The organism is Faecalibacterium sp. BIOML-A4, from assembly GCF_009679665.1.
GTDB classification, from domain to species: domain Bacteria; phylum Bacillota; class Clostridia; order Oscillospirales; family Ruminococcaceae; genus Faecalibacterium; species Faecalibacterium taiwanense.
This window is the reverse complement of record NZ_WKZG01000013.1, coordinates 1-89,668: the sequence shown is the minus strand read 5'-3', so window position 1 is coordinate 89,668 and position 89,668 is coordinate 1. Positions and strand designations below refer to the sequence as shown.

The following is an 89,668-nucleotide window of genomic DNA, read 5'->3' as shown; positions in this document are numbered from 1 at the left end:
ATTTCTTTTTTGTTACTGGACATCAGTAACAACAGCACCGCCCAGAGAACCATGATGCCAACCCCAATGACTGCCAGCAAAGGATTCGGGGCTGTGGTTGTTCCGGCATATCCACTCATGTCAAAGCCCACTAAAATCAGCGCAGCAGAAAACGGATAGATGCTGGCAAGGATACCGCCTTTGAAGAACAGCATGCTATATCCAAGGAAAAACGCCAGAATGGAACCGCCCAGATATGCCCCTCGGATCTGCCCAAAAATCAAGATCAGCGGCATACAGACCAAATAGGTCGTCAGAGCTGCCAACACGATCTGTGTACCTCCATGAAAAAACACTTCCACTGTCAGTCCCGATAATCCAACCGTCAATCCAGTAATCAAGGTAACGCCGACGCTGTATATTCCCAGCAGGACTGCAAAAATCCCGACCCAAAAGAGCTTAGCTCCCAGCATTTTCGGCATGGAAACAGGAATTGTCATGATGTTTTTCAGCGTATCATGGGTGGATTCTCTGTCAATCAGCCAGCTGCCAATCATCACCAGTGAAATCGGAAAAAACATCTGCGTATTGCCCCAGACAACATTCTCAAACAGAGTGGAAAAATCATAGTTTGGATTTCGGTACTCCGCCTCCACAATCAGCTGGCTCCCATATTGCACCAACGGACAGAGTGCAAGCGCCACCAGCCCCACCCAAAGTATTTGGCACCGGCGTAGCTTGAGCAATTCCGCTTTTAATAAATTCCACATAATTACACCCCCTTAGATTTCCTGACGCCGATAAACCATCGCAATCAGCGCAAGAAATACAATCGCCTCCACAATAATCACGCCGAACACCTGAACACTATTCAGGAAATACGGACTGATCCGTTCCAACAAGTCTGCCAATTCCGCACTGGTCTGGCTTTGGTCATAAAATTGGAATGTCCAGCGGAAAGCCAGCGGTCCCGGAAGCAGGGTTCCGATATTCAAACCAAAAGGCTGTGTGAGGAACGCATCGCTCATCGAAAGGATATAATTTGCAGTCGTATAGAAAAAGGTAATCACGACCGACACGATATAGTTTTTATTAAGAAGAACAACGAGCAGGATACATGGAAGTGCGCCTACCCACATAATCAGCCCTTCTTCTATCCCAACGCCAAACAAGGTCCAAAACCCAACCGGCTCCCAGCCCTGAAACAGCAAAACCGCAAGATTTACCAATCCTCCAACTGCCATAAAGCCAACGGCAAACAATAGTAAAACCAGCATCTTGGACAGCACCAACTTGGTTCTATTTATTGGTATGGTAACAAGGTTTTTTAGTGTGTCATTGTCCAGCTCCTCAAACAGCAGATTGGAAGCCAGTATCACAAGAAGCGGCATCAAAAGCAAATAGGCACTGAGCTGGAACAGGCTGGACATCACTCCATTTACAGCATCCACATCAGTGTTTACATCTGCCAGAAAGAAAGCATAAGCCAATGGCATGAAAACAGAAAGCAGTAGGGAAATAAATACCAATGGCTTCCGTTTTAATTTCAAAAATTCGCATTTGATTAGTTTAAGCAATTCCTTCGCCCCCTGTCACACGCTTGAAGTAATCTTCAAGACTTTCTTCACAAGTATGCGCCTCCGAGACCTCCAATCCGTTTTCCACAAAGGCAGTTACAATTTTCCCAACAGGCAGATCAAGGTTGTGCAGGCGCAGATTGTGGTCGTCCTGTATAGAAAAATGGTTTTCATGGAAATTGCGTTCCAAAATCCTTGCCGCCTGTGCAGTATCAGAGAGCGTAAAACGAATATGTTTGCTGCTTTTTTGCTCCAGCTCAGCAAGGCTTTCTTCTTCCAGCAATGCGCCGTGGTCGATAATTCCAATATCGTCAGCCAGCAGAGAAATCTCCGAAAGAATGTGACTGGAAATCAAAATGGTTTTTCCTCTTGCATCGCAGAGCTCCCGAATAAAGGAGCGTACTTCTGCAATACCGATGGGATCGAGACCGTTGATCGGCTCATCCAAAATTAAAAGCTCCGGATCGTGCATAACGGCAAGGGCAATCGCAAGCCGCTGCTTCATACCAAGGGAATACTGCGAAAAGAGCTTCTTATCTTTGTAGGGCAGTCCTACCAGATCCAGAGCGTCTTTGACGGCATGATTGTTTGGTACACCCCGCAGGGTGGCAAAGATACGCAAATTTTCTGTGCCGGTCAGATTGGGATAAAAGCCGGGGGACTCGATCAGACTGCCAATACGGGGCAATAACTTCTTTTCGTTTCCCTGCAAGGACTTTCCCCAGATTTTGACCTCCCCGGAAGTCGGATTTGTTAAGCCCAACAGCATCTTCATGGTTGTGGTTTTTCCGGCTCCGTTTCTCCCCAGCAGACCATAAATTCTCCCACGCTTCACATGGATATTCAAGTCAGCCACACTCTTTTGCGAGCCGTATTGCTTCGTCAGATTTTTTGTTTCAATAATGGTATTTGTGTTCATATTCAAACCTCCTGTTCTGCAAGGTATTCTATCACGCCAACCTTGCATTAACCTTGCCGCAACCTTGCATTAACCTTGCAATTTAGAATCCGGCTAAAATGACAAGGGTTCCCGCCGCAAGGACGGGAACCCGCTTAAATCTCCAAAGGAAAAAGCAACATAAATTTAGTTCCTTTTCCCGGTACACTTTCAACTGTTATATTTCCACCCATCTTTTCTACTAACTGATGGACAATAGAAAGGCCAAGACCGCTGCCTTTTTCAGACCGACCCTTATCACACTTATAAAGCCGTTCAAAAATGTGTTTCAAATCTTCTTTTTCAATCCCCACACCATTATCCGCCAGCAGCAGCTCCATGTGATTTCCCTGCTTTGACAGGGCAATTTTAATTTTGTCCGCATGGCTGTGAGCAATTACATTTTGAATGAGATTGTTGATAATCCTCATATAGCTGTCCATATCCAATTTTACCCGGACAGGCTGTTCTGGAATGTCAATGTCATAATCGACCTGTTTATCCTCAAAAATCGGTATCCAGTCGATCAGGATATTTCTTGTCAGCTCTGCGGCCTCAACGCTCTGGATCTCCAAAGCAAACTCATTGGAATTTAACTTGAACCAGTCAAAGAGCACATCAATATATTCTTTCAGATCATGGGCTTTCCGGCGGGCGCTTTCAATATAATCATCCCGATCTTTCCCTGTAACAAGCCCTTTATGTGCAGCGTCAAGATACCCAATAAGGGTTGTAAGGGGCGTCCGAACATCATGGGAAAGGCTCGTCATAAGCTGGCGGTTGGTTTCTTCTGTCTGCCGTACAATCGAAAGTCTGCTTTCATAGGACACAACGATCTCATTGATTTCATAGGCAAGAGGCGCTGTCAGTTCATTTGTTGCAGACAAAATACGCCGGTTGCCATTTCCGTTTTTCACATCAACCAGTGCATCGGTCATTTCTGCGATTTGCTTTTTTACGCGCCGAACGAGAACGATGGAAGTCAGCACAGCCACAACAGCAATCACAATGGACAAGAAAACGATGATTTCCATACCAGCTACACCTCCTTATTAAAGCGGTAGCCAATCCCTTTGACCGTCTGGATATACTTTGGACTGGAAGGATTGACTTCTAATTTTTTACGAAGCCGGCTGATAATCGCCATGATATTGCTGTCATCATAGAAATATTCTTCGCCCCAAACTTCCTCATAAATCTGCTGTTTTGTCAAAATTTTACCTTGATGTTTTGCACAGTACAGGAGCAGATCAAATTCCTTTGGCGGAAGTTCAAAAGTGCCGTTTGCCGTCGTAACAGAACGATTTTCAAGGTCAATCTGCAATCCGTCAAAATCCAGTTTTTGCATGGCTCCGGCTTGCTGATTAAAGCGGGTGTAGCGGCGAATGAGGGACGCAATACGGGCAATCAGTTCGTCCATATCAAACGGTTTTGTCAGATAATCGTCCGCCCCGGCCCGTAAGCCCCGCACTTTAGAAATGCTGTCATTTTTGGATGTAAACATCAAAATCGGCAGGCTGTTCTCTTTACGGATTTCTTCCAGCGTTTCAAAGCCATCCATACCGGGCATCATCACATCCAGCACCACAAGCTGATACTCCTGTTCTTTTAATTTCTGCAAGCCCTCTTTTCCGGTATTACAAAAATCGGCTTCTATATGTTCTGTTTGTACGCTGCGTTTGATCAAAGCGCACAGTTCTCTGTCATCATCTATAATCAAAATTTTATTCATGGTTCAGCTCCTTCCCTTGTTTTGTCCGGCCATCAATCGGCTTCTCTGCGGTTTTAGGGATCAGCCAAACACCAGCCATTTTCACAGCACCGTGGATACGCCCACCGGCACAATAATAATTTACCCTGCGAGGTGTCACGCCCCACTGCCCGGCGGCCTCTTTTAGTGTCATATAGTCCATTTTGTACCTCCATAGGATAGATTATAGTTCTTTATCTCGAATAGTACAAGCTGACTATTGTGATTATGCTTACATAAAGAGCCGCAGATCATCTCCGACCTGCGGCTCCGTTCCTATTAACCTGTTAAGTATGTATCCCGTATTTCGCCGTTTGGATGTCCTCTTCACCATGCAGGATTACTCCGCCGCAGGTCTTTGTGCCCTGTACCATGTAGCCCTCAAAAAAGAAGCTGTAAGGCAGGTAATCATCTGTCAGGACGATGCGTTCGTAGTTGTACCAGTTAAAATGCTGATCCAGAAACTTCCCCAGTTTGTGCCGCAGGATAGGATTCTCCACTACGGCCTTGAGATTTTTCCGGCTGTGAAACTCCAGCTTTGGTCTGCTCTGTTCTGGAATGGACAGCAGCCGCCACCGTGTTCCATCAATGTTTTCTTTCTCACCTGCCGCATATGAGCGGAACGGCTCATAAGGCAGTCTTATTCGCTCGGTATAACCGGAAACGCTGTCTCTGCCAGCATCCTTCAGCCATGTGAAGGAAAACTCCAGCACTTTGGCACCGCCTACGGCATCACACAGCCGCAGTTCTGCATAGGAATGGATATCTTTTGTGATCAAATACTTTTTCTCCTCCAGCCGCTGCAATTCCTTTTTCAAAATAATAAAGTGCTGCGGCGAACAGCCACTTCTGGAACGGGTCTTGAGGGAAATACTATCCCGATCCACATAAACTGTTGTCATTGTCCTATTATTCATAATCCACCTCGTTTCTGTTATTTGCCCCTGTATGATGCATGGCAGTCTGTATGACCAGGAATGGATGCTCTACATACTCCTCTTTTGCCGAGGTATATGCTGCTCCGCCCAGAGAGTCCAGATACTGCCATCCGTTTTTGGATTTTGAGATGTACACATAGAACGGTGCAAGCACATACTCATCCCGTTCATAGCAGCCCAGATACCGTCTTGCAAGTACTGCCACAACACCCAGCTCTGCCGCTTTCTGTGTCGTCAGGGAAACTGCCAGTTTCATTACTTCCTCTTTTTCAATATCATTGAGTCCGAAAGTGTAGATACTCTCCAGGAACAGCACAGGCTTCTCACTGGTGACAGGCTTTCCGCTATCCATGTTCTCCTGCGACAGATCAGCAAAAGAAAAATCGACGGCAGGCGGTTTTTGAAATGCACCTTTTGTCAAGCGGAGACAGGCACGAGCCACCACCGCTTCATCCTTTTTCACAAGGACAATCTTCTTATTAGAGTCAAAGGCAGCTAACAGGCACTCCCTCTGGCTTCCAGTACGGTAAGACAAGCAGGTACTATGAGGAAGTTCACCAAGCCGCAGAGTGTGGTAAAAATCATCCACCTCTTCTGCCCAAAATGCACCTCGCGCCAACGAAAGATTTTTCTTCCAGAAGCTCTCCTGCATCTCGCTGACAGGGTAGCGAATCTCACGCTGCAGGTCACCGGCAAAATATTTGAGTTTATAGAACTGACCCATCAATTCAGCCTGTACGATCCGTCGTAGCGCTTCAACAGCCAGCTCCTGCCCGTCCAGTTCCCCATAGAGAGCGCATACCATAGCCGCGCCGCCCTGCAGTAAAAACTCCGTGACAGTCTCCCGGTTCTGCTCCACAAAATCGTCTGAAAATGCCAGTTTTTCTTTTAGATCCAGCCAGTCTGCATCTGTTGTCAGAATATCCTTGCGCACCTGTTTCCAATCCGTCATTTCCAAAAGAGCCATCATATTATTGAGGGCAAATACCGCATCCGACTCTGTAGTGAAATCCGGTATGAATGCCTGCAGCTGCGTATAGTGTTGCAGCAGCCCCATGGCAATCCGCCGGGTCAGCCCACAGATATGTCCAAATGAACCCCGATACCATTCGCTAAACGGCCTTTCCAGCAGACATTTTCCAAGCTGCTCCAACTCTGCATCTCCTGTATACTGGCTGACCAGATCCCGTTTTATCAGCTGCCGCAGTGTCAGCAAACGCTGATCTATGGAAAGAGGTGTCAGCATAGTGTATAACCGGACATAAACCTCTTTCTGATGCCAAAGCTGATACATTTCCTCAAAGGTGTACTGCTGCCCTTCTTCCAGAAGCGTAAAAAAGCTGTCGCTGCGGTTCACAGAATCGCTGGCTTTCAAATTCTTCAGCGTCAGGGAATTGATGTTACAGTGCTCACAAAAGCCCGGCTCAAACAATAGAGAGTATCGCCCCAAGGACAGGAACACTTCACTGTTCTGATCCACCAATTCCAAAAAATGCTTTTTTCTATGCTCCACCGCATAAATGAGAATTGAAAACTGGAATTGCCGGACAGCATTAAAATCCAGATGGAGCCTGCCGGCATACAGAGCATTCAGATAACTCAGTTGGTTGCATAAAATTTCTTCCCTCCGTTCCTTGCTCAAAGGATGTGGCTGGGAGATAAACCAGTTGAGGTCATATTGTCCGGCATGGTTGTCCAGCCAGAGGTCAAAAAAAGCAGACAAATCCTCTGCATCATATTCAAATACAGCCAACAGCCGGCGGAATTTTCCCACATCGGTCATTTTCATCCACCGGAGATCTTTCAGGCGCTCTACTGACAGAAACAGCCGCACACCTTGCCGATAAAGCAAGATGCAGACTCTCTGGAGCGGACGATTCTGTTCCAACAGTTCCAGAGCTTTCCGCTCATTTTGATGCCAGCAAAACAGATACGAACCAAGAAACGGCTGCCGCATCATATCCCGCTGGTGCTCCGTCAGCATGGAAAGTCCCTTCCACTCCGCAATGGGAAAAGTCTGCAGGTTATCCAATATGACCTGCTCCTCTTCTTCATACATCACAAAGGGAAAATAGTATTTCAGGTATTCAAACCGCAGGGAAGGCAACAGTTCCAATTCCATGACTGCCAGCACCTGCTCTTGGGGATACGCTGTCAGTCTCTCTCCATACCCGTCTGCCGACTCTAAGACCGAAGCAATTTCTTCATCACCAATCTCCTGCCTGCACAACGCACCATAGAGTGCTGCAAAGTTCGGCACCCGAACCAGTTCTTCCTGTATCCGCTTTGTCTTTCGGATGTGCAGCCGTTCCTGTAATTGAAGTGTCTCCACCTGTCCACATGCCTGCGCTATGGCATCCTCTGAAAAGCTGCCTGTAAGCGCCGGGAGCAATCCGTCATCTTTCATTCTGGTCAATAGGGTCAGATGTTTTAATGTATTTCTCATGCTGCTTCACCTCCGATCAGTGTCAGTACCATATTCAAAATCTCATGCCTTGGCCGGGGTTCAGACTTTACCAGTTCACCACACAGTTCAAAAAAGGCATGTGCGCCTTTGGCTTCCATCGTCCGTACACAACCGACAGGCCATTCCACCAGCTTGTCAAACGCCATATTCAGCACCTCGTTCTTCTCGTCCTGATGATAATATCCCCCAATGAATTTAACCAGAGATTCGGCGCTGCCGTTATAAAGCTGCTGCAGCTTTTCCCGTTTCTGTATGGTTCGTTTTTCCTGCTCCAGTCGTTTTTCCTGCTCCTTTCTCTCAGCTTCGACTCTGCGCTCATCCTCCAACTCTTCCTTGGAATAGAATGTTTCCTTCAGCCGGTTGATTTCATAGCCGTTATACTCGCTGTGGAGAAAAAACTGCCGCAACACCGCTGCCAGCGCTTTTTTATCATAAAGGCGTTGGATCTCCGGTGCTTTTAAGGCACTTAAAACGAAGTCCTCATATTTTTCCGGCTCAGTTTGGAAAAATGAAAGCTCCACCCAGTCATAAAGCTGTCGCTGCTGCTCTGCAGTTAGGAATGGCCGGCTGATGTATGTTTTATATTCTCTTCTGCTGTAATACCCCTCACTTCTGACAAAGCATTCGTGAAAGTAAAACCGCTCACCAAAAATCGTTTGAAGATGGGGAAAAGTATACTCAGCCAGCAACCTCTCTACAAACCGGAAACATCTCCAGCTCGAAATTCTTAGGGCATACTCCCGCAGCAGTTTCAGTTGTGGCGCGTATTCGCCACCATCCCTGTGCTGCTCAAAAAACTCCCATAAATCGATTTCTTTCCTTTCCACCAGAAAGGCAAACGCCCGCCCACTGTTCTTATGGCAACTTCTGAAATATTCTCCATAATCGGCTCCGGTTAGTTCTTGGTATCTGGAAAGCCACTGTTTCAAAGGGATCGCCTGCCTGGAATGCAGCATTTGCAAGGTAAACAACTCCATATAGTTATCCCGCTCCAGTTCCTTCGCGAGATCATCGTACTGAGGATCAAACACATCAAATCGGTACGGAAAATCTTTCTGTATCGTTTGATTCATCCATAACAGTGTTTTCGGCGCTGTGGGGTTCAAACCATATTGAACCGCTTCCCAGAGTCCCTGAAATCCTTCGTACTTGACCGTAAAGCTGTCATAGAACCGAAACAGCCAGCCAAGATACTCATAAAATTCTTCCGAAAGATCCTTTGGAGCATTCAGAAGCATCCGCCCACACGCCGCTGCGATTTTCTCGGCAGTGATGCTCTTGGAACTCAACCGATCCGGCAGCCTGTCCGCCCATACAGCGAGAGAGTTTGCCAAAATGATTTCATCGCAGCGATACCCTGCTTTAGTCAAAACCGAAAATTCGCGGCTGTCGGGCTTCACATTCATATACGGCAGTTTCATCAGCGTGCGCAGCACCAGGTCGGCTTTCCCGCGGTATTTCTTTGCCTGCTCTGCATAGAACCGGATGAACCATTCCAGCACACCAAAATCATATACCAGAGAAAGTGTTCGATTTTGTGTAAACAGGCGGCTCAGCTGGGTATGCATCGCCTCATAGCCGCGTTCCGTATCATCAAATAGCGACAGTACAAACAGGGCTTCTTCCGTTCTCATATACTCTCTTTCTGCCAGTTTCTCCAACAGGGCATGGCGCTGTGCCGCATCTGTTTCCAAAAGATACAGAGCGCCCTGCAGGTACACATCTTCTCCGGCAGACCGTCGCAATTTCTGGAGGAATGCTCCACGCTGGTTACCCACAAACATATTGTCAGACTGGATCGCACAGGTATTTCCCAGCGCCAGGGCCAGAGCGCGGAACACCTGGACATCATCGCCCAGTTTTTCCTCAAACCGCTCCAACACCTCGCCAGGGTAACGCAAATGGTATGGTTCAAAATAGCCGGACACATCCGTTTCCACCTGCCATATCTGCATCGCCCTTGTTTGTCGGTAAGTCCTTCTCGCCGTATCGTCCTGAGAAGTCTGTACTACCAATTCGGCAAAGGAATGGTAAAGCTCCAAATCAATAGCCCTCTGATATACCCGGTAAACCGGTATCCTGTCGATATGCATTAAAATCCCTCCTACTTGAAATCTTCCATAAAAGATATGGGGAGAGAGCCCTGTTTCGGCTCTCTCCCCATTGATTAACTGACAGCACACCGATGGTATGCTATATTATCTTACTCAGCACCAGCCATACTGAAAAACTCCGCAGGCGACAGCACTGTAACGCCCAAATCCCTGGCCTTGGATAACTTGCTGCCGGCATTTTCGCCGCAGACCAGATAATCCGTCTTCTTGGACACCGAGCTGCCGGCATGGGCGCCCAGTGATTCGATCAGGTCATTGATTCCGTCCCGGGTGTAGGGTTCCACCTTGCCGGTAACTACGATAGTCTTTCCTACAAAGGGATTATCCTGCACCCTGTCTTCGCTGTGTTCTGCCACAGCAGGCTTTTGAATATTCATCATAGTCTGTAACTCCTCCCAAATACAGAAATTATCTTCTACACAGAACCAGTCGTGGATATTGTTATGCAATGTCTCCCCGAAATCCGGAAGCTGCCGAAAATCATAGCCTCCATAGACCGCATCCCGAAACTCATCCAAATCATAGTGGAACACACGACCCAATACCTTGCTGGCAGTGTTGCCGATCATAGGGATGTCCATAGAAATCAGATACCGTTCAAAGGTGGTATTCCGGCTCTGCTGGATAGCGTCCCAAAGGCGCTGCCAGGACTTTTCACCAAACCCATCCATGCGGACGATTTCAGCCCGGTAGCGGTCCAGACGGTAAATGTCCAGATAACTATGGATAAATCCCTGACCAATGAATTTTTCCAGTGTAGCCTCCGACAGCCCTTCAATGTCCATCGCCTTCTGGCTGACAAAATGAACGAACTTCTTCAGCCGGCGTGTTTCACAGTCAGGATTATCGCAGTACAGCGTCTTGATGATGCGATCCTCGCTCTTTTCGCCCTTTCCGCTTGATTCATGGATGCGGGTAGGCTGTCCGCAGCAGGGGCAAACATGGGGAATCGTATCCGCCATAGAGAAACCGCCTCTGTCCAAATTTTCCTCCACATGAGGGATGATCATATTTCGCTTGCTTACCAGAATCCGGTTTCCAGCCATCAGTTCCAGATCCTCAATAAAGGACAAGTTGTGCAGACTGGCCCGGCTGACCTCGCAGCCATCGATTTCCACCGGTGTAAACACAGCTACCGGAGCAATCTCTCCAGTTCTGCCCGGTGTCCATTCAATGTACTGCAGCAGGCTCTCATGCAGGTCATCTTCAAATTTATAGGCCAGACCGTCCTTATAGTGATGTCCGGTGTGGCCGCAGCTCTGGGCATAGGCGATGTCGTTAAACGAAACCACGATACCGTCAATGGGGATATCTTTGTCAGTGGCATATTGCCTCAGCTGATAAATACCGGCTTCCACATTTTCCAATGTCAGTTTCTGCTTTGTGACCAGATACTTGCAGGGCTGGAACCCCAGCGCACGCAATTCCCGCAGCTTATCTGATTTCCGGGTCAGGTGCGGAAAGCCCTCCAGCACACCAAACGGCATGAAAACCAGCCGACGCTCCTGGCATGTCTTGGCATCCATCAGACGGATGGAACCAGCAGCCAGATTGCGGCCGTTTTTATAGGGCTTACCGCTGCTGTCCTGCAGGCTGGTCTTCAGTTCCTCAAAATCACTGGGTCTGATAAAGCCCTCACCCGTCACAACCAGTCTCTCTTTGTAGGTAATGTGGGAAGGAATACCGCTGATGGCTCGGGTGTTATGGGTAATGATCTCCCCTTCGTCACCATCGCCACGGGTAGCCGCCTCCAGAAGTTCTCCATTCTCATAGGTCAGCTTTACAGTCAGGCCATCCAGTTTGAGCATCAGCATCACCTGCTGCTCACCCATGAAATTCAGAAGAACCATACTGCTCTTAGTCTTATCCAAAGACAACAGCGGGATCTCATGTCTGGTTTTCTCCAGTCTGCTTACCGCAGGATAGCCTACTGTCTGGGTTGGCGAATTTGCCATTTGGATTCCCGTTTCCTATTCCAGCTCTTTCAACTCGTCAAAGAGTCTGTCATAGACCTCATCTGACACACTGGGCGCATTGCGGTTATAATACTCATCCCGATAACGGTTGAGCCGGTCATTCAATTCTCTCTGCTTTTCAAAAATATTCCGTTCCATTATGCTGCCTCCTTTTCAAGTACCCGGAAGGACATAACCAGTTCTTCTTCCGTATGCTTCTGTTCACTGTCGAAAACACTGCAAACACCGTCTGTAAACTGCCAGTGGGCGGCTCTGCCCCACCAAAGGATTGGGCCGCGGCCGCCGTTCCCTCTGTTGGCAGACGCATCTGGCTGATTCGCTACGGTACTATAAAAGCCCTGCGTGTTTACCAGCGTAATGTTCCGTATCTGTCCAATACATTCCGGCCGGCAGTGATCCAATATCTCCAACTGCGTCCCTTCCCGAAGTGTCCTGCGCAGCTGATTCAGGTTTTTGATCATGCGCTTTTCTCCTTTCCCCGCCCCACAGGGCAATCCTGCTGTGCGGTATGCAGCCCATTTCTGCCGGCTGCATACCTGCCAAAATTCAATTCATGGACAATACGCTGAATGGCGTCATCATCGTCCCACGCTGCGTGAAGCGTATTCCGCTCTGGTCCGGCTCCCACATGGACACATACCTTTTCACTGCCAACCTGCAGCAGCACATCCTGTCGCCTGGCGCAAACCACTGCCAGATTTCCAATTTGTTTCATGCTCTGCTCCTTCCTTGTTCATCAATAGCCGGACACCCAAAGGATGCCCGGCCATTCTCATTTGTCACGCTGCAGCAGCCAGCGCCGGAGACTGGATGCTATCCGTGTTCTCCATCAGATCTGCCATCAGCACATCCACCAAAAGTTTTCCTGCCAAATGGCCGGTATGGATGATGACCCGATCCTTCTTCAACTGGATAAACTCCTTCTCACGAAGGACACGGCTCTCTGCAGCCAGCGCCTTGTCGCTTTCTGTCAGCCTGGCGGTAACCACCCGCTGCCACTTCTGCAGGAACTCTGTTGCCTGCTCAATGTCCTTCTTCTGCCGGTCATATTCCGTCCGTTTCTGCCGCACTGTTCCATCCGGCTCCACTTCCAGCGTGTAATAGGCATGGAAAGGATCATCCGTTTTACGCAGAAACATCACAAAGCTTTCTCGCCGCTCAATCCGATCCCAGTAGCGGTCGCTGCTTCCTACACAGTGATGGAGCGCACGCCCCTCGGTAATAATATCCAGAATACCGCTTGGCACCACTACCATATAATCCGCATCGGCGTACTCATATTTCGTTTTGATTTCCTGACAGATGGCATTAACATGGGGGAATTTCTCCTCCATCTCCTCGGCCTGCAGTTCAATATCCTTCTCCTGGCATTTGAACACCAGATCATCATGGCGCCGCCGCAGCTTTCTGGTGCGATATACGATCTCATCATAAACATCCATGTGCAGTTTCTTTGCCATGGAAAGATAATCCTCCCATGTACGCAGTACCTCATGGCTGTTTCGCCGGAAAGATGGCATCTGACGCCGCACATAGTTATAGACCTGCACCATGCTCATGCGGTCGGCAATGAACTGGACATCCCTGGGCTTAATATCCTGCTGATACATCCACAAAAGGACATTATCCGGGATTTCCCTGCCGGTGCCCTTTTCATATTGCAGCCACCGCAGCAGATCACAGCCTCCATTATGGAGCCGAAGGCGCTGAAACCTTCTGCTGTCAAGTCCCAAGGCTTTGATCAGGCTCCCTGTACTACGGTTTTTGATAAGTTCACTGACCGTTCCGCAGGAACTGAAACATTCTCTGGTAAGCTTCGGCAGGCTCGCCTTGCTGATCTGTTCCATTTGCGGTATCCGTTCGAGCACAGCCAGATATTTTTCCGGATCAACGCTTTTCTGCTTCCGAATCCAGTTGACCAGCCCTGTGCATCGAAGTTCCTTCTGTTCCAGAGTTGGCAGCGTTTTGCCATAGACCCGTCCATTATGCGAACCAGACCAGTTGTAAGAACAGGGGGATCCGGAAATCCAACGCATATTGCGCTGCTTATACAACCCCCAATAGTAGGTTCTTGGCTTCCTTTCCTTGTCATAAATCGTGCGCCGGATTTCCTGGCAATAAAGTCTGGAGTTTGGAAGGCTTTCTTTTCTGTATGTCCGGTCAGCCTGAAATTCACGAACTACAAAGCCAACTTTGCATCGCTGGATCAGGTAGGCAAAATGTTTTTCTGTCTGCATATACCCCGCTCGTCCATAGGCTTTGAATACCACCGAATGGCGGCAACAACTACAGCGGCCTTTTTGATTGTGATGTGGATGTACCTTGATCGGTACTTCCTTTTCGCAGTAGGTACAATAACCTGTTTTGGCGCCGCCCTTTTTGTAGTGGTAGTAAATGTAATTTTGCCGGATGGCAACCTTATCCACCCATCGACTCCAGTCCTTCGGAAGTTCCGGCACCTGTTCCATATCTTTATCCCATGGATCAGTTTCCCGCCGGTGCCGCTGTTCGAGCTGTTCATCGCGCACATCCCGCTGAAACTGCAGGATGGCCTCTACCGCTTTTTTATCAATGTTCAGATATGTCTGTATAGATGTCTCATCTTCCTCGCTGATCCAGTAGGCTTTGGTATACCAGTATTGCCGCTTCCAGTCCAGTCTGTCCAACTTGGATTCGCACCATTTCTGTATCAGGCTGTTATAGGTAATAAACTGCCGCTTTTCTTTATCCAGATACACTTCATAGGCCGGATTACTCCCATCCAAGCGAAGATGCTCTGGGAAAAAGAAAGCCACCTTCAATATTCCATCCTGTTTGATACATCTCAGATAGGTATAATACTCACAGACTTCCCGAACATATCCGTAGTCAGTTTTTTCCTTTCTTGGCAGGTCTGAAGTCGCGATTTTCTTCATTTCATCCGTCGCTGTCAGATTGGGAAGTGCCATCAGGGCTCTTTTTTTCATCTCAATTCACCATCCTCTTTGTCAAATCTACGCCATACCACACATCAGGCAGTAATGTAACGCCGTCAATCCGGCCCACTGCAACCTGTACGATACTTTCCGAATCCGGAGCTTCCTTCGCAAAAGCAAGGATGTCTCCCAGTCTTCCGGTAGCAACGGGGTCTTTGCCCCGTACCACCGCATAACCGCAGTTCGCCATTGCCCGGTTGGCTGCCACATGGGAGCTCCACACCCTGCGCGGATGATCTACCATGTATGCCAAACCATGTAAAAACAACTCCTCTTTGGTTAGCCGCTTAATCACAGTCAGCTCCGTACAGGCGATTTTGGAGTCATGCTCATCTTCATCGATGTCGCCGCCGGCGTTGACGATATAATATTCCGAATGCTCCAGGCTGGAATAATAACTAAGGCAGTCAAGCGGGTCCTCCGCGCAGTGAAATCCATTTTCCCTGCAATTTGCTTTTTCAGTCGTATTGAGCCCCATCACAAACTGATAGCCACGGCATATCAGCCCGGGGCGAAAGCCCTTATAAGCAATCATTCTGCATTTTTCCTCCTTTGCCGGTTCAGCCTGCCTTTGCCATACCAAAATCCAGCAGCGACATCTGCCCATCCTGAGAAGGCTTTTTTTCCTCCTGCTTGGGTGCCGACTTGGGTTCCGTCTTTTTCTTCTCTGCCGCCTTCTTGGGTTTGTTCTTTGCAGAGGACTTCCCAGCATACGGCTTGGGAACAAACTTTTCCTCATCCTCATGGTCTTCCTTGGCATCAGGGTCACGGAAATAATCTTCCGCCCACTGATAGCACAGATCATCCGGCACATCGCAGCCATACGCCTGCTGTCCGGGACCAGGGCGGGTTCCGCTTGCTTTTAGTTCATCCTGCACATAATCCCATGCCTTTCGGTTGATGTACTGGAAACAGCGGATCATGTTCTTTTTCGGATGCATCGTCAGACGGGCAAACGCCGTATCTTCCATACAGAGCATCTGGATATGCTCGGACACACATTCCTTCATATTTCGCCGTGTCAGTTTTTCCACATCGGTACTCACCCTCTGGGTAGAGGCCGCGATTACTTCTTCATCACTCATCGCTTCCAGACGGGCGATCTGCTCCTGCTCCGCGGCTTTCTTCGCCTGCTGTTTGGCGTCAAATTCCGCTTTGCGCTGGGCTTCAGCCGCCTCATGCTCCGCACGCTTTTTTTCTTCATCTTCTGCGGCGGGCGGTTGTGCCGAATTCCCCTCCTCAGCAGACTTCTCTTCCCCATCAGACGCTACTTCATCCACAGGTTCTTCCTCTGCATCAGCCGAAGCAGTCTCACCGGCAGGAACCGAAGCAGCCGATACCGTGACAGCGTCTGTACCTACAGGCGGCACAGGCAAAGATTCCATCTCCTCCAGCTCAAAGGCTTCATCATCCTCAAAGGCTGCAGACGAATCGAACATACTGTTTTGCTGCTCCATTGCTATTTCTGAAAAAACACCCATTGTAAAATCTCCTTTCGCAAAAAATGGCATGGAGCAGGCCGTTATGACCCTTTCCATGCCATTGTGTGTTGCTCACAGCACATATAAAAGTGTGCTGAAGCTGTCAAAACAGTAGCAGACCACGCCAGTATACTGCCTTGACCATTCCTTGATTTTGTCCTGCACCTCCTGCGCAGTCTTTTGATTGCTCATATTCCAGGGTGGAGGTACCGTTACGGTAAAGTAGCCATTCTCCAGACAACTTCTGACATCTACCGGAAGATTGGAACACTGCTCATACAGTGCTGTAATCTGGCTTTTCTTCTTTTCTGCAATACGCATCTGACCCCTATCCCTTCATTCCTGTTTTTGAGCAGGCTCCGGAAGTCTTTTACACAAGAATGGGGAGAAGCGTACCGGCGCAAAATCCCGGCAGTCATTCACATAGAAGTATGTGCGTTTGCCTTGGCAGTCCAGTTCCACCACATCAGATGGAGCCAACGGACGACCTCTGTAATCTTCCGGCAAATGCTCATTAAAGTCCAGGAACAGGCGCCCCAGCACTTCCATGTCATTCTGCCCCTTTGGGCAACAGACCTCTGCGCTCCATACCGTCTGATAGGCGGCGGCAGGCGGCTGTTCATATCCAGCCTTATGTAGCGCATCCAGTCGCTTGAATGCGAATGGTACTGTCTGTGTCTCACTTAGGCAAAGCTGGTAAATGCAAAACCTCCGGAAAACTCTCTGGCTGTCCAGAATATCCTTCAGCGCCCGATTGCCCTGAGCAAGAAATATCTGATACTCTTCCTTTGTAAGCCCCAGATACTCTGTCAGGTCCAAATCTTTCTCCGCTCTGGTGTGCCAAAGCTCGACGCAGCCATCTATATAGGTAAAGTCACACTTACCGCACAGATATTGCTGCTTAAAATTCATTCTCTGCACCTCCTTTTCCTTCTGTTCTTTCTCCCGAAGGGCAAGCTGCCAATCATCAAACCCTTTATAATTCGGATTCCAGGTCAGCTGACGACATGCCATTCCATTTTTCCGGGCCATCAGATAGATCTTAGATGCCCCGTTGGAGGTCATTTGGTTACTGTACTTATCCATATCATGAGCCTCAATGATCTCCTCAGTGCCATTCTGTGCCAGCAGTGCAAACAGCGTATCCAACTGGCTTGTGTTGTTTGCGCCGGCAATCGCCGCAAAAGTCCGGTTTGTCAGGCAGTGCGAGATGTCTGCTTTCAGCAGTCCCTCAATGACATAGACCACCCGAGCAGATGGATTGCCGATAAAATGTACCGGGCTCCCGGATGTGACACCCATATTTTTGGACGAGGACGAAAACCAGATGTATTTGGCTCCTGACTTATCCGGTGGATCATCTTTTTGCTTGAGCGGACTATCCAAAAGTATCTGCAGGCCATGTATCATACCGTCGTATCCCACAGCCGGAATCAAAATCCCTGCGTTTTTTCGGTAGAAGTTCATGGTCCAGCGCCCGCTGTCATCCAGATAAAAGCCGGGCACCCCCTCCACCTTGCATCCCTGTTTCATCAGCCGCTCGGTAATGGAGCGGCAAAGGAATGGGGGTGGAGTACTCTTGAACCCAATCCGGTCGATCTGTTCATCCGACAGTCCCCGTTTTGGGGAGTGCAGATGGTTGCGGTGGGCAGGCTGAAGAGGCAGCATAGCGAGCAGCAGCGAAAGCGTTTGATGAATTTCCTGTCCGCTGGCCCGTTCTGCTTGCTGCACTGTTTTTAGTTCGCCCCTCCTCTCATATCCCGCAAGGTCGGTCTGAGTCCCCGAAACCGGGGACCCAGTGCCAGCCTGCTGGTTTCCTGCCATCTCATATCCAGAGTTCGGCCGTTCCCTGTGAAAATCGTTGCACAGGGCTTCTCCTATTTCCCAATACGCATCGGATGTAGTCGTATTGTTTAGCCGCGCATAAAGCGCAAGCATACCGCCATGCTCATCACAATAATTGCACCGCCAGACATTTTTGACGAAATTCACATTCATCTTACCGCGGCGGTCACCACAAAACGGGCAATCCACATATACACTGTTTGCCTGTCGGCGTCTGATTCGTAGATGTAGAAGTTCCACTACATCCATAATACCGAACGGAAAATCTCCTGGATATGAGTCCATCTGTTCTCCCTCCCTTCTTGGCCCCATAGATGGGGCTGCTTATCATCCGGCTTTCTGTGCGGCCATACCATCGAGCATGATCTGCGCCGCAGCACGAACGATATTGTTGGTGCTCTTGTTGCCGGGGGTGAGGTAGAATTTCAGACTCACCGGACGCTCCTTGGCAACTGTTGCCATGGTCTTTCCTTTGCTCAGACCGCTATCCACCACCACATTCTGCGCTTCTTCAAAGGTCATTACCTTCAAGATGTCTTCTACCGGAGTGCTCTCCGTATAAGAAGGCGCCATAGGCTGATCGGGTGCTTCCTGTTGGACAACAGGCGCCACAGGCAGTTCTTCCGGTTCATCCGATTGGAATACGGAGGCGGTCGGCTGCTCAGACACATCATCCTGTTTTGGACTGCTATCCAATGTAACCTCGCGGCTCGGTACCGGCAGCTCCATATTGGGAGCATTCTCCTCTACCTTGCCGGCAGGCAGTGTATCCATATTCTCCTTCTCTTCTGCAACCATCTGTTGGACAACTGGCTGTACCGGAGAAACCGGGGACTGTTCATTCTGAACCGGCTTTGCCGCAGGTTTCTGAATAGGCGCCGGACGAGCAGGCGTATTACGGCCCTCTACGGCGTTCTGAGGCGCTCTTTCCGGCCGGGCATGAACTTCCCCACCAGATTGCCGCAGCGCCGCTCCAGGGGCTTCTACGGGCCTCTTCGCCGCATTTGGCATCGGTTGCCGGATAGGAGCCGTCCCGGAAAGCGGAATACTGCTTCCAAACACCTTGCCCGTACTGTCAACAGCAACATCGGCAAACTGCAGACCGAAACCGGCATCCGACAGCGCAGCACTCAATGCCTCATCCTGGGCAGCCTGTACATAGTCAGTACCTTCTTCTGCACTATGCTGCGAGATGTAACTGCTGATGGGCTCTGCATCACTGCGGTCCAGATAGACTCTGGCCTCCATAATCGCAAGCTGTTCCGTGATTCGCAGGGTAGTCAGTTTCATGCGGCCCTGTGGGTGACGCAGACGGAACCACAGTTTCTGATAAGGCAATTCCAACTGCAGCATTTCCTCATTGGTCTTTCTGGATACCTTATGGCGCAGAAATTTGAGCGGGTCAAAGCCCGGCACCTTGTTCAGTTCTGCCACTGCCGGAATTGTTTTGTACATCATAGGCATCGGATTACTTTTTTCGTTCATGTTGGAAACTCCTTTCTGACATAAAAATAGGAGACGCCAAGTGCTATTTCTGCATCTGACCTCTCTTTTTTAACTTGCGTTCTTTAATTGTTCTTCCAACGCAGCCGGAATGGGGATACCGGCTTTCTTTGCGTAGGCTTTGAAATACATCTGAATACGCATACCCAGCAGCGTATTCCGCTTGCCGATCTCATTACGATGGATTGCCATAAACAATACCTGTTTCTGCCCAATCAGAACCACCCGCTTTTTGGCACGCGTGATTCCGGTGTAGAGCAGATTACGGTACATCATGATGGTGTGCGCTTTGAGCAGCGGCATAATAACGGTCTCATACTCAGAGCCCATAGCCTTGTGGATCGTAGTAGCATAAGCCAGATCCACATTGCTCAAATCATCTACGCCGTATTCCAGTGTTCTGCCAGCGCCAAAATCCATGCCGATTTTTTTACCCTGGTCAGTGTCCTTAATATACCGGATGAAGCCCAGATCTCCATTAGAGACCTTTTCTGTGTTCTTGGTCTGCATGATGCGGTCATTGACCCGGAATATCCTGGGGCCAAACTTGATTTCTTCCTCCGCAGAGCGGAATGGGTTGACCAATTCACGAATGGTTTCATTCAGCTGTTCCGACGATGCGGCGCCTTCTGAACGGAAAGGTGAAAGAATCTGCACATTCTCAATGCCACTCTCCTGTATCTCCAAACAATACCGTTCTGTAATCTTTTCAGCGGTGTCTTCCTGACTATCACCAGACACGAAAACAAAGTCCGGTCCATAAAACAGTTTGGTATTGCCCTCGTTGATAAATTTGGCGTTATAGGCAATCAGACTGTCCTTCGACTGACGGAAAATCTGATCCAGCACCGTTACCGGGACGATTTGGGTCTCGATGATCTCACGAAACACATTTCCGGCTCCTACGCTCGGAAGCTGATCTGGGTCGCCTACCAGTACGATTCTGGCATTTGCCTTCATGCGCTCAAAGAATTTCTCGGCAAGCCACATATCCACCATGGAAAACTCATCCACAATGATTAAATCGGCCGACAGTGGCTCTGACTTTCTGTTCCGGCTACCCTCATCCTCTTCACTGGTCAGTCCCAGACCACTGTGTAATGTTCGGGCATCCTCAAAGCCGGTACTCTCCGACATCCTGCGGCTTGCCCGACCGGTAGGCGCCATAAGAGCAATTTTGCCATCAGGGTGCAGCCGCCGGTAAACCTCAAGTATCGTCCGCAGCACTGTTGTTTTACCAGTACCAGGAGAACCCGTAATCACTGACAAGCCATGCCTAAATGCAGCATAGACCGCAGCCTCCTGCTGTGCAGACAGGCGCAGTCCCATTTCAACCTTGACCTGTTCCAGCACCGGCGCAATATGCTCTACTGGCATCTGGGTGACCAGACGCTGGGCGATCCGGCGCGCCGTTTCATCCTCTTGGGCAAACACTCTGGGAAGATAGATATTATCCTTCACGGAAACGATTGCTCCATTCAGGATCATTTCCTGCATCATATCCCTGACTTCCTGCTGATGCAGGCGAAGCTCCGGTACAGGTATCTTCTCATTGAGCAGTTTCAGCGCTGATTTCTCCAGTTCTTCAGAACTGATGTACAGATGGCCTCGTTTACTCTTGCCCTCATCCAGCGCACAAAAGACAGCCCCTTTGATACGCATGGGGTCATGGAGATCGCCCCCGCTCTTTTGTACGATTGCATCTACCCGCCGAAATCCAAAGCCGGAGATCTGGCAAAGCTCAAATGGGCTCTTTTCCAAAATCTCTACGCTGGTCGGGCCGAAATATTGATATATTTTCAATGCCGTCTTGGGAGTAATCTTAAACGGTGCCAGCAAGGTCATAATTCCTTGGAGCATACGGTTTTCTGCATAAGAAGCTTTGATGTCCTCCAATTTATTTTCCGTAATGCCCCGGATCTCCAACAACCGCTCCGGCTGGTGTTCCAGAATATCCAATGTGTCCACACCGAACCGCTCCACAATGTCTGCGGCAGTTTTGGGACCAATCCCTTTGATAAGCCCGGAGGCAAGGTAGCCCTCTACGCCGTTTTTTGTTCTGGGCACAATTTCACGCCACTGCTCCACCTGGAGCTGGACACCATACTTGCCTTTTGCCCATTCACCATCCAGTTCCAACTCTACCGCATCTGTCCGTGGAATCTCATACCCCACAGCTGTAAAGCGGATCAAATGGTCTTTGTACCGCCTGTTTGACCTGGCCTCAGCTGGCACACTCTGGTCTGCGGTTTTTACACTGATGATACAAAACTTATTGGCAGGATTATAAAAAATCGTCCCGTCGTAGGTACCAATACAATTCATCCTTTTTCACCTCACTAAGCGGCCTCCATAATCGAGGCTCTAACACTGAACCGTCTGGATTCGGATACTGTAACAAACTGCTCGTAAATATCCGGATGCTCCAGTTTCAACCGAAGCAGGTTATCCTTGTCGATGACGGACTTGCGAACAGGGGTATAGGTAACCGTATAGTTCACTCCCTCCTGCTCACAGACTGCAGTGCAGCTGGTACCCATTTCCGCAATCAACAGCGCCTTCAGACGCTGAATATCCTTGTCGATTTCTTTGGAGTACACCTCTGCATTTTTCTTTTCATCCAGAAGCCGCAAATACTGCATAAGTTTTGCAGTCATATCCAGGTCGAGTGCAACGGCCGGGGCATTTTTATCTGCCGGGCCAAAGTGTTTGCGTGCGCTCTCAATAATCAAGGCCCCACTTTCTGTATAGGGCGGCGGCACATGGCGCTGGACATGGTTTTCCCAGAAATACTGCTCCAAAAAGACCATCTCAGCCTCATACTCGAAATCACGCTTGACCTCCCGGATAATAACTTCCTCCTCGTTGTTACCATACAGGCAGCAAAAGAAACATCGGTCAAGATCCGTTACTGCCATATAATGACGCCCCTGAGATTCATAGTAGACTGGAACAGTCTCCTTCCCATTCATCCACCAGTTATCTCTGGCATTATAGTTTGTGGTCTTGATCTCAAGGATCGCTGTGGTGCCATCCGGCAGTTCCACAAAGTAGTCCACATCAGCCAGCATCCAAGGATACTGTGGGTGCTGGAACATCTTTTTGATTTGGTAGACCCGATATCCGGTTTTCCGCTCGAATATCTTTGCTACCAGAGGCTCCAGCAAATGCCCCATTTCCATGGCAACCCAGTTGCCCTCATCATCTTCCACTGACGCTATGTTCAGTTTGTCGTAGTACAGATCCCTGGCTGTCCGGAATGGAGAAGTGCCAAAGATTGCTGATACATCGCTGCCGCCGATTCCACGGCGCCGGTAATCCAGCCAGTCTTCTTCTGAAAGATCTGCCGTTTCTACCAGCACCAGCGGTTCATGCCGCTTTCGTTCAGCACTATTGCTGCCAGACATATCAAATCCCCCTTCGTGATCTTCGGGGCAAAATAACTGCCCTCGCCATTGGTGCAACATTTTGGGGCCGGAGCGAAGATACTGCCTGTCTCTTCATCTTCCAGTCCGTGGAGTGTGCCGGCTTGACCCGCCGACCATTCTGCTTTCTTTTCTGCTTCACATTCATGTACATGACCTGCCTTTCTCAGTTTTGATTTATCCTTAAAGCCCTTTCAGGCTTACAGGCAATAAAAAAGCGAGAATGACAGACGGCATAAAGCCTGGCGTCCATAGTTGCCTATGAACCGATGTCATTCTCGCAATGGTGGGTAAATCCCGTAAAATAAAAAAAGCCAGCAATATACCGGCCTGAAAAGGCGCAGTGATACTACTGACACAAGTACAAAATTAACAGCGTGTGCAATGCAGTCATTACTCCGCAACACAAGCCCTAAAGCCTATGTACCCTGACGGGCAACGCACAAAAATCAATTACATTGCAATTCTAACACAATATATAGTGCTTGTCAATTCAAACATTCTATATATTGATTTTGGATTTTCTTTAAATTTTCTTTCCTCTTTGCAGAAGTTCTTTCTTCCCCGCCTATTTATAGGATGTATCGGATCATTTGGTAATACCGGATGATCCCTACGCTCTTTTAGTACCTTGACAAGTTCATAACCTCTATGGGGAGTTATACAGGAATTCTGGACAGTGTGCGATGACCACAGAAGCGCGCCCATAATCGAAGTGTTGCACAGCAGCAGCCTGAAATACACGGCAGAACCGTTCTGGCGTAGGAAATGGCCCCATTAGAGTTCTTTTGTTATTTCAATACTTCCTGACCTCAAGACCGTTTTCATTGTTTTTGTTGAAAACCTTCTTCTACAAATCGTAAGGGATCATTGTAATCGAAAAAAGGAGGACGATTATGGAGAAAAGAAAACCGAATGACCTACCGCCGGAGCAGTGCTTGGCTGTTGATACCGATACCCTTTGCAAACTGTTGTGCTGTGGAAGGCACACTGCAGTACAGATTGGGGATCTTGCCAATGCACGCATTACCATGAACACCCGTGTCCTATGGAGTGTCCAGCGTATCAAAGAATATCTTTATGATATTTCCGGCTAAATAACCATGCCAGTAAGGCGCACTACACTTTTATAATCAGGAGGTACCAGTAATGGCAAAAGTGAGAAAAGACAACAAAGGACGAAATCTTCGGCCCGGAGAAACACAACGGGCAGATGGCAGCTATATGTATGTCTACAAATTAGGCACTAAAAAGAAATATCTCTACGACTCCGATCTCGCAAGTCTTCGTGTCAAAGAAAAGCAGATCAACAAAGATAAGGATGATGGCATCCGTACTCAGGAAGCCATGAAGCTTACCCTGAATGATATGTTCAAGGTCTACATGAATAACAACATCAAACTGAAGCCCTCTACCAGAGCAAATTATCTTTACCTGTGGGACTTCTATGTGAAAGAAGAGCCTTTCGCTAACATGCCTCTTCCACAAATCCACAGAAGTGATATTCTCGCGTTTTATACCAAACTGCTGAAACACGGCTTTGCTATCAACTCACTGGAGAGCATCAACACCATTGTTCACCCTACGCTTGAAATGGCCGTGGACGACGATTACATCCGCAAAAATCCCAGCAAGGGCATTTACCGCAAGCTCAAGACGGATGGCAGCGCTCCAAAGCCTAAACGGCGGATCGCACTCACTAAAACGCAACAGCAGAATTTCCTGCGTTTTATTGCCAAGTCCCCTACATACAGCCATTGGCTCCCCATCATGACTGTGCTCCTTGGAACAGGAATGCGTGTAGCAGAATGTACCGGCATTACCAAAAGCGATATTAACTTGAGCGAAAACACAATCTCCGTCAACCACAACTTAATCTACCGGGTCATTGACGGAAAAGCCGGATTTCACATTACCACTCCCAAAACTGAGAGCGGTACACGAATTATCCCTATCCTCTATCCAGAGGTGGCCGAGCAGCTTCGCCTCCAGATTGAAACCATCGACGCATTGTATCCAGACGATCAACTGGTGTTAGGAGGAGTTCACGGTTTTGTTTTCCGCAACAGAACCGGCTCATTCATGAGCGCCCACAATATCAATCGGGCGATTGAGAGAATCAGCGTAACTTACAACATGGAGGAAATGGATCAGGCTGAACTGGAAGACCGTGAACCGGATCTGCTCCCTCATTTTAGTGTTCACAACTTGCGGCACACCTTCTGTACCCGGCTCTGCGAAAGCACCAACGATGTTAAATTCATTCAGCAAGTCATGGGGCATGCCGATTTCTCTACTACAATGGACATCTACACCCATATCACACAAGAGAATATGCAGGAGAAGGCAAAAAACATTAGTGTGAACATGAAGCTGATGTAAAAAGAAAGGCGAATCTGCATTTTATAAGCAGATCCGCCTTTCATATTGCTTCATCCGGTTTCGTAGGGTCTCGCGCAAAAGTTGTAGAAAAGTTGTAGTAACGCGATTTTTTGTAGTAAATGACCTCTTTAGTACAGCTTTGCTCCTGCCGGAATACTGTCATCCAGCATCAAAAGATTTAAGCCTTCCCGTCCGTCATACTCGTACACTGCAGAAATCAGCATACCCTCGGAATCAATACCCATCATCTTTCTCGGCGGCAGGTTTGTGATTGCCACACAGGTCTTACCAACCAGCTCTTCCGGCTCGTAATACTCGTGAATACCGCTTAAAATGGTGCGTTTCCGGTCTGTTCCGTCATTCAGTGTGAATTTCAAGAGCTTCTTGGACTTCGGCACTGCCTCACAGGCTTCGATCTTAACCACTCTGAAATCAGACTTGCTGAATGTCTCAAAGTCTACATCATCTGCAAACAAAGGCTCGATTTTCACCTTGGAAAGATCAATCTGTACGCTTGGCGCGGACACAGTTGCATCCTCTGCAGAACCATTTACCGCTGCTTTTTCGGCTTTGTTTTCAGCCCGCTTTGGTTCCAGGGTCTTCATTGTCGGGAACAGCAGCACATCGCGGATGGAGGCGCTGTCGGTGAGTAGCATCACCAGACGGTCCACGCCGAAGCCCAGACCGCCCGTGGGGGGCAGACCGTACTCCAGTGCGTTCACGTAGTCGTAGTCCACCTGTGCCTTGCAGTCGGGCTCGATGGCCTTGCGCTCGGCCACCTGACGCTCAAAGCGGCCCTTCTGGTCGATGGGGTCGTTCAGCTCGCTGAAGGCGTTGCCGTACTCGGTGCAGTCGATGAAATACTCAAAGCGCTCGGTGAAGGCGGGGTCGTCCGGCTTGCGCTTTGCCAGCGGGCTGATCTCCACGGGGTAGTCGTAGATGAAGGTGGGCTGGATGAGCTTGTCCTCCACGAAGGCATCGAAGAACTCAGCCAGAATGGAACCCTTGGTGGGCACCTCGGGCAGCTCCACGTGGTGCTCCTTGGCGGCGGCGATGGCATCCTCGTCGGACTTCCAGTCGTTGAAGTCCACGCCGGAGTACTTCTTCACGGCTTCCACCATGGTCAGGCGCTCCCAGTGGCCCATGTCGATCTGCTTGCCCTGATAGGGGATGACCATGCTGCCGCAGATCTTCTGGGCAAGGCGCTTGTACAGCTCCTCCACCAGATCCATCATGCCGTGGAAGTCGGTGAAGGCCTGATACAGCTCGATGCTGGTGAACTCCGGGTTGTGCTTGGGGTCCATGCCCTCGTTGCGGAAGATGCGGCCCACCTCGTACACGCGGTCCATGCCGCCCACGATCAGGCGCTTGAGGTACAGCTCGGTCTCAATGCGCAGCACCATGTCCATGTTCAGGCTGTTGTGATGGGTGTAGAAGGGGCGTGCGGATGCGCCGATCTCGAAGGGGGTCAGGATGGGGGTGTCCACCTCCAAAAAGCCCTTTTCGTCCAGATAGGCGCGGATCTCCTTCAGGATCTGGCTGCGCTTCACGAAGGTGTCCTTCACCTCGGGGTTTGCAATCAGGTCCACGTAGCGCTGACGGTAACGCATCTCGGTGTCGGTCAGGCCGTGGAACTTCTCGGGCAGGGGGCGCAGGCTCTTGGCCAGCAGGGTCAGCTCGGTGGCGCGCACGCTCAGTTCGCCGGTCTTGGTGCGGAACACCTCGCCCTTCACGCCGATGATATCGCCCACGTCCAGCTTCTTGAAAGCGGCGTAAGGCTCTTCGCCCAGCTCATCGCGGCGGACGTACAGCTGAATGTCGCCCTTATCGTCCCGCAGGTGGGCAAAGCTTGCCTTGCCCATTACGCGCTTGGACATCATACGGCCAGCCAGCGCCACGGTCTTGCCGCTGTCGGTCTCGTTGGGCAGGTCGGCAAACTCGGCCTTCAGGTCGGCAGAGTAGGCATCCTGCGGGTACTTGGTCAGGGTGAAGGGGTCGTGGCCTGCAGCCTGCAGGTCGGCCAGCTTCTGGCGGCGCACCTGCACCTGCTCGCTCTCGGACAGGCCCTGCGCCGGGTTCTTCTTTTGTTCTTCCATGGTTTCTCCTATTCGTTTGGCCTGCTCAGCCTGCAGCGTGGGTAATGTTCAGCACGGTGTACTCCACGGTGTGGCCGGTGGGCAGCAGCACTTCGGCCTTGTCGCCCACAGCCTTGCCCAGCAGAGCGTGGCCCACGGGGCTTTCGTCGCTGATCTTGCCGTTCAGGGGGTCGGCTTCGGTGCGGCCCACAATGTCGTACTCCTCGTTCTCGTCCTCGCCGGTCATGAGGATGGTGACGTGGGTGCCCACAGAGACATTGTCCACGCTCAGCTCGCTCTCATCAATGATGACGGCGTTCTTGATCATCTGCTCCAGTTCGGTGATGCGGTTCTCCACCAGACCCTGCGTATTCTTGGCCTCGTCGTACTCGCTGTTCTCGGAAAGGTCGCCGTGGCTGCGTGCTTCCTTGATCTCTTCGGCCAGCTCCTTGCGGCGCACCGTTTTGAGGTATTCCAGTTCCTCCTGCATTGCCTTCAGACCGGCAGCGGACATCTTGATCTCTTGTGCCATTTGAGAATCTCTCCTTGTCTCTATTTGTGCTGTGCAGCCGCAAAGCCGCACAAGAATGCCATTTTGACTACATTATTATAATAGCAGGCGGCTGCTTTGTCAACAAAAAAGGCGGCGGTAGGGCAGAAAAATGTGTCGGCTGGAGCAAATAACGGAACAGCCCGCTCTTCAAAAAAGGAGAACGGGCTGTTTTGATTCCATTGGGTGTTACTTGGTAGACGGTTTCATCTGCTGTGCCTTTTTCCACGCGCGAATGGCTTTTACGGTGGAGACCGGCACATGGGGGTCGAATTTGTCCGGATGCTCACTGCTGCGCAGCGTCATCAGCTCGTTTTCAATTGCCCACTGTGCAGCCTGCTGCGCATCGGTGTCGTCGGTGTCGATATCGGTATAAGCGGCTTCGGCAGCAGGAGCAGGCTGTCCAGCATCCTTCCAGAGCACTTCGGCCAGTTCGATGCGAGTTTCCGGGATGGCGGTACCCTTGGGCAGATGATGGATCAGCCACAGCTCGGTGCCCAGCTGATGCAGCCCGCCCACCAGCAGTGCACCGCCAATGATCGTTACCGCAGTGCTGATGCCAGGGTCAACAGGGGCGTCGACAGGGGCGTCGTCGATCGTGGGAGCGCTGGGGCGGTACTGTGCAGTCAGTGTGATGTCCTGATCGGGCATGTGAAAAGATGTTTCGCTTGCAGTCAGATCAAAGCCTGTGCTGGTCAGATCAGGCAGAGCACTGGCAGGGGAGACCACCCACTGTTCAAACTCCAAGCCGTCTTTAGGAGCCGGGGCGGCAGACAGATTAACCGGCAGTCCGTCATGGATCTGTGTTGTAGGGGACAGTGCGGTAGTGCCGCCGTCGATGGATGCAGTGCCGGATACGACATTCACGAAGTAGCCGGTTCGCTTAACAAGTTCCTGGTAGCCGGTTTCATCTCCATTATCGTGGAACACAGCAACAGTATCGGCATTATTGCTGTGTAGTTTCAACTTCTTTTGGCTGTCAGCATTGCCGGTTGTTGTAATAGGGCGGGGAAGTTGAAGATCGCTGTCCATAACCAGAACAGTTGCTTCATCTTCGTAGTCATCGGCAATGGTGATCAACTGATCTTCTTCCATACAGATATCATTGGTATTATTCTCGAAATGCACATCTCTACCAATGAAAACAGATTTCGGGTTTGATTGTACTTTAACGCCATAGAGACTGTTGCTGATTGTTCCGCCGGTGATATTAACGGTTGCGTTGGCAGCGCTGCGGATAGCAGCAGAATTTTGGGACTTTACGGTTCCACTTTTGAAATTGAACGTTGCGCCAGATACGACTGCAATCGTAACATACGTTCCTTGCATGCCTTCCAGCAGAATTTTTTTTCCGTTTTGTTCTTCAATCGTTGTGTTGTCTCCAGTATCAAGCGCACGGCCACCTACCAGATTCTGAATAGTACCGCCATGGATATACACTTGCTTATCGTGGTTCAGATTGATAGTGGGAGAACGAGGCGACTCGTTTATGAATGTTCCGTCGTTGATTTCAATCTCTTGACTGGATTCTCCGTAAATAACACTGCGTGAATCTGAATGAAAATACCCATCATTGATTGTTAAAACGCTGTTGGGACGAGTGACAATGACATAGCTGGTGGATGTTGTATAGCGTCCACTGCCGTTGATTTCTACCGTACCGGAATTGGATACGATAGATGAATTGCTATTAAACTGACCGTCATTGATCACGGCCTTTGCACCGGAGGATACTGTGATCAGGGGATGGGTTGTTGAAATAGCATTAGAATAGCCAAGTAAGTAGTCAGAACCTTCAAGAACGAGAGTGCCTTGATTTACGACAATAAAATTATTCTGATTTTGTGCGATATTGATGTTGCCCATCATGCGAAGGGTGACAGTGCAATTCGGGGCGTCAATCACAAGATACCCCTGTGCATTTTCGCTGGGCAGCAGATCATAGGTGGCAGTCTCTGTGATTGTGACCTTAGCGTTAGAGGTGAGGTCGAGCTCATTACTGCCCGTCTCCGCCGCAAATGCAGAGACTGCCCCGACAGGCAGAAATGTCAGTGCCATGCTGAATGCCAGCAGCAGGCTGATAAGTCGCGTTTTCATATAAATTCCCCCTTGATACGACTTTTGCGGGTGGATCTTGTCTGCGCGGATCGTGGACAAAAAAGATTCACCAATCTTTATTCTACCCCCCCAACAGAAATCAAGGATTTTAGACAAGATTGGAAGGATGCCTAAAAATGGCAGAGATTTTTAGAGGATCTGAGAAAAATAACAACAAAAATCCCCGCCGACAGAGGGAAAAAGGTGTCGGCGGGGATCGGGGAAATGTCCTATTCAGTTAGAGAATCAATCGTCTGCGCTCTCGTCCAGATTGCCCAGCTTCTTGGCCTGCTCCACAACGGCAGGCACCAGCATCTCGGGCAGAACCTCGTAGCGGGCAAACTCGGTGGTGAACCATCCGCGGCCCTGCGTGGTCTGCCGGATGAAGGTGGTAAAGTTTGCAAGCTCTGCCAGCGGCACTTCAGCGATGATGGTCTGCAGGCCGTCCTCGTCCGGCTCCATGCCCAGCACGCGGCCGCGGCGCTTGGTCACATCGCCCATGATATCGCCGGTGTTGTCGTTTGGCACATGAGCCTTCAGGGTGTGGATGGGTTCCAGAATGACCGGGCCGGCCTCCGGCATAGCGGCCTTGTAAGCCAGCTTTGCGGCCATAATAAAGGCCATCTCGGAGCTGTCCACCGGGTGGTAGCTGCCGTCCAGCAGGGTGGCTTTCAGGCCCACCACGGGGTAGCCTGCAAGCACGCCCTTTTCGGCGGCAAGGCGCACGCCCTTTTCAACAGCCGGGAAGAAGTTCTTGGGCACGCTGCCGCCGAACACCTTCTCCTCAAACACGACCTGCTCGCTGTCGCAGGGCTCGAAGTTGATGATAACATCACCGAACTGGCCGTGACCGCCGGTCTGCTTCTTATGACGGCCCTGCTTCTGGCAGGCCTTGCGGATGGATTCGCGGTAGGCGATGCGGGGTGCTTCCAGCCCGATCTCCACGCCGAACTTGTTCTTGAGTTTGGCCTTCACCACGTCCAGATGCTGCTCGCCCAGACCGCCGATCACCTGCTGATGGGTCTCGGCGTTGTTCTCGTAGCTCAGGGTGGGGTCTTCTTCCATCAGGCGGGCCAGCGCGCTGCTGATCTTGCCCTCGTCGCCCTTCTTGGCCACAGTGACGGCCATGAACAGGCTGGGCTTGGGGAACACGGGGGCGGGCAGCTTGACCACGCGCTCAGCGTCGCACAGGGTGTCGCCGGTCTTGGCGCTCACCAGCTTTGCCACTGCGCCGATGTCACCGGCAATGATGCCGTCGGAGTCCACCTGCTTTTTGCCAATGACGGTGAGGGGCTTGGAGATCTTCTCCACATCGCCGGTGCGGGCGTTGGTGAGGGGTTCGCCTGCAGTCACCTTGCCGCTGACCACGCGCAGGTAGCTCAGCTTGCCCACGAACGGGTCGGCCACGGTCTTGAACACGTAGGCGGCGGTAGGCTCGTCCACGGTGCAGTGCAGTTCCACCGGCTCGCCGGCGGCATCCTCGGCCAGCGTGCTGGCTTCGTGCTCCGGGCTGGGCAGCAGCTTGTGCATGTTGAACAGCAGCATATCCAGCGCCTGCTGGTTCACGGCGCTGCCGCAGAACACGGGGGTGATCAGGCCGTCCTTGACGCCCTTGCGCATGCCTTCCACGATCTCCTCGGTGGTGAAGGCTTCACCGCCGAAGAACTTTTCCATCAGCTCATCGTCAGTTTCGGCGATGGCTTCGCTCATGGCCTCGATCAGGCCCTGAAAACGGTGGCCGATGTCCGGCAGGTCCACCTGGATCTGCTTGCCGCCCTCGTACTTGAAGGCCTTCTGGCTGAACAGATTGATGTACACGGGGGTGCCGTCGTCCAGCTTGGCGGGCACCACGCAGGGGCAGACGGTGGAGCCGAACTTGATCTTCATATCCTCAAGGATCTTGAAGTAGTTGGCATTCTCCAGATCGCACTTGGAGACGAACACCATGGTAGCCTTGCCATTCTTGCGGGCCAGCTGGAACGCCTTTTCCGCACCCACAGTCACGCCGCTGCGGCCGGACACCACCACCAGTACGCTCTCGGCGGCACGGATGCCCTCGTACTCACCGGCCTCGAAGTCGAACAGGCCCGGCGCATCGATCAGGTTGTACTTGATGCCCTCGTACTCCACGGGGACGACCGATGCAGACAGGCTGGCCTTGCGCTTTGCTTCCTCGGGGTCAAAGTCCGAAACAGTAGTGCCGTCCTCGACCCGGCCCATACGCTCGGCAGCGCCCGAAAAATAGACCAGCGCCTCGGTGAGCGTGGTCTTGCCGCTGCCGGCATGACCGGCAATCAGGATATTGCGGATGTTGTTGCTTGCGTATTTCATATCGGTTTTTCCCTCATTTCCGCCGCACGGAGCATTCTCTCCGCTTTTGTGGCATATTTTACAAAGATAATACCACACTTAAAATGATTTTTAAATATTTCGTTTGAAAATTCTGACGAATCAAGCGCCAAACTTCGGGGCAGTGTTTTGTGCAAGTTGCACGGCAGTGCCAAAGTTTATTGTAAAATCCACAGCGATACGCTATAATAAAAGGCAGAATACAGGCACAAGGAGCATACCAAAATGAAACGCACGGATTACATCAACTGGGATGAATATTTCATGGGCATTGCGCTGCTCACGGCCATGCGCTCCAAGGACCCCAACAGTCAGGTGGGCGCGTGCATCGTCAGCTCGGAAAACAAAATTCTGTCCTTGGGCTACAACGGTATGCCCATTGGCTGCAGCGACGACGAGATGCCCTGGGAGCGGGAGGGCGCACCGCTGGACACCAAGTATATGTACGTGTGCCACGCCGAGCTGAACGCCATCCTCAACAGCGCCCACAATAACCTGAAAGGTGCGCGGGTGTACGTGACGCTGTTCCCCTGCAACGAGTGCACCAAGGCCATCATCCAGTCGGGCATTGCCGAGGTGGTGTACTACGGCGACAAGTACCACGACAGCGATTCCAGCGTGGCGGCGCGGTTCATGTTCAAAAAGGCCGGCGTGAAGCTGACTGCCTATCAGTCCACCGGACGGAAGGCCGAGCTGGAGCTGTAAAGTGTGAATTTTTTCATAGCATCTTGACTTTTGCGCCGGATTGCATATACTAAAGATAGAAAGTTGGTAAGGTTAGATCACCGGCTCACAAAAAGCGAACCCCCGTAGAGTTGCAGCTCCGCGGGGGTTCTTTGTGCTTACTTGCCCTTTCTGTGACTCTCAAGCCACTTGCACAGGTAGGTTGCAGCTACCTGCGCTGCGACAGCCACGATAAAGTTGGTAAAAATGTCGATCATCCGGCTCACCTCCCTTCTGTTGCCAGAATGGAGAAGGGCAGCACGATTAGTATAACATATCCGACAGGGTATTGCAATTTTTACAGGATATCATTATAATAGAGCTATATCTCGAATAAATATTCAACAATGCTTGCATAGAGAGGGAAATATACAATGAGTCTGAAGAACCGCAGCTTTTTGAAGCTATTGGACTACACCCCTGCCGAGATCGAAGAATTGCTGGACCTTGCCGCAGACCTGAAGGCAAAAAAGAAGGCCGGCATCCGCCACAATGACCAGCTGGCAGGCAAGAACATCGCCCTGATCTTTGAAAAGACCTCCACCCGCACCCGTTGCAGCTTCGAGGTCGCTGCCCACGATCTGGGCATGGAAGTGACCTACCTTGACCCGTCCGGCAGCCAGATCGGCAAGAAGGAGTCCATCGCCGACACTGCCCGTGTGCTGGGCCGCATGTTCGACGGCATCGAGTACCGCGGCTATGGCCAGCAGATCGTGGAAGACCTTGCCCACTACGCCGGTGTGCCGGTGTGGAACGGCCTGACCAACGAGTTCCATCCCACCCAGATCCTGGCCGACTTCCTCACCATCCGGGAGCACTTTGGCCACCTGAAGGGCATCAACTTCGTTTACTTCGGCGATGCCCGCTACAACATGGGCAACAGCCTGATGGTGGGCTGCGCCAAGATGGGCCTGAACTTCACTGCCTGTGCACCCAAGAAGTACCAGCCGGACGCTGCCCTCGTGGCCGAGTGCCAGAAGATCGCTGCCGAGACCGGTGCCACCCTCACCTTTGAGGAGGACCCCGCCAAGGCCGCCAAGGGTGCCGACGTGCTGTACACCGATGTGTGGGTGTCCATGGGTGAGCCGGTGGAGGTGTGGGCTGAGCGCATCAACGACCTTGCCGCCTACCAGATCAACCAGCAGCTGATGGACATTGCAGGCCCGCACGCTGTGTTCATGCACTGCCTGCCCGCCTTCCACGACCACAAGACCACCGTGGGCAAGGAGATGGGCGAGCGCTTTGGTCGCGATGCCATGGAAGTGACCGATGAAGTGTTTGAAGGCCCCCAGAGCATCGTGTTCGACGAAGCCGAGAACCGGATGCACACCATCAAGGCCGTGATGGCTGCGACCCTTGGCTATGTAAAATAACGGATCACAAATAAAAAAGGGAGGCTGCGTTTGCAGTCTCCCTTTTGCTTTTCCTGTTAGGCTTCCTTCAGCTTCAGCACGCCAGCCTGTACCAGACGCTTGCGCAGCAGTGCACCCACGATGCAGCTCACCACGATCTTGGCGAGGTCCAGCGCAATGAACGGGTACACGCACACCGAAAGCGCATAGCCCAGCTCGCACTGCATCTGGAACACGAACCATGCGGTGCCCAGCACGTAGCAGGCGGCATCGCCCAGCACAAGGCCGATGCCGGAGATCACCGGCTGGCCCTTGCTCTTTTCGATGAACAGACCGCCGATGAAGGCCAGCAGCAGGTAGCCCACCAGATAGCCGCCGGTGGGGCCTGCCAGCTTGGCAATGCCCGCGCCGTAGCCGGAGAACACCGGCACGCCCACAAGGCCGATGAGCAGGTACACCGCCACGCTCAGCGTGCCGAACTTTGGCCCCAGCAGCCATGCGGTCAGGCAGATGACAAAGTTTGACAGCGAAATGGGGATGGCTCCGATGGGCACGCTCAGCGGGCCAAGCACGCACAGCGCGGCGGCCATCAGCGCAGTGACAGCCATCTGATAGGTGGTCAGTTTTTTGTTTTTCATAGAATAGAATTCCCCTCTGTTAAAAATTTACAAGGCATCTGTGCTCGAGTATAGCGCAGCGGGAGACAGATGGTCAACAATAAAGTTTCGAGGGGGTTTACAATAAAAACTCCCGGCACACTGACCGGGGGACAAAACACATTGTGTCGAGTCGGGAAATGTGATATACTGTCAATAAGGCGCTGATTGCAAAGTTGGTGGTCATGCTTTCTGTCCCGTTATCGCTGATTCTTCTTATCTAGTTTTCTACTTAGGATGAAGCAGAGGTTCCGGGAGGAAACTTTTTTGCAAGTGCCCTGCCCGGAGCCTTGAAGGCGAAGGGAGGGATGTCGGATGACTCTTTTGGAGACTCTCGCATTGCTCACGTTCATTCTCACACTGTTGAGCCTGATCGTGGATGTGATCCGCCTGACCATTGAGGTCGTGGCAAAGTTTTCCCAGAAGAAAGACGATGATAACAAAAAAGATTGACCGCCCTGCTTCCAAACTGTGCGGTCAATCTTTTTGACAAGCGGGATGGAAAGCTGACCCTTGCAGTCAGCGCCCCTTCTGTATTTATTATACCGCATCAGCGTTATTTGTCAAGGAGGTTCCCTATGGGTGGAGGACACGTATCGCGCCCCGATTTCGGGATGCCGCAGCCGGACCCGGCCTACCCACTGACCGAGTTCTACCTGCTTTTGCAGCACGCACTGGACAAAGCGGGCCGCTTTGCGCTGCCTGCGCTGTATGCCCGCGTGCAGGCACCGGCCCGGCACATCTATCTGGACGAGGCGCGGGAATATTTGAGCCTTTCGCCTACCGGGCGGGAGGGGGATATCCGCCTGCTGGCCGAGGGCAGTCTGCAGCTGCTGTACAGCACCCTGCACGTCCAGCCGGACGGCACGCCTGCAGCCCTGCTGCTCACCGAGGAGTGCACCCGCGCCACGGTGGCGGTGCAGCTGCTGCCGCCCTTTGTGTGGGAGGACCCGCTGCCGCCGCTGCCGGACACCCCTGCGGCGCTGACGCTGCAGCTGACCATGCAGGATGTGATGCAGGCCGATACCGACCCGGCAGCGCTGGGCAGAAAGCTGGCTGGCACAGCGGCGAACAAGCGCTGGCTGCACCATCCGAAGGCCGAGACCTTCCTTGCAGAACGGGTGGCCCTGCTGCAGAGAGTATATAAAAGGTGATTTTCATAAATTTTTCCAGCAATGCAATCTTCGGGGGCGTTCAGCCGTGTATAGGGTGAATGTCCCCCGTGGAACACGAATTCCACCAGCCCTGTACAGGCGGTAAAGGAGAGCTTGAAACTATGGGACAGCTGACCAGAAACGAAGTATTTACGCTGGCAGTGCAGAAATACAGCGATGCTGTTTACCGCGCTGCCATACACAACAGCCGATGCACAGCCGATGCCGAGGACGTGGTGCAGGATGTCTACGAGAAGCTCCTGCATTATAATGGTACGTTTGAGAGTGAGGAGCACCTCAAGGCGTGGCTGCTGCGGGTGGCCATCAACCGCTGCCGGGACCTGACCCGCGCAGCCCATCAGAAGGACACCGAGCTGGACGAGAACCTGCCCGCGCCCGATGCGTTTGAGGACGGCAGTGTGCTGGACGCAGTGCGCGCCCTGCCGGAAAACTACCGCAATGCCATCTATCTGCATTACTACGAGGGGTACACGGCGGCGGAAATCGGCCGGATGATGGGCGCACCGTCCAACACGGTGCTGAGCTGGCTGCGGCGTGCCCGGGCGCAGTTACATACGATGCTGAAGGAGGAGATCGAAGATGAGGTGGTATGAGTACAAGATGGAGACGGACGACCTCTACGCCCCGGACGATCTGAAGGCAAAGCTGCTGGCCATGACCGACCAGTTGACCGAAGAAGAAAAGGCCCAGCCCATGATGAAAACCGCCGCACCGGTACCGGCTCAGTCCGCCCCGGTGCAGCCGAAGAAGAAACTGATCCGCTTCCCCGCAAAGCGGGTGGGCGCACTGGCGGCCTGCCTTGCTGTGTGCGTGGTAGGCTATGGTGCTTTTGCCACCGGACAAATCGGCCTTGGCGCAAAGAGCAGCAGTCCGGCGGTCTATTATTCTGCGGACAGTACTGCGGCGGGGATGGCGGCAGGCGGCGCGGACCGCGCCGCTGTGGACAGCCCCATGGCAGCCGATTACAGTCTGAACACCATGGCGCTGGAAAGCGGCGCAGACAACGGCACCGCTGTTTATTCGGAGGACGATGCGGCAGCAGCGGCCCACAGCACCGACCACGCAAAGATCATCTACACCGCGAACCTCAGCCTGGAAAGCAAGGACTACGACGCAGCCCGCGCTGCGCTGGATGCTGCCCTTGCTGAAGCGGGCGGCTATCTGGAATCCAGCAGTGAATACTCGGATGCCGGTGACAGCCGCAGTGTCAGCCTGACCTACCGGGTGCCGCAGCAGAACTACGAGAACTTTCTTGCCGCCGTGGCCGAAGCAGGCAACGTGACCTACAAAAACCAGCAGGCCGACGACGTGACCGCCCAGTACATGGACGTGGAGACCCGGCTTGAGAATCTCAAGAACCAGCGAACCCGCCTGCAGCAGCTGCAGCAGCAGGCCGACAACCTCTCCGACCTGCTTGAGATCGAGTCCAGCCTGACGGATGTGCAGAGCCAGATCGAGAGCTGGCAGAGCCAGATGGACTGGTACAACGATCAGGTGGAAGAGTGCACCGTGTACGTGAGCCTGAGCGAGGTGAGCACCTACTCGCCGCCCAGCGAGGGCTTCGGCAGCCGCTTTGTCAGCGCCCTTTCCGCTGGCTGGCAGAACTTTGTGGGTGGCCTGCAGCAGGTCATCGTTGCCCTTGCCGGTGCATGGCCGGTGGTGGTGATCGCAGCCGCCGCCTGCGCAGGGTTCGTGGTTTGGAAAAAGAAGAAAAAATAAATCAAAAAAATACTTGACATCCGCCCGCCCTTGTGGTATTATACTTGAGCAGTCAGCGAGAACCGCTGAGAGCACAAAGTAAATATCGCGGGGTGGAGCAGTCTGGTAGCTCGTCGGGCTCATAACCCGAAGGTCGTTGGTTCAAATCCGGCCCCCGCAACCACCAAGCGTTCTGAGATCTCTCAGAACGCTTTTTTGTTGTCTGTATCCGATACGAAGAAGGGGCTGCTGCACATCGTTTTAGCCGAAAGTGCAGCAGCCCCTCTTACTGTATCAAAAATTTACACCCACTCGCCGTTGAAATGGTAGCTGCCCACAAGGCCCGCACCGATGTGAACAACGTTTCTTCCATGGGCCGTGATGGCTCCGGCATCCGCATGATGATGTGGGCAGGCGCTACCATGGAGGCAGGCCCCCGTGCAGGTCAGGCAGCCGACATCAACAGCCGTCCGTCCTTCCCCTTCGGCGGTATCTGGCCCATCTTTGGCAACGACGGCAAGCGCTTCTTCAATGAGACCATCACCCGCCACGGCTCCGTGGGCTATCTGGACATGATGCCCGAAGGCCAGAAGATGCCCTACATCACCCACGGCTTCCTGCGGGCGGACAGCCGCAACAGCATGGGCTTCATTCTGCTGTACGGCAAAAAGAACGTCTCCCGCTGCGGCTTCCGTCACTCGGTGCTGGAGGCCACACGCCGCCCGGTGTGCCATGTCATCCTGCAGCGCTGCGCGGGCAGGGATATGCTGGACGATGCCGCTGCCGAGGCCCAGCTGGCCGAGGCGGATGAACTGTTGACGGCTGTGCTTTTTGTTCCGATGGGTGGAAAGTTCTTCCGCTTTCTTGTGATCGTGAAGGTTTTTGCCGGATTTTGGTTACGCACCCGGAAAAAGATGGTATGATAAACTAGGTATAATCGGGTGATATGGTAGCCGGAACGTCCTGCTGCGTGAGCGCCCTCAGGGGAGAAAATCGATGAAAAAATATCTCAAAGCGGTCGTGTCCGGGCTGTGCGCCGCGGCGCTGGCCCTTGGCTGCGTGAGCGGCAGCAGCGCCCGCAAGGTGCTGGAATACGGCCTGAGTGACCTTGCCGCTGCGGACCGCGAGACCGTGGAGCAGCGCATCGCCGAGGGTCAAAGCGCTGCGGACGCAGAAGCCGAGTTCCTGACCGACGATCACTTTGAGGCATGGTATCAGGATATCTGCAGTCAGCTCAAACAGTACGAGGGCTGAGCCGACGGAACACGCTGAGGAAAAGAGGTGATGGCGATGCTGCGCAGACAGAAGGATACGGATGCCGCCCGGCGCAAAAAAACAGGCAGGCCTATCTTCCGCACCATTTTTAACGCCATGATGCTGGTGACGCTGGTGGAGGTGGTGCTGCTGGCAGTCAGCATTGCCATTACCAATGTGGACGGCAGGCTGAACCAGAACGCCAAGGACATGCTCAACATGCAGGTGCGCAACCGCGTCAGCTACGTGCAGGACCTGATGCAGGATGCACAGAATCTGACCGATCTGTCGGAGCACATCAACAATACCGTTCTTGCCATGCAGGAAGAAGGCCAGCTCGATCTGGCCGAACTGAACACGAGCCGTGAGAAGAGCGACGCACTGCTCACGGCCATTGCGCCGGAGTTGGTGAACACCCTGCGAGCAAAACCGGTCAGTGGCATCTTTGTGGTACTGAACACCGTGAATCTGCACAACCTTGATGTGGGCTGCGGCCTGCCCGGCATCTACCTGCGGGATCTGGACCCGGATGCCCGCCCTTCGGAGGACAACGCCGATCTGATGATCGAGCGCGGCAGCTCGGCGGTGGTCAAAAAGCTGGGCATCACCACCGATAAAAGCTGGCAGCCCACCTTGCGCTACTACGGCCTGAAGGGCAACGGCTTTTCCAAGACTCCCTTCCAGACCGCGTGGGAGGACGGCGCAAGGCTGAACGCCGAGGATTACGGCCGCTGGACCACCAGTGCCTATAAGATAGGCAACGACAGCCGCACCGCCATTGCCTACTCCCAGCCGCTGATCCTGCCGGACGGCACGATCTACGGTGTGGTGGGTGTGGAGCTGCTTACCAGCTACCTGCAGACAAAGCTGCCTTACAGTGAACTGCAGGACGGCAATACCGGCACCTACTTCTTAGTCTCCACCACTGCTGATGAGGAAGATACCTCCTTTATCGTCAGCAAGGCGGTCACTTCCAGCGAGGATATGATCACTTCGGAAGCACCGGCCGGCATGATGAACTGCGAACTCCGGGCGGACGAGTGCTGGCTGACGCTACGGAATAAAGACTATTATGCCGTGGCCCTGCCCATTACTCTGTACAGCCGCAACGCGCCATTTTCCAATGAGCGCTGGCTGCTGATCGGCACCGTGAACAGCAAGGTGCTGTTTGCCTTTGCAGACAATGTGCGCAACGTGATCGCCATTGCCATTGTGTTTACGCTGGTGCTGGGCGCGCTGGGCAGTCTGGTCATTGCCCGCAATCTGGCCCATCCGGTGGAGCTGCTGTATCACGAAGTGGTGGACGGGCAGGAGAAAAAGCAGTTCCCGCAGCTGTCCCATACCAACATCCGGGAGCTGGACCGTCTGGCCGATGCACTGACCAGCTTGAACAGCGAGCTGCTGAACAACTCCACAAAGTTTTTGCGCATCATGGACATGGCCAGTGTGGAGCTGGGCGGCTATGAGCTGAGGTTCGACACTGGCAGTGTGTATGTTACCGATAACTTTTTTGCGTTGCTGGGTGCCTCCCAGCCCAAGGATCACTTCCTGAGTGTGCGCCGCTTTGAGGAAAAGCTGAGCAACATCCAGCTTTCCCATCCCTGTACCACCACGGCAGAGGGAGACAAGATACTCACCATCCGCAGGGAGGGCGAGACCCGCTACATCATGCTACGCGTCACCAACGACCAGACCACGCAGGTGGGTCTGGCCGAGGACGTTACCGCCACCACGCTGGAGCGCATGCGTATTGAGCACGAACGCGATTACGATATCCTGACCGGCCTGTATAACCGTCAGGCCTTCCACCGCGTGAGCGAAGAGCTGTTCCGCGATCCGCACCAGCTGGGCGTTGCAGCTCTGCTGATGATGGATCTGGACAACCTCAAGCACATCAACGATACCTACGGCCACGACTGGGGCGACCAGTACATCCACCGCACTGGCCGCTGCCTTGCGGAGAACACACCCAACGGCACTGTGGTGTCCCGCCTTTCCGGCGATGAGTTCGTGCTGCTGTTCTACGGCTATTCCAGTCAGGATCAGATCCGTGAGAAGATCCGCACCCTGAGCAGCGCCATGCAGAAGAGCGTTGCCATCCTGCCCAGCGGCAATGAGCTGCGTATCAGCATTTCCGGCGGTGTGGCGTGGTACCCGGCCAACGGCACCGATATGGACATCCTGAAAAAGTATGCCGACTTTGCCCTCTATCAGGTCAAGCGCACCAACAAGGGACATCTGGAAGAGTTCAGCATGGAAATCTACCAGCAGGAAGCACAGGCCGCACAGCTGAGACGCGACTTCCAGCAGCTGCTTACCGAGGAGCGGGTGTACTATGTGTTCCAGCCCGTCTTCTCGGCCCGCACCGGCAAGGCGATGGCATACGAAGCCCTGATGCGCTCCGATATGGAAGCGCTGCGCTCGCCCGCTACCATCATGAAGCTGGCGCGGGAGCAGGGCGCACTGTGCGAGATCGAGCGGCTGACCTTCTTCAAATCGCTGGAGAACTTCGACCACCTGCGCAGCGAGGGCCTTGTGCGCAGGGACACGATGCTGTTCATCAACTCCATTGCAAGCATCTGCCTGCCCAGAGAGGACAGCGAGTATATGGATAGCCGCTGGCATGAACTGCGCCGTCAGATGGTCATTGAGATCACCGAGGAAGAGGAGATTAACCACGAAGCACTGGAGGTCAAGCGCCATGCGCCGGGCTTCTCCGGCATGTTCGCGCTGGACGATTACGGCAGCGGCTTTGCCAACGAGAACAGCCTGCTGGAGCTTTCGCCCCGGTTCATCAAGGTGGATATCGCCATCATCCGCGGCATCGATACCGACCCGGACAAGCAGCAGATCGTGCAGAACATCGTGGCCTATGCCCACCCGCGCAACATGAAGATCATTGCCGAGGGCGTGGAGACCGCCGCCGAGCTGCGCAAGGTCATCGAGCTGGGCGCGGATGCGCTGCAGGGCTACTTCCTTGCAAAACCTGCCGCCGTACCGGCCAAAATGGCACCTGCCGCCCACAAGGTCATTGCCGAGTACAGCTCTGCATCCGAAAGCGGCTGAATACGAACATAAAAAGTCCCGCAGAAATGCGGGGCTTTTTGCATCTGCCACTGGCGTATTACAGTTTGCTGCGGTATACTGGAACCGGGCAAACAACAGCACAGGAGGTGCTTTTTTATTATGGTACAGGTAGACCTTATCACCGGCTTTCTGGGCGCAGGCAAAACCACCTTTCTGCGCCGGTATGTCCGGTATCTGGTGGCACAGGGCCACAATGTCTGCATTCTGGAAAACGACTTCGGCGCAGTGAACGTGGATGCCATGCTGGTGCAGGACCTTCTTGGCCCGAACTGCGACCTTGAGACCATCAGCGGCGGATGCGACTGCGACACCCACCAGCGCCGGATGCGCACCAAGCTCATTGCCATGGCCATGCGCGGGTTCGACCGGGTGGTGGTGGAACCCAGCGGCATCTTTGATGTGGACGAGTTTTTTGATGTGCTGCGGGACGACCCGCTGGACCGCTGGTATCACATCGGCAATGTGATCGCCATAGTGGATGCCATGCTGCCGGAAACGCTTTCGCCGCAGGCTGAGTACGTGCTGGCATCCGAGACGGCCAACGCGGGCCGGGTGCTGGTCAGCCGTACCCAGCTGGCCGGGCAACAGCAGACCGCTGCCGCCGTGGCCCACCTGACCCGTGCGCTGGATGGCTGCAAGTGCTCCCGCCGCTTTGCGCCGGAAGAGATCGTCACCAAGGACTGGGCACGGCTTACCGATGCCGACCTTGCCGCCATTGCGGCCTGCGGCTGCAGGCAGGCCAGCTGCGAAAAGCTGCATTTTGACGAGCACGAAGCCTTCAGCTCTCTGTGCTTTCTGGAGCAGCACCTGACGCTGCAGCAGCTGCAGGCCGCTGCCGACCACCTGTTTGCGGATGCCGCCTGCGGCCATGTGCTGCGGGTGAAGGGCTTTGCACCGGACCCGCAGGGCACCACCGGCTGGCTGGAGCTGAACGCCACTGCTGCCGGCAGAACGCTGGAACCCATCCCGCAGGGGCAGGATGTGCTCATCGTCATTGGCGAAGGACTGGACAAAGCGGCCATTGAAGCCCGGCTCAAGGCCTGAATTTTCAACACAAAAACAACAGAATGGTGAAAAACAGAAGGAAAAAGAGAAGGAAGTCATGAACAAGACCCGGCAGGCTCCCTCGGCACGGCGCATCATCGGCATGGTGATGGGTGTTATCATCATCGCCCTTGGCCCCTTCATCCAGTTCTTCGATGGACATTTCGCCCAGAAGGTGCTGAAATATAAACAAGAAAAGGAATAACAAAAAAGGCGTGGGCCTCCGAATGGAAGCTCACGCCTTTTACGATTACGATCAGAACTTGAACAGCGGGGTGCCGGCCAGCACATCGCCCTCGGCCAGCATCTTCAGCTCGCCCATGTCATCGCCGTTGGTCACGATGATGGCGGTAGCGGTGGGATGGCCTGCGGCGCGGATGGCGTCCAGATCCACCTTCAGCAGCGGGGTGCCGGCCTTGACCTTATCGCCCACCTTGACCAGTGCCTTGAAGCCCTTGCCCTGCATCTCCACAGTGTCCATGCCAACATGGATCAGGATCTCGATGCCGTCCTCGCTGGTCAGGCCCACGGCGTGCAGGGTGGAAGCCACCTGTTCCACGGTGCCGTCAAACGGAGCATACACGGTCTTGCCGGTGGGCTCGATGCCGCAACCGGGGCCAAGGATGCCCTGTGCAAAGGTCTCGTCGGGGATGTCGGCCTGTGCCAGCACCTTGCCGCGGATGGGGGTCAGAACGGTCTTGCTCTGACCGAAGAATTTGACAGTCTCTTCCTGCTCGGTCTTGCCGCCGAACAGCTTATCAAAAAAGCCCATGTTAAAATACCTTCTTTCCGATCATTTCATAGAGCCAGCCGGCCGGAACGCTGTCCTGCAAGGCCCACCGTCTCCAACCCATTGGTCTACCCAAAAGATACCACATTGTGAAAGGAATTGCAATTGGTATCCCGCAAAAAACCGGCAGAAAATCTTCGGCAGGGTCACATCAGGTCGATCAGCTGCTCGATCTCCTCCATGCGGGTGGCCCAGCTGGTGGCAATGCGCATCACGGTGTGGGTGTCGTCGTACTTCTCCCAGAAGCCGAACTTTGCCAGTGGCTCCAGCGCTTCCAGCTGGCTGTTTTCCAGAATGGGGAACACCTGATTGGTGGGCGACTCCATATAGAAGCGGTAGCCCTTGGCAGCAAGGCCCTCCTTCAGACGGTCTGCGGTTTCGATGGCGTTCCGGCTGATGCGGGTGTACAGATCGTCGGTGAACAGCACATCGAACTGCAGGCCCATCAGACGGCCCTTGGCAAGCAGCGCGCCCTGTTGCTTGACCATAGTCATAAAGTGGGCCGGTGCGCCGTGGGGGAACACCACGGCCTCGCCGCACAGCGCGCCCACCTTGGTGCCGCCGATGTAGAACACATCGGTCAGGCGGGCGATATCCTGCAGGGTAACATCGGTGCCCTTGGCCATCAGACCGTAGCCCAGGCGTGCGCCGTCCATGAACAGGGGCATGTGGTACTCCTGACACACAGCGTGCAGCTCTTCCAGCTCAGCCTTGGTGTACAGGGTGCCGTACTCGGACGGGTGAGAGATATATACCATGCCGGGGAACACCATGTGGTCGTGGTTGGCATCGGCATAGAAGGTGGCGCACCAGTCGCGCACATCGGCGGCGCTCACCTTGCCCTCGTGGGCGGGCAGGGCAATGACCTTGTGGCCGGTATACTCAATGGCACCGGCTTCGTGTGCAGCCACATGGCCGGTGGCAGCAGCCATCACGCCCTGCCAGCGCTGCAGCATGGACGCAATGACGATGGCGTTGGTCTGGGTGCCGCCGGAGATGAAGGTCACGTCTGCATCCGGGCAGCCGCAGGCAGCGCAGATCTTTGCTTTGGCTCTGGCGCAGTAGGGGTCGGTGCCATAGCCGGGCACCTTTTCAAAGTTGGTCTCGGCCAGCTTTTGCAGGATCGCGGGGTGTGCACCCTCACAGTAGTCGTTCTCGAAATACAGCATATCGTTACTCCTGATCCAGTGAGATAAAGTGTTGATAAGGCTATTCTACTACGGGGGAGAGGGAGTGTCAAATCGCGTCCCTCTTTACGGCAAAGGATTTTTACTGTATCTTTAGTTTTTCTATGGTATAATGCGGGAAACGGAATATATTATTTGGGAAGGGGAATGTGCATGAAAAAACAGACGCTTGTGCGGGATGCCACCGTAATGCTGCTGGCTCTGTTCGCCGCCTATGCCATGGTGATGCTTACACAGGCCGTTATGGGCCGCATTGAGGGCGTAGCAATGCTTATCTTTATGCTGGCGGTATTTGTCACCTCTATGTATACAGAAGGTTATGCGTGGGGCGTGGCGGCTTCGCTCATCAGCGTGCTGGCTGTGAACTTTGCCTTCCTCTCACCGTATTTCGCCTTCAACTTTACCCTGTCGGAAAACCTGTTCTCCGGCCTTGTGATGCTGGTGGTGTCCATCATGACCAGCACCCTTACCACCCGCATCAAAAAGCAGGAACAGCTGCGTATGGAAAGCGAGAAGGAGAAGATGCGTGCAAACCTTCTGCGCGCGGTTTCTCACGATCTGCGCACCCCGCTTACCTCCATCTACGGTGCCTGCTCCACTGTGATCGAAAATTATGACTCGCTGGATAAGGAAAAGACCATTAAACTGCTTGGCGAAGCCTGCAGCGATGCCCAGTGGCTGACCCGCATGGTGGAGAATCTGCTTTCCGTCACCCGCATCGACAGCGAGAAGGTGACGGTGCAAAAGACCCCCACTGTGCTGGACGAACTGCTGGATACGGTGCTGGTCAAGTTCCGCAAGCGCTACCCGGAGATCCCGGTGGAGCTGGAAACGCCGGATGCCTTTATCGTGATCCCCATGGATTCCATGCTGATCCAGCAGGTGCTGATGAACCTGCTGGAAAATGCCGCTCTGCACGCCGAGGGCATGACAAAACTGACCTTGAAGGTGTTCACGGTGGGCAATCGTGCGGTGTTCGAGGTGACGGACGATGGCTGCGGCATCCCCAGAGAACGGCTGAAAACGCTGTTCTCCGGCACCGACCCGGATGTACCGGCAGACAGCCGCAAGCACGGCATGGGCATCGGCCTTTCGGTGTGTGCGGCCATCATCAAGGCGCACGGCGGCGAGATCAAGGCCGAGAGCCGTCTGGGTGAGGGAACGACCATCCGCTTCTGGCTGGAGACCGAAGAAATTGAAATGGAGGATGCAGAAGATGAGCAATAACAAATTCAAGGTCCTGATCGTAGAGGATGAGGCAAATATCTGCAGCTTTATCGAAACGCTGCTCACCACCAACGATTATCAGGCTCTGGTGGCTCATACCTGTACCATGGGCCTGACTCTGTTCGCCTCCCACAACCCGGATCTGGTCATTCTGGATCTGGGCCTGCCGGACCGGGACGGGCTGGAATTCATCCGTACCGTGCGGCAGAAGTATATGACCCCCATCGTGGTGCTCTCGGCCCGCACCGACGAGATGGATAAGATCGAAGCGCTGGATCTGGGTGCCAATGATTACATCACCAAGCCCTTCAGCACCGGCGAACTGCTGGCCCGCGTGCGCGCTGCCCTGCGGCTGAACCGCTACAGTGCCATGCACGGCGGCAATGCCCCGGCGGGTGAGTTCCGCGCACAGGGAATGCGCATCAACTATGACCGCCGTAAGGTGTTCGTGGACGAGCAGGAGATCAAGCTGACCCAGACCGAATACAACATCGTAGCGTTCCTTTCCCAGCACGCGGGCCGCGTGATGACCTATGCGGCCATCGTCAAGGCCATCTGGGGCGATACCGACATCGGCAGCACCAAAAAGCTGCAGGTGAACATGGCCAATATCCGCAAAAAGCTGGGCAGCCGTCCGGGCAGCAATGCCTATATCCTCAATGAGCTGGGCGTGGGCTACCGCATGATCGACGAGGATGCCCGCAGCGGGGAGATCAACGAATGATACTTGCACTGATCCTGTTTGCTGTTACCTATGTATTGATGCTGTGGCTGCAGCAGTACCGCCCGTGGGTGGCACTGTGCAGTGCGGTGCTCTTTATTGTGCTGGGCGAGGCAGGGGTCTACGAGTTTTCACTCCGCGCCGCGCTGCAGGCCGTGGATTATAATGTGCTGCTCATGATGGCGGGCACCATGGGTACGGTGGCACTGTTCATCGAGAGCAAAATGCCTGCCCGCCTGGCGGAAATGCTTATCGTCTGTGTGCCGGATGTCAAGTGGGCGGTGTGTATGCTGGCGCTGTTCGCCGGTGTCATCAGTGCTTTTGTGGACAATGTGGCCACGGTGCTCATGGTGGCACCGGTGGGCCTTGCCATTGCACGCAAGCTGAAGATCTCGCCGGTGCCGGTGCTCATTGCCATTGCGGTGTCCTCCAACCTGCAGGGCGCGGCCACGCTGGTGGGCGACACCACCAGCATCCTGCTGGGCAGCTTTGCCGACATGAATTTCTTCGATTTCTTCTGGATGCGGGGCCGTCCGGGCATTTTCTGGGGCGTGGAGCTGGGCGCACTTGCTTCGCTGGCAGTGCTGCTGTGGCTGTTCCGCCGCGAGACCCAGCCTATCGCTGCAAAGGTGGAGACTGAGGTGGAGGACGATGTGCCCACTGCCCTGATGCTGCTGACGGTAGGTCTGCTCATTGCGGCATCCTTCCTGCCGGAGCCTGCAGCCGGGCCGCTGCACACGGTGTACGAGCTGCGCAGCGGCCTTGTGTGCATGGGGCTGTGCCTGTTTGGCGTGGCGCGCGCCTGCCTGCGGGCAGGGTCGGCAAAGCCGCTGGCGCATGTGCTGGGCGAGCTGGACTGCGACACCCTGCTGCTGCTGTTTGGCTTGTTCATCGTGATCGCGGGCATCCACGCGGCGGGTGTTATCGACGCAGCAGCCCGGCTGTTCCATGCCGTGGCAGGGGAAAGCCCCTTCCGGCTGTTCACCCTGCTGGTGGTGGTGTCGGTGGTGCTTTCGGCCTTCATCGATAACATCCCTTACGTGGCCGCCATGCTGCCGGTGGTGCAGAGCATCGCCGCCCTGATGAACGATGGCGTGGGCGTGGAACCCTATGTGTTTTACTTCGGCCTGCTCACCGGTGCAACGTTGGGCGGCAACCTGATCCCCATCGGTGCTTCGGCCAATATCGCGGCCATTGGCATTCTGCGCAAAAACGGCGAGACCGTCACCACCCGCGACTTCCTGCGCATCGGCGTGCCCTTTACGCTGGCCGCCGTGCTGGCAGGCTATGCGTACCTGTGGCTTGTGTGGGGCAGAGTCTGATCTTCTGAAGAAAATGAAGAAAAAACAAAGAAACTCCGACCCTCTGCACCGCCGGAAAATCGGCCTGCAGAGGGCTTTTTTCGCGAAAGTATGACGTTTTGTAGTGAGGAAAAAGTTTTTTTGAAAAAATGCTTGACAATTCTGCCATATCTGGTATAATAACTATCGTTCCGAGCAACACAGCTCGCAAACAAAACAGAATATGCGGATATGGCGGAATTGGCAGACGCGTTAGATTCAGGTTCTAATCGGGGCAACTCGGTGGAGGTTCAAGTCCTCTTATCCGCACCAAACCATGAAAATCCGAACCTTTTCTCGATAGGAGAAGGGCTCGGATTTTTTGTTTTCTTCGGAAACGAGAACAATGGCTCTTCCCTTACGGCTGTGTGTCCAAAACCTTATCAGAAGAAAGACCGTATCACGAAGGTCACAACAGTAAGAGTGCCGTAAGGCGGAAAGGACACAAACATGAAGTATGATGCAAGAGCTTGCCATTTCAACATGGACATCGGATGCGTGGAGCTTCTGCTCCGGGATGGGAGAAAGATTTCCATCGACTGCACCGGGGTCGAGGATGCACTGGACGTGACCATGGCGCAGAGGACGGAACTGGACTACCTCATCTACAATGACCCGCTGGTGTATGCAGACCTGATTCTAAACGGCGAGCCGGAAGAATATTTGAAGAATGCGGCTGGGAATCACGGGTTAGAAGATTGAGAACAAAACAAAAACAGGGTGCGCCCTGCCGGACGCACCCTGCCAAAATCCACATACGATAGCGATATGTACAGCAGGGCGTTCCCCGTCGGGAACGCTCTGTTTCTCTTTGCTGGCGGCGTGATGAACTTGTTCCGCCTGCCACGCGGCAAACTCCCGCTGCCCTTCCTCGCTGTTCCAGCAGGCAAGGATGGCCGGGTAGAATGCCCGTGCCAGACGTTCGATGACTTCATCGGGATAGGGGGAAGTGTTTGTGGACTTTTTCTTTTTGTTCAAACGCACGCTCCTTTGATCGTCCCACTGTGGCAAAGCCGGGCGAGAAAATCAAAGTTCCAATTTCATGTCAGGCGCAAGGGCGCGGATGCTTTCCGCCCTGCACTTGCGGCTGGTGGCTCGTTGATGGCTTACAAGTGCCTGTCGTTATGCGATTTTTTCATCGTTCAGCATTTCTTCAAACTGTGCCATATACGCCTTGTGCTGCTTGAGAATCTTCGTGGTTTCCACTTTCACATAGGCATCATCGGGCACATTGGGAAGGTAGCGCATAAGAAAATCAACGTCCTGCTGGATGCGCCGGACGGCAGCTTCCAGCGCAGAGTAGTTGATTTCAGAGTAGTGTGAGTAGCTCGACTGCGGAGCAGAGCGGTCCTCCGGGTGCAGAATCTCGTGCACGATCTGCTTGCGGTTCGGAAAATCAGCTCTGGCAAGGCGGTGCATATCGGCATCACGGACTTTGAACTGCCCGGACAGGATTTTTTCCTGCATACCGGGCACTATCTGTTCCAGGATCTCTACGCCGTGCATGAACTTTTCAGAACGGGCAACGTAGGATTCGCTGACGTTGTTCCGCTCTGCAATCTGCTTGCGGATGCTCGCTTCCGCAGAGGTGGGAGGAATTGTGCCAAATTGACACAATTCCTCCGGGGCGGTTTTCTTGGCAGCAGCCGTGTGCTGATTGTTGCCGTTTCCACCGGGCTTCCGATGTTCCACACTGTACTGCTTTCCAATGAGGAACTTCTTCTGCTCCGGCGTGAGATTGCGCCGCCCCAGCTGATTCTTGCAGATCCATGCGAGGACTTCTTCTCTGCTTTCAAACGGGAGCGGCATGGTGGAGAAAGAAATTTCGGGATGCTCCTGAACGATTTCATAACGATTGTGGCCATCAACAAGGGTGTTACCCCAAACGATCAAAGGAGAAATCAGCTTGCCCTCCTTGAGGATATTTTCTTCAAGCTGCTTAAATTCATCATCGGTCAGAGGGGGAATCTGGGACTGAAACTCCGGGTCGATTTTCAAGTTGATCATACGCACACTCCTTTATCTCTCCTGCTGCGTCTGTTCTTCCTCCCGGAAAAGGACACAACATTCTGCTTTGCGGTTTTCAGTTTGAGCAGTTCTTCCTTGGTTTCCTTGTACTGCTCGTAGAACTTTGCCTTTTCGGATGCCAGCTGCGCATACTCGACTTCCAGCTTTTTCGGGCTGGGCAGCTTCGTGATGTTGTTTGCCTTGAGATAGGCTGCTGCCGTCCGGTATGCTGTCAGTTCTGCACGGTGCTGTTCTTCAAAGGCTGCGGAGCAATCTTTTTTGTATTTCTATAAATAACAATCAAGAGGGTGACAACAAAAGCTGTCACCCTCTTGATTGTTATTTATTTTTCCCACGTTTTAGCTTTTTGTCGGACATCTATAATTTGGAGCTGGTATAGAATGCTGGGAATTGCAGAAACCAATGAAAAAATACCCAAGACAATAGAATGCTTGATAATCGCAAACAGTGCAAATAGGAGCAGCAGGAATAGCCATGGGTTACGCAAATTGCGGTAGTATTTTTCTTTATCGTCATAAGAGGTATGGAGTTCAAAAGGCTTTCCATCATTTGTTTTTTCTACAATCAATATTTCTCGATTAAAAGTTGTTGTGTTTGTCGCAATACGACCGCCCCTTTCTGCCCATGGGCGCCAACGAACTTTTCCAACAGAATAGTTTAGATTGATGTTTTTGAAAAATACCTTGTAGCCCATATCCTCCAAGAAATCAGCGTAGTCCGTTGCGTTCTCTTTTGATTTTTCTCCGATAAACTCTACACAATAGGTCACTTCATCGGGCTTGCATTTCTCAAATTCGTATAAAAGTGTTCCCGTCCGAACAAGTTGATAGCCTTTTTCGGACATTTTGTTTAACCATTTTGCCTGTGCATTTAGCAATCCGCCAAAAAATCGATAACATTTTTTACTCATACTGCACCTCCAATAATTTCACTTGCGACGCTTACAAGTTCATTTAGTCTTGCAAGCTCTTTTTCTGCAATTTCTTTTCCCTGTGCTGTAATGTGGTATTCTTTTTTTCTTCCCTCACTATCTCCATAAGGTTCAATCCACTTCTTGTCCTGCAAAGAATTTAATGCTCCATATAAAGTGCCTGCGCCTAGGGAAAGCCGTCCGTCTGTTTTTTCTTCAATAAACTGCATAACAGCGTATCCGTGTTTTGGTGTATAAAGAGAGAGCAGAATATAAAAGGTGACTTCTGTAAGCGCGCCACCTTTTGCATTGTCGCGCATGGTTTGCCTCCTTATTACGGTTACTGTAATAAATATATCACTAACCGTAATATTCGTCAAGCGGATTCAGGAAAATTATTTAATGGGTGTGTGAAAGAAGAACGGTCTGCTCTTTATTTGTTTTGTTGTTCGGCGTGTCGTGGTGCTGGGAATTGCTAGGGGTCGATTGAACATTCGTTTTGGTCATTGTACCTCCTGTCTGTTCGATAACTCCTCGGTGAAGTTATGTAAGCACGACACGCCGTTCCATTCGTGCCGTAAGGCACGAATGATGAGCAGGGTTTGGGGTGGGACCGCGTTTGCGAAGCGCAGCGCAGCAATGAAAGCCCCAGTGGGGCTTTTAAGCGGCAGCGCGGTCTGCGACAGCAGATGGAGGGGCGTTGCCCCGACAAGCGCTACCCCAACAAGATCACTTCGGAAATGCAGACGCATTGCAGAAGTGAAGTCCCAGTGGAGCACAACATTTTCAAGAATTGAAAATTTGTGGCCACGGGACGGTTCTTGCTCTCCACTGCTGCGCTCAAAACGTATTTCCGAAAGTTGTTTCCGAATTGTTAAGACGCAAAAATAAGTAGAGAGTTCCACTGCTCATATATGTGAATCGCCGTTTGCCCCGAACGAAGTTCCTGCCCCTGTTTTGCAGCGGCGTTGACTGGAGAGCCGGTATCACGTTCGGTCGGCTCATGAAATTTTCAAGGTGCAATCTTCCCCGGAAAAGAAAAATACCGCCCACGCAGTACAGGCGAAGGATTTTGTCGGGTGAAACAGACGGCAAAATGATCGGGTGTGTTGCGGGGCGGTAAATCTTCGCAGGAAATAAAACCGCACAGAATCGTTTCTTTACAGAAATCTCTGTGGATTTGTTGGGAATGATAACATAAGTACGAATGCGTGTCAACACTTCAGGATAATGAATACATCAGATGAACGAAACACACAAAGTACAAGCGAAAGCAAGGCTGCGTTTTAGAAGAATGTTTTAATTTTCGCAGTTCAGGCGGACTTGGACGGTAAACACACCGTCCTTCTTCTTTGTGTAGAAGTCGCCATGGTTCTCTTGAACGATACGATTTATGTTCTTTAGTCCGTAACCGTGATACTCTCCGATGCGGATGCTGCGAACGGTATCGCTGTATGGATTCTCAAGCCGGTAAAAGAGACTGCGATACTGCTTGCGCAGCTGTAGATGAATGATTCGCTGTTCTGCTGGCAAGTCGCAGCAGGCTTCAATGGCATTGTCAAATGTGTTTCCGATGATGATGCTCAAAGACAACGATGAGATCGTCAGAACTTCAGGAATCGTCACATCCAGTTTGACTTTGATGTTATTCCTTTCCGCAATTCGTAAGTAATAATTCAAAAGAGCATCAACAACAGGATTTCCGACAGCAGAAATATTTGTGGAACGCTCGAAAACATTCGTGGCGGCCTGTGCGATCTTGTGAAGTTCTTCGGTATCACCGTGTTCTGCAACTGCCTGCATCGCCAGAATGTATTTCTTCACATCATGCTGTAGAGAACGGACTTCTTCCTGACGTTCTTTGAGCTGCTGGTAGTATTCCATTTGAAGGTTGTACTGCTGCTCATTGAACTTGACTTTGAATTTTTCTAGCTCATTTTCCCGGAGAGCTTCCACATAGAACACGATCAGGATGTTTATAAGGAGAAGTACAGCCATAAGGCCGACCATATAATCAGGGAAATAATCATCCGCAGCATGATACTGTGCCACATAACAGACCGCGATACTTGCGATTTGAATCGCAATGATCGGCAACATCCATAGGATGCGCAGAGCATTTCCCTTTCGGCTGAAAAAATGTGAAATCAGAACTACGAGTGGAATTTGAATCAGGTTTGAAAAAACAATATAGACCAACCGTGCTGCCCCAGCCTGCATTAGAATGTCGGTATCCGGGATACGCAGCCCAATCAGAAGCATTGCAAGCACTTCCACCAAAGCAATCAGTGTGAAGAAAGCTCCGCTTGCAAAAACCGCCTGCCACGGTCGAACCTCATAGAACAGCAATGCAAGGAAAAATCCGCCAACTAAAAGATAGATCGTGCGCTGCGTCACCCAATCCGGGAATAAACTCAAAGCACACTGCCCAGCAATCAAGAGTGCAACATAGGCATAGAACCACCTTGAGACGGGCTCCTTTTTGGGAAACAGCCGACCGATAAAAAGCAGCAACAGGGCAATGTTGGCAAAGCTCCCTGCAAACTCAACGAAATAATAAAGCATCATCTTCCCAAATAAGCGTTGAAGATCTGATTGAACTCCTGACGCTTCCTCCTGCTGATCGGCAGCTGATGTCCGCTGGAAAGAAAAACAGCGGTTCCCGTAGCGTAAACAATGTGTTCCATGTTGACGAGATAACTTTTGTGTGGTGACACAAAGCACCGTTTGGGAAGCTGCTCCAAGGCTTCAGGAATGCTCATTCGCAATGTAAGGTCTTGCTCCTTGCAGTGAATCAGAACTTTATGTCCGTGGCTTTCCAGAAAGTAAATGTCCGATGTTTCCAAGGACATGGTAACACCATCGTATTCGATCGTGAAATGTTTGGAGTTCAGTTCCTGAAGGACGGCATCCATTGCCGCAGCGAACAGCGTCTGATCCAAAGGTTTGACAAGGTAGCGGAATGCAATGCCATATCCCTGCACAGCGTACTCATGCCGCTTCGTGACAAATACCACCAAAGGATGCTTCTCCATCTGAATCAAAGACTGCGCCAGCTGAAAACCGTTGGATGGCATCTCGATATCGAGAAGAAGCAGATCAAAGGATTTCTTCTGCATTTGCAATTCGCTCAGAAGTTCGTTTCCATCCATGTAAGTTTCAATGTCAAAGCAGCCTTGCACATCGTACTGCTGGACGCTTTGAACAATGCCATCAAGGTCTGATTTCTCATCATCGCAGACTGCAACGTGGTACTTCAGCATTTCGACAACCTCCACAAAATAATGTCCTGCTACTATTATAGACTGTGCAAAGGCTCCTTACAAGTAGCCTGACCTACCACTTTTGTCACCAGAACGACCAGTTTTGCCAAACCTCTTGATTTTGCTGAAATTTATGATACAGTGAAGCAAAAATCAGAAGATAAGGTGGCGCAACTGCAATGTGGGAACGCACGCTGTCTCAAAAATCAGTCCGTCTTTTCTGCGAGCAAAAAGTGATAGATGAAGCAAAGGCGGATGCGTATGTCTATGGGTACGAGTTGCTCATATCATCTGTTGTGAGCGTTCTGCTTGTTGTTTTAATCGCTGTTGTGTGTGGTGATGTGCGGTACGCACTTTCATTTTTGATTGGGTTTATCCCACAGCGAATCTACATTGGCGGATACCATGCAACATCGCACACCAGATGCTATTTGGCATTCTCCGGACTGGCACTTATCTGCATTTTGCTAAGTAAGGCAATCGCAGCAAATCACCTTTTCCGTATCCTGACAACAGTAGCTCTTTTGGGCATCTCTATCTTTCTCTCACCTATCGAAGCAAAGAATAAGCCTTTAAGTGAAAAGAAGCGGTCAAGTTACAAGATGGTCGCATCTGTTCTTTCGTCAATAGATTTCCTGCTTGCCATTTTTAATGTGCTTCCGTATACACGTCATGTAGTTTGCTACTATCTCTCCAAATGGGTATTGATTGTATTCTCAACAATTCCTTTGGTTCAACAAAAATTTAATGCCAACTTTTGTAGATAGGGAGGTGATAACATGAAAAAAAACAAATGGGTGCTGCTTCTTATCGCTTTTGTTGCATTTTTGGTATTGGTTTATTTTATTGGTGCTTGCCTTAATGCAACGGCAGAGGCATTGACAATTATTTCGCTCTGCATCGGCATACTGGTCATTTATTTAGTCGTAAAAGCAATCAAATCAAAATAAGGAAAGGAAAATGTGATCATGAGTACAAGAAAATTCATCAAAAAACTTACGGCGAGTCTGCTTTTTATTGCGGTTGTAATGTCGTTTGGCGTTCAGTCTGCCTTCGCTGAATCGAATTCACCGAAAGCTACCGTTAAGAACAATGTTGTTACTTTTAGCAATCTCGATCAACTGAAGGCAAACGAGAAGCTCGCAATTGCGGTAGTTGACAGTAATGGTGATCCAGCAACTATTACTATCGAGTCAGTGGACAATTCAATTTCTCGTGTAGCGAAATCGTCGAATTCTTGGAAGGTTTCGTATAAGGGAGTGGTGATTCATGCATATTTTTATATGACAGTGACGAATAACAAAGTCACAAATGCATGGGACTATTCGATTACAACTTTGGGTTCCACATATAGTGATGCAAGTTTGACGTATAACTCCAGTTCGGCAAAACTCACCTTTACCAGTAACGCTTATAATGGTATTGCTTCTCATACTTGCTGGCTGAAGGGAACTCCTCGCGGAACAAACAATGAAGTCGATGTAACGTATTCTATGTAATGTGGAGGACAATATGAAACAGAATTCACAAAAACTGATTTTTTTCCTGAGTAAAATTACATGTGCTTTTGCAATGGCGATTGCAGTCTTAAGTGTGAATAGCACCTGCTGCTTTACAGCGTATCAGCCGGATGTCCCTGAATCGCTTGATCGCAACTAAACTCATATGATAGACATTACCCATTGCTATCATGATATTTTGTATTCGTATGATTCCGGTGGACACCTTATGGATACTACAAAATCGTACCATCAAGCTGTGGGAGGCTAAGAATGAAAAAAGGCAAAAGCAACTTTTTTCTTATTGCTCCTTTTGCCCTTTGGGGCTGCATTTCAGTATGGACTAGTAATCTTGTCCGATTGACAGATAAAAGCGCAGTACCTTATGCTTGGGCTTCTTTGTTTTTCTCATATGGAATCGTAGCAGTGCATTATATCCAAGTGGCAGTATCCTCCAAAGGCTGTAACAATGCCGAAAACGAAAAAATTGCATGGGTTCAGCTTGGGCTTTCAACTTTGTTCTTGATAGTAGCTGTTGTTCTAGCTATTCAATGAAGGAAAGCAAAGTAATCACCCAAAGCAGTGTAAGGTCACAATATTTTCTATTCCAGCAGTATTCTAGTAGTTTCAGCATTTGTATGGTTCACATTTATTTGCCGAGGAGTATACACCTGAAGGGGAAAATTTAATGAAGGTGATTCCAATGGAGCTTTAGTGTATTGAGTGAAGAAAAAAAATAAATTAGGAGGCAGTATACTATGACTAACAAAATCAAACGGCTGATTTCCATTCTATTGGTCACGGTTTTATTTCTCCTGACCATTCAGCCAGCATTTGCAACTGGAAATAAGAGAAAGATCGATGATTATTCGATAGAAGAACTTCTCAATCTTTCTGTGCAAGAACAAGAGAATCTCGGATTTTATGTTTTGGCCGAGGTTCCAATGCGCATTCCTGTTTCTAATACAGACGGCTCAAGAGTTGTATCGTATATTGATGGAACATGGAGAGTTCTTTATACAAAGGCCAATGGATTGGGCTTTTATATGAGTGGAACTACCGTCGGTATTGGCCCGGATTTAATAAAAAATGTTTCAGGAACGGATTACTACACGAGCTATTCCGATAACATCGAACGAAGCTGCCCATTTTCAACGACAGCACTAGTTCCAGAACAAAGTATATATAATACAACCTATACATATGACTTCTATGATGTTGGAACTTATCTTGATTGCAGCGTTGGGTGTTATTTTGGAGTGGTTGGCTCAAGCAAACCAATCTATTGGAGTGCAACTACACAAGTTACCATCCCGAAATTATGATTTTGACCAGCTATGGATGAAATTGTTTTTGAACCCAGTGATGTCAATATGTTAGCAGCTTTAGGCATCGTCGAAAGTGTAAAGTTGTTTCCGTTTATGTTATCAATGGGAGAACTTCAATATGCTTGCGATTCAGAATATCGTTGCAAACAATTCGTGAATTGCCTTTCAGAATATTATCCTGACAGCCAAATTGAAGCTAGACAACTGTGGTCGAAATATCATGGTACAGCGAATGCGGTTCAATGTGATATGATAAATCATAAGCCACTGCGTGTTTGGGTCAGGAGTTCTGCCGATTGTTGGTGCGGCATTTATTATATTTGTTACTATGCAGCAAAGTATGGTACAAATAGAATTTTGCTTGCATCCAGAGAAGGTCTGAAAGAATTTATGGAAGGGAAAACCGATAAGATCTCACAAAAGTATTTGACGGAAGAAACTATTACTGAGTATGCCAAAAGATGGGGAAAGCTATTAAACGAAAACACCTCCATGCGTATTTGGCATGCGAACGATGTTAAAAGCGTTAACATAGATTATTTCGACCAGAGAATTATTAGTTTAGTATCGAGAATTCCTATTTCGGTTGGTGAACTTACCGCAGACGTATTAAAAGCGATTTCTGCTCCGGTAAGTGACTGGTATGTCATGAAACGCATAGAAGCACTTTTGAAAAAGGGTGTTCTTCAAGTCGTTATTCCAAACAAAATCTTTTATAATACCATCGTCCAGCTAAACGAAGAATAAAGGAATCCGAGCAAGTCGGCCCAACAGTCACCTCATTTCAACGAGAGGGGTGGCTGTTGGGTCAATTGTTCAAAAAGAAAAACTGAAGATAATAAAAAGTCTTGATTTCTCCATCAAAACATGGTATATACATTATACGAAACAGTGCTTTGAAAGAACGCTCCACCGTTCAATGACGTGTAAAGAGAGGTGCTTGCCATGACCGCTGTGATCTACGCCCGCTATTCCAGTGATAACCAGCGCGAAGAATCCATCGAAGGCCAGATTCGTGAATGCACGGCCTATGCCGAAAAGAATGACATCACTATCGTCAAGCACTACATTGACCGCGCCATCTCTGCCAAGACGGATAATCGCCCTCAATTCCAACAGATGATAAAGGACAGCGACAAGAAGCTGTTTGATATTGTTCTGGTCTGGAAACTTGACCGCTTTGCCCGGAATCGCTACGACAGTGCCCGGTATAAGACCCAGCTGAAGAAGAACGGTGTCAAGCTCATGTCGGCTACGGAGATCATCTCCGAGGGGCCAGAGGGTATCATTCTGGAATCGGTTCTGGAGGGCTATGCAGAATACTACTCTGCCGACCTTGCCGAAAAGGTTGTCCGTGGACAGACAGAGAACATCCTGAAAGGCCGCTGCAACGGTGGTCGTGGAACGTTTGGATATACGCTGGATTCCGAGCGGAAATTTCACATCGACCCGCTTGCCTCCCCTTTCGTGCTGGAATCGTTCACGAAGTATCGGGATGGCCTCACGATGAAAGAGATTCGGGACTGGCTGAATGAAAACGGCATCAAGAACCCGGTCGGAGGCGAATTTACTTACAACAGCGTGGAGCACATGCTCAAAAACCGGCGTTATATCGGAGAACTGAAATTCCGGGATGTGGTCGTGCCGGATGCGATTCCGCCCATCGTGCCGCTGGAACTGTTCGATGATGTGCAGGAAAAGATTGCCAAAAACAAGAAAGCCCCTGCCCGAAGAAAGGCAGAGGACGATTACCTGCTGACAACCAAGCTGCACTGTGGTTGCTGCGGTGCGCTGATGTTTGGCGAAAGCGGCACAAGCCGGACGGGAGAAGTCCACCGCTACTATAAATGTGCCACGGCCAAAAAGAAGAAGGGCTGCAAGAAGAAAACTGTCCGCAAACAGTGGCTGGAAGATCTGGTGGTGAACCAGACCATGCAGCTTGTCCGGGACGATGCCGCCATGGAATCCATTATCGCCAAGGTCATGGAGCTGCAAGACCGAGAGAACACCAACCTTCCTCTCTATGAGAAACAGCTCCGGGATGCAGAATCGGGTATCCAGAATATGCTCAACGCAATTCAAGCCGGAATCCTCACCAGTTCCACCAAGGAACGGTTGGAACAGCTCGAAGAAACCAAGCGTGAGCTTGAAGCCCGCATTGCGGAAGAAAAGCTGGCAAAGCCAAAAATCAAAGAGGAATTTATCCGTTTCTGGCTGATGCGCTTCCGTAAACTGGACATGAGCCTGAAAGACCAGAGGCAAGCGTTGGTGGATACGTTCATCAATTCGATTTATCTGTACGATGATAAGGTTTTGATAACCTTTAACTATAAAGAAGGTACACAGACCATCACGTTTGAGGAAGCGGCCCAAGCCGCATCAAAGGAAAATGGTTCGGATTTGGATTGCTTTACTGCACCAAGAAAAACCAGTACACAATGTGTACTGGTTTTTCTTTTTCGGTGCGGAAGAGGACTTGAACAGGGCGGCGGCGCGCAGCGCCGTAAGCAATCAGCCCGGTGGGCTGTTGCTTAGCCCGCGGTTTCCAACCCGTAGGAATGTCTACCGGGAGGCTGCCGCTAATTTTGCTTCACACAACAATTCCCCTTTCGTAGTAACAGCGGGTAACATGGATATCGGCTGCGTGGAACTGCTGTTCCGGGATGGGAGAAAAAATTTCCATTGACAAAAACTGCCGCTCACCTGCGTAACGGAACGCAGGCGGGCGGCGTTTTGCACTATCGGCTCTGAGACTGCCGGAAATTACAGCTTATGAAAGACTTTCAATGATGGTAATGATATGTTTTTCCATTAGACTTCTTCTTTCTGGTTCAGTTCACGGTAGGTTTTGCAGATCAGATAGCCTGCAATCAGGAAGGTGAGGATATCCGACATGGGCATGGAGTACAGCACGCCGTCCAGCCCGAAGAACCGAGGCAGCAGCAGGGCAAAGCCCACGCCGAACACCACCTCACGCACCATGGACAGGGCGGTGGATTCCACTGCCTTGCCCATGGCCTGCAAAAAGATGAAGCAGGCCTTGTTGACACAGGCCAGAATGATCATGCACAGGTAGATGCGGAAGGACTTCACGGCAAAGTCTGTGTAGTAGACGCTCTCGTTGGCAGCACCGAACAGGGCGATCAGCTGCCGCGGGAAGCACTCTACCAGCACCAGCGCAACAACGCCCACGGCCGCTTCTGCCAGTAGCAGTCTCGTGAACAGTTCCTTCACACGGTCAGGCTTTTTTGCGCCCATGTTGAAACCCACTATGGGGATGCAGCCGGCCGCCATGCCCACCACGATGGAGATGACGATCTGGAAGAACTTCATCACGATGCCAACCACCGCCATGGGGATCTGGGCGTATTGCTCCTGCCCGAACACGGTGTCCAGTGCGCCGTATTTGCGGATCATGTTGTTGATGGCTGCCATAGCCGCCACAAGACTGATCTGGGACAGAAAGCTGGTCATGCCAAGGGTCAGGGTACGGCCGCAGATGGAGCCTTTCAGCCGGTAGTCGCCCTTTTCAGGACGGATGATCTTCATGTGCAGCAGATACCACACTGCCAGCGCTGCGGTGACCAGCTGACCGATCACAGTAGCCACCGCCGCGCCCATCATGCCCCAGCGCAAGCCGAAAATGAAAACGGGGTCCAGAATAATGTTCAGCACCGCACCCGCAAGGGTGGAGATCATGGCAAACCGGGGGTTGCCATCCGCGCGGATGATGGGGTTCATGGCCTGCCCAAACATATAAAAGGGCACGCCCAGCGTGATATAAAAGAAATACTCCTGGGAGTGGTGGTAGGTCTCGGCGTTGACCGTTCCGCCGAACATGGCGAGAATGTTGTCCGCAAAAACCAGATAGAGCGCGGCCAGCACAATGCTGCTGACCAGACACATCACCACCGCATTGCCGACGCTCCGCTTTGCCTTGGGGACCTCGTTCTGCCCAAGGCTGATACTGACAAAGGCGCAGCAGCCGTCACCGATCATCACGGCAATAGCCAGTGCCACAACCGTAAGCGGGAACACAACGGTGTTGGCGGCGTTGCCATAAGAGCCAAGATAGCTGGCGTTTGCAATAAAGATCTGGTCCACGATGTTATACAGTGCGCCGACCAGAAGCGAAATAATGCACGGGATCGCATACTTCTGCATCAGCTTGCTGATGCGCTCCGTGCCGAGAAATTGATTGGAGCTTTCCATGGGATTCACCTTACCTTTCCATTTTGGGGCAAATAAAAACAACGGGCAGCCCTCATGCAACCGGTTTTACGCATGAGTGCTACTCGTTGTACGAAATCATTATAGCCTGCCTGTCTGGAATTTGCAAAGGCAGTTTTGCACAAGAATTGTACTGGGCATTCTGCGCAGATTGCACGAGGAAAACTTTGTGAAAGATGTCCTTTGAAGCCCGCCAACCTACCGTGGTACAATAAAGTTGATCGATCAATTTTAATGGAATCTTTATACTTCTACAATTTTCTTTACGGCTCTTTTATCTGTTCCATGCTAATCTTTATGCACACGGATAGGTAAAGGAGCTTTTATGATTCAATATCCTCGTTACAAGCGGCACCGTTTTTCTTCTTTTCAGGTTATTATTGCAGGTTTTGCGGCAGTCGATCTAGTGGGCGCATTGCTTCTGATGCTCCCGATCGCTGCACAGCAGCGGTGCGTCACACCGTTCCATGAGGCACTGTTTACCTCCACCTCCGCCCTTTGTGTGACCGGACTTGTGGTTCAGGATACCGGCAGCTACTGGTCGGCTTTTGGGCAAAGCGTGATCCTTCTTCTGATCCAGATCGGAGGATTGGGTGTCATTACGGTGGGCGCTGCCTTTGCGCTGCTTTCCGGGCGAAAGATTTCCCTCAAGCAGCGCAGCACGATGCAGGAAGCCACCGCTGCCCCGCAGATGGGCGGCATCGTGCGGCTGACAGGCTTTATTCTGCGGATCACCGCCCTGTTTGAATTGGTCGGTGCTGCACTGCTGCTGCCGACATTTTGCGCCGATTATGGACTGCGCGGGATCTGGTACGCGTTGTTTCATTCCATTTCGGCGTTCTGCAATGCCGGCTTTGACCTGCTGGGAACAGAGGGTGCAAAATTTGTTTCGCTGACACGGTATGCAGGAAACCCATTGCTTACCACAGTGATTGCGGCCCTGATCGTCTTTGGCGGCCTTGGCTTTCTGACATGGGAGGATATTTGTACATATCGCCTTGATTTTCACCGTTACCGGATGCAGAGCAAGGTGATTCTTGTCACAACGGCATTTCTTCTGGTATTGCCGACGCTGTACTTTTATTGCTTCGAGTTCACGGCAGGCTCTGCCCGGCAGCGCATTTTATTGTCGATGTTTCAATCCGTTACCCCCCGTACTGCCGGTTTTAACACCGCCGATCTTGCTGCGATGGGCAGCACTTCACAGGCATTGATGGTGGTTCTGATGCTGTTAGGCGGTTCGCCCGGCTCTACGGCAGGCGGCATGAAAACCACAACATTTGCCGTTCTGCTGGCCAATATGTGGGCGACCTTCCGCCGCAGAGAAGATGCCGAATTTTTCGGGCGGCGCATAGATGGTTCTGCGGTCAAGAATGCTGCCACGATCGCAGGGATGTATTTGACGCTGTTCTTCCTCGGAGCCTTTGTCATTGCTGCGGCAGAGCAATTGCCGATGTCAGTCTGTCTGTATGAGACTGCTTCGGCTGTGGCAACGGTGGGTCTGACATTGGGCATCACGCCGCAGTTGGGGGTCCTTTCGCAGGGGGTGCTGATCGCACTGATGTTTTTGGGACGTGTTGGTGGATTGACATTGATCTATGCGGCATTTGGCAGCAGCCCTGCCCACTCTCGTCTGCCGCAGGAGAAGATCGCAATCGGATAAAGGAGACAAGTATGAAATCGATTCTTTTGATTGGGCTTGGCCGTTTTGGCCGCCATATTGCGCAGGAACTGAATGAGCTGGGTCATCAGGTCATGGCAATCGACAGCAACGAAGACCGTGTGAACGCCGTGCTTTCCTATGTGACGAATGCACAGATCGGTGACAGCACCAGCGAATACTTTCTGCGCTCCCTTGGTGTTGGCAATTTTGATGTGTGCATCGTAACCATCGGCGGCAATTTTCAGAGTTCGTTGGAAACAACATCGCTGCTCAAGGAGCTGGGAGCAAAGCTTGTGGTCTCGCGTGCAGAGCGGGATGTACAAGCCAAGTTCCTGCTGCGCAACGGTGCGGATGAAGTGGTCTACCCGGAAAAGCAGCTGGCAAAGTGGGCGGCGATCCGATACAGCTCCGAACACATTCTGGATTATATCGAGCTGCAGGACGACCACGCCATCATGGAAGTGACCATTCCGCCGGAATGGGTGGATCGCACGATCGGTGAGATTAATATCCGAAAAAAGTATAACATCAATATTCTTGCGCTGAAAAAAGACGGAAAGCTCGATATGAGCATTACGCCGGATACGCAGCTGTGCCGGGACGAAAGTATGCTGGTTTTGGGAAAATACGCATCGATCCAGAAGTGTTTCCGGCTCTGAAAAGATAGGACGGATCATATGGATGTCGTTTTGTTACTGATGGTTCTTGGAGTTATGTTGAGTGGTTTTTGGGCAGCAGATGCGCTGGATCACATGCGGAAGGAGATCCTTCAACAGGAAGGAAAAAGACGTGGCTGGTGGTCGTGACCATCAAATTGTGCTATACTGTGGGCAAGGCAGGTGATTTTTATGAATCAGAACGACCCACCCACTGAACATATTCTGGCGTGTCTGTCGTCCTCTCCCTCCAATGCAAAGATCGTGCGGACGGCAGCAACGATGGCAAAGGCGTTTGGAGGGACCTTTACAGCTCTGTATGTCCGGACTCCGGATTCGGATCAGATGGGACAAGAAGATCGTCGGCGTTTGCAGCAGCACATTCGTATGGCAGAGCAGGCAGGTGCCGACATCTCTACGATCTATGGGGATGACATTCCGCAGCAGATCGCAGAGTTTGCCCGCATCTCCGGCATTACAAAAATCGTACTGGGGAGCTCCAGCGTACATCGCCGCCATTTCTGGAGTGGACCGTCACTGACTGAAAAATTGACGATGACTGCGCCTAATCTGGATATTTACATCATCCCGGATGCTTCTGCAGAGAACGGCTACGGTTCAGGACGGAAGCTGTTCACCCGTCCGCTTCTGCCGTCTGTCCGTGATCTTCTGATCACCGCAGGCATCCTGAGCTGCATCACGCTCATCGGCTTCTTTTTCCTGCAGCTGGACTTTGCGCGTTATAACATTATTATGCTCTATATGCTGGGGATGCTGTTCACCGCATTGTGTACCAGCGGTTACACCTGCGGTGTGCTGGGGTCCGTTGCCAGTGTAGCATTGTACAATTTCTTCCTGACCGAGCCATACCTGACATTCCATGCGTATGACCCCGGTTATCAGGTTACGTTTGCCCTGATGCTGACCTCTGCAATTATTACCTGTACGTTGACGACACGGTTGAAAGACCATGCAAAAATGTCTGCGCAGGCAGCATTCCGGACAAAAGTACTATTTGATACGAATCAGCTTTTACAGAAAGCCAAAAGTGAAGAAGAAATCTTTTCGCTGACGGCATCCCAGCTGATGAAGCTGCTGAACCGGAGTCTGATCGTCTACCTGGAACAAAACGGAGGCCTTGGGGCAGAACAGGTTTTTGGAGTTGACGGGGAAACGGCGCAAAACATCTTTTCTGCACCGGAAGAACGGGATGCAGCAAACTGGACGTTTGCCAACAAAAAGCGTTCCGGTGCAGGCACGGATAGCTACCCGGATGCAAAGGGACTTTATCTTGCACTTCGGACCGGAGGCGGCGTATTTGGAGTGATCGGGATCGATCTGTCCGAAAAACCGCTGGATGCCTTTGAAAACAGTGTGCTGCTTTCCATTCTGGGCGAAGGTGCACTGGCCATCGAAAACCGCAGAAATGCGCTGGAAAAAGAGCAGGCAACCGTGCAGGCAAAAAATGAAGAGCTGCGGGCAAATCTGCTGCGCACGATCTCGCATGACCTGCGCACCCCGCTGACCTCCATTTCCGGCAATGCCAGCAATCTGCTTTCCAACGGAGAAACGCTGGATACAGAGACCCGGAACAAGATCTGCACCGATATTTTTGACGATGCACAATGGCTGATCGGTCTGGTGGAAAATCTGCTTTCCATCACCCGCATTGAGGATGGGCGGATGAATCTGCAGATCTCGCCGCAGCTGATGGACGAAATGATCGAAGAAGCGCTGCATCATGTCAACCGGAAAAGCTGCGAACACACCATCACAACACAGTATGGGGACGAGATCCTTCTGGTCAATGTGGATGCACGGCTGATCATGCAGGTCGTTGTCAATCTGGTGGATAACGCCATCAAATACACCCCCATGGGCTCGGTCATTCAGATTTCGGCTTACCGGAAAGACCATCAGGTCGTAGTGGAAGTGGCAGATAACGGCCCCGGTATTCCGGATCGCGCAAAAGCACAGGTGTTCGAGATGTTTTATACCGGGCAGAGCCGCATCGCAGACAGCCACCGCAGCCTTGGCTTGGGCTTGCCCCTCTGCCGTGCAATCTTGACGGCTCACGGCGGAACATTGACCCTGCGTGACAACATTCCCAATGGCAGTGTCTTTTCCTTTGCATTGCCGCAAAGCGAGGTGAACATTCATGAATAAGCCGTCCATTCTGGTCGTAGAGGATGATGTTCCTGTACGGTGTCTGATCACAACGACCCTGAAGACCCACGGCTATAAATATCTGACTGCTTCCAATGGGGAAACGGCGATCATGATGACTACCAGCCACAATCCGGACATCATGCTGCTGGATCTTGGGCTGCCCGATATAGACGGCATCGAGGTCATCCGCAGCGTCCGCACATGGTCGAACCTGCCCATCATCGTCCTGAGTGCCCGAAGCGAGGATTCTGATAAGATCGAGGCACTGGACAACGGCGCAGACGATTATCTGACAAAGCCGTTTTCCGTGGACGAGCTGCTGGCGAGATTGCGTGTAACGCAGCGCCGATTGAATCTGCTGGCTTCTGACGGCATAAACAGTCCGGTTTTTGTCAATGGTCCTTTGAAGATCGACTTCTCGGCCGGGTGCGTCTGGCTGGGTGAGAATGAAGTGCATCTGACCCCCATCGAGTACAAACTGCTGTGTGTGCTGGCGCATAATGTGGGCAAAGTGTTGACGCATACATCCATCACACAGCAAATATGGGGAAGTACGCAGGAAAATGACATTGCTTCCTTGCGTGTTTATATGGCATCCCTGCGCAAAAAATTGGAACGATACCCGGATGCGCCGCATCTGATCCAGACCCATGTTGGTGTCGGATACCGGATGCTTCGTGTGGAAAACGATGAAGCATAGTAAAAAAAACAGGGTGCGTCCACCCGGACGCACCCTGCCAAAAGCCACATGCGATAGCGATATGTACAGCAGGGCGTTCCCCGTCGGGAACGCTCTGTTTTTCTTTGTTGGTAGTGTGGTGAGCCTGTTCCGCCTGCCATACTGAGGCATTTTTATACGTTATTTCTTTATGGAGCTGTTTTGCAACAGCCCCTCTCTGCCGTTAGCGGTTCTTATAAAGTTTCAGGTGCGGTCAGCGCGCTTTTTGCCGAGGTATGCGGCCTTGACCTGTTCATTGGTCAGCAGTTCAGCACCCGTGCCGGAAAGAGTCAGGGTGCCGGTCTCCAGCACATAGGCGTAATCGGCCACCTTCAGGGCCATGTTGGCGTTCTGCTCGTTCAGCAGCACGGTGATGCCCTGCTGGTTCACGGTGCGGATGATATCAAAAATCTCCCGCACCACGATGGGTGCAAGGCCGAGGCTTGGCTCGTCCAGCATGAGCAGCTTCGGCTTGCTCATCAGGGCGCGGCCCACGGCCAGCATCTGTTGCTCACCGCCGGAAAGGGTGCCGGCGCTCTGCCAGCTGCGCTCCCTCAGGCGGGGGAACAGACTGTACACCCACTCAAGGTCTTTCTCGGTTTCGGCCTTATCCTTGCGCAGGTATGCGCCGATCTTCAGATTTTCCAGCACAGTCAGGTCGGCAAACACCCGGCGGCCCTCCGGCGACATGGCAATGCCGCTGGCCACGATCTGGTCGATGGGCTTGCCCAGCAGTTCCTGCCCGTTCCACAAAATGGAGCCGCTCTGTGCCTTTACAAGGCCGGAAATGGTGCGCATCAGGGTGGACTTGCCTGCGCCGTTGGCACCGATCAGGGTAACGATCTTGCCGTCCGGTACGTTCAGCGACACACCGCGCAAGGCCTGAATGCCGCCATAGGAAACATGTAAATCCTTGATCTCAAGCATCTTCGTCCACCCCCAGATAAGCGTCGATCACCCGCGGGTCGTTCTGCACCTCGGCGGGCGTACCCTCGGCAATCAAGCGGCCAAAGTCCAGCACATAGACCCGGTCGGAAATATCCATCACCAGATCCATGTGGTGCTCGATCATGAACACGGTCAGTCTGAAATCGGTGCGGATGCGGTCAATAAAGGCGGTCAGTTCGTCGGTCTCCTGCGGGTTCATACCGGCAGCAGGCTCATCCAGCAGCAGCAGCTTCGGCTCGGTGGCAAGCGCGCGCGCGATCTCCACCCGGCGCTGCAGGCCGTAGGGCAGGCCAGTAGCCAGTTCATTGCGCACATCCTCAAGTCCCAGCACATGCAGCAGGTTTTCGCACTCCTCGCGCTGGCGCTTTTCCTCGTCTGCATTCAGCCGGAAGGTAGCGCTCAGCAGGTTGGCCGAGCGGCGGCAGTGCTTGGCGATGAGCACGTTCTCAAACACGGTCTGGCTCTTCCATAGACGGATATTCTGGAAGGTGCGGGCAATACCCATCTGGGTGATCTTATCGGGCGTGGGGGCGATCATGTGGGAATACTTGCTCGCGTTCTGGCCCTTATAGAGCTTTTTCATCTTGCCGTGGGGCGTGTTCTCAATGATCTTGCGTCCCTCGAACCACACCGCGCCGTTGGTGGGCGCATACACGCCGGTGACAACGTTGAACGCGGTGGTCTTGCCGGCACCGTTGGGGCCGATGAGGGAGACGATCTGATCTTTATCCACCTTCAGGTTCAGATTGTCCACAGCCACCACGCCGCCAAACTGCATCGTGGCGTTTTCAATGGTCAATACGTTTTCACTCATTTGGAACGCGCCTCCTTTTTGGCAGTTTTTGCAGTGGATGCGGGCTTTTTCTGGAACAATTCACGGTCGCCCATGATGCCCTTGCGGAAGAACAGCACCACCGCCATAATGATGATGCTGAACACCACCATGCGGAAGCCGGAACGCAGCAGCGGCACACGGAAGCCGCCGATCCAGGTCTCGTTGTCGAGGAAGCGCAGCAGCCACTCGGAGCTGGCGATGAACAGGAAGGACGCGATGATGGAACCGGACACCGAGCCAATGCCGCCAATGACCACGATCAGCAGGATCTCGTAGGTCATGCTGGATTTGAAGGTGGTGGCCTGCACGCTGGCCTGATACATGGCAAGCATTGCGCCGGAGATACCGGCAAAGAAGCTGCTGATGATAAAGCTCATGCGCTTGTGGCTGGCAAGGTTGATGCCCATGGCTTCGGCAGCGATCTCGTCATCACGGATGGCTTTGAAGGCACGGCCATAGGTGGAGTTGATGAGCAGCAGAATGATGGCGATGCAGATGCCGGAGAAGAGGAAGGGCATCACGGTTTCCAGATGCAGGGTCGTGCCGCCCAGCGAAAGGTTGAAACTGGCAAAGCTGGTAAAGCCGTACAGAAGGTTGGAGCCGTTGGTCAGCGGGCCAAAGCCCTCGTAAACCACGGCGGCACGGATGATCTCGGCAAAGCCCAGTGTAGCAATGGCAAGATAGTCGCTCTTGAGCTTCAGCACCGGCAGGCCGATGAGGAAGGCGAACAGCGCTGCGATAAAACCGGCCAGGATCAGGCAGAACACAACACCCAGCAGCAGGCCGAAGCCGCCCAGAGGTTTGGAGAGCAGTTCCGGGATGGAGAAGCCGATGCCGCCGTTTGCATAGCGCTGATAGATGGACTTCTGCGAAGCGGCGGGAATGGTGAGGATGGCGTAGGTGTAGGCACCCAGCAGCATAAAACCTGCCTGACCCAGACTGAACAGGCCGGTAAAGCCGTTCAGCAGGTTCATGGAGACAGCCACCAGTGCATAGATGGCACCTTTGCGCAGCACGGTGAGCAGCATGGAGGGCACAAAGCTCAGGTTATCCAGTGCCAGCAACACCACCAGCAGAGCGGCCAGCGCCAGTGCGGCCCGGAGATAGATGCGTTTTTTCTCTTGTTTCATGGTCATCACACTTTCTCGGTCAGGTTTTCACTGAACAGGCCGGTAGGCTTGACGGCCAGCACCACGATCAGCAGTGCAAAGGTGAACGCATCACTGAAGGTGGTAGCGCCTGCACCTTTGATAAGGCTCTCGCAGATGCCGATGATGAAGCCGCCGATCACCGCACCGGGAATGGAGCCGATGCCGCCGAACACCGCAGCCACAAAGGCTTTCAGGCCGGGCATGGCACCCACAGTGGGGGTGACTGCCGTGTAGTTGGAAAAATACATCATGGAGCCGATGGCCGCAAGAAAGCTGCCCACCGCAAAGGTAAAGGAGATGACATTGTTGATCTTGATGCCCATCAGCTGGGCGGTCTCAAAATCGCGGGAAGCGGCGCGCATGGCCATGCCGATCTTGGTCTTCTGGATCAGGGTAACAAGTGCTGCCACCAGCACAATGACGAGGAACGGCGTTACCACCGTCACCCGCTTGGTCTGGCAGCCCAGCACCGTGACGGTGTCGCTGATCCACGGCAGGGCAGGGTACTGCTTGGCCAGACCGCCGGTGACATACCACATCGAGTTCTGCAAAAGGTAGGACATACCGATCGCGGAGATCATTACCGACATGCGCGGCGCAGTGCGCAGGGGCTTGTAGGCGATCTTTTCCACTGCGATGCCCAGCAGTACCGTTGCCACCACCACCAACGGGATGGAAATGGTCAGCGGAAGGGAGGCAGTAGCGTACACCATCAGAAAACCGGCTACGGTAAAGATATCGCCGTGGGCAAAGTTGATCAGGCGCAGGATGCCGTACACCATCGTGTAGCCAATGGCGATCAATGCATACTGGCCGCCCACCGAGATACCTGCCAGCAAATAGGGCAGAAACTTTGCAGCCATAAGGGAGACCCTCCATTTCTTACAACTTTTATTATCTTTTTTATGGGATGGAAACTCCCCCAGTCATCTTCGGCGACAGCCCCCTCAGGGAGGGAGCCAAACCTGCCGGAAAGCTACAAAAAGGCTCCCTCGTTGAGGGAGCTGGCAACGCCGTCAGGCGTTGACTGAAGGAGTTTACAGGTTCAAATCAGCCTTCCACGCTCTGAGTCTTGACGAACTCAAATGCGCCGTCGGCAGCTTTCTTGATGTAAGCCATATCCTTGTTGGCATCACCGGTGGTCTGGTCAAAGGTGATGTTGCCGGTCACGCCGTCATAGTTTACGCCGTACAGAGCATCGCGGATGGCGGTGCCGTCGGTGCTGCCTGCTGCCTTGATGGCTTCCAGAGCCACCATGTAGCCGTCGTAGCCCAGTGCAGAAACAGCTGCCACGATGTCATTGCCGCCGTTATTGGTCAGCTTCTGGCTGTCGGCGTTCAGCCACTCCTTGAAGCCGGTCACGAACTCCTTGGCTGCGCCGGAATCATCGTTCTCATCAAAGAAGGTGGAGCAATACACCTGCACGCTGGTGCCCTTCTGGGCATCCAGAATAACGCTGGACTCCCATGTGTCGCCTGCGGTAATGGGCTTGTCAAAGCCTGCAGAAGCAGCCTGTGTGATGATCTGGGCTGCGTAGGTGGTGGCGCAGGGAGCAAAGATCACATCTGCACCGGCGTTGATGGCGTTCTGGATGTAGGCGGAGAAGTCCGAGGTGCCCTCGGGAAACTGCTCGCTGGTAACAGTACCGCCCAGATCCTCAAAAGCGTTGACGAAGTAGGTGGCCAGACCGGAGCCGTAGTCCTCGCCCAGCATGCTCAGCACGTAGGCGTTGGCAGCACTGAATTCATCCTTTGCAAAGTTTGCCATGACCGAGCCCTGGAACGGGTCAAGGAAGCAGACACGGAAGTAGTAGGGGTTGGCCTCAGTCACGGCGGGGTTGGTGCAGGAGCAGCCAATGGCCGGGATGGAAGCGGACTGGAAGGTGGGAGCGGCTGCAATGGAAACACCGGAGCCGTAGCTGCCCAGCACGATAGAGACTTTCTTGGAGACCAGCTCCTGTGCAGCGGTCACGGCCTTATCGGTGCTGGACTGGTTATCCACTTCCACCAGCTCCACGTTATAGGTCTCACCGCCGATCTCCACGGTGGGAGCAAGGCTGTTGGCATACTCGACACCCAGCACTTCCTGCTTGCCGCCTGCGCCGTTATCACCGGAAGCCGGTTCAAACACGCCGATCTTAATGGTCTTGCCGCCTGCAGAAGAGCCGCTTGCGGAACCGCCAGAAGAAGAGCAGCCTGCCAAAGCTGCTGCTGCGGCGGTGATGCCTGCCGCTTTCAGGAAATCACGACGCGAAATGAATGCTTTCATAAGAATTGCCTCCTCTATTATTTCTTGACACTTTCCCAGATAAAACAAGAAAAACCCGCAACGGCGCAGTGATCCTCAGATCCTGCATCGTTGCGGGTTTCTTAGCATTGTTTTAGCACATGAAAAGGAACTTGTCTAGGCTGAATATGAATTTTTTTAAATTTTCGTCAGATGATAAAAAGAAACTGTATTTGAATAGCGTGCATTTTGGGCGGTTTTGATACAGGCTGTCTTTTGATTAAATACAGATTTGCCGTAAGGGTCATACTTTAATCCGCTGCACGTCCCAGCCGCATCTTGAAATCGCTGTAGCCGAACTTCACCAGCTCCCGGCAGGTGCCGTTTTCGTCCATTGCCCAGATGGGCGGCAGCGGCATCCCGTTGAAGGTATTGTTCTTGCAGGTGGTGTAGATGGCCATATCGCCGAAAATGAGCCTTTGCCCCTCGGTGAGCGGGGAGGCAAAGCTGTAGTCGCCCACCACATCCCCGGCAAGGCAGGTGGGGCCGCCAAGGCGGATGAGGTACGGCTTTTCGCCGGGGTCCCCGGCATCCAGCAGCGGCGGGCGGTAGGGCATCTCGATCACATCCGGGGTGTGGCAGGCCGCAGACATGTCCAGAATGGCAAGGCTCGTCTCGCCATTTTGCAAAGTATCCAGCACAGTGGTAACAAGATACCCGGCGTTCAGCGCCCATGCTTCGCCCGGCTCCAGATACACCTGCACGCCGTACTTTTTCTGTGTTTCGGTAATGCACTGTTCCAGCGTGGCAAGGCGGTAGCCGGGGCGGGTGATATGGTGCCCGCCGCCAAAGTTGAGCCACTTCATCCGGGGCAGAAGACCCCCGAACTTTGCTTCCACCGCCGCCAGCGTCAGGGCCAGTGCATCGGCATCCTGCTCGCACAGGGTGTGGAAGTGCAGTCCGTCCAGTAATTCGGGCAGGGCCGGGTCTGCCTGCACGGCGGCATCCCACTGGGCGCGGGTGGTGCCAAGGCGGCTGCCCGGGGCGCAGGGGTCGTAAATTGCATGGCCTTCCTGCGTGGAGCACTCCGGGTTCAGCCGCAGGCCCACGCTCTTGCCCGCCGCCTTTGCTGCCGGGCCGAACTTTGCCAGCTGGCTGGGCGAATTGAACACGATGTGGTCGGCGTACTGCAGCAGCTCCGCGAACTCGTCTGCCCGGTAGGCCGCGCAGAACACATGGTTCTCTTTTTCCGGCAGCTCTTCTTTGCCAAGGCGGCTCTCGTACAGGCCGCTGGCCTCGGTGCCCGCCAGATAAGGAGCCAGCACCGGGTAAACATTAAAGTTGGAAAAAGCCTTCTGCGCCAGCAGAATTTTGCAGCCGGTGCGCTGCTGCACCCCCAGCAGAAGTTCGCCGTTGCGGCGCAGCTGCCCTTCGTCCAGCAGATAGCAGGGGGTGGGCAGAGAGGCAAGCGCTTCCCAAGAAAGGTTTGCAAGGCCCGCAAAGGGCGGGCGGGTATCGGCCAGCCGCATCAGTCCACCAGCGCCGGGCTGTGGCTCTCGGAACGGGGCAGGCCGTACTTGTCCAGAGCGTCCAGATACGGGTCCGGATCAAACTCTTCCACAGTGTGCACGCCCTTGGTGGTCCACTTGCCGGTGAGCAGCATCAGTGCGCCGCACATGGCCGGTACGCCGGTGGTGTAGCTGATGGCCTGAGAGCCGACCTCCTTGTAGCACTCCTGATGGTCGCACACATTATAAATATAGTAGGTCTTTTCCTTGCCGTCCTTCTTGCCGGTGAAGATGCAGCCGATGTTGGTCTTGCCCTTGGTGCGGGGGCCAAGGCTGGCGGGGTCCGGCAGCAGAGCCTTGAGGAACTGGATGGGCACGATCTCCTGCCCGTTGAAGTTGACCGGGGTGGTGGACAGCATGCCCACATCCTCCAGACAGCGCATGTGGTCGAGATAGCTCTGGCCAAAGGTCATGAAGAAGCGGATGCGCTTTGCCTCCGGGATGTTCTTGGCAAGGGACTCGATCTCCTCGTGGTGCAGCAGGTACATATCCTTGTCGCCCACCTGATCGAAGTTGTATTCCCGCTTGATGCTCATAGCCGGGATCTCCACCCAGTGGCCGTTCTCCCAGTAGCTGCCGGGAGCGGACACCTCGCGCAGGTTGATCTCCGGGTTAAAGTTGGTGGCAAAGGCATAGCCGTGGTCGCCGCCGTTGCAGTCCAGAATATCAATGGTGTCAATGGTGTCGAACTCGTGCTTTTTGGCGTAGGCGCAGTAAGCCTGGGTCACGCCCGGGTCGAAGCCGCTGCCCAGCAGGGCGGTCAGGCCGGCTTCCTCAAACTTCTTTGCGTAGGCCCACTGCCAGCTGTAATCAAAGTAGGCGGAGAAGCCTGCTTCCTTGCAGCGCTTCTCGTAGATGGCACGCCACTCCGGGTCGTCGGTGTTCTCCGGCTCGTAGTTGGCGGTGTCCATATAGTTTACGCCGCAGGCAAGGCAGGCATCCATGATGGTCAGGTCCTGATAGGGCAGGGCAATGTTCATCACGAGGTCGGGCTGATAAGCCTTGATGAGGGCGATCACTTCATCCACCTTGTCGGCATCCACCTGTGCGGTGGTGATCTTGGTAGCGGTTTTGGGGGCCAGCTCTGCAGCCAGCTTGTCGCACTTGGACTTGGTACGGCTGGCGATGCAGATCTCGGTGAACACCTCGGGTACCTGACAGCACTTGTGGATGGCAACGGAGGCCACGCCGCCGCAGCCGATGATCAGAACTTTGCTCATGATTTTTCTCCTTTATGTCAATGTGTGCAAATTCGGTCAGACCTGAAAGCCGGGCCAGCCCTTGTCCAGCGCGATCAGCGTTTCGCGCAGCACCTTGCAGGCGGTGGCGGTGGAAACGCCGGTGGTATCCAGCGTGGGAGCCAGCTCGTTGAGGTCTGCGGCTACGATGTTGGCTTTCGTCACGGTGCGGATGGCATCCAGCAGCTGCAAAAAGCTCACGCCGCCGGCTTCGGGCGTGCCGGTGCCGGGGAAGCAGGAGGGGTCCAGACAGTCGAGGTCGATGGTCAGGTAGACGGGCACCTTGCTCTCGCACAGCTGTTCCGTCAGCTCGGCAAGGCCGGTAAAATCGAATTTGTGCATCTCGGTGTGCTGGGCTGCAAACTCGAACTCGGCGCGGTCGCCGCTGCGGATGCAGAACTGGTGGATGCGGCCGTCGCCCACCAGCTCATGGCAGCGGCGCAGCACGCAGGCGTGGCTCAGCTTTGCACCAAGGTAGTCGTCCCGCAGGTCGGCGTGGGCATCAAAGTGCACGATGTGCAGATCCGGATATTTCTTCACAGCAGCCCGCACGGCACCCAGCGTCACCAGATGTTCACCGCCCAGCAGCAACGGGAACTTGCCGTCCTGCAGGATCTCCTCTGCGCGGGCTTCGATGTCCGCAAGGGCGCTCTCGCTGGAGCCGAAGCACAGCTCCAGATCGCCGCTGTCGAAGATGTCAAAATCGGTCAGGTCGGCATTCTGGTAGGGGCTGTAGGTCTCCAGACCATAGCTTTCGTGTCGGATGGCCGCCGGGCCGAACCGTGCGCCCGGGCGGTAGCTGGTGGTGGAATCGTAGGGCGCACCGTACAGCACGATGCTGGCGGCGCGGTAGCTGCTGTCACAGCCGATGAAGTTTTCAATGTTGGGTTGCATCAGTGTTCCTCCACTTCCCGCAGCATTTCCTCAAGGAATGCCGGCAGGTAAAATGCGCCGACATGCAGCCGGGCGGTGTAATAGCGGGTGCGCATGTTCAGCGCCTTCCATGCGTCTGCATCCAGATCATCGATGGGATGATACTTTTTGCTGGCAAAGCCGAACAGCCAGTACCCAGCCGCAAAGGTGGGAATGTGTGCCTGATACACTCGGCTGATGGGGAAGGTGGACGCAATGCGCTTGTGGCTGCGCTGCATGGCGCTGGCATCCTCGGCATAGAAGGGGCTGCCCTGCTGGTTCACCATGATGCCGTCCGCTTTCAGGGCATTGAAGCAGCTGCCGTAGAACTCGCGGGTGAACAGACCCTCGGATGGGCCGAAGGGATCGGAGGAGTCCACGATGATGAGGTCGTACTCCTCCTCGCAGCGGCGGATATACTTGAGGGCGTTCTCAAAATAGATGTGCACCCGGCGGTCATCCATACGGCAGGCGTTGCTGGGCAGGAAGGCGCGGCAGGCTTCCACCACCTGCGGGTCCATCTCCACAAGGTCGATGCGCTCCACCCGGTCGTAGCGGGTCAGCTCCCGCACCACGCCGCCGTCACCGGCACCGATGACAAGGATGTCTTTTGCCTGCTTGTGCACCGCCATGGGCACATGCACGATCATCTCGTCATAGATGAATTCGTCGCGCTCGGTCAGCATCACATTGCCGTCCAATGTGAGCACCCGGCCAAACTCCGGCGTTTCAAAAATATCGATGCGCTGGTAATCGCTCTGCTTGGAGTAGAGCTGTTTGTTCACCCGGATGCTGTGCTTCACGTCCGGGGTGTGAAACTCAGAAAACCAAAATTCCATCTGCATTCCCTCCTTATGCCAGAACGTTCAGCCGCTCGATGTCCGGGTCCTCGGGGCCGGTCATGCTGCAGCCCTTGGCCTTGGCGTACTCGATGTAGTTCAAAATTTCCTTGGTGATGCGCTCGCCCGGGGCCAGAATGGGAATGCCCGGCGGGTAGCACATGACGAACTCGCTGCACACCATGCCCTCGGTCTCCCGGAGCGGCAGGCTCTTTTTGGGCGCATAGAACGCTTCCTGCGGGCTGGCAGCCACAACGGGGTCGATGTATTCCTGACTCAGCAGGCCGGAGCCATCGGTCTGGTAGCGGCGCTTGATCTCGGCCAGCGCGCTGACCAGACGCTCCACCTCCTGCGGGCGGTCGCCGATGGAAAGATAGGCAAGGATGTTGCCAATGTCGCCGAACTCAATCTGGATGTCGTACTCATCGCGCAGGATGTCGTACACCTCAATGCCTGCAAGGCCGATATCCAGCGTGTGGACGCTGAGCTTGGTGGTATCAAAGTCAAAAACGGAGTCGCCGTTGCACAGCTCCTTGCCAAAGGCGTAGTAGCCGCCCACGGCGTTGATCTCCTCGCGGGCATATTCGGCCATGTCGGCCACTTGGTGGAATACCTGCCGCCCGCGCTGCGCAAGGTTGCGGCGGGAGATATCCAGACTGGACATGAGCAGGTAGCTGCCGGAGGTGGTCTGGGTCAGGTTGATGATCTGCCGCACATAGCCCGGGTGCACATTGGGGCCGATGAGCAGCAGGCTGGACTGCGTTAAACTGCCGCCGCTCTTGTGCATGGAGACGGATGCCATATCAGCCCCTGCCGCCATGGCAGACACCGGCAGGCCGCCGCCAAAGTAGAAGTGGGTGCCGTGGGCTTCGTCTGCAAGGCAGAGCATCCCGGCATCGTGGGCCATTTTTACGATGGCGCGCAGGTCAGAGCAGATGCCGTAGTAGGTGGGGTTATTCACCAGCACAGCCACAGCATTCGGATGCTCTTTAATGGCCTTTTCCACCTGTTCCCGCTTCATGCCCAGCGAGATGCCAAGGCGCTTGTCCACCTCGGGGTTCACATACACCGGCACTGCGCCGCACAGTACCAGTGCGTTCAGCACACTGCGGTGCACATTGCGGGGCAGAATGATCTCATCGCCGCGCTTGCAGGCGGTAAGCACCATGCTCTGCACACTGCTGGTGGTGCCGCCCACCATGAGGAACGCGTGGGCAGCGCCAAAGGCATCTGCGGCCAGCTCCTCTGCTTCCCGGATGACCGATACCGGGTGGCAGAGATTATCCAGCGGCTTCATGCTGTTCACATCCACGCCCACGCACTGCTGGCCCAGAAAGGCGGTCAGCTCCGGGTTGCCGCGGCCTCGCTTGTGGCCGGGCACATCAAAGGGCACCACCCGCATTTTGCGGAACTGTTCCAGCGCTTCATAGATGGGCGCACGGTTCTGGTTCAGCCGGAACCGTGTTCGGTTCTCACTCATGTTTTTCCTCCGTCCCTGATCCCGATGCAAACAAAAAAGCGCAAGTACCGCACAAAAAGTGCAGACTTGCGCTTTGAAAAGCATTTGAATGCGCCGCCAAAGACCCCCGGAAGAAACACCAGAGTACAAAGGCCGCTTCGCATGATTCAAAAAAGACGGGATTATGAGAGTCTATATAGCAATTCTGCTTTTACTGCTCTTTATTGACCGTTTCACAAGTCTGCACACTGACTGCGCAATTTCATGGTTGTAAAGGAACCAACTTATAAAATTTGAGCTGCTACACTCAATCAATAATGGCGGCTGTGCCGCCGGTCGGCAGTGGACCCGGCTGTCCGTATGGCCTTAGCCCCGCTGGGCGGTCCATGGTAAATTGCTTTGAAAAGACTCTGCTATGCTTTGTCTCTCAAAATCAAATGTGATTTTATCATGCACAGAAAGCGTTGTCAATGATTTTTTTGAAGAAAAATTTAAAAAATCAATGCACAGAGTACCAACCTGAATACCGTTGCAAAATATTATGATGCACGGTACACGATGGTTACTACGGTTCTTATTGTTCTGCTGATCCTTGCACTGCAGGAGATCGTCCTGCTGAACGGTGCCGCAGCTGTTCGGATCCATCCTCGAGAGGGAGACTTAAGATGCCGGGCAAAACAAAAAACCAGCGTAATTTCTACGCTGGTCCTTTTGGTGGGCGCGGGTGGTTGTCGAGAGCCGCGCATCTAAAAAAGCCCCGCAAAAAGCCCCGCAGGGGCTTTTTTGCTCGCCGGACTATTCGGCGGGCCGATGCTGTTCGAATCCACCCGCCCGGTGAGTTTAGCCTTGTCGCAAAACAAAAAACCAGCGTAATTTCTACGCTGGTTCTTTTGGTGGGCGCGGGTGGATGTCGCGAGCCGCGCATCTAAAAAAGCCCCGCAGGGGCTTTTTTGCCCTCCGGACTATTCGGCGGGCCGATGCTGTTCGAATCCACCCGCCCAGTGAGTCTGGCTTTGCAGCAAAACAAAAACCTCAGCGTGCTTTCATACGTTGAGGTTTTTTTGGTGGGCGCGGGTGGATGTCGCGAGCCGCGCTGCTAAAAACAGCCCACCGGGCTGTTTTTGCGCCATCTTCAGCGATGTCGCCGCAGCTGTTCGAATCCACCCTCGAGAGTGAGACTTAAGATGCCGGGCAAAACAAAAACCAGCGTAATTTCTACGCTGGTTCTTTTGGTGGAGCGAAGCAACCCAAATCCGAACCATTGCCCCCTGGGGCATTCTTGGCGGCAATTTCATCGAAAGTGATGGTTTTTGTGCCGTCTTTGTAGTTGAACGTAATCAAAACTTTTTCATCATAGAGATAAACAGCATTCACGAATGTATTGATAAGCGTCTCCCTGTGGCTTTTCACGTTCGGGTCGAGCTTGCGGAAGTTGGTGAGCCAAAATTTTACAAAATCTGCACTGACCTTCGGCTTTGCCAGCTTTTCTTCCGCGATGCGGATCTCCAGTTCCTTCTGCTGAGCTTCCAATTTTTCCAAGCGTCCTTTGGTCGAGCTGGTCAGGATGCCCTCTTGAATCGCATTTAGAAGATTCTCAATGCCCCGTTCAATGTCTTTCATCTGCTTCTCCAGCAGAGGCAGCACCGTGTTCTCCTGTTCCTGAAGAATCATCACCGCATCCACGATAGACCGGATACAGTCATCGTCACGAATCATCTTCATGGTCTCGTTGACTACCAAATCCTCCAGCCACTCTTTACGGACGGTCTTTTTCTTGCAGGTCTTGGTGCGTTTGGCATTGGCACACTTATAATAGTGGTGGACGTTCTTATTCCGGCTCGTTCCGCACTCCCCGAACATCATCGCACCGCACATTCCACAGAACAGCTTGGTCGTCAGCAAATAATCGTCCTCCGCTTTGTGACGAGCCGGAGCGCGGCGGTTCTTGGCAATTTTGTCCTGCACACTGTCGAACAGTTCTTTCTCAATGATAACCGGGATGCTGTCTGGCATCACAATGTCCTTAAAACGGTTCTCTCCGATATAGCGGCGATTCGTCAACAAAGTTTGAATACTGTTATAGGTGAACTTCTGGTTGCGGTTGGTGGTCACGCCACTGTCGTTCAGCCAGTTCATCAGTTCCTTCATGGTCGCACCATCGTTATACCGCTGAAAGGCTTCTACCACAAAGGGAGCTTTCAAAGGGTCGATTTGAAAGAACTTCTCCTCGTCCACTGTATAGCCGATGGGAATCGTTCCACCATTATATTTGCCCTTCAGAACATTCTCGGTCATGCCGCGCACGACCTTTTCAGAAAGTTCTGCGGAATAATATTCAGCCATGCCGGTGAGCATACTTTTGACCATAATACCTGCTGGACCATCTGAAATTGGTTCAGTAGCGGACACCAGCTTGACATGGTTTCGCTCCAACTGGTACTCATAATGTGCAGAATCGTAACGGTTCCGGGCAAAGCGGTCAAGTTTCCAGACCAGCACAATGTCAAACAACCGTTTCTCGCTGTCCTTGATCATCTGCTGGAAGTCCGGGCGGTTATCGGTTTTGGCGGAAAGGGCACGGTCAATGTAGTGCTTGACCACGGTGATACCGTTTTTCTCGGCATAAGCCGTACATTCACGAATCTGGCCTTCGATGGATTCTTCGCGCTGGTTGTCGCTGGAATAGCGGGCGTAAATTACGGCGGTCATGCAAACACCCCTTTCACTTCATTCTCCGCAGGCGGCGGACAAGGTCGGATGTACTGTACAGCACACGCGCCACCGACACGGCATCCTCGCCCACAATGTAGAACACCGAGTAGTTATCCACCAGCATCTGCCGCAGCCCTTGGGTGCGCTCCGGCTCGCTTTCCACCAGCGCACAGCGTTCCGGCAGAATGTTCAGCGACTGAATGGCTTCTGCAATGCGGTTATACTGCCCCATGGCCGTGTCAGGCTCCAGCAGACGGTCAGCAATGTAGCTGTAAATCTGCTCCATATCACTGAGGGCTGTATGGGAAATTTTTACGTCATACTGCTTCATCTGTGCTGTTCCCTGAACTGTGCGAATGCGCTTGCAGCATCCACGGTATCACCGTTCTGAATTTCCTTGATGCCCACCTGCAAGGCTGCATGAAGCTGGTCATCGGTCATGGTGTCAGCGTTCAGAGCCGCAGGAGCCTTCGGCAGGGATAGAGAGAAAGGAATGCCGCCAGTCAGGGTGATCTGGCGCAGGTACATATCAATGGCGGTTGCCATCGGGATGCCGAGCTGCTTCAGCACATCCTCGGCTTGCTGCTTAACGCTGGGGCTGACCCGGACGTTCAACATCATCGTTTTTTCCATGGTTATCACCTCGAATTTATTGTAATGCTTTTTGCATTACAAGTCAATCGAGAACTAAGCAACGTTTGAAATTCTCCGACTATCACAAAAATAAAGTGCAAATTTTATCATTTCTCACAATAAAAGCAAGTTTTATCTTCTTGCCTGAATGAGATACTAATGTTAAACTTATTTCAAAGAAAATTGTGTGCAGAGGAGAGATAAGGCTGTGAAAGGAAGAAAAATATTTGTAGGCACTGACAATATGGGACACGCCGCCTATTTCGGGTGGCAAGACAAAGGACAGGCTTTATATGGCTTACGCGAAGGATATAAGAACAGTGCAGATGACTTGGTTTCTCTTGTTATCAGCAGCAACTGTGATTCAAAAACGCTAGACACATATATCTTTCCGATAATGTTTTTATATCGTCATTCCCTTGAAATTTCTCTCAAGCACATTTATCAACGATGCTATGGAGAGTTGCCAGAAGGTGGGCATGATCTATTAACATTATGGTTTACTGTAAAAAGAGATGTTATTGATAAATTTATAATCTCGGAAGAATTTGTTGAGTCTGTGAAAGCTCGAAAAGAAAATTTTACACTTTATTCGTTAGATGGAATATCATTGAGTAAAATCCAACTCCTTTTTAAGGAATTGCAGGAAGCCAATCAAACACCCGCCGAATCAAATCCTCAAGCCAAACAGGTTGATCAAAAAGCCGAGGTTTGGCGGTATTTAATGACTAAGGAGGATAAAGCCATCGAAGAAGAAAAGAACGAACAGCTTTTCTTTACAAGTGACCACTTTATTGATTATATAGAATTAAGGAATACCATTGACCATATCTACGATGTTTTGGATTTCATTTATAACATTGTAGATGACTATTTTAGCAGCTAATCTGCAAGGGGCTGTTGCAAAATCGTATAGGGATGTTCTTTGATTAGAAAATATGATATACTCAACTTACCACAATAAATCAAATTTTCGAGGTGATATGTGTATGGAGAAAAAGTCTAACCGATCCGGACGATCTGGAATGGATCCTATCGTTGCTTTAACGCTGGTACTTGTTGTATTAAAAGCAACTGGATTGATTTCGTGGTCTTGGTTGTGGGTACTAAGCCCGATTTGGCTTACATTCTTGTTTTTCGCCGCTATTTTCTCCGCCATTTTGGTCGGCGGACGGGCTGTTAAAGGGAAATGGTAACTTCCATAGTTTTTAGATATTCCACTGCTTGTTTGACTTTTCACCACATACACCGTTTTCATCATCTAAAATTTTGCTTTCATGCTGTAAGAGCTATAACTTTACTTTAGTGCGTGTACAATATGCAGTGCCATATCTGCATTTTCTTTATCTACAAATATCTCTGTGACATACTTTGGCTTTATGCCCAAAGTTCCAATTCTTGCCTGATCAAATGTATTACGCCGATTGACATCTTTGGTTTTGCAATAGAATTTGATTCCAGCAGCTGCCAGCGCATCCGTGATGCGATTGCACTGGCAGGGGTCAGAAACAGCTGCAACTTGTGATTTGAAAAACTGCTCTAGCATAAAAGGATCTCCTATATACACTCTAAAAGAAATCTCTTGCGTTTCTTACTGGAATAACGAAATTTAAGCCCAATTTATTTCGTTTGTCTACAAAATTTTTCAAAATCGTATAGCTGCACATAAATTCATGGAAAATTTGTTGCATAATCACAGTTTTGTTTATCTGCATCGCTATTGAGGACGAATACGGCAATACTCCAACGCAGCGGGCGGAATTGGATTGGTTGCTCTACAACAAGCTATTAGAGTATGCGCAGATGGTGCTGGGTGGGGAGATAGAGCACTTCCTGTCACTGGGTTGCGACCACGGCGGATTAGAAGATTGACCTTTAATTGAAATATTCCAAACAGATCAACAGCCCTCTACTTGCAGTCGTTACAAATAGAGGGCTCTTAGTTAGTAGTTCAATCTATTACGGTGACCATCTGAAAATACTGATACTGGTATTCGTCTTCTAATACTGCCTGCATTTCTTCCATGTATAACGGGTCTTTCAACAATTTGGGATGAAATGCTCGCTCTCTCCAGAGTCGGACTCCAATTTGGGGAAAAATATATTCCGTTCCCAGTTGCAAGTCCTTTTCGTTGCAAATAACGTTGTCCTTTTTCATTAAGCTATCAACAATACACTCGGCGGTTGTATTAAACATATCCAGCCCGAACAATTTTATTGATGCCACTTTAGACAACTCTCTCTGGATGCCGATTTCAGTAGCTTTTCCGTTCCGATACTGCACCAGAAAGAACGAATCATTATCCATATATCGTCCTGTTATCAAATTAGGATCACCAGTTTCAGCACAACGCTCCATTTGCATTGCTTCATCAGAAGAATTCGACCACTGTTTCTTCATTTGTAGAAGAGCATTTTCTAGCTCATCTGACGTCATACCTAATTTTAATTGTCCAATTCCAATATGTGGTATAATAATTATCTCTTTCATAATAATATCTTCATATTCTCAAAAGCATCTATATTCATTTCATTGTTTAGGGCATGAAAATAGGATTATGGTAATCGAATACTGTATATCGTATCAAACTGATAGGGGTCAGATAATAAAACCTTTCCATTGGAAACTACCGCAATCTTTTCGCCTTCTTCAATTTGCGATAGCTGAATATTTCCTTTTAAGTATTTCGAAGCTCCCTGAATGAGATAGTAATTATTTGTACCGTACAGTTGATTGGGAGCAGTTGCATAGATAGAATTATTGCTTAAATCCACCTTTGTTACAGTAAGTTCCGATTTTGTCCTCCCCCACGGATGCAACAGGAAACCGCCTATAAGAATTGCTAGGGCCAAAGCTATACCAAAAGCAGTCAATTTCTTACTTGATTTCGTCATTTTAATCATCTCTTCATCAGAGCTCTATTTGAATTATCCGAACGTCACATTTTTCTGATCGATTGCAGTTATAAGAATCACATCAATGGTATCATGATTATTGGCTTCTCTGTTTGAATAACGAATTTTAAGCCTGCTTTATTTCATCTGTCCACAAATTTTTTCAAAATCGTATAGCTGCACATAAATTTCCAGAAAACTTGTAGCACAATCACAATTTTTCTTTTCACTCAGATAAACCACCACGGCAGTTCCAGCCACAGGTTATCCATATCCCCCACCGGCTTGACGGCATTGGTTTGAGTGACCGAACATCAAAATCAAGTCATGGAGGCTCGCATATTGAGCAATCCATTTTCTTTCCACTGCATCATAGGGATAACCGGAATTCCCCAGCATCTCTTTTATTCAGGATTTTTCTACTGAAATCCGGATTCCAAATCCTCCCTCTGAGTATGCAATGCTTATCCATGTTTCATCTTTTCTTAGCAAAACGCCTGTCGAAACGCTTTCTGAAGCCGATGCCTCTTCAGCGTATCCTAAGGTTTTCAATTGGTCAATATATTTTTGTATTTCTTCTTCAGAGATATTATTATAAAAGATTGCATAATACCCAGCATTAGAACCATCCAATATATATTCTATCGTTCCACTTTCCGGCTCACAAATAAGCCTAGTGTATTCATTATCCGGCCAAACTGAAGTATAAATACATTTTACATCAGACGGATTGGTTCCTCCATGTGTAGCAAATTTTCCCTGACCTGAAAAACGAATGCAAAGAAAGACCAATATCAAAACTATAAAGGCAACCGCCATACTGCTAAAAAATTCCAATTTCTTATTCATTTGGCTTGCTCCATAATTCAAACGTACAAAACCACGATTCTTTTCTTTCGACTCTAAAGAATCGTGGCTTTTATACCCATTATCTAATGCTTTTATTACGGAATCGTGATGTCGTAGGAAATGGAGAACTGGCCACCGTTTGCCAAAGCATTCAATTTGTTTTCAAGGAAATTATCTGCATTGGAATCACCTCCATCACGGTTTTCATTTTAGATGTTGATAATAGCAAAGCACAAATAGAAAAAAACCCACAATATTGTAGCAAGACGGAGAAAAAATGTCACCAAAACGGTGTAAGCGCAAAGCAGGGATTGGTTCTTGATCTCTGTTGTGAGAGTTCACAAACGTCCGGGGTGCTGTTGCCGGAAGGATGCTTTCTTCAATTTTCTTCCAGAATTCTCTGCAAATAGCGGGCTGTTTATGCTTCTTGAGAATCCATCTAGTGAATACCGACACCCTCCATGATCTTTTCTATCCAATTTGTGGAAGAATCATTTTTCTCACTAAATGACCCCAAATAATGTGACGAACTCTCAACCTCTATTATTACACCATCCGGCATTCTGTATTTTTCTAAACTGAGATTCAAACCTTTAAGTGGGATTGTTCTAGCCAGTTGAGGGATAGAAACTGTATGGAGAATATCAATTTTTGATAAACCTCTATACGTTTCTGTCTTTTCGGCTTCACTTAGCAACCGTTCTGCATACTGATTTGAAATAACCTGTATGCGAAATTGTTCTTTTTCATCCTCGGTCATCTCAAGTGGAACGCCGTGCAATGTGTCCACAATATAGGACGAAATTTTAGCGAAGTGCTCGTCAAAATCAGTGGTATCTTCGTTGGTCATATTTCTGTTCTACCCTCATTATAAGCTTTCCGGTCTGCTTAAAGTTACAGCTTTCAGCGTAAAGCTTCCGTAGTTTTTAATGCTAAACGATAGTTATCGAACTTTTCCACAGCTTTTGCAAAACCGTTCGGAAGAATCATTTAAGTTCCCACAGTCTGGGCAATACCATCTTTCATCCGGTAGCGGATCAATTGGCGAAGGTATTTGGCTTTGAAATTATTTTTTTGAAAAATCTCTGTACTGATTTTCGTTGATTGTCCAGTAAGGATCACCTCCATTTTTAACAATTTCTTCAATGAAATTCAGTATATTTCCAACACATATAAATTCATCTGTTGAGCAACAGTCCCCCGCATAAAGATACTCTTTTTCTATGTCATCCACGTTAATGACAATATCATATCCCATCCAATATCCAATTTTCCATGCCGACCTACATAATAAATTATCATTACTAAAATGGAACGAAAGAATTTCTTGAGCATCAAATAAACAATAGTCTCCGCTATGATAGAGAGTCAGTCCATTACATTGCTTCAGAAATTCAATATAATCAGCTGGAATATGTCCCATTTCTTTTTTTAAGTGTTCCAATATCATATCATTGGTTGGTGGATTTAATAGAGCATCTAAATGCGCATGATTCAGATGCTCTATAGCTTTATCTAAACCATTCATTCCAGGCTACCCCTTTTTTAATATTGCGCCCACCATGTAGTAAATTGAGTGTGAGTTGCTTTTGGAAGGGAAATCAAATTGCTATTCACACTTTTTCCACCATATTTCAAGGGCTTTATAAATGCACGTCATTATCTCTATTCCTCTGGAGTGGATTTATCTCCCAAAATATTGAGCATTAACACAACGCACAAAAAGAGAAACGATAAGATATAAGGTTGAACATATCTTTCCTCATCTAAACACAATTTATTGCCTGATTGAATAACATTCACCTTGGTGAAACAGTCTGTATAGCTATAACTTGTTCCTTCTGAGAAAGGCATCAGCTGGGATAAATCATATCGATTCCCTATAAAGAAACGTTTTGCCGTTATAATGTAATATTGCTTTCCATCAGTTAGTAAAAAATCAATTGAAGACTTCGATTCGGTCGATTTACAATCAACAAGAGTTAACACAGAATTTGAAACGCTTTCAAAATTTTTATTTGATAACACTTGCAATTTATCAAAAGAATACGGAAATCTTACGATAGAAATTAGCCATAGCAATATTATAATAGCACCGAAATGTCTGAAACATTTAACAATCTTATATTTTTTAGTTCCACGCATAATAAATTCAAACTATGTAAAAATAGTCCTATCCTTCAACGCTCTCTGACATTATCGATTCATATAGAGATGTACTCAACGTATCTATATCATCGGAAAGAGGTTTTCCAAGATTGTAAATAAAACTTTGAAACAGTTCAATTGTCTGTTCACTAAATGCCGGACGCGACTCAACATTCTTCGATATTTCAATCAATTTGTTGGCAATATCGTTAAAATGAGGAATTTCATCATAGGATGTTACTTGAAGCAAAACGCTAAGTTCATCTGCATGCTCTTTGGTCTCGCCCAAATCAATGGGGTCGGAATAGTACAAGTCTGAAAAAAGCATGGACATCAAAACAGATACTTGTGTATCGATCTGTTCTTGGTTGAATTGAAGCTTTTGGTAATCTTTGTACATATTGCTAAATTTCATTCCACATAGAATTATAAGCACTGCAACGACACCTATAAAACCATAACGAACAATCCTTGCTTTCATTGACGGCCTCATTTATTTAGAGCAAATGTAATGGTAGGATTATTTCCGATTTCAAAAAAGTTTTTCTAGTAATATTTTTCATAAAAGAATCTCCTTACATTATCTGCTGGTGTTTCCAGTAATGGTTTCGCTCCGTCCATCATAATAGCTATTTATTTTTAAGATTCACTTTTATCCTGCATCGGAATCATCTCCATGCAAACTTTTATGCATTTACCTTCCACAGGAACTTCTGCTTAGTCATTCTTATTGCTGCAGATCGGCTCCATCCTGTAAGCACCCCAAAAGATGTACGTAAAGCCTCTTGCCTGCATATTTAAGAGAAAGCGGATATGCTCTTTTACCATTGATTTGAATGTAGCCATTTTCAGAAACCGTTATGCGAATATCTGGCATTCCGTCCATTGTTTCACCAAAAGCTATCGTGAGTTCATTGAGTGCACCGCTATCACCAGAACCACCAGCATAATCAGTGACAAAATATGTCTGCTCAAAAGTTTTGGCAATATCTATATATGTCAGGTCATCCTTTTCAAATAGCCAAGACTGGTCAATTTGAGCACCATTAGTGTCTACTGTAAGATGGTATGCTGATACTATCCTGCATTGTTTCAATGGACGTTCTATTATCACAAAGTGAGTGACTTTTATACAAATCAGTATGACCACCAAAATCAAGGTCACAGTCATTGTGATTACTTTTTCTTTTTTTCTCATCATAAATAGACAATACACCTCCAATCTTTTGCTCCTAATAGGAGCTTTTGCTTAGTCAACGTAGCTCGCCTTATGTTTGTGACAGCTTTTTTGAAAAAATCTCTGCTTTTCGTTATGTTTGTACGCTTATACAAAGAATCTCCATGTTATTTGTTGATTCTAACAAATAGCATGGAGTTTCATATTAAAATACGTTTTCAGCAATTTTCATAATCTCATCTCGTGAAATGTTTCCCATAATCGTGTTTGAAACGCCTCCTTGCTCCCAGCTTAAAATATAAACGGTGTCTCCGTTTTCGCTTGCACTCGTTCCCAAAGTTGCATCTGCTTCTCCGACCTTTACGGTTTCGTACACTGTATGCTCATTATCAAATAGGGACTGCTGCCCCGGCTGGATAATTGAACAACGGACAGTGTAGCTTTCCTCTGTTTCTTTTGACGAGTAAACATGTAAAAAGTTTTCTGCTCGTTCAAATTTCTGCGCATCGTCCATTTCAAAGCCGTCCGGCACATAATGATCGCTGTATCCATCCGGCAATCGTTCCAACGGTTCGCCGTCCACTTGATACGTCAGCTGCATCTCAATGGGCAAGAACTTCTGAATCATCGTGTAGACTGCCTTGCGGAAGTCTGCGCTTACTGCAAGCGCACCGAGAGTTAAAATTACCAGCGTCAGGGCCGCAACAAGCACCCGTTTCAGCATAGGGCGGCGTTTATGCAATGCCGCTTGCAGGCGAGCATCCCATCGGGAAGTATCCGGGTAGCGTTCTTCAAGCTGTGCCGGAGTTGGCAGCTCGTCCAGTTCTTTCTGTGCATCTGCACGGAGTGCCATCATCAATGCAGCATCAAAAGAAACTTCTGCCCTCTCACTCATGGCTGTTCAACTCCTTCCACAATAGTTTTCTTCCACGGAAAAGCC

General features: G+C 51.4%; 86 protein-coding genes, 2 tRNA genes and 3 pseudogenes. 33 read left to right on the top strand and 58 right to left on the bottom strand.

What is annotated here, in order from left to right; all coding sequences use genetic code 11:
* From GKG34_RS10100 to GKG34_RS10005, 20 genes and pseudogenes are all read right to left on the bottom strand, one after another.
* A partial coding sequence (locus GKG34_RS10100) for an ABC transporter permease (protein WP_154256124.1) occupies positions 1-749 on the bottom strand: 749 nt, incomplete at its 3' end.
* 12 nt (positions 750-761) lie between these two features.
* A complete protein-coding gene (locus GKG34_RS10095) occupies positions 762-1,556 on the bottom strand; it encodes an ABC transporter permease (RefSeq protein WP_154256123.1) in 795 nt (264 codons plus the stop codon).
* On the bottom strand, positions 1,549-2,475 hold the full coding sequence (locus tag GKG34_RS10090) for an ABC transporter ATP-binding protein (RefSeq protein WP_025529726.1): 927 nt from the start codon (positions 2,473-2,475) through the stop codon (positions 1,549-1,551). The genes GKG34_RS10095 and GKG34_RS10090 overlap by 8 nt, the downstream gene beginning before the upstream one ends.
* A 134-nt stretch (positions 2,476-2,609) precedes the next feature.
* Positions 2,610-3,527, bottom strand: a complete 918-nt coding sequence (locus tag GKG34_RS10085) for a HAMP domain-containing sensor histidine kinase (protein WP_154256122.1) — start codon at positions 3,525-3,527, stop codon at positions 2,610-2,612.
* 5 nt (positions 3,528-3,532) lie between these two features.
* Complete coding sequence (locus GKG34_RS10080) at positions 3,533-4,225, bottom strand: response regulator transcription factor (protein ID WP_025529724.1); 693 nt, start codon at positions 4,223-4,225, stop codon at positions 3,533-3,535.
* Positions 4,218-4,406, bottom strand: coding sequence for a helix-turn-helix domain-containing protein (locus tag GKG34_RS10075; protein ID WP_025529723.1), 189 nt, complete (start codon positions 4,404-4,406; stop codon positions 4,218-4,220). The genes GKG34_RS10080 and GKG34_RS10075 overlap by 8 nt, the downstream gene beginning before the upstream one ends.
* 124 nt (positions 4,407-4,530) lie before the next feature.
* Positions 4,531-5,022, bottom strand: a complete 492-nt coding sequence (locus tag GKG34_RS10070) for a hypothetical protein (RefSeq protein ID WP_243139238.1) — start codon at positions 5,020-5,022, stop codon at positions 4,531-4,533.
* A gap of 130 nt (positions 5,023-5,152) precedes the next feature.
* The gene (locus tag GKG34_RS10065; protein ID WP_154256121.1) at positions 5,153-7,627 is read right to left on the bottom strand and encodes a hypothetical protein; all 2,475 of its coding nucleotides are present in this window, start codon (positions 7,625-7,627) and stop codon (positions 5,153-5,155) included.
* On the bottom strand, positions 7,624-9,741 hold the full coding sequence (locus GKG34_RS10060) for a hypothetical protein (RefSeq protein WP_118730671.1): 2,118 nt from the start codon (positions 9,739-9,741) through the stop codon (positions 7,624-7,626). Before GKG34_RS10060 ends, GKG34_RS10065 begins: the two co-directional genes overlap by 4 nt.
* A gap of 110 nt (positions 9,742-9,851) precedes the next feature.
* Positions 9,852-11,876 (bottom strand): annotated as a pseudogene (ligA, locus tag GKG34_RS10055) (NAD-dependent DNA ligase LigA).
* The gene (locus tag GKG34_RS10050; RefSeq protein WP_118501955.1) at positions 11,876-12,199 is read right to left on the bottom strand and encodes a hypothetical protein; all 324 of its coding nucleotides are present in this window, start codon (positions 12,197-12,199) and stop codon (positions 11,876-11,878) included. The pseudogene ligA and the gene GKG34_RS10050 overlap by 1 nt, the downstream one beginning before the upstream one ends.
* Entirely contained in the window at positions 12,196-12,453 is a 258-nt protein-coding gene (locus tag GKG34_RS10045; RefSeq protein WP_118501954.1) for a hypothetical protein, read from the bottom strand. The genes GKG34_RS10050 and GKG34_RS10045 overlap by 4 nt, the downstream gene beginning before the upstream one ends.
* A gap of 64 nt (positions 12,454-12,517) precedes the next feature.
* Positions 12,518-14,704, bottom strand: coding sequence for a PcfJ domain-containing protein (locus GKG34_RS10040; RefSeq protein ID WP_154256120.1), 2,187 nt, complete (start codon positions 14,702-14,704; stop codon positions 12,518-12,520).
* 1 nt (position 14,705) lies between these two features.
* The gene (locus GKG34_RS10035; protein ID WP_003501924.1) at positions 14,706-15,248 is read right to left on the bottom strand and encodes a hypothetical protein; all 543 of its coding nucleotides are present in this window, start codon (positions 15,246-15,248) and stop codon (positions 14,706-14,708) included.
* A 25-nt stretch (positions 15,249-15,273) separates the two neighbouring features.
* Positions 15,274-16,194 (bottom strand): Cas9 inhibitor AcrIIA9 family protein, encoded by a 921-nt coding sequence (locus GKG34_RS10030; protein ID WP_173015243.1) that lies wholly within the window; start codon positions 16,192-16,194, stop codon positions 15,274-15,276.
* Positions 16,195-16,266: 72 nt separating this feature from the next.
* On the bottom strand, positions 16,267-16,515 hold the full coding sequence (locus GKG34_RS10025) for a hypothetical protein (protein ID WP_006874380.1): 249 nt from the start codon (positions 16,513-16,515) through the stop codon (positions 16,267-16,269).
* Between the two features lie 15 nt (positions 16,516-16,530).
* A complete protein-coding gene (locus GKG34_RS10020) occupies positions 16,531-18,324 on the bottom strand; it encodes a YodL domain-containing protein (protein WP_029465841.1) in 1,794 nt (597 codons plus the stop codon).
* A 42-nt stretch (positions 18,325-18,366) separates the two neighbouring features.
* Positions 18,367-19,524, bottom strand: a complete 1,158-nt coding sequence (locus GKG34_RS10015; protein WP_154256118.1) for a hypothetical protein — start codon at positions 19,522-19,524, stop codon at positions 18,367-18,369.
* A 69-nt stretch (positions 19,525-19,593) separates the two neighbouring features.
* Positions 19,594-21,867 (bottom strand): ATP-dependent RecD-like DNA helicase, encoded by a 2,274-nt coding sequence (locus GKG34_RS10010; RefSeq protein WP_006874383.1) that lies wholly within the window; start codon positions 21,865-21,867, stop codon positions 19,594-19,596.
* A 14-nt stretch (positions 21,868-21,881) separates the two neighbouring features.
* Positions 21,882-22,949 carry a lambda-exonuclease family protein gene (locus GKG34_RS10005; protein ID WP_029465836.1) on the bottom strand — a complete coding sequence of 356 codons (1,068 nt, stop codon included), beginning with the start codon at positions 22,947-22,949 and terminating at the stop codon, positions 21,882-21,884.
* Positions 22,950-23,863: 914 nt separating this feature from the next.
* Here GKG34_RS10005 and GKG34_RS10000 point away from each other — a divergent pair.
* Positions 23,864-24,064, top strand: a complete 201-nt coding sequence (locus GKG34_RS10000) for a hypothetical protein (RefSeq protein ID WP_003501914.1) — start codon at positions 23,864-23,866, stop codon at positions 24,062-24,064.
* A 52-nt stretch (positions 24,065-24,116) separates the two neighbouring features.
* Entirely contained in the window at positions 24,117-25,349 is a 1,233-nt protein-coding gene (locus tag GKG34_RS09995; RefSeq protein WP_006874387.1) for a site-specific integrase, read from the top strand.
* A gap of 128 nt (positions 25,350-25,477) precedes the next feature.
* Here the strand turns inward: GKG34_RS09995 and lysS are convergent, their stop codons facing one another.
* The 4 genes from lysS to GKG34_RS09975 all read right to left on the bottom strand — a co-directional run bounded on the left by lysS (position 25,478) and on the right by GKG34_RS09975 (position 32,402).
* A complete protein-coding gene (gene lysS, locus GKG34_RS09990) occupies positions 25,478-27,445 on the bottom strand; it encodes a lysine--tRNA ligase (protein WP_154256117.1) in 1,968 nt (655 codons plus the stop codon).
* 25 nt (positions 27,446-27,470) lie between these two features.
* The gene (gene greA, locus GKG34_RS09985) at positions 27,471-27,956 is read right to left on the bottom strand and encodes a transcription elongation factor GreA (RefSeq protein WP_005945007.1); all 486 of its coding nucleotides are present in this window, start codon (positions 27,954-27,956) and stop codon (positions 27,471-27,473) included.
* Between the two features lie 207 nt (positions 27,957-28,163).
* The gene (locus GKG34_RS09980) at positions 28,164-30,071 is read right to left on the bottom strand and encodes a hypothetical protein (RefSeq protein WP_154256116.1); all 1,908 of its coding nucleotides are present in this window, start codon (positions 30,069-30,071) and stop codon (positions 28,164-28,166) included.
* A 246-nt stretch (positions 30,072-30,317) separates the two neighbouring features.
* The gene (locus tag GKG34_RS09975) at positions 30,318-32,402 is read right to left on the bottom strand and encodes an elongation factor G (RefSeq protein ID WP_120081154.1); all 2,085 of its coding nucleotides are present in this window, start codon (positions 32,400-32,402) and stop codon (positions 30,318-30,320) included.
* Between the two features lie 243 nt (positions 32,403-32,645).
* Here GKG34_RS09975 and GKG34_RS09970 point away from each other — a divergent pair, with 243 nt between their 5' ends.
* Entirely contained in the window at positions 32,646-33,125 is a 480-nt protein-coding gene (locus tag GKG34_RS09970; protein WP_005944992.1) for a dCMP deaminase family protein, read from the top strand.
* A 392-nt stretch (positions 33,126-33,517) separates the two neighbouring features.
* Positions 33,518-34,516 carry an ornithine carbamoyltransferase gene (argF, locus tag GKG34_RS09965; RefSeq protein WP_097777271.1) on the top strand — a complete coding sequence of 333 codons (999 nt, stop codon included), beginning with the start codon at positions 33,518-33,520 and terminating at the stop codon, positions 34,514-34,516.
* Between the two features lie 56 nt (positions 34,517-34,572).
* On the opposite strand, the gene GKG34_RS09960 is transcribed toward argF, so the two are convergent.
* Positions 34,573-35,133 (bottom strand): biotin transporter BioY, encoded by a 561-nt coding sequence (locus GKG34_RS09960; RefSeq protein ID WP_097781406.1) that lies wholly within the window; start codon positions 35,131-35,133, stop codon positions 34,573-34,575.
* A gap of 333 nt (positions 35,134-35,466) precedes the next feature.
* On the opposite strand from GKG34_RS09960, the gene GKG34_RS15695 reads away from it, so the two are divergent.
* The 10 genes from GKG34_RS15695 (at position 35,467) to GKG34_RS09915 (ending at position 43,614) form a co-directional block, all read left to right on the top strand.
* Complete coding sequence (locus GKG34_RS15695) at positions 35,467-35,604, top strand: hypothetical protein (protein ID WP_005944979.1); 138 nt, start codon at positions 35,467-35,469, stop codon at positions 35,602-35,604.
* 125 nt (positions 35,605-35,729) lie between these two features.
* The gene (locus GKG34_RS09955; protein ID WP_118526853.1) at positions 35,730-36,305 is read left to right on the top strand and encodes a hypothetical protein; all 576 of its coding nucleotides are present in this window, start codon (positions 35,730-35,732) and stop codon (positions 36,303-36,305) included.
* A 122-nt stretch (positions 36,306-36,427) separates the two neighbouring features.
* Positions 36,428-36,919 carry a sigma-70 family RNA polymerase sigma factor gene (locus tag GKG34_RS09950; RefSeq protein ID WP_044954130.1) on the top strand — a complete coding sequence of 164 codons (492 nt, stop codon included), beginning with the start codon at positions 36,428-36,430 and terminating at the stop codon, positions 36,917-36,919.
* A complete protein-coding gene (locus tag GKG34_RS09945; RefSeq protein WP_154256115.1) occupies positions 36,906-38,045 on the top strand; it encodes a DUF4349 domain-containing protein in 1,140 nt (379 codons plus the stop codon). Before GKG34_RS09950 ends, GKG34_RS09945 begins: the two co-directional genes overlap by 14 nt.
* A gap of 86 nt (positions 38,046-38,131) precedes the next feature.
* A tRNA-Met gene (locus GKG34_RS09940) sits at positions 38,132-38,208 on the top strand.
* A gap of 169 nt (positions 38,209-38,377) precedes the next feature.
* Entirely contained in the window at positions 38,378-38,947 is a 570-nt protein-coding gene (locus GKG34_RS15755; protein WP_194173938.1) for a hypothetical protein, read from the top strand.
* Positions 38,948-39,020: 73 nt separating this feature from the next.
* Positions 39,021-39,278: a hypothetical protein gene (locus GKG34_RS09930; protein ID WP_005944963.1), complete on the top strand. Its 258-nt coding sequence runs from the start codon at positions 39,021-39,023 to the stop codon at positions 39,276-39,278.
* A 36-nt stretch (positions 39,279-39,314) separates the two neighbouring features.
* Positions 39,315-42,344, top strand: a complete 3,030-nt coding sequence (locus GKG34_RS09925) for an EAL domain-containing protein (RefSeq protein ID WP_044954129.1) — start codon at positions 39,315-39,317, stop codon at positions 42,342-42,344.
* Positions 42,345-42,464: 120 nt separating this feature from the next.
* A complete protein-coding gene (locus tag GKG34_RS09920; protein ID WP_005944956.1) occupies positions 42,465-43,409 on the top strand; it encodes a GTP-binding protein in 945 nt (314 codons plus the stop codon).
* 58 nt (positions 43,410-43,467) lie between these two features.
* Positions 43,468-43,614 carry a hypothetical protein gene (locus GKG34_RS09915; protein ID WP_154256114.1) on the top strand — a complete coding sequence of 49 codons (147 nt, stop codon included), beginning with the start codon at positions 43,468-43,470 and terminating at the stop codon, positions 43,612-43,614.
* A 51-nt stretch (positions 43,615-43,665) separates the two neighbouring features.
* Here the strand turns inward: GKG34_RS09915 and GKG34_RS09910 are convergent, their stop codons facing one another.
* Both GKG34_RS09910 and GKG34_RS09905 read right to left on the bottom strand, forming a co-directional pair.
* Positions 43,666-44,181 carry a PTS glucose transporter subunit IIA gene (locus GKG34_RS09910; protein WP_005944949.1) on the bottom strand — a complete coding sequence of 172 codons (516 nt, stop codon included), beginning with the start codon at positions 44,179-44,181 and terminating at the stop codon, positions 43,666-43,668.
* Positions 44,182-44,345: 164 nt separating this feature from the next.
* Positions 44,346-45,368, bottom strand: coding sequence for an aminotransferase class I/II-fold pyridoxal phosphate-dependent enzyme (locus tag GKG34_RS09905; RefSeq protein WP_154256113.1), 1,023 nt, complete (start codon positions 45,366-45,368; stop codon positions 44,346-44,348).
* Positions 45,369-45,539: 171 nt separating this feature from the next.
* Between GKG34_RS09905 and GKG34_RS09900 the strand changes: the two genes are divergently transcribed.
* From GKG34_RS09900 to GKG34_RS09880, 5 genes are all read left to right on the top strand, one after another.
* The gene (locus tag GKG34_RS09900; protein ID WP_097775006.1) at positions 45,540-46,613 is read left to right on the top strand and encodes an ATP-binding protein; all 1,074 of its coding nucleotides are present in this window, start codon (positions 45,540-45,542) and stop codon (positions 46,611-46,613) included.
* Positions 46,603-47,337: a response regulator transcription factor gene (locus GKG34_RS09895; protein WP_044954127.1), complete on the top strand. Its 735-nt coding sequence runs from the start codon at positions 46,603-46,605 to the stop codon at positions 47,335-47,337. Before GKG34_RS09900 ends, GKG34_RS09895 begins: the two co-directional genes overlap by 11 nt.
* Positions 47,334-48,656: an SLC13 family permease gene (locus GKG34_RS09890; protein ID WP_154256112.1), complete on the top strand. Its 1,323-nt coding sequence runs from the start codon at positions 47,334-47,336 to the stop codon at positions 48,654-48,656. Before GKG34_RS09895 ends, GKG34_RS09890 begins: the two co-directional genes overlap by 4 nt.
* Positions 48,657-48,860: 204 nt before the next feature.
* Positions 48,861-48,947, top strand: a tRNA-Leu gene (locus GKG34_RS09885).
* A gap of 177 nt (positions 48,948-49,124) precedes the next feature.
* Positions 49,125-49,376 (top strand): DUF6061 family protein, encoded by a 252-nt coding sequence (locus GKG34_RS09880; protein WP_154256111.1) that lies wholly within the window; start codon positions 49,125-49,127, stop codon positions 49,374-49,376.
* Here the strand turns inward: GKG34_RS09880 and GKG34_RS09875 are convergent.
* From GKG34_RS09875 to GKG34_RS09840, 7 genes and pseudogenes are all read right to left on the bottom strand, one after another.
* Positions 49,365-49,658: a transposase gene (locus GKG34_RS09875; protein ID WP_347563451.1), complete on the bottom strand. Its 294-nt coding sequence runs from the start codon at positions 49,656-49,658 to the stop codon at positions 49,365-49,367. The genes GKG34_RS09880 and GKG34_RS09875 overlap by 12 nt on opposite strands.
* A gap of 138 nt (positions 49,659-49,796) precedes the next feature.
* Positions 49,797-50,681, bottom strand: coding sequence for a hypothetical protein (locus GKG34_RS09870; protein ID WP_154256109.1), 885 nt, complete (start codon positions 50,679-50,681; stop codon positions 49,797-49,799).
* 343 nt (positions 50,682-51,024) lie between these two features.
* Positions 51,025-51,612, bottom strand: coding sequence for a DUF2812 domain-containing protein (locus GKG34_RS09860; protein ID WP_154244613.1), 588 nt, complete (start codon positions 51,610-51,612; stop codon positions 51,025-51,027).
* Positions 51,609-51,932: a helix-turn-helix transcriptional regulator gene (locus GKG34_RS09855; protein WP_154244614.1), complete on the bottom strand. Its 324-nt coding sequence runs from the start codon at positions 51,930-51,932 to the stop codon at positions 51,609-51,611. Before GKG34_RS09855 ends, GKG34_RS09860 begins: the two co-directional genes overlap by 4 nt.
* A gap of 115 nt (positions 51,933-52,047) precedes the next feature.
* Positions 52,048-52,119, bottom strand: a pseudogene (locus GKG34_RS16140) (mobilization protein); the annotation flags it as partial.
* Between the two features lie 792 nt (positions 52,120-52,911).
* Entirely contained in the window at positions 52,912-54,180 is a 1,269-nt protein-coding gene (locus tag GKG34_RS09845; protein WP_154244615.1) for a GHKL domain-containing protein, read from the bottom strand.
* Positions 54,177-54,875, bottom strand: a complete 699-nt coding sequence (locus GKG34_RS09840; RefSeq protein ID WP_005924492.1) for a LytTR family DNA-binding domain-containing protein — start codon at positions 54,873-54,875, stop codon at positions 54,177-54,179. Before GKG34_RS09840 ends, GKG34_RS09845 begins: the two co-directional genes overlap by 4 nt.
* A 179-nt stretch (positions 54,876-55,054) precedes the next feature.
* Here GKG34_RS09840 and GKG34_RS09835 point away from each other — a divergent pair, with 179 nt between their 5' ends.
* From GKG34_RS09835 to GKG34_RS09795, 8 genes are all read left to right on the top strand, one after another.
* Positions 55,055-55,642, top strand: coding sequence for an accessory gene regulator B family protein (locus GKG34_RS09835; RefSeq protein WP_005924490.1), 588 nt, complete (start codon positions 55,055-55,057; stop codon positions 55,640-55,642).
* Between the two features lie 12 nt (positions 55,643-55,654).
* A complete protein-coding gene (locus GKG34_RS15690) occupies positions 55,655-55,825 on the top strand; it encodes a hypothetical protein (RefSeq protein ID WP_005924488.1) in 171 nt (56 codons plus the stop codon).
* An 18-nt stretch (positions 55,826-55,843) separates the two neighbouring features.
* Positions 55,844-56,374, top strand: coding sequence for a DUF5626 family protein (locus GKG34_RS09830; RefSeq protein ID WP_005934533.1), 531 nt, complete (start codon positions 55,844-55,846; stop codon positions 56,372-56,374).
* A gap of 13 nt (positions 56,375-56,387) precedes the next feature.
* Positions 56,388-56,534, top strand: a complete 147-nt coding sequence (locus GKG34_RS09825; RefSeq protein ID WP_081027705.1) for a cyclic lactone autoinducer peptide — start codon at positions 56,388-56,390, stop codon at positions 56,532-56,534.
* 113 nt (positions 56,535-56,647) lie between these two features.
* Entirely contained in the window at positions 56,648-56,929 is a 282-nt protein-coding gene (locus tag GKG34_RS09815; RefSeq protein WP_005943373.1) for a hypothetical protein, read from the top strand.
* Between the two features lie 203 nt (positions 56,930-57,132).
* Entirely contained in the window at positions 57,133-57,699 is a 567-nt protein-coding gene (locus tag GKG34_RS09810; protein ID WP_005934531.1) for a hypothetical protein, read from the top strand.
* A 12-nt stretch (positions 57,700-57,711) separates the two neighbouring features.
* Entirely contained in the window at positions 57,712-58,449 is a 738-nt protein-coding gene (locus tag GKG34_RS15890) for a DUF3658 domain-containing protein (RefSeq protein WP_223387800.1), read from the top strand.
* Positions 58,450-58,647: 198 nt separating this feature from the next.
* Positions 58,648-60,237, top strand: a complete 1,590-nt coding sequence (locus tag GKG34_RS09795) for a recombinase family protein (RefSeq protein WP_154256108.1) — start codon at positions 58,648-58,650, stop codon at positions 60,235-60,237.
* A 276-nt stretch (positions 60,238-60,513) separates the two neighbouring features.
* Here the strand turns inward: GKG34_RS09795 and GKG34_RS09790 are convergent, their stop codons facing one another.
* The gene (locus GKG34_RS09790) at positions 60,514-61,914 is read right to left on the bottom strand and encodes an MATE family efflux transporter (RefSeq protein ID WP_005943341.1); all 1,401 of its coding nucleotides are present in this window, start codon (positions 61,912-61,914) and stop codon (positions 60,514-60,516) included.
* Positions 61,915-62,257: 343 nt separating this feature from the next.
* Here GKG34_RS09790 and GKG34_RS09785 point away from each other — a divergent pair, with 343 nt between their 5' ends.
* The 4 genes from GKG34_RS09785 (at position 62,258) to GKG34_RS09770 (ending at position 67,120) form a co-directional block, all read left to right on the top strand.
* Entirely contained in the window at positions 62,258-63,595 is a 1,338-nt protein-coding gene (locus GKG34_RS09785; RefSeq protein WP_097781474.1) for a potassium transporter TrkG, read from the top strand.
* An 11-nt stretch (positions 63,596-63,606) separates the two neighbouring features.
* Entirely contained in the window at positions 63,607-64,254 is a 648-nt protein-coding gene (locus GKG34_RS09780; RefSeq protein ID WP_005943335.1) for a TrkA family potassium uptake protein, read from the top strand.
* A gap of 189 nt (positions 64,255-64,443) precedes the next feature.
* Entirely contained in the window at positions 64,444-66,417 is a 1,974-nt protein-coding gene (locus GKG34_RS09775) for a DUF4118 domain-containing protein (RefSeq protein ID WP_154256107.1), read from the top strand.
* Positions 66,410-67,120, top strand: coding sequence for a response regulator transcription factor (locus GKG34_RS09770; protein ID WP_097781477.1), 711 nt, complete (start codon positions 66,410-66,412; stop codon positions 67,118-67,120). The genes GKG34_RS09775 and GKG34_RS09770 overlap by 8 nt, the downstream gene beginning before the upstream one ends.
* 222 nt (positions 67,121-67,342) lie before the next feature.
* Here the strand turns inward: GKG34_RS09770 and GKG34_RS09765 are convergent, their stop codons facing one another.
* From GKG34_RS09765 to GKG34_RS09705, 13 genes are all read right to left on the bottom strand, one after another.
* Positions 67,343-68,065, bottom strand: coding sequence for an ABC transporter ATP-binding protein (locus tag GKG34_RS09765; RefSeq protein WP_097781478.1), 723 nt, complete (start codon positions 68,063-68,065; stop codon positions 67,343-67,345).
* Positions 68,058-68,900: an ABC transporter ATP-binding protein gene (locus GKG34_RS09760; protein WP_154256106.1), complete on the bottom strand. Its 843-nt coding sequence runs from the start codon at positions 68,898-68,900 to the stop codon at positions 68,058-68,060. Before GKG34_RS09760 ends, GKG34_RS09765 begins: the two co-directional genes overlap by 8 nt.
* Positions 68,897-70,051 (bottom strand): branched-chain amino acid ABC transporter permease, encoded by a 1,155-nt coding sequence (locus tag GKG34_RS09755; RefSeq protein ID WP_242821953.1) that lies wholly within the window; start codon positions 70,049-70,051, stop codon positions 68,897-68,899. Before GKG34_RS09755 ends, GKG34_RS09760 begins: the two co-directional genes overlap by 4 nt.
* A gap of 5 nt (positions 70,052-70,056) precedes the next feature.
* Entirely contained in the window at positions 70,057-70,935 is an 879-nt protein-coding gene (locus GKG34_RS09750; protein ID WP_005943319.1) for a branched-chain amino acid ABC transporter permease, read from the bottom strand.
* Positions 70,936-71,122: 187 nt separating this feature from the next.
* Complete coding sequence (locus GKG34_RS09745) at positions 71,123-72,340, bottom strand: ABC transporter substrate-binding protein (protein ID WP_044953856.1); 1,218 nt, start codon at positions 72,338-72,340, stop codon at positions 71,123-71,125.
* A gap of 269 nt (positions 72,341-72,609) precedes the next feature.
* Positions 72,610-73,827, bottom strand: a complete 1,218-nt coding sequence (locus GKG34_RS09740) for a carboxynorspermidine decarboxylase (RefSeq protein ID WP_005943311.1) — start codon at positions 73,825-73,827, stop codon at positions 72,610-72,612.
* The gene (locus tag GKG34_RS09735; RefSeq protein WP_005943308.1) at positions 73,827-75,086 is read right to left on the bottom strand and encodes a saccharopine dehydrogenase family protein; all 1,260 of its coding nucleotides are present in this window, start codon (positions 75,084-75,086) and stop codon (positions 73,827-73,829) included. Before GKG34_RS09735 ends, GKG34_RS09740 begins: the two co-directional genes overlap by 1 nt.
* A gap of 36 nt (positions 75,087-75,122) precedes the next feature.
* On the bottom strand, positions 75,123-75,998 hold the full coding sequence (gene speB / locus GKG34_RS09730) for an agmatinase (protein ID WP_005943304.1): 876 nt from the start codon (positions 75,996-75,998) through the stop codon (positions 75,123-75,125).
* Positions 75,998-76,855, bottom strand: a complete 858-nt coding sequence (gene speE, locus GKG34_RS09725) for a polyamine aminopropyltransferase (RefSeq protein ID WP_044953854.1) — start codon at positions 76,853-76,855, stop codon at positions 75,998-76,000. Before speE ends, speB begins: the two co-directional genes overlap by 1 nt.
* A gap of 13 nt (positions 76,856-76,868) precedes the next feature.
* Positions 76,869-78,335 (bottom strand): aminotransferase class I/II-fold pyridoxal phosphate-dependent enzyme, encoded by a 1,467-nt coding sequence (locus tag GKG34_RS09720; protein WP_097775018.1) that lies wholly within the window; start codon positions 78,333-78,335, stop codon positions 76,869-76,871.
* Positions 78,336-79,529: 1,194 nt separating this feature from the next.
* Positions 79,530-81,023 (bottom strand): recombinase family protein, encoded by a 1,494-nt coding sequence (locus tag GKG34_RS09715; RefSeq protein ID WP_154256105.1) that lies wholly within the window; start codon positions 81,021-81,023, stop codon positions 79,530-79,532.
* 13 nt (positions 81,024-81,036) lie between these two features.
* Positions 81,037-81,357 (bottom strand): type II toxin-antitoxin system RelE/ParE family toxin, encoded by a 321-nt coding sequence (locus GKG34_RS09710; protein WP_154256104.1) that lies wholly within the window; start codon positions 81,355-81,357, stop codon positions 81,037-81,039.
* On the bottom strand, positions 81,354-81,659 hold the full coding sequence (locus GKG34_RS09705) for a type II toxin-antitoxin system RelB/DinJ family antitoxin (RefSeq protein ID WP_097781600.1): 306 nt from the start codon (positions 81,657-81,659) through the stop codon (positions 81,354-81,356). The genes GKG34_RS09710 and GKG34_RS09705 overlap by 4 nt, the downstream gene beginning before the upstream one ends.
* A gap of 208 nt (positions 81,660-81,867) precedes the next feature.
* On the opposite strand from GKG34_RS09705, the gene GKG34_RS09700 reads away from it, so the two are divergent.
* Complete coding sequence (locus GKG34_RS09700; RefSeq protein ID WP_049929332.1) at positions 81,868-82,545, top strand: hypothetical protein; 678 nt, start codon at positions 81,868-81,870, stop codon at positions 82,543-82,545.
* 66 nt (positions 82,546-82,611) lie between these two features.
* Here the strand turns inward: GKG34_RS09700 and GKG34_RS15685 are convergent, their stop codons facing one another.
* On the bottom strand, positions 82,612-82,920 hold the full coding sequence (locus GKG34_RS15685; RefSeq protein ID WP_154274766.1) for a hypothetical protein: 309 nt from the start codon (positions 82,918-82,920) through the stop codon (positions 82,612-82,614).
* A 36-nt stretch (positions 82,921-82,956) separates the two neighbouring features.
* Positions 82,957-83,205, bottom strand: a complete 249-nt coding sequence (locus GKG34_RS09690; protein ID WP_005920679.1) for a hypothetical protein — start codon at positions 83,203-83,205, stop codon at positions 82,957-82,959.
* Between the two features lie 164 nt (positions 83,206-83,369).
* On the opposite strand from GKG34_RS09690, the pseudogene GKG34_RS15885 reads away from it, so the two are divergent.
* A pseudogene (locus GKG34_RS15885) lies at positions 83,370-83,531 on the top strand (DUF6061 family protein); the annotation flags it as partial.
* A gap of 79 nt (positions 83,532-83,610) precedes the next feature.
* Here GKG34_RS15885 and GKG34_RS09685 read toward each other — a convergent pair.
* The 8 genes from GKG34_RS09685 to GKG34_RS09645 form a co-directional block, all read right to left on the bottom strand.
* Positions 83,611-84,150, bottom strand: a complete 540-nt coding sequence (locus GKG34_RS09685; RefSeq protein ID WP_154256102.1) for a hypothetical protein — start codon at positions 84,148-84,150, stop codon at positions 83,611-83,613.
* Positions 84,151-84,215: 65 nt separating this feature from the next.
* Positions 84,216-84,554 (bottom strand): hypothetical protein, encoded by a 339-nt coding sequence (locus GKG34_RS09680; protein WP_154256101.1) that lies wholly within the window; start codon positions 84,552-84,554, stop codon positions 84,216-84,218.
* Positions 84,555-84,962: 408 nt separating this feature from the next.
* The gene (locus GKG34_RS09675) at positions 84,963-85,403 is read right to left on the bottom strand and encodes a hypothetical protein (RefSeq protein WP_005929376.1); all 441 of its coding nucleotides are present in this window, start codon (positions 85,401-85,403) and stop codon (positions 84,963-84,965) included.
* Between the two features lie 439 nt (positions 85,404-85,842).
* On the bottom strand, positions 85,843-86,253 hold the full coding sequence (locus GKG34_RS09670) for a hypothetical protein (RefSeq protein WP_015564578.1): 411 nt from the start codon (positions 86,251-86,253) through the stop codon (positions 85,843-85,845).
* A gap of 216 nt (positions 86,254-86,469) precedes the next feature.
* Positions 86,470-86,931, bottom strand: a complete 462-nt coding sequence (locus GKG34_RS09660) for an SMI1/KNR4 family protein (protein ID WP_154256100.1) — start codon at positions 86,929-86,931, stop codon at positions 86,470-86,472.
* A 645-nt stretch (positions 86,932-87,576) separates the two neighbouring features.
* Positions 87,577-88,032 (bottom strand): hypothetical protein, encoded by a 456-nt coding sequence (locus tag GKG34_RS09655; RefSeq protein ID WP_154256099.1) that lies wholly within the window; start codon positions 88,030-88,032, stop codon positions 87,577-87,579.
* A 246-nt stretch (positions 88,033-88,278) separates the two neighbouring features.
* A complete protein-coding gene (locus GKG34_RS09650) occupies positions 88,279-88,752 on the bottom strand; it encodes a hypothetical protein (protein WP_055186022.1) in 474 nt (157 codons plus the stop codon).
* 181 nt (positions 88,753-88,933) lie between these two features.
* Positions 88,934-89,623: a DUF4367 domain-containing protein gene (locus GKG34_RS09645; RefSeq protein ID WP_154256098.1), complete on the bottom strand. Its 690-nt coding sequence runs from the start codon at positions 89,621-89,623 to the stop codon at positions 88,934-88,936.
* Between the last annotated feature and the right edge of the window lie 45 nt (positions 89,624-89,668).

Bases quoted from the DNA above. Each gene is read 5' to 3' on its own strand.
- GKG34_RS09680 (WP_154256101.1), bottom strand. From the start codon at position 84,554: ATGACGAAATCAAGTAAGAAATTGACTGCTTTTGGTATAGCTTTGGCC.
- GKG34_RS10060 (WP_118730671.1), bottom strand. From the start codon at position 9,741: ATGCATATCGACAGGATACCGGTTTACCGGGTATATCAGAGGGCTATT.
- GKG34_RS09960 (WP_097781406.1), bottom strand. From the start codon at position 35,133: ATGAAAAACAAAAAACTGACCACCTATCAGATGGCTGTCACTGCGCTG.
- GKG34_RS09950 (WP_044954130.1), top strand. From the start codon at position 36,428: ATGGGACAGCTGACCAGAAACGAAGTATTTACGCTGGCAGTGCAGAAA.
- GKG34_RS09860 (WP_154244613.1), bottom strand. From the start codon at position 51,612: ATGAGTAAAAAATGTTATCGATTTTTTGGCGGATTGCTAAATGCACAG.
- GKG34_RS10030 (WP_173015243.1), bottom strand. From the start codon at position 16,194: ATGGGTGTTTTTTCAGAAATAGCAATGGAGCAGCAAAACAGTATGTTC.
- lysS (WP_154256117.1), bottom strand. From the start codon at position 27,445: ATGGAAGAACAAAAGAAGAACCCGGCGCAGGGCCTGTCCGAGAGCGAG.
- GKG34_RS10025 (WP_006874380.1), bottom strand. From the start codon at position 16,515: ATGCGTATTGCAGAAAAGAAGAAAAGCCAGATTACAGCACTGTATGAG.
- GKG34_RS09705 (WP_097781600.1), bottom strand. From the start codon at position 81,659: ATGGAAAAAACGATGATGTTGAACGTCCGGGTCAGCCCCAGCGTTAAG.
- GKG34_RS09825 (WP_081027705.1), top strand. From the start codon at position 56,388: ATGAAACAGAATTCACAAAAACTGATTTTTTTCCTGAGTAAAATTACA.
- GKG34_RS09840 (WP_005924492.1), bottom strand. From the start codon at position 54,875: ATGCTGAAGTACCACGTTGCAGTCTGCGATGATGAGAAATCAGACCTT.
- GKG34_RS09910 (WP_005944949.1), bottom strand. From the start codon at position 44,181: ATGGGCTTTTTTGATAAGCTGTTCGGCGGCAAGACCGAGCAGGAAGAG.
- GKG34_RS09715 (WP_154256105.1), bottom strand. From the start codon at position 81,023: ATGACCGCCGTAATTTACGCCCGCTATTCCAGCGACAACCAGCGCGAA.
- GKG34_RS09970 (WP_005944992.1), top strand. From the start codon at position 32,646: ATGAAACGCACGGATTACATCAACTGGGATGAATATTTCATGGGCATT.
- GKG34_RS09655 (WP_154256099.1), bottom strand. From the start codon at position 88,032: ATGAAAGCAAGGATTGTTCGTTATGGTTTTATAGGTGTCGTTGCAGTG.
- GKG34_RS09660 (WP_154256100.1), bottom strand. From the start codon at position 86,931: ATGAATGGTTTAGATAAAGCTATAGAGCATCTGAATCATGCGCATTTA.
- GKG34_RS09905 (WP_154256113.1), bottom strand. From the start codon at position 45,368: ATGCTGTATTTCGAGAACGACTACTGTGAGGGTGCACACCCCGCGATC.
- GKG34_RS09750 (WP_005943319.1), bottom strand. From the start codon at position 70,935: ATGGCTGCAAAGTTTCTGCCCTATTTGCTGGCAGGTATCTCGGTGGGC.
- GKG34_RS09920 (WP_005944956.1), top strand. From the start codon at position 42,465: ATGGTACAGGTAGACCTTATCACCGGCTTTCTGGGCGCAGGCAAAACC.
- greA (WP_005945007.1), bottom strand. From the start codon at position 27,956: ATGGCACAAGAGATCAAGATGTCCGCTGCCGGTCTGAAGGCAATGCAG.
- GKG34_RS09745 (WP_044953856.1), bottom strand. From the start codon at position 72,340: ATGAAAGCATTCATTTCGCGTCGTGATTTCCTGAAAGCGGCAGGCATC.
- GKG34_RS15695 (WP_005944979.1), top strand. From the start codon at position 35,467: ATGACTCTTTTGGAGACTCTCGCATTGCTCACGTTCATTCTCACACTG.
- GKG34_RS09675 (WP_005929376.1), bottom strand. From the start codon at position 85,403: ATGAATAAGAAATTGGAATTTTTTAGCAGTATGGCGGTTGCCTTTATA.
- GKG34_RS15690 (WP_005924488.1), top strand. From the start codon at position 55,655: ATGAAAAAAAACAAATGGGTGCTGCTTCTTATCGCTTTTGTTGCATTT.
- GKG34_RS10010 (WP_006874383.1), bottom strand. From the start codon at position 21,867: ATGAATTGTATTGGTACCTACGACGGGACGATTTTTTATAATCCTGCC.
- GKG34_RS09855 (WP_154244614.1), bottom strand. From the start codon at position 51,932: ATGCGCGACAATGCAAAAGGTGGCGCGCTTACAGAAGTCACCTTTTAT.
- GKG34_RS09915 (WP_154256114.1), top strand. From the start codon at position 43,468: ATGAACAAGACCCGGCAGGCTCCCTCGGCACGGCGCATCATCGGCATG.
- argF (WP_097777271.1), top strand. From the start codon at position 33,518: ATGAGTCTGAAGAACCGCAGCTTTTTGAAGCTATTGGACTACACCCCT.
- GKG34_RS10090 (WP_025529726.1), bottom strand. From the start codon at position 2,475: ATGAACACAAATACCATTATTGAAACAAAAAATCTGACGAAGCAATAC.
- GKG34_RS09790 (WP_005943341.1), bottom strand. From the start codon at position 61,914: ATGGAAAGCTCCAATCAATTTCTCGGCACGGAGCGCATCAGCAAGCTG.
- GKG34_RS10035 (WP_003501924.1), bottom strand. From the start codon at position 15,248: ATGATTGCTTATAAGGGCTTTCGCCCCGGGCTGATATGCCGTGGCTAT.
- GKG34_RS15685 (WP_154274766.1), bottom strand. From the start codon at position 82,920: ATGATGAAAACGGTGTATGTGGTGAAAAGTCAAACAAGCAGTGGAATA.
- GKG34_RS09955 (WP_118526853.1), top strand. From the start codon at position 35,730: ATGGGTGGAGGACACGTATCGCGCCCCGATTTCGGGATGCCGCAGCCG.
- GKG34_RS09755 (WP_242821953.1), bottom strand. From the start codon at position 70,051: ATGAAACAAGAGAAAAAACGCATCTATCTCCGGGCCGCACTGGCGCTG.
- GKG34_RS09980 (WP_154256116.1), bottom strand. From the start codon at position 30,071: ATGAAAACGCGACTTATCAGCCTGCTGCTGGCATTCAGCATGGCACTG.
- GKG34_RS10015 (WP_154256118.1), bottom strand. From the start codon at position 19,524: ATGAACGAAAAAAGTAATCCGATGCCTATGATGTACAAAACAATTCCG.
- GKG34_RS09975 (WP_120081154.1), bottom strand. From the start codon at position 32,402: ATGAAATACGCAAGCAACAACATCCGCAATATCCTGATTGCCGGTCAT.
- GKG34_RS09710 (WP_154256104.1), bottom strand. From the start codon at position 81,357: ATGAAGCAGTATGACGTAAAAATTTCCCATACAGCCCTCAGTGATATG.
- GKG34_RS09945 (WP_154256115.1), top strand. From the start codon at position 36,906: ATGAGGTGGTATGAGTACAAGATGGAGACGGACGACCTCTACGCCCCG.
- GKG34_RS09815 (WP_005943373.1), top strand. From the start codon at position 56,648: ATGAAAAAAGGCAAAAGCAACTTTTTTCTTATTGCTCCTTTTGCCCTT.
- GKG34_RS09765 (WP_097781478.1), bottom strand. From the start codon at position 68,065: ATGCTTGAGATCAAGGATTTACATGTTTCCTATGGCGGCATTCAGGCC.
- GKG34_RS10065 (WP_154256121.1), bottom strand. From the start codon at position 7,627: ATGAGAAATACATTAAAACATCTGACCCTATTGACCAGAATGAAAGAT.
- GKG34_RS09835 (WP_005924490.1), top strand. From the start codon at position 55,055: ATGTGGGAACGCACGCTGTCTCAAAAATCAGTCCGTCTTTTCTGCGAG.
- GKG34_RS09785 (WP_097781474.1), top strand. From the start codon at position 62,258: ATGATTCAATATCCTCGTTACAAGCGGCACCGTTTTTCTTCTTTTCAG.
- GKG34_RS10050 (WP_118501955.1), bottom strand. From the start codon at position 12,199: ATGATCAAAAACCTGAATCAGCTGCGCAGGACACTTCGGGAAGGGACG.
- GKG34_RS09775 (WP_154256107.1), top strand. From the start codon at position 64,444: ATGAATCAGAACGACCCACCCACTGAACATATTCTGGCGTGTCTGTCG.
- GKG34_RS09760 (WP_154256106.1), bottom strand. From the start codon at position 68,900: ATGAGTGAAAACGTATTGACCATTGAAAACGCCACGATGCAGTTTGGC.
- GKG34_RS09735 (WP_005943308.1), bottom strand. From the start codon at position 75,086: ATGAGCAAAGTTCTGATCATCGGCTGCGGCGGCGTGGCCTCCGTTGCC.
- GKG34_RS09795 (WP_154256108.1), top strand. From the start codon at position 58,648: ATGACCGCTGTGATCTACGCCCGCTATTCCAGTGATAACCAGCGCGAA.
- GKG34_RS09930 (WP_005944963.1), top strand. From the start codon at position 39,021: ATGAAAAAATATCTCAAAGCGGTCGTGTCCGGGCTGTGCGCCGCGGCG.
- GKG34_RS10020 (WP_029465841.1), bottom strand. From the start codon at position 18,324: ATGGACTCATATCCAGGAGATTTTCCGTTCGGTATTATGGATGTAGTG.
- GKG34_RS09895 (WP_044954127.1), top strand. From the start codon at position 46,603: ATGAGCAATAACAAATTCAAGGTCCTGATCGTAGAGGATGAGGCAAAT.
- GKG34_RS09690 (WP_005920679.1), bottom strand. From the start codon at position 83,205: ATGCTAGAGCAGTTTTTCAAATCACAAGTTGCAGCTGTTTCTGACCCC.
- GKG34_RS10040 (WP_154256120.1), bottom strand. From the start codon at position 14,704: ATGAAAAAAAGAGCCCTGATGGCACTTCCCAATCTGACAGCGACGGAT.
- GKG34_RS09650 (WP_055186022.1), bottom strand. From the start codon at position 88,752: ATGATGAGAAAAAAAGAAAAAGTAATCACAATGACTGTGACCTTGATT.
- GKG34_RS09845 (WP_154244615.1), bottom strand. From the start codon at position 54,180: ATGATGCTTTATTATTTCGTTGAGTTTGCAGGGAGCTTTGCCAACATT.
- speB (WP_005943304.1), bottom strand. From the start codon at position 75,998: ATGCAACCCAACATTGAAAACTTCATCGGCTGTGACAGCAGCTACCGC.
- speE (WP_044953854.1), bottom strand. From the start codon at position 76,855: ATGGAATTTTGGTTTTCTGAGTTTCACACCCCGGACGTGAAGCACAGC.
- GKG34_RS15890 (WP_223387800.1), top strand. From the start codon at position 57,712: ATGGATGAAATTGTTTTTGAACCCAGTGATGTCAATATGTTAGCAGCT.
- GKG34_RS09880 (WP_154256111.1), top strand. From the start codon at position 49,125: ATGAAGTATGATGCAAGAGCTTGCCATTTCAACATGGACATCGGATGC.
- GKG34_RS09720 (WP_097775018.1), bottom strand. From the start codon at position 78,335: ATGAGTGAGAACCGAACACGGTTCCGGCTGAACCAGAACCGTGCGCCC.
- GKG34_RS09770 (WP_097781477.1), top strand. From the start codon at position 66,410: ATGAATAAGCCGTCCATTCTGGTCGTAGAGGATGATGTTCCTGTACGG.
- GKG34_RS09780 (WP_005943335.1), top strand. From the start codon at position 63,607: ATGAAATCGATTCTTTTGATTGGGCTTGGCCGTTTTGGCCGCCATATT.
- GKG34_RS09645 (WP_154256098.1), bottom strand. From the start codon at position 89,623: ATGAGTGAGAGGGCAGAAGTTTCTTTTGATGCTGCATTGATGATGGCA.
- GKG34_RS09925 (WP_044954129.1), top strand. From the start codon at position 39,315: ATGCTGCGCAGACAGAAGGATACGGATGCCGCCCGGCGCAAAAAAACA.
- GKG34_RS10000 (WP_003501914.1), top strand. From the start codon at position 23,864: ATGGAGAAAAGAAAACCGAATGACCTACCGCCGGAGCAGTGCTTGGCT.
- GKG34_RS09900 (WP_097775006.1), top strand. From the start codon at position 45,540: ATGAAAAAACAGACGCTTGTGCGGGATGCCACCGTAATGCTGCTGGCT.
- GKG34_RS09740 (WP_005943311.1), bottom strand. From the start codon at position 73,827: ATGCGGCTGGCCGATACCCGCCCGCCCTTTGCGGGCCTTGCAAACCTT.
- GKG34_RS10075 (WP_025529723.1), bottom strand. From the start codon at position 4,406: ATGGACTATATGACACTAAAAGAGGCCGCCGGGCAGTGGGGCGTGACA.
- GKG34_RS09870 (WP_154256109.1), bottom strand. From the start codon at position 50,681: ATGATCAACTTGAAAATCGACCCGGAGTTTCAGTCCCAGATTCCCCCT.
- GKG34_RS09670 (WP_015564578.1), bottom strand. From the start codon at position 86,253: ATGACCAACGAAGATACCACTGATTTTGACGAGCACTTCGCTAAAATT.
- GKG34_RS10045 (WP_118501954.1), bottom strand. From the start codon at position 12,453: ATGAAACAAATTGGAAATCTGGCAGTGGTTTGCGCCAGGCGACAGGAT.
- GKG34_RS09890 (WP_154256112.1), top strand. From the start codon at position 47,334: ATGATACTTGCACTGATCCTGTTTGCTGTTACCTATGTATTGATGCTG.
- GKG34_RS10085 (WP_154256122.1), bottom strand. From the start codon at position 3,527: ATGGAAATCATCGTTTTCTTGTCCATTGTGATTGCTGTTGTGGCTGTG.
- GKG34_RS09810 (WP_005934531.1), top strand. From the start codon at position 57,133: ATGACTAACAAAATCAAACGGCTGATTTCCATTCTATTGGTCACGGTT.
- GKG34_RS09995 (WP_006874387.1), top strand. From the start codon at position 24,117: ATGGCAAAAGTGAGAAAAGACAACAAAGGACGAAATCTTCGGCCCGGA.
- GKG34_RS10080 (WP_025529724.1), bottom strand. From the start codon at position 4,225: ATGAATAAAATTTTGATTATAGATGATGACAGAGAACTGTGCGCTTTG.
- GKG34_RS09685 (WP_154256102.1), bottom strand. From the start codon at position 84,150: ATGAAAGAGATAATTATTATACCACATATTGGAATTGGACAATTAAAA.
- GKG34_RS09830 (WP_005934533.1), top strand. From the start codon at position 55,844: ATGAGTACAAGAAAATTCATCAAAAAACTTACGGCGAGTCTGCTTTTT.
- GKG34_RS10005 (WP_029465836.1), bottom strand. From the start codon at position 22,949: ATGTCTGGCAGCAATAGTGCTGAACGAAAGCGGCATGAACCGCTGGTG.